Below are 103,194 nucleotides of genomic sequence, written 5' to 3'. Positions count from 1 at the left end.
GGCCATGTCGCGGCCGAAGCTGCCCGCCTCGATGACGGGCGCGCCGGCGGCGGTCCTCATGCGTTTGAGCGCGTGGCTGTGGCCGGCGTAGACGAGGTCGACGTTCCGGTCGAGCGCCGCCGCGCCGGTTCCGGCGGCTGCGGACGCGTCGGCGTGGATGAGCGCGACGACGGCGTCGGCTTCGCCGTTCGCCTCGTCGCCGTCGCTGAGCTGGTCGGCGACGCGGTTGATGGCGTGCACGGCGGTCTCGTCGAGGTCGGCGTCGCGGGTGATCTTCGGCGTGGCGACGGTGCCGAGCGCGTCCGTGAGCGCGCCGACGAACGCGACGCGTTTGCCGTTGACCGTGCGGATCGTGTAGTCCTTGACGTGATTCAGCAGACCGTTGGATGATTTGTTCGCGGCGGACACGTTGGCGCTCAGCCAGTCGATGCCGTTGGCGGGGTCGGCGATGCGGTCGTTGAAGTCCTCGACGCCGCGGTCGAATTCGTGGTTGCCGACGGCGGAGACGGTCAATCCCCACGCCTTGGCCATGTCGAGCGTGGGCTTGTCCTTCTCGAACGCGGATTCGTAGGGGCTGCCGCCGACGAGGTCGCCGGCGGAGACGGGCACCATGTTGCCCGGGTTGTGCGCGTCGGCGAGCGCGAAGCCGGCGGCGTTCGTCTCGCCGCGTTCGATGTGCCCGTGGAAGTCGGTGATGTCGGCGATGGTGACGGTGCGTTCCCCGGTGGCCGCGTCCGTTCCGGAGAAGGGGACGGTTCCCGGGTTCGACGCGGACGCGTGCGGGACGGCGAACGCCCCGACGAGAAGGAACGTGATACCTGCGATGGCGGCCCACGGTCGCCTGCCGGCCTTCGTGCGCCGGCCTGACTGCATCCTGCTCACGATTGCAAGGTATGCCGCGCGGTTGAACGGCGTTCCCTCGCCCGTCGTCCCGCAGGTGAATTCTCAGTGGCTTCTTAGTGGGCCGGCGGGGAGCGCGGCTCGCATCGGGCCGCGCGTCCGACACGCGTCCACTATGCGGCGGCGTGCCCAATCGCACATCGGTGCTGTTACACTATGCCTACCGTGAACGCTACAGAAGCAACGGCATCCGCGGCGATCGAGCCGCAGGAGCAATCGAAGAAGACCCATGTCCGCACCGTCGCCGACCTGTTCGTCGAATGTCTCGTCAACGAGGGCGTGGAGACCATGTACGGCATCCCGGGCGAGGAGAACATCCCGCTCATGGAGGCCATCGAACGCGACGGGCGCATCCGCTTCGTCCTGACCCGCCACGAGCAGGGCGCCGGCTTCATGGCCGCCACGCAGGGCCATCTGACCGGCAAACCGGGCGTGTGCCTGGCGACGCTCGGCCCGGGCGCGCTGAACCTCACGCTGCCGGTCGCGCAGGCGAACGCGAGCACGACGCCGCTGGTCGCGATCTGCGCGCAGGGCAACGTGACCCGCCTGTACAAGGAGTCGCATCAGATCGTCGACCTGGTGAGCGTGTTCCGTCCGCTCACCCAGTGGACGTCGATGGTGATGGAGCCGGCCTCGGTGCCGGAGATGGTGCGCAAGGCGTTCTCGATCGCCCAGCGCAACCGTCCGGGCGCCACCTGCCTGATCCTGCCGGAGGATGTGGCCGAGATGCCGGCGCCCGCGGGCTCGCATCCGCTGCCGCTGCCGAATCCGATGAGCTTCGCGCCCACGCCGGACACGATCGAACGCGCGGTGAGCATCATCCGCGGCGCGAAGCATCCGATTGTCCTCGCCGGCAACGGCGTGGCGCGCGGACATGCGGAGAACCGTCTGCTCGCCCTGGCCGAGCAGCTCAACGTGCCGGTGGCGACCACGTTCGAAGGCAAGGGCGTGATCTCCGACCGCATCCCGCTGGCGCTCGGCGTGGTCGGCTTCATGCGCCACGACTACGAGAACTTCGCGTTCGACGAGGCTGATCTGATCATCGCGGTCGGCTTCTCGATCCAGCAGTTCGATCCGAAGAAGATCAATCCGAACGACGACAAGACGATCATCCACATCAACACGTTCATCGAGGACACGGACGCGCATTATTCGACGGCCCTGAACATCATGGGCAACATCGACGCGACCCTGTCCGCGCTGGTCGACGCGCTGCACCGCCAGCATGTGACGTTCGGCGTGTCCCATCCGAAGATCCACGAGCTGCTGACCGACGAATACGAGTCGTACGCGCAGGACGACTCGTTCCCGCTGAAGCCGCAGCGCATCGTCGCGGACACGCGCCGCGCGATGGAGACGGACACGGACATCGCGCTCGTCGACACGGGCGCGTTGAAGATGTGGATGGCGCGCCTCTACCCCACGTACTATTCGAACACGTGCGTGATCGACAACTCGCTGTCGACGATGGCGTGGACGCTGCCCGGCGCGGTCGCCGCCTCGCTGGAGAACCCGGGTCGTCCGGTGCTCGCGGTGATGGGCGACGGCTCGTTCATGATGAACGTGCAGGAGATCGAGACGGCGGTGCGCGTGGGCGCGCGCATCGTGATCCTCGTGTGGGTGGACGAGGCGTACGGCCTCATCAAATGGAAGATGGACCTGCATGACGGCAGCCACGAGTACGTGGACTTCAACAACCCGGACGTGGTGGCGCTCGGCATGAGCTTCGGCGCGAAGGGCCATCTCATCGAATCGGCGGACGAGCTGTATCCGACGCTGCGCGCCGCCCTGCGCTCCGGCTCGGGCATCGACATCATCGCCTGCCCGGTCGACTATTCGGAGAACATGAAGCTCATCGACAAGCTCGGCGAGGTCGACTTCAGCGGCTGATCGCCTTCCGGCAACCACCCTCAGTCGGACTTCGTCCGACAGCTCCCGCCAGCGGGAGCGGGAATGCCGTGGTCGCCGGCGCTCCGCCCCGCCGGCGGGGCTCCCGCATAACAGACGACACATCCGCCGTCAGGGAACTCCCACAAAAAAACGGACGACACATTCGCCCCCGCCGGCGGGGGCTCCCGCGAAGCGGGTGGGGGTGGTCTCCACACGACGGCGAACCACCCTCAGTCGGACTTCGTCCGACAGCTCCTGCCAGCGGGAGCGACAGGCGAAGTCGGCACACGCCACCGCCAGCGGAAGCGACGCGGTCCATTGCATCGTGATGCGAAGCATCGGAAAAGGGCTTCGGTTCCTGATGGAACCGAAGCCCTTCCACGTTGCTACGGACGGAACGTCACTCCACGTCGCCGGAGGCGTCGCCCGCGGCCGGGGCCGCGTCGGCACCGACCAGCTCGGGCTTGCCGCCCTCGCCGGATTCGCCGTCCGCACCGGTCTTCGGCTCCTCGAAGTCCTCGCCCTTGAACGTGAACTCGCCGAGGATGCCTTCGCCCTCCGCGTCGACGACCACGCGCTGGCCGTCCTTGAGCTCGCCCATGAGGATCTTCTCGGAGATCGCGTCCTCGATGTCGCGCTGGATCACACGGCGCAGCGGACGGGCGCCGAGCAGCGGGTCGAAGCCCTTCTGCGCGAGCAGGTCCTTCGCGGCGTCGGTGAGTTCGAGCGACATGTGGCGGTCGAACAGACGGTCGTTGAGCTGCTTGACGTCGAGGTCGACGATCTGGCGCACCTGCGGCTCGGTGAGCTGCTTGAACACGATGATGTCGTCCAGACGGTTGAGGAACTCGGGGCGGAACTGCTGCTTGAGTTCGGCGCTCACCTGCTCCTTCATGCGCTGGTAGCTGGACTCGGTGTTCGCGCCCAGGTTGAAGCCCGTGTTGGCGGCCTTCGCAATGTCGCGCGTGCCGAGGTTGGTGGTCAGGATGATGATCGTGTTCTTGAAGTCCACCTTGCGGCCCTGGCCGTCGGTCAGATGGCCGTCGTCGAGCACCTGCAGCAGCGTGTTGAAGATGTCCGGATGGGCCTTCTCGATCTCGTCGAACAGCACGACGGAGAACGGCTTGCGGCGCACCTTCTCGGTGAGCTCGCCGCCCTCCTCGTAGCCGACGTACCCCGGGGGCGCGCCGAACAGGCGCGACGCGGCGTACTTCTCGGAGAACTCGGACATGTCGACGCGGATGAGCGCGTCCTCGTCGTCGAACAGGAACTCGGCGAGCGTCTTGGCCAGCTCGGTCTTGCCGACGCCGGTGGGGCCGGCGAAGATGAACGAGCCGGACGGGCGCTTCGGGTCCTTGAGGCCGACGCGCGTGCGGCGGATGGAGCGGGACAGCGCGGAGACCGCCTCGTCCTGGCCGATGATGCGCTTGTGCAGCTCCTTCTCCATGTTGAGGAGCTTCTTGGACTCGGCCTGCGTGAGCTTGAACACGGGGATGCCGGTGGTGGAGGAGATGACCTCGGCGATCACGTCCTCGTCCACGACCATCTTCACGTCGGACTCGCCCTCGTGCCAGGCCTTCTGCTTCTCCTTGAGCTCGGTCTGCATCTTCTCGAGGTCGTCCCTCAGGGAGGCGGCCTTCTCGAAGTCCTGATCCTTGACGGCCTGCTCCTTCTCAGCGGAGAGCTTCGTGACCTTCTGGTCGAGCTCCTTGAGCTCCGGCGGCGTGGTCAGACGCTTGATGCGCAGGCGCGCGCCGGCCTCGTCGATCAGGTCGATGGCCTTGTCCGGCAGGTTGCGGTCCTGGATGTAGCGGGCGGACAGCTCGGCCGCGGACTGGAGCGCGCCATCGGTGATGGTCACCTTGTGGTGGTTCTCGTAGCGCGAGCGCAGACCCTTGAGGATCTCGATGGTCTCGGCGATCGTCGGCTCATGCACCTGGATCGGCTGGAAGCGGCGTTCGAGGGCCGCGTCCTTCTCGATGTACTTGCGGTACTCGTCGGTGGTGGTGGCGCCGATGGTCTGCAGTTCGCCGCGCGCGAGCATCGGCTTGAGCATGTCGGACGCGCCGAGCGCGCCGTCGGCCGAGCCGGCGCCGACGATCGTGTGGATCTCGTCGATGAACAGCACGATGTCGCCGCGGGTCTTGATCTCCTTGAGGACCTTCTTGAGGCGCTCCTCGAAGTCGCCGCGGTAGCGCGAGCCGGCCACCATGGAGCCGAGATCCAGCGAGTAGACCTGCTTGCCCTTGAGCGTCTCCGGCACGTCGCCTTCCTGGATCTTCTGCGCGAGACCCTCGACGACGGCGGTCTTGCCGACGCCGGGCTCACCGATCAGCACCGGGTTGTTCTTGGTGCGGCGGGAGAGCACGACCATGACGCGCTCGATCTCCTTGGAGCGGCCGATGACCGGGTCGAGCTTGCCCTCGGCGGCCTCGGCCGTGAGGTTGCGGCCGAACTGGTCGAGGATCGCCGAACCGGACTTGTTGGCCTTGTCGGCCACGCCGCCGGCGTTCGCCAGATCGCCCTTGCCCTTGCCGTCGCCGGAGTTGCCGCGGATCATGTCGATGGTGGTGGAGCGCAGCTCCCCCAGATCGACGTCCATCTTGATGAGCACCTGCGTGCCCACGCCCTCGCCCTCGCGGATGAGGCCGAGCAGGATGTGCTCGGTGCCGATGTAGCTGTGGCCGAGCTGCAGCGCCTCGCGCAGGCTCAGTTCGAGCACCTGCTTGGCGTGCGTGGTGAAGGGTATGTGGCCGTTGGACGTCGCGTTGCCCTTGCCGATCATCTCCTCGACCTGCTTGCGGGTGGCGTCGAGCTCCACGCCCTTCGCGGCGAGCGCCTTGGCGGCCACGCCCTCACCTTCGCGGATCAGTCCGAGCAGAAGATGTTCGGTGCCGATGTAGTTGTGCTGGAGGGAGCGCGCCTCCTCCTGCGCCAACACGATCACGCGCCGCGCACGGTCTGTGAACCGTTCGAACATTATTGTCCTTCCTCAATTGACACTGCCCCTCACTTTAGCGATTCGCGGTGACGTTTGCCCCATTCCGTCCCGTATTTCCGCTCAGGACGTATGGAAGGCGATATGCTGGGACTGGTGGATGTCCTTGAGTGACGACCAAAGGAGGTTCGTGATGACCACTTTCGATTCCCTGTATGATCCGACGGCCGACATCGTCGTCGGCGTGGATGGTTCCGATGAGTCGTTCGCGGCGCTCACATGGGCGATGCGCGAGGCCGGTCTGACGGGTCAGCGCGTCAACGCGGTGTTCGGATGGACCCATTCGTGGGATATGGGCGCGGAACCGGACAGCGAGGAGGCGTGGGACAAGGTGCGTCGCGACATCGCCGCCCAACTGCGCGAGTGGGTGGATGAGGCGTGCGCCGGCATCGACTTCGATCCGGAGCTGCTGAAGCTCACGTCGGTGAAGGCGTCCGGCACGACGGCGCTGCTGAAGATCGGCCGCGACGCGCAGCAGATCGTCGTGGGCCGCCGTTCGCTGGGACGCGTGGCACGCTGGTTCATGGGCTCGCTGTCCGCGTCGCTCGCGGAGGCGGCCGAAGTGCCGGTCACGGTGGTGCGCGTCGCCGGCGGCGAGGACGAGTCGGTGACCGACGACATCGCGAACGCCCTCTCCCCCGTCAAGGAGACCGTGCACTACGTGCCGAGCGAGGGCGTGGTCGAGGAGTCGCGCCGTCCGGTGGTCGTCGGCGTGGACGGTTCGGACACGTCGCGCCGCGCGCTCGGATTCGCGATCCGGGAGGCGCAGGTGCATGACGCGCCGCTGCACGTGCTGTTCTGCTGGCAGTTGAAGGATCTGGGCGTGGTGCCCGGCTACGAGCGCGCGGTCGCGCCGATCGAGGTGGGCCAGCGCCGCGCCGAGGAGCTGCTCGCCGGCCTGCTGGCCGACACCCCCGTCCCCGAAGGGGTCGAGGTCGAGTCGCACGCCTTCCACATCACCGCGTCGAAGGGACTGGTGGCCGCGTCCCGGTACGCGAGCCATCTGGTGGTCGGCTCGCGCGGCCTGAGCGGTCTGGACGCGCACTTCCTCGGTTCGGGGTCGCGTCAGATCGTGAACTTCGCCGAGTGCACGGTCACCGTGGTCCACTGATCATTCCGCGGCGTCCTCCGACCCGTCCGTGCCTTGCGCGGACGGGTCGTCCGTCTCCGGCGCGTCGCCGGCATCGTCCGCATTATCCGCATTATCCGTGTCGACGGCGTCGTCCGCACTGTCCGTCTCATCCGTCTCGTCGGCATCGCCCGTGTCGATGGAACCGTCGGCGTCGAGCGCGACGACGGTCTCGACCTCCGGCCCGTCGCCCGCGTCGACCGTGTTCTCCTCGATTTCGGGGGCGTCGGCGTCGATCTCGGTGTTCTCCTCGATGTCCTGCTCGGTGGGCTCGTCCTGGTCGACGGGCTCCTCCTGTTCGAGGATCTCGACCTGGGCGCGCTCCTCGCGGGGCTTCTGCGCGATGATGTCGATGTGCAGGTCGTCGTAGGCGGGCTTCGACTGCACCCACAGGCGGCTCGGCTCCGGCGGCTCGATCTCCGAGTGCTCGCCGCAGCCGTGGTCGAGGGAGACGACGCGGCCGTCGTCGGGGCTCCACTTGTTCGCGCACACGCCGAACAGCAGGTTCAGTTCGCCCTTCAACGGCACGAAGAAGCCGCACGTCGAGCACAGGTGGCCGGACGCGGTCTTCGTGGACATGGCCTTCGGACCGCGCGGGCCCTCGTACCAGCGTTTCGCGGTCTGGGCGCGGCCGAGCGGGGAGAGCACATGGCGGCGCGACAGGTCGAACTCCTCGACCGCCTCGTCCACGTCCTCGCGCGAGTCGGCGCCGGTCGCGGCGGCGTCCCCGTCGCCGTCATCCGCGGAGCCGGAGCCCTCGGCCGTCGCGTCCGTGTCGTCCCCGTCCGCATCGGCAGCGGCGACGGCGCCTTCCGCGCCTTCCCCGGCGTCCTTCGCCGGTTCGGTCCTGCGGAAGCCGTCTTCGAGACGCGGGTCGTCCGGGTCGGTGCCGATCGAGTCGGTGGGCGCGAGGTCGGTGGGTTCCAGACGGTCCTTCCACGGGATCCACGGCGGCGGCATGAGCGCGTCGTCGGTGGGGATCAGCGAGGATTCGTTGACCGTCCACCGGTCAAGCTCCTCGTCGTGGTACAGCGTGACCGACCATTGCCATCCCTCGTAGCCTTTGACGTGCGCGGCGATGCGGAAGTCGGTCACGCCGTCGCCCAGCTCATGCGTCTCGACGACATCGCCGACCTGTTCGGGCTCCTCGGCGACGGACATCGCCACGGACCGCGCGAGTTCGCGCGGGTCGATGCGCGGCGCGTCCGGAACGTCCGGCGTCGTCACGTCCTGTTCGGGGGTCTGCGTGGTATCGGTCATGGAACGGTCTCAGTCCTCCACATCGAAGTTGTCGGCCACGGCGCGCAGCAGCGTGGCGAGTTTGCGGCTTTCCGCCGCGGAGGGGTAGCGGTGCCGGCGCAGCGTGTTGCCGGCGGCGTCGAGCATCTTGATGAGGTCCTCGCAGATGGCGGCCATGTCGTCCGGCTTCGGGCGGGTGGCCTTGACGAGCGACGGCGCCGAGGCGATCGGGGTCACGCCCATCGCCTGCGGGCCCTTGCGGCCCGACACGACGGAATACTCGACCTTGGCGCCCTTGCGCAGCGTGGTGGCTCCGGTGGGCAGCGCGGCCGCGGGCAGGAACACGTCCCCGCCTTCATCACTGGTGATGAAGCCATACCCCTTGGCGGCATCGAACCAACGAACTCGACCGGTGGGCATCGTACACTCTCGCTTTCCTTGTCTCCAATCGTTAAGCCGATTCATTCTACCGCACTCCCCCGCCACACGCTCTCGGCGTACGGCGGGGCGTCGGCGCGGCCGGCGACGGCGGGACGGTCAGTGCGAGAACCAGGACCGCTTCGTCTTCGCGGGCTTCTCCTTGGATTTGAATCCGCGCGAGGATTTCACGCGGACCGTGTCGTCCGCGTCGTCGGGGGCGGGACCCGGATGCCCGGCGGCGTCGACCGGCCCCAGCGGCAGGATGATCGTGAACGTGAGCCCACCGCCGTCGGTCGGCGTCGCGCAGATGAACCCGTGGTGCGCCTTGACGACGGACTGGGCGATCGCGAGGCCCAATCCGGTGCCGCCCTTCTCGCGGGCGCGGGACGGGTCGGCGGTGTAGAACCGTTCGAAGATCTGCGCGCGCGACTCCTCGGGCACGCCGGGGCCGTGGTCCTCGAACCGCAGCACCGCGTAGTTGGTGCCGGTGCGCATCGAACGGCCCACTTCGACCGCGTCGAGGAAGCGCCGCATCGACTCGTCGGTGGCGGGCATCATGGCGAGCGCGTCCGGCGTGATCGAGGCGGGCATGACGCCCAGTCCGATGCGCGCCGGCGAGTCGGCGGGCGTGTAGCGGTGGATGTTGCCGACGATGTTCGTCACCACCTGGCGCAGGCGGGAGGCGTCGCCGGTGAGCGTGACCGGCGTCATGTCGCCGGCCTCGATGGCGAGCGAGGACGGATGGTCGAGGTCGGCGGCGGGCGTGTACGCAACGGTGCCGCGCGTCACCTCGCGTTCTGGGTCGAGCGCGTGCAGGTCGTCGAGCGCGTCGGCGACCACGCCGGTGAGCGAGACGGTCTGCGTCATGTCGATGCCGCGCCCCTCGTCGAGGCGGGCGAGGGAGAGCAGGTCCTCGACGAGCACGGTCATGCGCTGGCTGGACCGCTCGATGTGGGCGATGGATTCGTCGGCGCGTTCCAGCGCCCCCGGCATGCCGCGCTGCATCGTGTACAGTTCGGCGTAGCCGTGGATGGCGGCGAGCGGGGTCCTCAGCTCGTGGCTCGCATCGGAGACGAAGCGTTTCATCTTCGCCGTGGTCTGCTCCTGCTCGTGGAAGCTTTTCTCGATGCGCGCGAGCATCGTGTTGAGGGAGACGGCGAGCGAGCCGATCTCCGTGTTCTCCGGAGCCCACGGCACGCGCTGGGTGAGGTCGCCGGCGGCGATCTTCGCGGCGGTCTTCTCGATGCGTTTGAGCGGGTCGAGCGTGCGTTGGATGATGAGCGCGGCGAGCGAGCCGCCGAGCAGCACGATGGCGATGCCGACGGTCACGCAGTATTTGGTGAGCGTGTCGATGATGTCGATCTGGTCGGCGAGCGACAATCCGATGAACACGATCGCCTTGACGGTCTTGTCGGGGGTCTGCGACTGGAACGCGGCGACCCTCCACGGCGCGTTCGCCTGGTCGAGCGTCTTGCGTCCGGGCGTCGAGGCCGCGGGCGCCTGCGCCTGGCCGGAGGAGTCCGCCGCGGCGTCGGCGTTCATCCGCGTCACCGTGGTGACGACGGCGCTGGTGGTGAAGGGCTGGCCGAGCGCGTTCAGGTCGATGTCGTCGTTGGACGGCAATTGGGGGATCGACACGACGCCGCCTTCGAGCACCGGGTAGAGGCGCGTGTCAATCTGGCCGGTGAGCTTGCCGTCCTTGACGGCCCTGACCTGCAGGAAGTACGTGTTGAGGCCGTTGTTGCTCAGGTCGGAGTTGTCGCTCAGCAGCGTGCCGGTCATCACGATGTTGCGCTGCGAGATGATCTGCGAGTCGGTCTTCTCGAGCAGGTAGCTGCTGACCAGCTGGCGGATGGACGCGGAGATGCCGACCGTGCCGACGATGAGCACGACGAGCGTGCAGGCGACGAGCTTGGTGGTCAGCGAGACCCGGTCGATGTGGTCGAGGAAGAACCGCGGGACCCGCCGCCAGCCGGTCGCCTTGGGGGGTCTGAGGATGGGCGTGCGCGGCATGGGCGCCGGGCCGTTCTTCGGCGGGAACTGCGGCTGCGGAATCATGACTTCGGTTCGCGGATCATGTAGCCGATGCCGCGCTTGGTCTCGATGAGCGGCGTGACCTTGTGCTTCTCGCCGTCCTCGCCTTCGACCATGACGCCGTCGACCTTCTTGCGCAGGTAGGAGATGTAGCTTTCGACGATGGCCGCGTCGCCGCCCCAGTCGTACTGCCACACGTGGTCGAGGATCTGCGCCTTGGACAGCACGCGTCCCGCGTTGTCCATGAGGTAGCGCAGCAGCTTGTATTCGGTGGGGCTCAGGTCGACGCTCTGGCCGGCGCGGGTCACGTCGTGGGAGTCCTCGTTGATCTCGAGGTCGCCGACGCGGATGATCGGGTCGTCCTCGACCTGTTCGCGCGTGCGGCGCAGGATGGCGCGGATGCGGGCGACGACCTCCTCGAGGCTGAACGGCTTGGTCACGTAGTCGTCGCCGCCGACGGTCAGGCCCATGACCTTGTCCTGGGTGTCGTCGCGCGCGGTGAGGAACAGCACAGGCGCGTTGATGCCCTCCTGGCGGATGCGGCGGGTGACGGTGAAGCCGTCGATGTCCGGCAGCATCACGTCGAGCACGATGAGGTCGGGCTCGACCTTCTCGATGACCTCGATGGCCTCGGAACCGGATGCGGCGGTGTTCACCTCGAATCCGGCGAAATGCAGGGAGGCGACCAGCAGTTCACGGATGGACGGCTCGTCGTCGACGACGACGATCGATGCTTCGATAGGCTTGCTCATGGCTCCCAGCATGACCCGCGACCCTGTAGGTTTCCTGAAAACGTGCTGTGGATTGCTGCCGTGCGATGGAAACGCCGCGGCCGCCTCCGGGGCGGCCGCGGCGTTTCCGCCGTCAGCGGCCGAACGGACCGCGTTTGCGCTTGCGCGCCTCGCGCAGCTCGCGTCGCGTCATCGGGCGCTCCGGTTCGGCGGCGGGCGCGGCCGAAGCGACGGTAGCGCCGTCGCCGATGACGGTAGCGCCGTCGCCGATGACGGTCGCATCCTCGCCGATGACGGTCGCATCCTCGCCGGCGACGGTGGCGCCGTCGCCGTCATCTCCCGTCTCGTGTGCATCGGTCGTCGCGGCGTCCTTGTCGACCTCGCGACGGCGGCGCACGATCACGGTGACGACGATGACGCCGACCAGCACGACGAGGACGACGCCCATGACGATGACGCCGATCCGCATCGCACCCGAGTTCGTGGAGGTCTTCTTCTGCTGCTTGATCTCGTCCATCATGGCGGTGGCCGCGCCGGGCCAGTCCTGCGCGCCCTGCTTGGTGAGCGGCTGCATGGCGGCGTCGCTCAGCGCGTCGATGGTCTTCTGGTTGTTGAGCCACTCGTCGGAGTTCTTCGAGACGCAGACGACGAGGCTGCCGTCGCCGGACGCCACGGCGAGCAGCACCGTGTTCGGTTCGGGATCGGTGTCCTCCAGCGCCGCCGACGCGTACGCGGCCTTGTCCTTGGTGCCGAAGGTCTCGACGTAGAGCAGGCGCACGTGCACGCCGGTCTCCTGTTCGGTGCTCTTGATCGCGTCGGACACGGCCGATTCGTTCTTGCCGAGCAGGTTCTGCGTGTCGGTGATCACGTTGGTGGTCGTGGGCGCGTCCGCGGCGAGCGCCGCGGGAGTTATCCACATCGCACACATCAACGCGAGAACCAAGCAGACAAGCCATTTCCAGGACCGCGACACGCCGTCACGGGGGGCTCCGACCACAGGGGCCGTTTTTCCGTTCCTCATTCGTGCAGACATCATAGACTCCACCTTAGCGACCGGTTGCGCCAACAGACAACAACCCTCCGACGAAAGGAGACGACGATGCCCCAATACCAGGTGGATTCGGAGAGGATCCAGTCATCGAGCGCCGCGGTGCAGGCCTCGGTCGGCCAGATCAGGCAGGCCGTGGCCGGCATGTACGCGAATCTCAACGCCCTGCAGGACGCGTGGCGCGGCTCCGCCGCCACGCAGTTCACCTCGGTGGCCGAGCAGTGGCGGGCCGCGCAGCAGCAGATGGAGACGTCGCTGGAGTCGATCCAGAACGCCCTGACGCAGGCGTCCACCGTCTATGCGGACGCCGAGTCGCAGGCCACGCGCCTCTTCGCGCAGTGACCCGTCCGTGACGACGAAGGGGCCCGCGCACGTGGACGAACCACGTGCGCGGGCCCCTTCGGTCAGTCACCTGATGGAACCGATCGCCCTCGCGATCAGTAGCCCATGTCGGCGCCGGCGGCAGGGGCGGCCGGCTTCGGCTCCGGCTTGTTGGCGACGACGGCCTCGGTGGTCAGGAACAGGCCGGCGATGGAGGCGGCGTTCTGCAGGGCGGAACGGGTCACCTTGACCGGGTCGGTGACGCCGGCGGCCAGCAGGTCCTCGTAGGTGTCGGTGGCGGCGTTGAAGCCCTCGCCGTCCGGCAGGGAGCGGACCTTGTTGATCACGACGTCGCCGGAGACGCCGGCGTTCTCGGCGATCTGCTTGATCGGGGCCTCGATGGCGCGGAACACGATGGACGCGCCGGTGGCCTCCTCGCCGGTCAGCGAGGTGACGGCCTCATCGGACTCGGCCTTCTTGGCGGCCTGGACGAGGGCCACGCCGCCGCCGGGCAGCAGGCCTTCCTCGATGGCGGCCTTCGCGTTGCGCACGGCGTCCTCGATGCGGTGCTTGCGCTCCTTGGCCTCGACCTCGGTGGCCGCGCCGACCTTGATGACGGCGACGCCGCCGGCCAGCTTGGCGAGACGCTCCTGCAGCTTCTCGCGGTCGTAGTCGGAGTCGGTGTTCTCGATCTCGGCGCGGATCTGGGCCACGCGGGCGTCGATGTCCTCCTTGGAGCCGGCGCCCTGCACGATGGTGGTCTCGTCCTTGGAGACGATGACCTTCTTCGCGTGGCCGAGCACGGAGACGTCGACGGAGTCGAGCTTGAGGCCGAGCTCGTCGGAGACGACCTGGGCGCCGGTCAGGATGGCCATGTCCTGGAGCATGGCCTTGCGGCGGTCGCCGAAGCCCGGGGCCTTGACGGCGCAGGACTTGAAGGTGCCGCGGATGTTGTTGAGGATGAGGGTCGGCAGCGCCTCGCCGTCGACGTCCTCGGCGATGATCAGCAGCGGCTTGCCGGTCTTCATGACCAGCTCGGCCACGTGGACGACGTCCTGCTGGCTGGACACCTTGCCGGAGGTCAGCAGGATGTACGGATCCTCGAGCACGGCGGTCTGGTCGTCGGCGTTGGTGACGAAGTACGGGGCGATGTAGCCCTTGTCGAAGCGCATGCCCTCGGTGAACTCGAGGTCCAGACCGAAGCGGTTGTTGTCCTCGACGGTGACGACGCCGTCCTGGCCGACCTTGTCCAGGGCCTCGGCGATCTTCTCGCCGACTTCCGGATCGGCGGCGGAGATGGTGGCGGTCGCGGCGATCTGGTCCTTGGTCTCGACGTCCTTGGCGGCGGCGACGAGCTCCTTGACGATGGCGTCGGCGGCCTTCTCGATGCCGCGGCGCAGCGCGATCGGGTTGGAGCCGGCGACCACGTTCTTCAGGCCCTCGTGAACGAGGGACTGGGCGAGCACGGTGGCGGTGGTGGTGCCGTCGCCCGCGACGTCGTCGGTCTTCTTGGCGACTTCCTTGACCAGCTCGGCGCCGATGCGCTCGTACGGATCCTCGAGGTCGATCTCCTTGGCGATGGAGACGCCGTCGTTGGTGATGGTCGGGGCGCCGTAGGTCTTGTCGAGCACGACGTTGCGGCCCTTCGGGCCCAGCGTGACCTTGACGGTGTTGGCGAGCTTGTCGAGGCCCTCCAGCATGCCCTGGCGGGCATCCTCGTCATACGCGATGATCTTTGCCATGGTTGTGTTCATCCTCCAAATGGCTGGTGTACCGATGTCCACCCGCGAGGCCCGCGCGATACCGGCCGTCAGCCACCGGTTATCACTCCCGGCCTCCGAGTGCTAACCATGAGATTAGCACTCCACCCCGTCGAGTGCCAACATGCATCCATGCGATTGCGCTTTGGGCATGACCGTCCGGCGCGGCCGAAGCCGCGGACGGCGCCGTCGCCGACCCGCGTCCGGGCATGAAAAAAGCCCCGTCATACCGACCGGGGCAAACCTGAGGGGTCCGAATCCTCAACCTCACGAACCTAGGGATTTCATGGTGGGCGATGTCACGAAAGTCACATCACATCGACGTTCACAATTTGGTGACCTTCGTCGCCTGCATGCCTTTCGGCCCTTTCTCGGCCTCGTATTCGACCTTGTCCCCCTCGTCGAGGGTCTTGAAGCCCTCGCCGGAAATCACCGAGTAGTGGACGAAGACGTCGTCACCGCCACCATCCGGTGTGATGAAGCCGTACCCCTTGCCGTTACTGAAAAACTTTACGGTTCCTTGCGCCATGTTGCACTTCCCTTAGCTGTGTGAGCTGTAATCTCTCCCGACGCGGAGGGAATAAAAGAACTACAACACCGCGCTCCCCCCGCCTCGCGACTAAAGGGACAGTATAGACGTGACCCATGTCAACGACAACAGGGGGAGCGCGAAAATGAAACGGACCGTGGACGCGCCGGCCGTCAGCTCATCAGCACGACGACGATGCCGCCGCCGAGGCCGCTGGCCTGCTGCACGTTCGAGATGCCGAGCGTGGACGCCACGTCGTCGGCGGTCGCCTTGTCCGCCTCGGACTCGTACCACACCACGGTGGCGGACGGCAGGCTGCCGGTCGGGTTGGAGGCGGCGACGTTCGTGTAGCCGGCCGAGGCGAGCACGTTCTGCTTGGTGGCGGCGTAGCCGGAGATGCCGGTGCCGTTGATGACGGTCACGCCCTTGGTCTTGTCCGGCTGGGCGGCCTGCTGCGCCTGCTGCTCGGCCTGCGCCTGCTGCTGCGACTGGGCCTGCTCCTCGGCGGCCTGCTGCTCCTGCGCGGCCTTCTCCTCGGCCGCCTTCTTCTCGGCGGCAGCCTTCTTGGCCGAAGCCGCCTTCTTCTTCGCCGCCGCGGAGTCCGACGACGAGGAGGCCGCGGCCGATGTCGAGGAGGACTGCGACCACGGCAGCCTCACCTTGCCGGCCTCGCCCGAGAACACGCCCCACGCGCCGACGCCGCACAGCGCCGCGACCAGCACGACCACGACGAACGGCATGAACCGCGCCGCTGCCGAACGGGCGCCGCGGTGCATGCCCGCGGGGCCCTTCGGCGGATTGTCGAACGCATCCGGCTCGAAGGAATCCACCTCGTCCTTGTCGTTCTTCGCCATGATGTTCCTGTCCTCCATTCGTCACACTACCCACCGAGTGTAACGGCACGGCCGCCCGAACGGAACATCCCACCGTGTCACGCGCACACCACGCGCACATCACGCGCGCGCACCGCACGCCCCCGACGCGGGGTAGAGTGTGGAGCCATGAGCGAAATCAAACCGCTGAGCGAACTCGTCGAACCCGGCTGGGCCGCCGCCCTGGCCGACGTCGAACCGACGATCCACCGCATGGGCGACTTCCTGCGCGAGGAGAACCGCGCCGGCCGCCCCTGGCTGCCCGCCGCGCACGACATCCTCAGGGCGTTCACGATCCCGTTCGACTCGATCAAGGTGCTGATCGTCGGGCAGGACCCGTACCCCACGCCCGGCCACCCGGTGGGGCTGAGCTTCTGCGTGGCGCCCGACGTGCGCCCCCTGCCGAAGAGCCTCGTCAATATATATAAGGAGCTGACCGCCGACCTCGGCGTCCCCATGCCGTCCAACGGCGACCTGACGCCGTGGACGGAACGCGGCGTGCTGCTGCTCAACAGGTGTCTGACGGTCGGCGTCGGCAGGCCGAACTCGCATCAGGGCAAGGGCTGGGAGGAGGTCACCGAGGCCGCCATCCGCGCGCTGGACGCCCGCGTCGACCCGGCGACCGGCAGGCCGCGCCCGCTGGTCGCGATCCTGTGGGGGCGCAACGCGCAGACGCTCGAACCGCTGCTCGGCGACGCGGCCGTCATCAAGTCGCCCCATCCCTCGCCGCTGTCCGCGTCGCGCGGCTTCTTCGGCTCGAAGCCGTTCTCCCGCGCCAACGAGGCGTTGGAGGCGATGGGCGCCGAACCGGTCGACTGGCGTCTGCCGTGACGGGAGCCGGGCGAGGCCGGACGCGGACCGCATCCCGCTCCCCCGCCCGCCGCCTTTCCAGTCCGCTGTCAGGAACCGCGGTCATCGCACGCGGTTAGAGTGGAACGCATGGCAATTTTCCCTCCGAATCCACAGATGCCCCCTCAGCCCGCCGGCATGCGGGTCCCCGTGGCGGCGAGCGCGATCGCCGCGGACGACGTGAAGCGGGCCGCGGCGCTGGCCGACCGCATCCGCGCGCGCTTCGCCCAGACGCTCGTCGGGCAGGACCATCTTCGCGAGTCCCTGATCCTCACCCTCGTGGCAGGCGGCCACATCCTCATCGAATCGGTGCCGGGCCTGGCCAAGACGACGGCCGCGCAGACGCTCGCCACCTCCGTGTCGGGCACGTTCAAGCGCGTGCAGTGCACGCCGGACCTCATGCCCTCCGATCTGGTGGGCACGCAGGTGTTCGACTTCGCCTCGCAGAAGTTCACCACGCAGATCGGCCCGATCCACGCGAACTTCGTGCTGCTCGACGAGATCAACCGTTCGAACGCGAAGACCCAGTCGGCGATGCTCGAGGCGATGGCCGAGGGCGCGACGACGATCGGCGGCGAGCGCATCGCCCTGCCGAAGCCGTTCATGGTGATCGCCACGCAGAACCCGATCGAGGAGGAGGGCACGTTCGCGCTGCCCGAGGCCCAGATGGACCGTTTCATGATGAAGGCCGTGATGACCTATCCGACGGCCGACGAGGAGCGACGCATGCTGGCGCTGCTCACCCGCCGCGGCTCGGACGTGTTCGATCCGGCGCAGCTGCCGGCCGACCAGGTGTCGATCCGCGACGTGGAGTTCCTGCGCGCCGCGGCCAAGCGCGTGCACGTGTCCGACGCGATCATGCGCTACGCGGTCGATCTGGCCGCCACGTCGCGCGGCGCGGGCACGCATCCGATCCAGGGACTGGCCTCGCTGGTGCGTCTCGGCGCCTCGCCGCGCGCCTCGATCGCGCTGACGCGCATCGGCCAGGCGAACGCGCTGCTCAAGGGCCGCGACTATGTGGTCCCGGAGGATGTGAAGTCGGTGGTGCACGAGGTGATGCGCCACCGCATCGTGCTCACGTTCGAGGCGCTGGCGGACGGCGTGACCGCCGACCAGGTCGTCGACCGCATCGTCAGGACGGTCCCCGTTCCATGATCGACACGCGAACCGACGATCCGATCAGGGCCAGGATCGAGGCGCTGGGCACGCAGCTGAGCCTGCCCACCGTCCGCAAGGCGCTGGGCGTGATCGAGGGCGAGCATGCGTCGCGGCGTCCGGGCGGCTCGGACGAGCTGATGGACGTGCGCGCCTACGAGCCGGGCGACGAGGCGCGTCTGATCGAATGGAAGACGAGCGCGCGCCAGGGCCGTCCGATGGTGGTGCGCCGCGAACGTCAGGTCACGTCGCGCGTGTGGATGATGCTCGACGTGGGCCGTGAGATGACGGGCGCCTGCGAGTCGGGCGAACGCGCCTTCGAGGTCGCGGCGAACGCGCTGCGCATGTTCGCCGCCCTGTCGCTGCGCCGCTCCGACGACCTGTCGCTCGTGCTCTCCGACGCGGCGAGCATCACGCGCCTGCCGTTCAACGGCGGGTTCGCCCAGTTCGAGCGCACGCTCGACGAGGCGTTGGACCGCGACTGGGACCAGCCGCGCAACATCGACGCCCTGCTCGCCTACGCGCGGCGCATCAAGGACCGCCGCGCGCTGATCGTGCTCGCCACCGACGAGCACGCGTTGGGCGACGACCAGTTGAAGACGCTGCGTCTGGTGGCGCGCACGCATCCGGTCGTGGTCATCGACGTGGCGACCGTGAACCCGTTCGCCGCCGCCCGCAGCGTCGGCGTGCTCGACGGCATGGGGTCGCGCCGTCTGCCCGCGTTCCTCGCGGACGCGCACGCCGCGGCCGAGGTGGACACGCATCGCGCCTACATGGCCGCCGCGCTGGAGCGCGAGCTCGACCGCGCCGGCGGTCATATGATCCACGCCGCGTCCAGCGAGGCGATGTTCGACGCGTTCGTGCGTCTCGTCGCACGCTCCCTGGCCGGCAACACGGCGAACCAGCTGCGCGCGCCCGCCGGCCTCGACGTGATGGGAGGCGCCGCATGACCGCGATCGACCTGACGTTGGCGTTGAAATCCGACGATCTGACGCCCGCCGGCCAGATCGACATGACCGGGCCGTTCGTCGCGATGCTCGTCGCGTTCCTGCTGCTCGCCGCCGTGCTCGTCGCGGCCGTGGCGCTGCTGTCCCGCCCGCGCCGGTCCCGCGCCAAGGCGCGGCCGCACGGCGCGCACAGCGGCGGCGGCGACAAGGCGGCGTGGCGCGCCCGCATCGACGACGTGGTCGCGCGTCACGACGCCGGTACGCTCGGCCGCGAGGACGCGTTCACCGAACTCGCGGCGATCGCGCGCGAGTTCGCCTCCGCGTCGACCGGCCGCGACCTCAACGCGCACACGCTCACGGACATCCGCAACGAGCCGCGCGAGACGTCGGCGCGCGGCGGACTGGACCTGCTGCGCATGACGATCGCCGCGCTCTACCCGCCCGAGTTCGCCGACGCCGCCGTGAACGCGCACGCGCGCGAGGCGAGCGTCGAGGAGGCGGCCGGTTGGGTGTCGAATCTCGTGGAAAGGTGGGGACGCTGATGCAGTTGTCATGGCAATGGCCGTGGGCCGCGCTCGGCGGCGCGCTCGCCGCGGCCGCAATCATCCTCCTGGTCGTCGCGCTCTCGTCGCGCCGACACCGCATCGACACGGTGCGCGTGTTCACGCTCGACGACGACCTCAACACGGAACGCGCCTCGAAGCTGTTCCGCCAATGGCGGTGGCTGAACCGGTGCGCCGCCGTGCTCGTCGTCGTCGCGCTTGCCGTCGCGGTCGCGATGGTCGCGCGTCCGGCGACGGTCGACGTGAGCGAGGAGCGCTCGTCGAGCCGCGACATCGTGCTGTGCCTCGACGTGTCCGGTTCGACGCTGCCCTACGACCGGCAGGTGATCGACACGTACCGCGATCTGGTCGGGCACTTCCAGGGAGAGCGCATCGGCATGAGCATCTTCAACTCGACGTCGCGCACCGTGTTCCCGCTGACCGACGACTACGATCTGGTCACCGAGCAGCTGGACGCCGCCTCGAAGGCGCTCAAGGGCGTCGAATCGCAGGACGACATCGACAAGATGAGCGACTCCGACTACCAGCGGATCGCCGACTGGCTGGAGGGCACGCAGAACCGCAAGGACACGACGTCGCTGATCGGCGACGGCGTGGTCTCCTGCGCGGCGATGCTGCCCGGATTCGCCTACGGCTCGTCATCCGACGAATCGGACGCCACACGCACGCGTGCCGCGTCGATCGTGCTCGCCACCGACAACGTGGTGTCCGGCACGCCGACGTACACGCTCGAACAGGCGCTGGCGCTGACGACGAGCGCGAAGATCACCGTGGACGGCCTGTTCTCGGGCCCCACGCAGAGCGAGGGCGACGAGACGACCACGCAGATGAAGGATCAGATCGAATCGCACGGCGGCGTGTTCCTCACGCAGTCGAACGGCGGCAGCGTCGACGAGCTGGTGCGCGACATCGACGAACGGCGTTCCGCGGAGAGCCGCAGCGCGCATCAGGCCGCCATGGTGGACGATCCCGCATGGTTCACGGTCGCGCTGGCCGTCGTGGTCGCCCTGTGGCTGCTCGTGGTCTGGAGGTTGAAGCGATGAATGCGACATGGACCCTCTCCCCCGCGTTCGGATGGCCTGTGGGCGGCGCGATCGCCGCGGCGATGCTCGCGCTCGCCGTCGTCGGCGTCGTCCGCCACGTGCGGCACGCCGCCGGCGACGAGACGGTCGCCTCGTGCGTGCGCCGCACGCTCGTCTGCCTGCTCGTCGCGCTCGCCGCGCTGACGCCGTCCATGGTCGCGTCGACCACGTCGCGCGCGGTGAACGCGACGGACGTGGTGGTCGCGGTCGACGTGACCGGCTCGATGGCCGTCACGGACGCGCATTACGGCTCCGACACGGCGATCACGCGTCTGGAGGCGGCGCGCAAGGCCGTCGACGATCTGACGACGATGTACGCGGATTCGAGTTTCGCCGCGTTGCGCTTCGGCGCGTCCGGCACGCTCGACGTGCCGCTGACGCCCGACGCGCCGGCGATCCGCAGCTGGGCGAACACGCTGGTGCCGGAGGCGACGAGCGTGTCCGCCGGCTCGTCGCTCGACGCGCCGCTCGACCAGCTCGTCACCACGTTGAAGCAGATCCGCGACCAGCATCAGGACGACGCGATCGTGCTGTACGTGATCACCGACGGCGAGCAGACCTCGGCGAAGGCGCGGCGCACGTTCTCGTCGCTGCGCGGCTATCTCGACGACGCGTTCACCGTGGGCGTCGGCTCCACCGAGGGCGGCAACATCCCGAAGATCGCGGACGGCGTCTCCTCGGGCGGCGACGCGGAATCGCAGGAGTGGGTCACCGACCCGGACACCGGCCAGCCGGGCGTGTCGAAGATGGACGAGGGCAATCTCAAGGACATCGCCGACGAGATGGGCGGCACCTATCTCAAGGTGGATGCCGCGGACACGATGACCAAGGGACTGTCCGCGAAGACGAGCGACAAGTGGAAGATGACGGACACGCGCAAGGAGCGCACGAGGGTGACGCCGGTCGTCTGGCCGATCGCGATCGCCGCTGCGCTGCTGCTCGCCTGGGAGGCGGGCGCGCAGTTCGCACTGTCAAGGAGGCTGATATGAGCGTGGACCATGATGCCAAGCCCGATGCCAAGCCCGCGGCCCGCGCGCCGATGGGCGTGCGCGTGCTGCTCGCCGTGCTGGCCGTGCTCGCCCTGTGCGCGGCCGGCGTGGCCGGCGTGAACCTCGTGGCGGTCATGCGCTACAACCAGGCGACCACCGCCCTCAACGAGAACCTGAAGACCGCGGGCAAGTCCGACGCGGACCTCGACGCGCTGAGCGCGGGCCAGCAGCAGACCGACGCCCAGTTCGAGGACGCGGGCGCCCTCTCGTTCCTGCTGTTTCCTTCGGTGAAGCAGTCGATCCGCCAGAACCAGCAGGTCTCGAAGAAGCTCACGACCCGCACCGCCAAGGAGGTCGCCAGGCAGAAGGGCGACTCCGACGCGGGCACGGCGACAGGCGACGGCACGGGTTCGGGTTCGGGCGCGTCGAGGAACGCGAAGAAGGGCGGCGGTCTCACCGCCAAGCAGAAGCAGCAGGTCGAGGATCTGCTCAAGGCGAACCAGCAGTCCACGCCCTCGGATTCCGCCTCGAAGCAGAACAACGAGACCACGAAGGACACCACCAAGACCCAGGCCACCAAGCCCTGGTGATTCCGGTCCTCCGCCAACGTCCTTAACAAACGGTGGACAACGGGGGCTCCGACCACAGCCCCCGTTCCGGCTGGACGACGCCCCGCCCGTTCCCGTTCAATGGTGGCATGAACACGCTGACCACCAATCCCCCGGGCACGATGCGCCTGTTCGCACCGTTCGCCGCCGGCTCCTCCTCGTTCGGACTCCAGCCGAACACCATGTTCGACGACTCCTGCCGCTGCCACGAGGCGACGCGCACCAGCCGCGAACGCATCGCCGCCGTCGCGGCCGACACGCCGCGCGTGACCGAACGGGCGCGCACGGCGCTCGCCTCCTGCACCGGCCTCGACTGGGAGGGCAACGCCGCCTCCCTGTTCCGCGACCGCATCCAATCGCTGCGCGCGCCGCTCGACGTGCATGACGACGACGCGGCCGCCACCGCACGCATGGTGGAGGTGTGACATGGGATGGCAGATCGTGTCGCGCGTCCACGGCGGGCACCAGTCCGCGCCGGCCACCGTCGAGGAGTTCCAGGCGGCACAGGCCGCGTTGGAGGACGCGTACACCGAATTGACCATGCACGCGCTCGCCTGGTCGAAGGCCGCGACGGGCATCGCCTCCGACCGTACGAGCGTGCCCCTGTGTCCGATGCTCTCCTCCGGCGCCTCGTCGATGGCCGGCAAGGAGCATACGACACTCCCCTATGACCGGCTCATCGCCGTATGCCAGCAGCGCGCCGCCGAGATCAACGAGACCTGCTCCCGGATCCGCGGCATGGAGGATCTGCTCGTGCGCGCCAACGGCCTCTACTCGGAGGCGGAACGCACGGCGAGACGCGTCGTGACCGAAGGCACGCAGGCGGTCACCCGGGAGTTCCCGGTATGGGCCACGGCCGCCATGATCGGCGGCATCTCCGGCGGCCTCCTGTACGGCGGCGCCGTCGAGCACGCGTTCACCCCCGGGTACTCCTCGTGGATCACCGCCCAGTTCCAGGAGGGCTACGTGTCGGGCATCGCGGCGCGGCTCGTCGGCGTCGACCTCAAGGACGGGATCCTCCAGACCGACGAGGTGGGCCAGGCGGCCGGCAAGATCGGCACATGGTCGGGGCCGCTCAAGGACTTCTACCAAGGCAACGAGCTGACCGTCAGACGCGTCGACGCCCGCGCCGACGTGGTCGGCCGATCCCGGTCGGTCGGCGAATCGCTGGAGAACCTGCGCCGGCTCGGCGAGGAGCGGCTCGGCAAGATCGACCTCGATTCGGGGCTCGCCTACGGCACGGTCGCCGTGCAGCGCTACGAGAAGGCGGACGGCACGAACGCGTGGCTCGTCACCGTTCCCGGCACCGACGGGCAATGGGATTCGCCGTTCGGATGGGAGCAGAACATCGAGCTGATGAGCGACGACGCGGAACGCCGTCGTCAGGCCGACAGCGCGCGCATGGTCGTCGAGGCGATGGAGCAGGCGGGCATCGGCAGGGACGAGCCGGTGGCGATCGTCGGACACTCGCAGGGCGGCATCGTCGCCGCGGCGATCGCCTCCGACGAGTCGGAACGCTTCGACATCCAGCACATCGTGACGGCCGGCTCACCCGTCGCGAACCATCCGATCCCCGAACACACGTGGGTGACGAGCATCGAGATCGAGGACGAGTTCGTCGCCTCGCTGGACGGCGCCGAGAACCCGGCGAACGAGCACTGGCTGACGATACGCGGCACGCTCGAACCATCACCGGACACCGGGGCGCCGCGGCTCGGCGACGACGGCGTCTGCGTCCCCGGCACCGATTCGGGCGTCTGGGGCGACAGCCCGTACGCGGGCGCGCCGGTCGACGACCCCGCCGAGACGAAGGAGATGACCCACTGGCTCAAATACCATCAGGCCGCCTACCAGAACGCCACCGATCTGGGCGGCGTGCCGACGATCACGCATGAGCGGCACTTCGCGGGCGTCATCGACGGCGAACTCAAGGAGACCCAATACTACGAGGGGCGCATCAGCTACGGACGGGAGTGACGGCCCGACCGCCGCGTTTCCAGCGCACGTTCAGGAAACTCCCCCGAATCCCCCGCGATTCCCACCGGCCCGCCTTCAGCATGCGGCAAGGGCGCTCCCAATCCCGCGCCGCATGCTGGAGCCGTGGCGCGGGGCGCAGGGTCCGGCGCATGGAAGCATCAAGGAAAACACCCATGTTCGTGTTGAAGAACGCATGGCGGTCGGTCGTGCGCAACAAGGGACGCAACATCCTCATCGTCGTCATCGTGGCGATCATCGCCGCCGCGGCGACGATCGGACTGTCCATCAGGAACGCCGCCGAGACCGCGCGCGAGACCGGCCTCGCCTCGACGAGCGTCACCGCCACGATCGGCGTGGACCGCGAGGCGATGATGGACAAGGCGAAACAGGCCGCATCGTCCGACTCCTCCGACTCGTCGGACTCGTCGTCGGACTCGTCCGGACAGCCGGACTTCGGCTCGATGCGCGACGCGCTCGACCAGAGCGCGCTCTCCCTCGCCGACTATGAGAAATACGCGAAGGCCGCCAGCGTCGACGTCGGCACGTACTACACGGAGACCACGTCCGTGAACGGCACCGACGCGTTCCAGCCGGTCGAATCGACCACGTCCAACGAGGCGAACTCCTCCGACTCGTCGTCCTCGTCCGACTCCGCCGCGTCCGGCGACGCGCAGGGCGGGAACGGCCAGGGCGGCCCCGGCGGCATGGGCGGCCAGGGCGGCGGCATGGGCATGGACTCCGGCGACTTCTCCCTCGTCGGATTCTCCTCCGACGAGGCCGTCGCCGCCGCGGCGAACGGCACGTTCACGATGTCCAGCGGCAAGGTGTTCGGCTACGATTCGTCCAGCGACGGCGACGTGATCGTCTCCAAGGCGCTCGCCGACTTCAACGGCCTCAAGGTGGGCGACACGATCACCGTGGCCGACCTGTCCGGAGACGACACGACCTACGAGCTGACCATCGTCGGCATCTACAAGAACGCGACCTCGTCGAACACGGGCGCGAACGGCCCGATGGGCGGCACCTCCTCCGACCCGGACAACGCGATCTACACGTCGGTGAGCACGCTGAAGAAGCTCGGCCTGTCCACCGAATCGACTTCCTCGTCCGACTCGACCGGCTCCGACGATTCCTCCTCCACGGACTCCTCCGCCACCACGCAGACCTCCGCCTCCCGCACCCAGCTGAGCTTCACCTACGTGCTGGGCGGCAAGGACGACTACGAGACGTTCGTCAAGGACGTCGAGAAGGCGGGCCTCGACGACACGTACACCGTCTCCTCCGCGGACGTCGAGAACTACGAGTCCAGCCTCGTGCCGCTCGACAACCTCGCCAAGTTCGCGCTGACGCTGCTGATCATCGTGCTGGCCGTGGGCGCCGTGGTGCTCGTCGTCCTCAACCTGTTCAACGTGCGCGAACGCAAATACGAGGTGGGCGTGCTCACCGCCATCGGCATCCGCAAGTCGAAGGTCGCCGCCCAGTTCGTCACCGAACTGCTCATCGTCACGATGATCGGCATCGCGCTCGGCGTGGCCGGCGGCGCCGCGGCCTCGGTGCCCGTCTCGAACCAGCTGCTCGCCCAGCAGGTCTCCTCGCAGGAGTCCGAGGCGTCGAGCCGTCAGGCCCAGTTCGGCCGCGACGCTGACATGCCCGGCACGCCCGGCGGTTCGGGCGATTCGTCCGCGAACGGCTCCTCCTCGGATGATTCGTCCGCGTCCAACGGCTCTTCGAACGGCTCCTCGGATTCCGGCTCCTCCGACGCGCAGTCCTCCCAGCCCGCGCGCTCGGGCGGCCAGGGCGGCCCCGGCGGGTTCTCGCAGGCCGTCGACTACGTGAGCGAGATCGACGCGACCGTGAACCTCAAGGTCGTCGGCCAGCTCGTGCTCATCGGCCTCGCCCTGACGCTCGTCTCCGCACTGGCCGGCATCGTCGCGATCATCCGCTACGAACCCCTCCAGATCCTCGCCGACCGCTCCTGAAAGGACATCACATGACCACCGCAACCACCACCGTCGAAGCCACGGAAACCACCACAACCACCACCACGGGTGCCGCGACCGTCGCAGCCGCAGCGTCCGCCGCGACCACCCCCGAGCCGCGCGTCGTGCTCGCCATGGACCACGTGTCGTACTCGTACACGAAGGGCGGCAAGAAGGTCGTCGAGGATCTGAGCCACGACTTCCACGCCGGCCGCGTCATCTCGATCGTCGGCCCGTCCGGCGCCGGCAAGACCACCGTGCTGTCGCTGCTGTCCGGGCTCACCGGCCCGACCGAGGGGCGCATCCTCTACAACGGCGACGATCTGGCGCGATCGGACCGCTACCGGTTCCGCAGCCACGACATCGGCGTGATCTTCCAGAGCTTCAACCTGCTGCCGGCACTGACCGTCGAGGAGAACATCACCCTGTCGATGGAGGCGTCCGGCAAGACGTTCGACAGGCCGAAGCACGACCTCGTCGTCGAACTGCTCGCCAAGGTGAGGCTGCCCGCCGAATACGCGAACGAGCGCATCCTGCACCTATCGGGCGGCGAGCAGCAGCGCGTGGCGATCGCCCGCGCGCTCGGCTACGATCCGGACATCATCCTGGCGGACGAGCCGACCGGCAACCTGGACATGGCCACACAGGACGACATCATGGCGATCTTCCGCTCGCTCGCCCACGAGGAGGGCAAGTGCGTCATCATCGTGACGCACTCCCCCGCCGTCGCCGACCAGTCCGACGAGGTCTTCGAGCTCAAGCCCCTCCGCCGGTAGACCAATTGTCGCCCCCGCCGGCGGGGGCTCCCGGCGAAGCCGGGTGGGGGTGGCCCGCATAACCACCCTCCGGCGCTACGCGCCACCTCCCGCCAGCGGGAGGAGAACCCGACTCGCCGCCGGCGAGACCGAATCCCCGCCCCGCCGGCGGGAGGAGAACCCGACTCGCCACAAGCGAGACCAATCTCCTGCCCCCGCTGGCGGGGGCTCCCGGCGAAGCCGGGTGGGGGTGGCCCGTCCGGCGCTACGCGGCGGGCAGGCAGCTGGGGCCGAACAGGATCTTCAGTTCGGCGAACAGCGAGGTGTCGCGTTTCACGCGGAACCGGTCGCCGAACGTGAGCACCTCGGCCTTGCCGTCGCCGTCCACGATGGCGAGCTTCACCTCGCAGTACCCGGGGTGGTTGGTGAGCACCCGGCCGAGCTGCATGACGTGCTCGCGGCTCAACGCCACCTCGGGCAGGGTGATGACGACCGGCCGCGCGTCCTCCGCCTCGAGCGACGGCACGTCGAGCTCGGTCGCGCGAAGCGAGACGGCCTCGTCGCGCAGCTCCACCTGGCCGCGCACCTGCACGACCTCGTCCTGTTTGAGGTTCGGCGCGGCCGCCTCGTACACCTTGCCGAAGAACAGGCATTGGATGGACGCCTCCAGATCCTCGATGGTGACGAGCGCCCACGGGTTGCCCTTCTTGGAGACGCGCTTGTCGACCTTGGTGACGATGCCGGCGAGCGTGACCTGCTGGCCCTCCCCCATCGTCTTCGCCCGGTCGATGAGATGCGCGATCGACATCTCGCGCAGGCCGGCGAGTACGGCGGTCATGCCGGAGAGCGGATGGTCGGACACGTACAGGCCGAGCATCTCCCGCTCGAAGTTGAGGCGGGTCTTCTTGTCCCAGTCCTCGATGTCGGGCACGGTGACGTCCGCGTCGCCCATCGCCTCGGCGCCGCCGTCCTCGTCGTCGGAGAACAGGTCGAACTGGCCCTCCGCCTGCTTGCGCTTGAGGCCCACGACCGAGTCGATGGCGGTCTCGTGGATCTGGAACAGGGCGCGGCGGTTCGGGTCGATCGAGTCGAACGCGCCCGCCTTGATCAGCGATTCGACGAGGCGCTTGTTGAGCGCGGTCAACGGCACGCGGCGGATGAAGTCCATGAAGTTCACGTACTTGCCGTGGCCGCCGGAGCGTTCGGCGATGATGTCGGCCACCGCCTTGTCGCCCACGTTGCGGATCGCGCCGAGGCCGAAGCGCACGACGTCGCCGACGGCCGAGTACGCGAGCTGCGACTCGTTGACGTCCGGGGAGAGCACCTGGATGCCCATGCGGCGCGCCTCGCCCAGATACAGGGCGGTCTTGTCCTTGTTGTCCTTCGTGCCCTGGAGCAGCGCGGCCATGAACTCGACCGGATAGTGGGTCTTCAGGTACGCGGTCCAGTACGAGATCAAACCGTAGGCGGCGGAGTGCGCCTTGTTGAACGCGTATCCGGAGAACGGGACGAGGATGTCCCACACGGCCTGCGCGGACTCCTCCGAATAGCCGTGCTCCTTCATGCCGGCGAAGAACGGCACCTTCTCCTTGGCCAGCACCTCCGGCTTCTTCTTGCCCATGGCGCGTCGCAGCACGTCGGCCTTGCCGAGCGAATAGCCGGCCAAAATACGCGCGGCGGACTGCACCTGCTCCTGGTAGATGATCAGGCCGTAGGTCTCGTCGAGCACCTGCTTCAACGGCTCGTCGAGCTCCGGGTGGATCGGCGTGATCTTCTGCAGGCCGTTCTTGCGCTTCGCATAGTTGATGTGCGACTCCATCGACATCGGGCCCGGTCGGTACAGGGCGATCAATGCGGAGATGTCGTTGAAGTTGTCGGGCTTCAACATCTTGAGCAGCGAGCGCATGCCGTCGGAATCGAGCTGGAACACGCCGAGCGTGTCGCCGCGCGACAGCAGCTCGTACGTGGCCTTGTCGTCGAGCGGGATCTTCGTGTAGTCGATCGCCTCCTTGCCGTTGGCGACGATGTTCTTCAGCGTGTCCTGGATGACCGTCAAGTTGGAAAGCCCCAGGAAGTCCATCTTGACCAGGCCGAGCGTTTCGCACGTATGGTATTCGAACGTGGTCGTGACGGTGCCGTCCGTGCGTTCCAGCAGCGGCGACGTGTCGGTGATCGGCGCGCTTCCCATGATCGTGGCGCAGGCGTGCACGCCGGTCTGGCGAATCAGGCCCTCGATGGTCTTCGCCTTGTCGACGATCTGGTGCGCGTCATGGTCGGACTCGTACAGCTCGCGGAACTCGCGGGCCTCGGCGAAGCGTTTCGACGTGGGGTCGAAGATCTCCTTGAGGCTCGCGTCCTTGCCGTTCTTCGACGGCGGCAGCGCCTTGGTGACCTTCTCGCCCATCGAGAACTCGTAGCCCATGATGCGCGCCGAGTCCTTCAGCGCCTGCTTGGTCTTGATGACGCCGTAGATCACGCACTGGGCGACCTTGTCGTGGCCGTATTTCTCGCCGCAGTAGTTGATGACGTCGAGGCGGCCGTCCGGGTCGAAGTCGACGTCGATATCCGGCAGGGAGACGCGTTCCGGGTTGAGGAACCTCTCGAAGATGAGGCCGTGCTCCAACGGGTCGAGCTCGGTGATGCCCATCGCGTAGGCGACCATCGAACCTGCGGCGGAGCCTCGGCCGGGGCCCACCATGATGTCGTGGTCCTTGGCCCATTGGATGTAGTCGGCGACGACGAGGAAGTAGCCGCAGAACTGCATCTGGCAGATGATGCCGCACTCGTAGTCCGCCTGCTTCGACACGTGCTCGGGCACGTTGCCGTCGTAGCGGCGCTCCAGACCCTCCTCGACCTTCTTGAGGAACAGCGAGGCCTCGTCCCAGCCTTCCGGGCAGGGGAACTGGGGCATGAACGCGCCGTCCTCGTGGTCGTCGAAGATCACGTTGCAGCGTTCCGCGATCTCCAGCGTGTTGTCGCACGCCTCGGGGAACTCGCGGAACAGCTCGCGCATCTCCTCGGCCGGCTTGATGTAGTAGCCGGTGCCGTCGAACTTGAAACGGTCCGGGTCGTCGAGGTGGGAGCCGGAGTTGATGCACAGCATCGCGTCCTGCGCCTCCGCGTCCTCGGCGTGCACGTAGTGGGAGTCGTTCGTGGCGAGCAGCGGCGCGTTCAGCTTCTTCGCGATGGTGAGCAGGCCCGAGGTGACCTCCTTCTCGATCTTCAGGCCGTGGTCCATGAGCTCGATGAAGAAGTTGTCGCGGCCGAAGATGTCCTGGAATTCGCCGGCCGCACGCAGCGCCTCGTCGAACTGGCCGAGTCGGAGCCTGGTCTGGATGATGCCCGACGGGCACCCGGACGAGGCGATCACGCCCTTGGAATAGGTGGCGAGCACCTCCTTGTCCATACGCGGGTAGCGCTGGACGCGGCCTTCGAGGTTCGCCACGGAGGAGGCCTTGATGAGGTTGACGAGGCCCTCGTCGTTCTCCGCCCACATCGTCATGTGGGTGATGAGACCGCCGCCGGAGACGTCGTCGCGCCGCTGATCCTCGGTGCCCCAATGCACGCGTGACTTGTCCTGACGAGCGGTCTCCGGCGTCACATACGCCTCGATGCCGATAATCGGCTTGACGCCGTTGGCCACGCAGTTCGTGTACATCTCGTATGCGCCGTGCATGTTGCCGTGGTCGGTGATCGCCACGGCCGGCATGCCGAGCTCGGCCGTGTACTTGGCGAGATCCGGGATCTTGGACGCCCCGTCGAGCAGCGAATAGTGCGTGTGGTTGTGCAGATGCACGAAGTTACCCGAATTTGCCATGCGTTCCACCCTACCGTACGCCCTGCTCAGTCCCGCCATGTCCGGTTCCGTCCATCCACGCGCACCACGCGCACCACATGCACCGTGGTCCCCCGCCTCTCCCGCGACGAACGGCGGACAGCGAACGCGCGTAGGATGGACAGTCGATGACGCTTGTTCGATGAAGGGAGCCGACAATGTCCCGCATGGCCGATGACGACCCGTCGCGGGCGTCCCGGATGTCTCAGGCGTCCCGGACGCCCCGGACGCCGACCGCGCAGATCGTGGTGGAGATCCTCGAACTGCTCGCCGCGCACACGGACCGCGAGCACGGACTCACCGCCGCGCAGATCGCGGCCAGACTCGGCGTGAACGAGAAGACCGTGCGCACACACCTGCGCGCGTTCGGCGACATGACCCCGCTCGGACGCAAAGTCGGTCATCTCGGCCGGGCCGACCTCGCGCATGCGGAAAGCGCCGACCCGCGCCCCGGCTGGTATATCGAACCGGTCTTCGACACCGCGCAGATGCGTCTGCTCACCGACGGCGTCATGCTCTCCCGGCCGGACGGCGAATATCTGCGCGACCTCATCGCCAAGATCTACTCGTTCGCCGGACGTTCCGGGCAGCTGCGCGGCCTGACGCGTCTCGACACGCCGAAGAACTACAACACCGAGTTCCTCAACAACATCGAACTGCTCAACGACGCGATCGCGCACGAACGCGCCATCACGTTCCACTACTGCACGTACGACATCGACGGCAGACTCGTCCCTCGCCGCGACGGCGACGGGACGATCCGCGAATACCACGTCGACCCGTACCATCTCATGTACAAGAACAACCTGTACTATCTGCTGTGCCACATGCACGTCTACGACGGACTGTCATATCTGCACGTGGACCGCATCCGCGACCTGAGGCTCGACGAGGCCGACCATTCGATCGTCAAACGGCTCGACGATTTCAGCGACGAGCCCGACCGCCCGTTCGATATCACGCATCACATGGCGCAACGTCCCTACCCGGTCAACGGTCCGGCGGTGCCGATCAGCATGCGCATCACCGGACCGTTGGAACCGCTCTACGACTGGTTCGACGACGCGGATGTGACGCGCGCCGGAACCGTGACGCGCAACGGCACGGCCCGTCCCGTGTACGAGGTGCATGTCGTCGCCAACGAGCGGGCGACGCTGTGGTGGGCGTTGCAGTACGCGGACGGCGGCGACATCGAAATCATCGCCCCGTCGTCCCTGCGCGAGCGTCTGCGCGAGGTGGGCGCGCGGCTCGCCGCCACCTATGCCACGACCGACGCCGCGGACGAATCGTCGCCCTGTGCGTGACGGACGCGCATCACGTCGAGCGCGTGCGCGAGATCGGCGGGATACTGCGAGGTGACGGTCGTCCACACGTGCGTGCGCGGATGGCGGAATTCCAATTGCATCGCGTGCAGCCACTGACGTTCGAGCCCGAGCTCCTCGGCCAGCACCGGATTCGCGCCATACATGTGGTCGCCGGCGAGCGGATGCCCGATGGAGGAGAAATGCACACGGATCTGGTGCGTGCGTCCGGTCTCCAGGTTCACGGAGACGAGCGTCGCCTCGGAGCCGAACCGCTCCATCACGTCCCAATGCGTGACCGCCGGCTTGCCGGCAGGCGTCACGCAGAACCGGAAGTCGGAGACCTTCGCGCGCCCGATCGGCGCCTCGATGGTGGCCTTGTCCTGTTTGAGCGACCCCTGCACGAGCGCATGATAGGTCTTGACGACCTCGTGTTCGGCGAACTGCCGGCGCATCTCCACATATGCGAGATCGGACTTGCATACGAGCATGAGGCCGCTGGTGCCCACGTCGAGGCGCGAGACGATGCCTTCGCGCCCGGCGGCGCCGTAGGAGGTGATGTGCACGCCGCGATCGCGCAGCGAACCGAGCACGGTCGGACCGGTCCAGCCGACGGAGGCGTGCGCGGCCACGCCGACTGGCTTGTCGACCACGACCACGTCGTCGTCCTCGTAGACGACGGCCATGTCCGTGGCGATCGGCTCCGGCACGTCGCGTTCTTCGACGAGATCGAATTCGACGGTCTCCCCCGCCTGCAGGATGCCGGATTTCGCGATGGAACGGTCGAGCACCTTCGCCTGTCCGGTGTCGATGAGCTCGGCGGCCTTCGAACGCGAGACACCGAGCATCTTCGAGACGGCCACGTCGAACCGTTTGCCGACGAGCGCGTCCGGCGCCGGCGCGAGGCGGCTCATGCGACGCCGCCTTCCGCATCGGAGTCGGACGCATGAGGCGCGTCGAACGGCACGTTGAGGAGGATCATGATCACGATGGCGATGCCGGCCACCATGAGGAAGATGTCCGCGACGTTGCCGACCGACCACCCGTAATTCAGGAAGTCGACGACCTTGCCGTCGAGGAAGCCTTCCGCGTAGACGACGCGGTCGATGAGGTTGCCGAACGCACCGGCGAACGCGAACGCGAACGCCACGGACCATGCCATCGACCTGGTGCGCCATGCGAGCACGACGAGCGCCACGCATGCGGCGACGGCGAGCAATGAGATCATCCACGTGGCGCCGGAGCCGAAACCGAGCGACGCGCCGGGGTTGCGGACCAGCGTGAACGACAGCAGACCGGGGATGACGCGCACGGTGCGGCCATCAGCCAATGCGGACAACGCCCATAGTTTCGTGAGCTGGTCGGCGACCAACGCGATGACGGTGACACAAGCAAAGACGGCCACGCGGATGCGCGGCCGTCCATGATGAACCATGTTCATACCGAGATGAGGACCTGCGATCAGTCGCCGGACTGCTCGGTCTGGTTGTAGGTGTTGTTGTCCGACACCTGGTTGACCAGCTGGCCGAGGAACTCGGTGAGGCGGGCGCGATACTCGGTCTCGAACTGCTTGAGGCCCTGAATGTTGCCCTCGATGGCCTTCGCCTCGTTGGTCAGGTTCTCGCGCACCTGGTTCGCGTAGTCATCGGCGGCGGTACGGGTCTTCTTGCCGTAGCCTTCGGCCTCGTTGCGGGTCTTCTCGCCGTAGGCGTCGGCTTCCTTGCGGGTCTTCTCGCCGTAGGCGTCGGCTTCCTTGCGGGTCTGCTTGCCGTACTCGTCGGCGGCGTTGCGGACCTTCTGGTCGTATTCGGCGGCACGGCGCTGGACCTCGGCCTCGTACTGGTCGGCCTCGTTGTGCTTGGCGCCGAGGTAGGTGTCGGCGTCCTGACGGGTCTTGACCGAGTAGGCGTCGGCGTCGGAACGGGTGCGCTTCGAGTAGGCGTCGGCATCGGAGTGGACGCGCTTGTTGTACTCGTCGGCCTCCGTGCGGGTGCGGTTGGAGTAGTCGTTGGCCTTACCGATGAGCTCGTTGTAGTCGTTCTGAGCCTTCTCGGTGACTTCCTTGGCCTTCGCCTTGCCCTTGTCCACGTACTGGTCATGCAGCTGCATGGCCAGGGTGAGCATGGCGGTGGCGCGCTCGGGCTCGCTGCCCGCACCGGCGGCGGCACCGGCGATCTTACGCAGGGAGCCGGTCTCGGTGTCGGGCTCGACCTTGGCGACCTGCTCGCGCAGCTGGTTCTCGCGCTTCTTGGACTCCTCGAGCTGACGGGTGAGCTCCTGCACCTGCTGGGCCTGCTGCTGGAGACCGGCGGCCTGCTGCTGGAAGGCGGCGATCTTGCGGGCCATGTCCTCGGCCTGGGCGCGGAAGTTGTCACGCTCCTTCTGGACCGCGGCGATCTGCTGGGCGACGGCATCCTGGTTGCCGGAAGCCTGCGCGGCCTGCGCGGTGAGCTGGTCGATCTGCGCGTTGAGCTGGTCGTTCTGGGCCTTGAGCTGCTCGTTCTGGGAGGCCAGCGTCTTGTTGGAGGTCTCCGCCTCGGCCAGCTTCGCGGCGACGGCCTGCGCCTGATCACCACCGGCGGCGGCCTGCTTGGCCGCGGCCTTGAGCTGGTTGTTCTCTCCCTGCAGCTGCTGCACCGTTGCATCGAGCTCGGAGATCTTCTTGTTGAGGGCGGTCACGTCCGGACCCAGCGCCTGAGTCGACTGGCCGGCGACGGCCTGCTTGCCGAGCGCCTCGACGGTCTCGGTGACCTGGTCGAGAAAATCGTCGACCTCGTCGACGTCGTATCCTTCCTTGAAACGCACCGTCTGGAACGTGCGCTCCCTGATGTCCTTAGGCGTCAACAGAGCCATAAATCTACACCTCGCTTTGGGGCTGTGCCTCGCTTACGTTGGTATCAACATATGACATTAGCACCTACCCCCAGCATTCACGCAGTTTTCCCGCGTTTATGGGATGTCCGACACGCGCTTTCGCGCTTCGGACATCCCGAATGCGAGGAACTCAGATGACCGCGCGCAGCACGACGAGGAGGAAGTACAGGACGATGAAGCTCATGTCGAGCGCGACGGCACCGAGACGCAGCGGCGGGATGTAGCGGCGCAGCCATCTCAGCGGCGGCTCGGTCACGGTGTACACGATGTTGATGAGCCTGGCGACAACGCCGCGCGGATACCAGCGCGGGGAGAGCACGGCAATCCAGTCGAGGATCATGCGGATGAACAGGATGGTGATGTACGCGTCGATCATGCCATCGACGATGCGCATCAGGATGAGGAACAGCATGCTTCCACCGTATCAACCCCGCTGGGAGCAACCTGTGTGTTCGCTGTGGACATAGCGAGACGCCCCGCGACCGACATGGCCGTGGGGCGTGGATTCGACGAAAGACTCGACGTCCGGAATCAGTCGGCGAACAGGTCGCGGGCACTGTTCGCGTTGGACGGCTCCTCGACCTTGATGTTCACCTGCGCGGGGCTGAGCAGGAACACGCGCGGTGTGACGCGTTCCATCGAACCGTGCACGCCGAACACGACGCCCGCGGAGAAGTCCACGATGCGGTAGGCGATGGCCTCCGGCACGCCGGTGAGGTTGAGCACGACGGGAATGCCGTCCCGAATGGCACGACCGACCATCTGCGCATCCTCGTAGGACTTCGGGTGGATGGTGGTGATGCGGCTGAGCCTGCCTTGGAACGGGCTCGCCGTACGCGAGCCGGACGCGGAAGACTGGCTCGGCGACGCCGTCGCAGAGACGACGGGCTTCGACGGCATCGGGGTCACCGTATGGTCGGAGTCGAACGAGCCCGAAGGCTCCGGCGTCTCCGGTTCCTCGTCGATGTCGAAGTCGTCATCGTTCTCGGACACGTCGGACATGCCCAGATAGGACATCGCGTTCTTCATGAACCCTGCCATGACTTAACCCTTTCTCGTCGTCGTTGCGTCGCCGTGCCGTCAGCGCAGGAAATCGGGGATGTCGAGATCCCCGGCCGGATCGTTCGCGTCGGGCGCGTACGGGTACTCCTGATAGGGGTTCTGCTGGTACGGCTGCTGGGCCGGCATGTTGCCGGTGGTCGGGGCGAAGGTGAACGGCGTCTGTGCGGGCTGCTGGGGCTGCGGGGCCACGGGCTGCTGGACGGGGACCGGCTGGGACTGCGGCTGCACGGCCGGCTGCACAGGGGCCGGAGCGGGCTGCGCGGGAGCAGCCGGAGCGGGAGCGGTCTGCTGAGGCTGAGGCTGAGTGGCGGCCGGCTGGGGCTGCTGGGCGGGCACGGCGGGCTGCGCGGGAGCGGCGTTGTGGGACGCGTGCGCCTGCTGGGCGGCGACGGCGAGCGGCTGCGCCGCGTTGGCCTTGGCGGCCTCCTTGGCGGTGTCGAAGCCGGCGGCGATGACGGTGACGCGCACCTCGTCGCCGTAGGCGTCGTCGAGCGCGAGACCCCAGATGATCTGCGCTTCGGGGTGGATGGCCTTGCGCACGAGCTCGACGGCCGCGGACGCCTCCTGCAGGCCGATGTCGGTCGGACCGGCGACGTTGATGAGCGCGCCGTGGGCGCCTTCGATGCTCTCCTCGAGCAGCGGCGAGCTGATGGCCAGCTCGGCGGCCTGGGTGGCGCGGTCCTCGCCGCGCGCGGAGCCGATGCCGAACAGCGCGGTGCCGGCGCCGCGCAGGATCGCGGTGACGTCGGCGAAATCGACGTGGATGTACGAGTTGGTGGTGATGAGGTCGGTGATGCCCTGCACGCCGGACAACAGCGCGGAATCGGCGGTCTTGAACGCGTCCATGATGGTGATGGAGCGGTCGGACAGCTCGAGCAGGCGGTCGTTCGGGATGACGATGAGGGCGTCGACCTCCTGACGGAGGTTGTCGATGCCGAGCTCGGCGGAGGCGGAGCGCTGCGGGCCCTCGAACGAGAACGGACGGGTGACGACCGCGATGGTGAGCGCGCCCTGCTGGTGGGCGGCGCGCGCGACGATCGGGCTGGCACCGGTGCCGGTGCCGCCGCCCTCGCCGCAGGTGACGAACACCATGTCGGCGCCCTTGAGGGCCTCCTCGATGTCGGACTGGTGGTCCTGCGCGGCCTTCGCGCCCTTCTCCGGGTCGGCGCCGGCGCCGAGACCGCGGCTGGACTGGTCGGACAGGGCGATCTTCACGTCGGCTTCGGAACGCAGCAGATCCTTGGCATCGGTGTTGACGGCGATGAATTCAACGTTCTGCAGACCTTCGGCGATCATGCGGTTGACGGCGTTGCCGCCGCCGCCACCTACGCCGACGACCTTGATGTTGGTCTTGTCGTTGAACTCAGTCTGGGCGTTCTCGCTCACGTTTGGCTCCTGTCACTTCACGGTTACACCCTAGACTAGCGCAGGGCTACCCCGTATTGTGTGATATTTTCGCGCGTGTAGCGCGTATTTTACGGCGATGACGACGTTTTCACCACACGCCGTTCCCCGACGTCAGTAGCTGGCGTCCATCGGGTCGTCGCCGAAGAGCGTCTCGCGCTCCTCATGGCTGGTCGTGCGCGACTCGAGCCAGCCGTACGGCAGATGCACCTTCTTGGCGAACCGCACGCGCCCGCGCGGCTTGTCCACCACGCGTTCGGGGAACGTGACGGCCGGGTCGAGGCGCGCGATCTCGCGGTCCACGTCGGCCAGCGACTCGCATTCCATGAACGCCTTGCGCGTGGAGCCGCCCACCGGGAACCCCTTGAGGTACCAGGCGATGTGCTTGCGCAGGTCGTGCACGGCCATGCGCTCGTCGCCGTCGTAGAACTCGACGAGCAGGCCCGCGTGGCGGCGGATCACGCGGCACACCTCCCCGAGCGTCGGGTTGAACCGTTCGTCCGACCCCTCGAAGGCGTGTCTGATGTCGGCGAACAGCCACGGGCGGCCCTGGCAGCCGCGGCCGATGGCCACGCCGTCGCATCCGGTCTCGCGGATCATGGCGAGCGCGTCGTCCGCGCCCCAGATGTCGCCGTTGCCGAACACGGGGATGTCGAGCCTCTCCTTGAGCTCGCCGATGCGGCTCCAGTCGGAGTGCCCGCCGTAGTATTCGGCGGTGGTGCGCGCGTGCAGCGTGACGGCCGCGCACCCCTCCTCCTGCGCGATATGGCCGGCTTCGAGGAAGGTCTCGTGGTCGTGGTCGATGCCGACGCGGATCTTCGCGGTGACCGGGATGCCGGCCTCGCCGCACACCTTGACGACGCGGCGGATCAGGTCCGTGTAGATGTCGGTCTTCCACGGCAGCGCCGAGCCGCCGCCGCGACGCGTCACCTTGGGCACCGGGCAGCCGAAGTTGAGGTCGACGTGGTCGGCCATGTGCTCGTCGACGACGATGCGGGCCGCCTGTTCGACGATGGCCGGGTTCACGCCGTACAGCTGCAGCGAGCGCACGCGTTCGGAGGGCGCGAACCGGCACAGGCGCAGGGCCTTCGGGTTGCGGGCGACGAGTGCGCGGGCGGTGATCATCTCCGCCACGTACAGGCCGTCAGGCCCGTACTCCTCGCAGATCACGCGGAACGGCCAGTTGGTCACGCCGGCCATCGGCGAGAGCACGACGGGCGTCGGCACGTCGATGTTCCCGATCCTGACCGGCGCGATGGCCGGGGCGGGTTCGCCGGCCGCGCGGCGCGGCGCGTCCGTGCGCGGGTCGAGATCGTCCGTCTCATGCGGCGCGTTGATGATGGTTTCCATGTCACCTCTCGCTCCCGCTGGCGGGAGCCGTCGAGCCATAGGCGAGACTGAGGGTGGTCATCGGGAACGACGAACCACCCTCAGTCCGGCTTGCGCCGGCCGGCTCCCGCCAGCGGGAGCCACTCACCTGTATCGCGGTGTTATCCTCCGTATCGCGAACCGGCACGCGGTCAGTACAGACCGCCGGCCTCGTTGATCTTCACGGAGTCCGGCCAGGCCTCGCCGCCCATGGCGACCGGCTTCATCGGCACGCGGGTGCGGTGCTCGCCGATGCGGGCGTCCACGTATTCGGCGACCTTGTCCAGCGAGACGCGCTCCTGGTTCATCGTGTCGCGGTCGCGGATCGTCACGGCGTGGTCGTCGAGCGTGTCGAAGTCGACGGTGATGCACAGCGGGGTGCCGATCTCGTCCTCGCGGCGGTAGCGGCGGCCGATGGCGCCGGACTCGTCGTAGTCGATCATCCACTCGTGCTGGCGCAGGTCGGCGGCCAGGTCCTGGGCGACGGACTGCAGCTGCGGCTTCTTGCTCAGCGGCAGCACGGCGGCCTTGACCGGGGCGAGGCGCGGGTCGAGGCGCAGGACGGTGCGCTTGTCGACGCCGCCCTTGGTGTTCGGCGCCTCGTCCACGTCGTAGGCGTCGACGAGGAAGCACATGAGGGAGCGGGTCAGGCCGGCGGCCGGCTCGATGACGTACGGGACGTACTTCTCGCCGGTGGCCTGGTTGAAGTAGCTCAGGTCCTCGCCGGAGTGCTTGGCGTGCGCGGAGAGGTCGAAGTCGGTGCGGTTGGCCACGCCCTCGAGCTCGCCCCAGTCGGAGCCCTGGAAGCCGAACTTGTACTCGATGTCGACGGTGCGCTTCGAGTAGTGGGCCAGCTTGTCCTTCGGGTGCTCGTAGTGGCGCAGGTTCTCCGGCTTGACGCCGAGGTCCAGGTACCACTGGGTGCGGGCGTCGATCCAGTACTGGTGCCATTCCTCGTCGGTGCCGGGCTCGACGAAGAACTCCATCTCCATCTGCTCGAACTCGCGGGTGCGGAAGATGAAGTTGCCGGGCGTGATCTCGTTGCGGAAGGACTTGCCCATGTTGGCGATGCCGAACGGCGGCTTGGAGCGCGAGGAGGTCATCACGTTCTTGAAGTCGACGAAGATGCCCTGCGCGGTCTCCGGGCGCAGGTAGTGCAGGCTGTTCTCGTCCTCGACCGGGCCGAGGTGCGTGCGCAGCATCATGTTGAAGTCGCGCGGCTCGGTCCACTTGCCGCGGGTGCCGCAGTCGGGGCAGACGATGTCGGCCATGCCGTTCTCCGGCAGCTTGTCGCCGTGCTTCTCGGCGTAGGACTCCTGCAGCTTGTCGGCGCGGTTGCGCTTGTGGCAGTTCAGGCACTCGACCAGCGGGTCGTTGAACACGGCGACGTGGCCGGAGGCGACCCACACCGGGGTCGGCAGGATGATGGAGGTGTCGACGCCGACGACGTCGGGACGGGTGACGACCATCGAACGCCACCACTCGCGCTTGATATTGTCCTTCAGCGCGACGCCGAGCGGGCCGTAGTCCCAGGCGGAACGGGTACCGCCGTAGATCTCGCCGGCGGGGAACACGAATCCGCGACGCTTCGCGAGGGACACGACTTCATCAAGTTTGGACTGAGCCACAATGCACCTTCTGGTTTGAACGGTTTGGGGTCTTACAACCCGTTCAGACTACCTGCATACGCCGACCGGCGGAAGGGGACGCCGTGATTACCACGCGGCGGCGCGACACGCAAGAGGCGCGGCGCGCTGGAACGCGTCTTCGTCACAGATTGTCCATATAGCCGCATAGCGTCGAATCCGATAACGCAATGCAGGGGAACCCGCCGCCGGCGGGTTGAGATGGGCGCGACGCCCGACCCTTTGAACCTGTTGGTTAAGACCAGCGTAGGGAGCAGTGAATATGAGCGAATCATCGCAGACCATCGCAGCGGACCGCGACGACGCGGACGTCGACGCGCTGAGGGCACGCATCAGGCAGGCCGCCGAGGCGGTGCGCGAGCGCACGCCGATGGCGCAGTCGTTCACGAACTTCGTGACCATCAACCTCGTCGCCAACGCGCAGCTCGCCGCCGGCGGCGCCGCAGCGATGAGCTTCCTGCCGGACGACGTAGTCGACACCGCGTCGATGTCCGGCGCCGACTACATCAACGTGGGCACGCTGCTGCCCTTCTACAAGGACGCGCTGCCGAAGATCGCGCGCGCCTTCCGCAAGACCGGGCACCAGTGGGTGCTCGACCCGGTGGCCGCCGGCATCGGCTCGACGCGCACCGAGATCCTGCGCGCCTTCCGCGCCGCCCCGCCGACCATCGTGCGCGGCAACGCCTCCGAGATCATCGCCCTGGCGACGATGTGGGGCCTCATCTCCCCCGACGACGCGACCCGTCCGGCCGGCGTCGAATCCGTCGACGAGGTCGAGGCCGCCGTCGAACCGGCGAAGGCCCTCGCCCGCTTCCTCGCCGCATCCGCGCCGGAAGGCGAGGCGGCCGTCGCCGTCTCCGGCGAGGCCGATCTCGTCACCGACGGCGCGACCGTCTACCGTCTTCCCGGCGGCAGCCCGATGATGGCGAAGATCACCGGCGCCGGATGCTCGCTCGGCGGCGTGACCGCCGTCTACCTCGCCGTCACGGACCCGCTGACCGCCGCGCTCGCCGCGACGGCGCTCTACGACCGCGCCGGCGAAGCCGCCGACAAGGTCTCGAACGGGCCCGGATCGTTCCAGGTCGCCTTCCTCGACGCCCTCTGGAACACCACCCCCGACCAGATCGCCGCCAGCGAGATCCTCACCGTATAGCCGCCCCCGCCGGCGGGGGCTGTCGGCGACGGCCGACTGGAGGTGGCCGACGGACCGACGCACCGACCACCCTCCGCCGCTACGCGGCACCTCCCGCCGGCGGGAGGAACACAGGACTTGTCTCCTCCCATCCGGGAGGAGACCACAGGACTTCCACCAACCAACCAAAAAGGAACAGGAACACATGAGCAACGAATACCCCTACGCGTCCATGCGCGATTCGTTCGACCTCTCCGCGTACTTCGTGGTCGGGCCGGACGACTGCAAGGGCCGCCCGCTGACCGACGTGGTCGACCAGGCCCTGCACGGCGGCGCGACGTTCATCCAGCTGCGCGCCAAGGGCGCGGATGCCTCCGAACTGACCGAGATGGCCCGCGACGTGGCGCAGATCATCGAGGACAACGCCAAGTCCGATTCGGTCGCGTTCGTGATCGACGACCGCGCGGACGTCGTCTGGCAGGCCCGCCGCAAGGGCATCAAGGTGGACGGCGTGCACATCGGCCAGACCGACATGGAGCCGCGCGAGGCCCGCGCCCTGCTCGGCGACGAGGCGATCGTGGGCCTGTCCGCCGAGACCGAGTCGCTGGTCCGTCTCATCAACGAGCTGCCCGACGGCTGCATCGACTACATCGGCGCCGGCCCGCTGCACGTCTCCTCCACCAAGCCCGAGGCCTCGGTCGGCGGCAACGACGGCTCCGGCAAGACCCTGGACGCGGCCCAGATCAATACGATCTGCGCCGCCAGCGAGTTCCCGGTCGTGGTCGGCGGCGGCGTGACCGCGGCCGACATGGCCATGCTCGCCGGCACGAAGGCCGCCGGCTGGTTCGCGGTCTCCGCGATCGCGGGAGCCGAGAACCCCGAGGAGGCCACCCGCGAGATGGTCGAAGGCTGGAAGGCCGTGCGCGGCGACAAGCGCCACGGCTACGCCCCGCGCATCGTGACCCACACGCCGGCCGCCGACACGCAGGCCGCGCAGGAGGGCGCCGCCAAGCCGGGCGCCGAGGCCACCGAGAAGAAGTTCACGAACGCGAAGGAGGCGAAGGAGGCGCAGAAGCTCGCCAAGCAGCAGCGCGTCGACATCGCCGCCCGCGGCTCCAAGCAGCGCGACAAGGCGCACATCCGCAAGACGAAGACCGTCCACTTCGACTACCAGTACGGCTCCTACGACCTCGAGGTGCCGTACACCGAGATCAAGCTCTCCGACACGCCCGGCGTCGGCCCGAACCCGCCGTTCCACGACTACAACACCGAAGGCCCGAAGTGCGATCCGAAGGAGGGCCTGAAGCCCCTGCGCCTCGACTGGATCCGCGACCGCGGCGACATCGAGGACTACGAGGGCCGCGCCCGCAACCTCCAGGACGACGGCAAGCGCGCCATCAAGCGCGGCCGCGCCACGAAGGAATGGCGTGGACGCACGCACCAGCCGATGCGCGCCAAGGACCATCCGGTCACGCAGATGTGGTACGCCCGCCACGGCATCATCACCCCGGAGATGCAGTACGTCGCGACCCGCGAGAACTGCGACGTGGAGCTCGTGCGCTCCGAGCTGGCCGCCGGCCGCGCCGTCATGCCGTGCAACATCAACCACCCGGAGGCCGAGCCGATGATCATCGGCTCCCGCTTCCTCACCAAGCTCAACGCGAACATGGGCAACTCGGCCGTGACCTCGTCCATCGACGAGGAGGTGGAGAAGCTCACGTGGGCCACCAAGTGGGGCGCCGATACCGTGATGGACCTGTCCACCGGCAACGACATCCACACCACCCGCGAGTGGATTCTGCGCAACTCCCCCGTCCCGATCGGCACCGTGCCGATGTACCAGGCGCTGGAGAAGGTCGAGGACGACGCCTCGAAGCTCAGCTGGGAGCTGTTCCGCGACACCGTGATCGAACAGTGCGAGCAGGGCGTCGACTACATGACGATCCACGCCGGCGTGCTGCTGCGCTACGTGCCGCTCACCGCGAACCGCGTCACCGGCATCGTCTCCCGCGGCGGCTCGATCATGGCCGACTGGTGCCTGCGCCACCATCAGGAGAGCTTCCTGTACACGCACTTCGACGAGCTGTGCGACATCTTCGCCAAGTACGACGTGGCGTTCTCGCTCGGCGACGGCCTGCGCCCCGGCTCCCTCGCGGACGCCAACGACGCGGCGCAGCTCTCGGAGCTGATGACGCTGGGCGAGCTCACCGAGCGCGCCTGGGCGAAGGACGTCCAGGTCATGATCGAGGGCCCGGGCCACGTGCCGTTCGACACGGTGCGCATGAACATCGAGCTGGAGAAGGCCGTGTGCAAGGGCGCCCCGTTCTACACCCTCGGACCGCTCACCACCGACACCGCCCCCGGCTACGACCACATCACCTCCGCGATCGGCGCCACCGAGATCGGCCGCTACGGCACCGCCATGCTGTGCTACGTGACCCCGAAGGAGCACCTGGGCCTGCCGAACAAGGACGACGTCAAGCAGGGCGTGATCGCCTACAAGATCGCCGCCCACGCGGCCGACATCGCCAAGCACCACCCGCACGCGCAGGACCGTGACGACGCGATCTCGAAGGCCCGCTTCGAGTTCCGCTGGCTCGACCAGTTCAACCTCTCCTACGATCCGGACACCGCGATCGCGTTCCACGACGACACGCTGCCCGCCGAGCCGGCCAAGATGGCGCACTTCTGCTCGATGTGCGGCCCGAAGTTCTGCTCAATGGCCATCTCGCAGAACATCCGCAAGGCGTTCGGCGGCGCGGCAGCCCAGGAGCAGATCGTGAAGGACTCGCTCGCCGGCGTGGCCGCCGACGCGCAGCCGGCCGCGGCCGACGGCGTCGTCTCCGCCAACGTGCTGAGCCCCGAGGAGATCCGCGCCGGCCTCGACGCGATGAGCGAGAAGTACACCGCCCAGGGCGGCAAGCTCTACTCCACCGCCACCGAGTGATCCGAAGGAAGGCCACGACCAAGTCGTGGCCTTCCTTTTTCGCTCCGTCGCGAAAGCATCACAGTCAAACCGTGATGTTTCGGGCCGCCGGCGGTTCCGGTGGAACAACCTCGCAAGCGATGCCCTTATTATCCCTCGCCCCCGCTGGCGGGGGCTGTCATGCGCAAGCATGACTGGGGGTGGTCGTCCGATTCCCCATCAGGCGACCACCCCCAGTCGACTGCGTCGACAGCCCCCGCCGGCGGGGGCATGGCATTTCTCGGCCGGGCAGCATCTTGTTTATCCGTCGGTTCCATGCCATAGCTGGCATGCAAACGCTGCTGTGGGAATGGTTCGCGTCGTTTCCGTGCCATAGCTGGCATAAGACCGACGCTGCAAGGCGGCTTGCCGTCGGATCCACGCCAAGCATGGCACGAACCCGACGCTGTAGGTGGCTTTTTCATCGTCACCGTGCCATAGCTGGCATGGAACCGACGCAACGGGGCCGCTCAATGTCGTCATCGTGCCAAGCATGGCACGATGACGACGCTTCAGGCCGGCTGCCGGCCGAAGCCCCGGCCTCACCGATCAGTCGAGCAATCGCAGCGGTTCGGATGCCATGTCGCTCCCCCCATCCCGCTTCTCCTAGCCCCGGTGCGCGCGCAGTTCGGGGCGGCGTTCGACGCGTTCGAACGCGGTCGTGAGGTCGCTCGCGCGGATCGCGGCGCGGCGGTCCTTGGCGGCGACGAGCGCCGCCTCCGTCCAGATCGCGCACACTTCGGCGCCGCTCCAGCCTTCGGTGCGTCGTGCGATGTCCGCGAGCGGCAGCTCCCCTTCGGTCGCGAGCGCCCGCTCCTGCACTTCGAGGATCGCGAGACGGTCATGCTCGCCCGGCATCGGGAACGGGATCTGCCAGTCGAACCGGCCGGGGCGCAGCAGCGCCGGGTCCACGTCCTCGATGCGGTTCGTGGCGGCGACGACCACCACGTTGCCCTTGGACGCGAAACCGTCCATGAGCGTCAGGAGCTGCGCGACGAGACGCTTGCCGACGCCGTTCGTGTCGGTGTCGCGCGAGGATGCGATCGAATCGATCTCGTCGAAGAAGATGATGGCGCGCTGGTCAGCCTGAGCGGCCGCGAAGATCATGCGCAGCGTCTCCTCGCTGTCGCCCACGTATTTGCTCACGATGGTCGGACCGGAGACGAGGTAGAACTGCGCGTCGGCCACGTTGGCGATGATGCGCGCCAGATGCGTCTTGCCGGTGCCGGGCGCGCCGGTGAAGATCACGCCCTTGATCGGCTTCGCGCCGATGGCGCGCATCTGCACGCTGTTGCCGAGCTGCGTCTCGATGAGCTCCTTGGCGCGCGTGACGACCTGCTCGTAGCCGCCGAACGACGCGAACGTGAGGTCCGGGTCGGCGCTCGGCGTGATCCGGTACTGTTTGATGTCGTCGTCATGGTCGCTTTCGCCGGGGCGGATGGCCGTCGGCCACAGCACGCGTTCGATGCCGAACAGGTCGGTGAACTCGACCGTGTTGCCGGGCATGATGTCCACCGGATAGTCGCCTTCGAGGAGTTCCAGCCCGTCCGAGGTCTCCAGGACGACCGCGTCCTCCAGAGCGCGGCGTACGACGCCGACGCGGGGCTTGACCGGCCAGACGGAGGCGGGCACCTTCGTGTAGAAGCCGTCGCCGACGAGCAGCACGTCGCCCACGTCGAACACCTCCTGCCGCGGGAACGTGAGCTGCGTGCTCCGCCCGTTCGGCATCGTCGCGTAATAGGCGACGCGCCCCTCGTCGAATCCGGTGATGCGCGCCAGCACGCCGTCGCGGCGCAACACGTCGTCGGACATGATTCCCCTCTCCCACTGCTCGGTTCCGGCCCTCATCCAGGCCCGTTCCATCACACCACACAACCGCCCCGGAAGCAAGGGAAATCCGAGAGAAGCCGGACGGGAAACCAACGGCGGGTCGACGGCGGAAACAGGTGAAAAACACGTCTCCCGCGACTAAGCTGAACCGTATGTCAACACATGCAACCACGCTTCCCCCCGTGCTCGCGATCTCCGGTTCGGATTCGTCCGGCGGCGCGGGCATGCAGGCGGACCTCAAGACCATGCTCGCCAACGGCGTGTTCGGCATGAGCGCGATCACCGCACTCACCGCGCAGAACACGACCGGCGTGCGTTCCATCCAGGATACGGAGCCGACGATCCTCGCCGACCAGATCGACGCCGTGTTCGAGGACATCCCGCCGCTGGCCGTCAAGATCGGCATGGTGTCCGCGACCGGCATCATCGACGTGATCGCCGACCGGCTCACGTTCCATCACGCGGCGAACGTCGTGCTCGACCCGGTCATGGTCGCCACGTCCGGCGCGAAGCTCATCAGCGACGACGCGATCGCCGCGCTCACGTCGAAGCTGTTCCCGCTCGCCACGGTCATCACGCCGAACATCCCCGAGGCGCAGGAGCTCACCGGCATGGCGATCGTCGACGCCGATTCGATGGAGGAGGCGGCGCGCGCGCTCGTCTCGCGCTACGGCTGCGCGGCGCTCGTCAAGGGCGGCCACCACACGAACGACGCGAACGACGTGCTCGCCGAGACCGACGGCACGGTCACGTGGTTCGAGGGTTCGCGCGTCGACAATCCGAACACGCACGGCACCGGCTGCACGCTGAGCTCGGCGATCGCGTCGAATCTCGCGAAGGGCGAGACGCTGCCCGACGCGATCCGGCACGCGAAGGAGTATCTGACCGGCGCATTGAACGCGATGCTCGACCTGGGCCACGGTTCCGGTCCGATGGACCACGCGTGGCAGTGGCGGTAAGAGAGAAAGAGAGATGACGATGACGCAGAACGATGACGCGGTCATGCCCGTCGCGGCGGACGCGACAGGCATGGGGGACGTGCCACGCGCGACGGATGCGGCGAACGCACCTGACGCGGCGCTCGCCACGGCGACCGACCGTTTCGCCGTGAAACAGGAGGTCCCGATTGACCCGAAGACCGGCAAACCGTATCTCAACACGGTGGCCGCGATCCAGGTGTCGGTGACGGGCGCGGGCGCCGAGGTCTCCCCCTACGTCTCGCAGGCGATCGAGGTGATCCGCGATTCGGGCCTGCCGCAGGAGACGAACGCGCTGTTCACGGACGTGGAGGGCGATCTCGACGACGTGCTGCACGTGGCCGGGGAGGCCGCGAAGAAACTCGCGGAGCAGGGATACCGCACGAGTCTCGTGCTCCACATGGACATCCGCCCCGGCTTCACCGGCCAGCTCACCGAAAAGCCGAAGCTCGCCGACCAGCTCATCGCCGACCGCAAGGCCGCCGCAGCTCAGTAGTATCCGCCCCGCCAGCGGAAATCCCGCAAGACCGCCAGCAGGCACGCCCCGCCGGCGGATTCCCCAGCGAGACGGTCAGCAAGCACGCCCCGCCGGCGGAAATCCCGCAAAGCCGGCACCAACCAAACCCGCCCCCGCCGGCGGGGGCTCCCGGCGAAACCAGCACCCATCAAGCCCCGCCCCCGCTGGCGGGGGCTCCCGGCGAAGCCGGGTGGGGGTGGTCCTCACGAATCCCGCGCCCAAGACCACCCTCCGGCGCTACGCGCCACCTCCCGCCAGCGGGAGGAACACCCGACTCACCACCGGCGAGACCGATATCCCGACGGCGAACATAGGCGAACATAAACGTGAGGCTCCCTCTGACGAGGGAGCCTCACGTATTACAGGCCGTACCGGGATGCGCGGGAAGGCTCACGCCTCCTTGCCGTACTCCTTGGCGATGAGCGACCAGAGCTGGTCGGCGGCCTCTTCGACGTTCTCATTGACGATGGTCACGTCGAATTCGCCTTCGGCGGCGAGCTCCACCTTCGCGGTTTCGAGGCGCCTCTTGCGCTGCTCCTCGGTTTCAGTGCCGCGGCCGGTGAGGCGGCGCACCAGCTCGTCGAAGCTCGGCGGGGCGATGAACACGGTCACCACTTCGAGTCCGAGCTCCTTGGCCTTCTCCTTGACGCGGCGCGCGCCCTGCAGGTCGATTTCGAGGATCGTCGGCGTACCGACGGCCATGTGGTCCTCAAGCGGCTTCAGCGGCGTGCCGTAGTGGGCCATGCCGTGCACGAGCGCGGTCTCCAGGAACTCCCCCGCCTTCTCCTTGGCGGCGAACTCCTCCTCGCTCATGAACCAGTAGTTGACGCCGTTCACCTCGCCCGGGCGAGGGTCGCGCGTCGTGGCGGAAACGGACACCCAGATCTCCGGGTGCTTCTTGCGCAGCGCGATCTCGACGGTGCCCTTGCCGACGCCGGCGGGGCCGGTGAGCACGAGCAGCCGGCCGCCGCGCAGCGCATCCTCGTCCGCGTCCGTCTTGACCGGGGTCTCCGGCTGCGTGCCGGCGTTTTCGGTGGAAGCGGTTTCGGAGGCAACGGTGTCGGCGGTCTTGTCGGCCTGCGCCGCGGCGTCGTTCCCGACGTTCGTGGCGGCGGTTGCGGCGGTCTTGTCGGTGTCGGTCACGGTGATGGTCTCCCTCGGCGCGTCCGTCGCGCCGGTCGTCTCGGTTGTTGCGGTCGCGGCGTCCGGAGCGACGGCGGACTCGCCGGCGGCACCCGCCGGCGCCGCCGTCCCGGCCGTCGCCGCGGCTTCCGGCGCGTCGTGACGTTCCGGCTCCTGCGGCCGTTCGCCCACGCGCGTCGCCTCCATGAGCGCCTGCCGCACGTCGAGCGAGATCGCCTCGGTGGCTTCGCTCAACGCGGCGATGTCCGGTCCGTGGGAGGCGATGAAACGGGACACGGTGACGAGCACGTTGCCCTTCGTCCCCTTGAACACGGTGCGCAGATCCTTCGCGTCGGCGCCCTGCCAGCCGTATCCGGGCGAGAGGATCGGTCCGGTGAACTGGGCCGGGTCGACGCCGGTCTCGTTGATCCACTGGCCGATGGTCGCGCCGATGACGAGGCCGACGGAGCCCATGCCGTCCACGTTGCGGTTGTTCTTCTGCGCGGTGGCGGCGATGCCGTACGCCACCGTCTTGCCTTCGTAGTCGCCGACCTGGCGGATGGCGCTCTGCAGGCTCTTGCCTTCCTCGTTGGAGGTGAGGGATGCGATGAACACGCCGCGCCCGTTGTCGAGCGCGTCGTCGATGAGGCCCTGCAGCGATCGCGCGCCGTAGTACGGCAGCAGCGTGATCGCGTCGGCCCTCAGCGGCGCGCCCGGCTTGAAGTAGGCGTCGGCGATGGCGGAGATCGTCGTGGAGAGTCCGCCGTGCAGGCAGTCGACGATCGTGATGATGCCCATCTGGCGTGCCGCGTACAGCACGCGTTCCAGCGCGGCGAATCCCTTCGAGCCGTAGCGCTCGAACATCGGCGACTGGAACTTGACGGCGGCGGCGCGTCCGTTCGCGGCCTGCAGCATGCGCATGGCGAACATCTCCGCGCCGTCGGCGTCGACGTTGTAGCCCCAATCGGTCAGGAGTTTCCGGTGTGGGTCGATGCCCACGCACAACGGACCGTACTTGTCCATCGAATTGCGCAGACGCAGACCGAAGTCCGAACGCCTGGCGAGCCGTTCCTTGTCCTGTTCCTCAATGGGGCTGTCACTCATCGCGATCCCTTCCTTCGTGCGAGAGGAAATCCGTTGATCAGAAATCCTTGCTTTCCAACGCGAACAGCTGCTTGGAGTGCTCCTGGATGCTCATGATCTGGTAGTCGTTGCGCTTGACCGCTTCGATGGCCAGCAGCACCGCGGAGAACTCGGTGATGGTCGTGAACTGCGGCAGGTCGGCGGCGATGGCGGCGGCTCGGATGGAGTAGCCGTCGGAGCGCGACCCGCGCGAGTTCGGCGTGTTGAGGATCATGTCGATCGCGCCGTCCTCGATGAGTTCGACGACGTTCTTGCCGATCGAGCCTTCGGCGTGCACGACCTTCACCGGCGCCTCCGGATCGGAGTCCACGCGGGTGGAGATCTTGTCGACGATCTTCGAGTCGATGCCGTAGCGGCGCAGCACGGAGGCGGTGCCCTCGGTCGCCCAGATCGTGAAGCCGAGCTCGACGAGACGCACAGCCATGAGCGGCAGCTGGCGCTTGTCGGTGTCGTTCACGGAGATGAACACGTTGCCGTGGGTGGGCAGACCACCCTCATAGGCGGCGAGCTGGCTCTTGGCGAACGCGTGCGGGAAGTCGCGGTCGAAGCCCATGACCTCACCGGTGGAGCGCATCTCCGGTCCGAGCAGAATGTCGACGGTCTTGCCGACGGGCGTGCGGAAGCGCTTGAACGGCAGCACGGACTCCTTGACCGCCACCTGCTGGCCGCGGTGCATGACGCCGCCGTCGCCCTTGGGCAGCAGCAGGCCGTTGGCGCGCTGGTCGGCGATGGTCTCCCCCGCCATGATGCGCGCGGCGGCCTTGGCCAGCGCCACGCCGGTCGCCTTGGAGGCGAACGGCACGGTGCGGGAGGCGCGCGGGTTGGCTTCGATCACGTACAGCGTGTTCGCCATGAACGCGTACTGCACGTTGATCAGGCCCTTGACGTTGCAGCCCTTGGCGATGGCGTAGGTGCCTTCCCTGAGGCGACGGATCTGGTCGTCGGACAGCGTGGACGGCGGCAGGGTGCAGGCGGCGTCGCCGGAGTGCACGCCGGCCTCCTCGATGTGCTCCATGATGCCGCCGATGTACAGCTCCTCGCCGTCGAACAGCGCGTCGACGTCGATCTCGATGGCGTCCTGGAGGAACTTGTCGATGAGCAGCGGGGAGGGCAGGCGGCCGGAGACGACCGTGTCGGCCTGGGCTTCGGCGAGGGCGCGGTTCACGTACTTCTCGAGCTGCGCGTTGTCGTAGACGATCTCCATGCCGCGGCCGCCGAGCACGTAGCTCGGGCGCACGAGCACCGGGTAGCCGATCGAGTGGGCGGCCTCCTGGGCCTCCTCCAGGCTCAGCGCGGTGCCGTAGCGCGGCGCGTTCATCTTCGCCTTCTTGAGCACCTCGCCGAACAGCTCGCGGTTCTCCGCGAGGTCGATGGCCTCCGGGGTGGTGCCGAGGATCGGCACGCCGGCGGCCTTGAGGCGCGCGGCGAGCGACAGCGGCGTCTGGCCGCCGAGCTGCACGATGACGCCCTTGACGGGGCCCATCTTCTTCTCGGCCTCGTAGATCTCGAGCACGTCCTCGAAGGTGAGCGGCTCGAAGTAGAGGCGGTCGGAGATGTCGTAGTCGGTGGAGACGGTCTCCGGGTTGCAGTTGACCATGATCGTGTCATAGTCCTTGCCGAGCTCCTGCACCGCGTGCACGCAGGTGTAGTCGAACTCGATGCCCTGGCCGATGCGGTTCGGGCCGGAGCCGAGGATGATCACGGCCTCGCGCTCGCGCGGCTTGACCTCGGTCTCGTCCGCGTAGCAGGAGTAGTAGTACGGCGTGGCCGCGTCGAACTCGGCGGCGCAGGTGTCGACCGTCTTGTACACGGGCTTGAGGCCGTAGGTCCAGCGCAGCTCGCGGATCGTGTTCTCGCCCTCGTCGCCGAGGTTCCTCAGGTGCGCGATCTGCAGGTCGGACAGGCCGGCGAGCTTGGCGCGGCGCAGGAGCTTGCGCGTCAGCGTCTCGGCCTCGCGCACCGCCTGGGCGGTCTCGTTGATGAGCGTCAGTTGCTTGAGGAACCACGGGTCGATCTTGGTGGCTTCGAACAGCTGCTCGATGGTGGCGCCGCCCCAGATGGCGCGCATGAGCTCGAGGTAGCGGTTCTCGGTGGGCGTGTGGATCGCCTTGAGCAGTTCGGCGACCTCGTCGGCCGTCGGCTTCGGGCCGTCCCAGTTGAAGCCCATGTGGCGCTTGTCGATGGAGCGCATCGCCTTGCCGAGGGACTCCTGGAAGTTGCCGGCCAGTGCCATGGCCTCGCCGACGGACTTCATCGACGTGGTGAGCGTCGGGTCGGCGCCCGGGAACTTCTCGAACGCGAAGCGCGGCACCTTGGTGACCACGTAGTCGATGGTCGGCTCGAAGGAGGCCGGCGTGGACTGGGTGATGTCGTTGCGGATCTCGTCGAGCGTGTAGCCGAGGGCCAGCTTGGTCGCGATCTTCGCGATCGGGAAGCCGGTGGCCTTCGAGGCGAGCGCGGAGGAGCGGGAGACGCGCGGGTTCATCTCGATGACGATGATGCGGCCGGTCTCGGGGTGGATGGCGAACTGGATGTTGCAGCCGCCGGTGTCGACGCCCACGCCGCGGATGATGGCGATGCCGATGTCGCGCAGCTTCTGGTATTCGCGGTCGGTGAGGGTGAAGCACGGGGCCACGGTGATGGAGTCGCCGGTGTGCACGCCGACCGGGTCGACGTTCTCGATCGGGCAGACGACCACGACGTTGTCGTTGCGGTCGCGCATGAGCTCGAGCTCGAATTCCTTCCAGCCTTCGATGCCCTCCTCGATGAGCACCTCGTCGGTCGGCGAGTAGTGGATGCCGGCGCCGGCGATGCGGTGCAGCTCCTCCTCGTCGTGCGCGATGCCGGAGCCGAGGCCGCCCATCGTGAAGCTCGGGCGGACGACCAGCGGGTAGCCGAACTCGTCGGCGATGCGGTCCACTTCGGCGAGCGTGTGGGCGATGCGGGAGCGCGCGGATTCGGCGCCCGCCTCGTCGACGACCTTCTTGAACAGCTCGCGGTCCTCGCCGCGGTCGATGGCGTCGAGGGACGCGCCGATCAGCTCGACATTGTACTTCTTGAGCACGCCGGCCTCGCCGAGCGCCATCGCGGCGTTGAGCGCGGTCTGGCCGCCGAGGGTCGGCAGCAGCGCGTCGGGGCGTTCCTTGGCGATGATCTGTTCGAGGATCGGCGTGGCGATCGGCTCGATGTAGGTGGCGTCGGCCATCTCGGGGTCGGTCATGATGGTGGCCGGGTTCGAGTTGACGAGGATGACGCGGATGCCTTCCTCCTTGAGGACGCGGCATGCCTGGGTGCCCGAGTAATCGAACTCCGCGGCCTGACCGATCACGATCGGGCCGGAGCCGATGACCATCACGGATTTGATGTCGGTGCGCTTCGGCATATCACTTACCTTCCTTGGAGTCGGCGCGGGAATCGCGCGGATTGTTCTTCATGAGATCGCAGAATCGGTCGAACAGGTACGCGGCGTCGTGCGGACCGGCGGCGGCCTCCGGGTGGTACTGCACGGAGAACGCGGGGATGTCCACGCACTGCAGGCCTTCGACCACGTCATCGTTGAGATCGATGTGGCTGACGAACACCTTGCCGTACTTGCCGTTCTCGAACGGGGCGTCGACGGTCTCGCCGATCGGCGCGTCGACGGCGAAGCCGTGGTTGTGGGCGGTGACCTCCACCTTGCCGGTGGTGAGGTCCTTGACCGGCTGGTTGATGCCGCGGTGGCCGAACTTCAGCTTGTACGTGCCGAAGCCGAGCGCGCGGCCGAGCAGCTGGTTGCCGAAGCAGATGCCGAAGAACGGGTAGCCGGCGTCGAGGACCTTGCGCAGGAGTTCGACCTCCGGGCCGGCCTGCTCCGGGTCGCCCGGGCCGTTGGAGAAGAAGACGCCGTCCGGGTTCAAGGCGGTCAGCTCCTCGAACGTGATGGTGGAGGGCACGACGTGCACGCGGCAGCCGCGCTCGGCCATGCGGTGCGGGGTCATCGCCTTGATGCCGAGATCGACGGCGGCGACCGTGTACAGCGGCTCCTTGCCTTCGAACTCGCCGCACGGCTCGATGGTGTACGCCTCCTTGGTGGAGACCTCGTCGTACAGGCTCAGGCCCTGCATCTGCGGGGTGGCCTTGACCGCGTCGAGCAGCTCGTCGATGGTCTTGAGGCGGCCGTCCTCGCCGAGGAGCGCGTCGCCGGAGAAGATGCCGGCGCGCATCACGCCGGCGGAGCGCAGGTGGCGCACCAGCTTGCGCGTGTCGATGTCGGCGAGGCCGACGATGCCGTTGGCTTCGAGGTCGCCGTCGAGGCTGCCTTCGGCGCGCCAGTTGCTCACGTTCGGGGAGGGCTCGCGCACGATGTAGCCGGCCACCCAGATGCGGGAGGATTCCGGGTCCTCGTGGTTGACGCCCGTGTCGCCGATGTGCGGGAAGGTCTGCACGACGATCTGACGGTCGTAGCTCGGGTCGGTGAGCGTCTCCTGGTATCCGGTCATGCCGGTGGCGAACACGATCTCACCCGTGGTCGCGCCATGGGCCCCGTAGGGTTCACCCACATACACCTGCCCATCCTCCAGCACAAGGACCGCATCGTCCTTGCCATAGTTCGCGATCTCGCTCACCAAAACCCCCTTTTCGTTCTCGGGTCGTCCATGTTCAAGGGTATCGGCCCGCGCCGACGCACACGCGCAGGACACACGCGTTTGTCGCCGTTCGCGGCCGTTCCGTTCTTGCGCCGGTTGTCGCGCCCGGCCCACGCTCTCATAAAAACGCCTCCCGTGTTGCGGGGAGGCGTTCAAAAGGAAATATCAGTCCAACGGCTTTTCCTTGGCCGTGCAGATCGCGGACAGCAGTCCGTGGATGAATGCGGGGGAATCCCCGTCGCACAGCGTCTTCGCGAGGGACAGCGCTTCGTCGATGGCGACCTTGTCGGGCACGTCGTCGTTGAAGAGGATCTCCCAGGCGGCGATACGCAGGATGTTGCGGTCGATCACGCCCATACGGCGGACCTTCCACCCGGTGGAGTGCTCGTCCAGGGTGGAGTCGATCTCGTGCTGGTGCTCGGCCACGCCCTTGACGATCTCGATGGCGTATTCGGGCAGCGGCGTCTGCGCGCCGGGCGTCTCGATGCGTTCGTCGAGCAGGGACAGGATGTCCTGATCCTTCTCGTCCGCCTCATACAACGTGTTCAGAGCCCTCTTGCGGGCGGTGGAACGTGCCATGCAGCTCTTTCGTCCTTCGTGTCGTCGGTTTACCGGTTGGAACTGGGGTGATCCGCGGGTGGCGGATCAGTTCTCGCGGCCCAGGTAGGAGCCGTCGGTGGTGTTGACCTTGACCTTCTCGCCCTCGTTGATGAACAGCGGGACCTGGATCTCGGCGCCGGTCTCGACGGTGGCCGGCTTGGTGCCGGCGTTGGAGCGGTTGCCCTGCAGGCCCGGCTCGGTGTGGGTGATGGTCAGGACGACGGAGGCCGGCAGTTCGACGCTCAGCGGGGTCTCGTCGTGGAAGGACACGATGCAGTCGGTGCCTTCGAGCAGGAACTTGGTGTCGACGATGGACTTCGGCACGTAGACCTGATCGTAGGTGGTCATGTCCATGAAGACCAGGTTGTCGCCGTCCTCGTAGGAGTACTGGAGGTTGCGGTTGTCGACGGTCTCGAACTCCATCTTCATGCCCGCGTTGAAGGTCTTGTCGACGATCTTGCCGGAGAGCACGTTCTTGATGGTGGTGCGCACGAAGGCGGGGCCCTTGCCCGGCTTGACGTGCTGGAACTTGAGGACGGTCCACAGCTGGCCGTCCAGGTTCAGGACGGAACCGTTCTTGATGTCATTGGTAGTCTGTGCCACGATGTCTCACCTATTTCTAGTGTCGAGGGCTTACCCAAAATTTGCCTACGCCATTATGCCACCACCCCCCTACCGCGCCACACCGGCGGAAACGGAACGGACCGGCGAAGCCGGACAGTATCCTCTCGCCCCGCCGGACGAAACGGACTCGCAAGGCGAGTCGTTTTCTCGCTCCCGCTGGCGGGAAACGGACCGGCACAGCCGGACAGTGTTTCCGCCCCCGCTGGCGGGGGCTGTCCGCGAAGCGGACTGGGGGTGGTCCACAAACCAAACCCAAGCAACAACCACCCTCAGTCAGCCTACGGCTGACAGCTCCCGCCAGCGGGAGCAAAACAACGCCTCGCTCCGCGAGACAGTGTTTTCCGCCCCCGCTGGCGGGGGCTGTCGGCGAAGCCGACCGGGGGTGGTCGGCCCTTACCGTCAGCGCCAGGCGGCGGGCCAGTCGGCGGGCTGGGGCAGCTCCTCCAAGGCGGGCAGTCCGTCCACGATATCCAACGTCTCCATGCTCACGCGGATGACCTTCTCCACCACGTCCACGATGTAGCGCGGATTCTCGGAATACTCGTTCGGATCGTTGACGATGCCGCTCTTCTTGTCGGTGGTGACCTTATACCTATCGATGAGCCAGCCGATCGCGCTCTTGCCGTTGACCACGTACTCGTAGGCACGCAACGGGATGCCCTCGATGGTCAGGTTCTCCGCGACCCTGAGCACGCTGCGGTCCGGCACCTTCTTGCCGGTCTCCGGATCCTTGACCTTCCTCGGATACGTCATCTTCTCGGTGCGTCCCGGGTTCGCCTTGTCGCCGACCTCCATGACCGGCCACGGGTCGATCGACTCGTAGTCGAGATGCAGATGCGCCAAGGCGCGGCCGGCCTTCATGAACGCCGTGAAATCCTTCGCCAACGGGATGCGCGGCAGCTCCTTCTTCAGGTTGTTCGCGAACCGGCGACGGTATTCGGGGCTGTGGAGCACGCCGTACACGTAGTAGAAGACGTCCTCCTTCGAGATGCGCAGGCCCGGGCACGCCTCGCGGAACACCTTCAGACCGGTGTCGGTGATCGCGTCATGACGAACGTACCCATGCTCGTCCGCACCGGACACATCCGACTCCGAGAACAGGCCGCCGTCATCCGACGGCTCGACCTTCTCATACCAATACAGCGGGAAACACTGCGACGTGCTTTGCATGTGGCGATCAGGCACACATTCCGAGATAATGCACGAATAGTCACGACCTGCTGCCGGTCCGACCATACATATTTCCAGATTTTTTGCTCCAGGGTACGGGAACAACTGCGGTTGAAGATAGACGCAATTATTGAACATGGAGTCCATGTACTGCCACTGCTTGAAGAACGGACGGTACATTGCCAATCTGATGTGATTGTTGTTGTACGATGCAGTGCGTTCATGCCTAATATCATCGTAAACTTCACGAGTCCATTTAATTTGTGTCTCGTCCGCAGTCAAAAAGTCCCTTATCGCCGCCGGCTTACCACTTGTCCTCCAACGAGTCAATTCTTCAAGATAAACGTTAATCATTGACTGCATGTTAGCTTCTACTAGCCCGCGTTTAGAGTTGTAGCACCATGCGTCTCTATTTGTGATTACGCCTGAAGACCATGTGGAGAACAGGCCGGTAGGAAGTTTCTTGTTCCCATCCTGTACGCCGGTGGGAATGAATGTGGTGTAGCTGTCGTCTCGTTGATCGAGCCAGTCCCCGTGCTTGTCCGGTTGGAGTTCAATCCATTCCGGGTCATCCTCGGCCACATCCTTGAGGATGTCGAGTTTCTGCTGCCGATTGAGGTAGTCGCCGATGTCCCTGTAATGGATGACACCGTGCTCGGCGGATGCGGGGTTTTTGACGAGCATGGTAATGGCGATGGTGGCTCGGGAGCCGGAGTCGAAGATCTTGCCGCCCTCGCGCCGGGATTCCTCGCCTGAGGTGCGCTGGTTGCCGCGCAGGTTGTATACGTAGATGCTGCTGAACTCGTTGGCGAAGCAGCGGCGCACGCCGGCTCCTGCGGTGCCTTTGAGCCATCCGCCGTTGGTGACGAAGCAGACGATGCCGGAGTCGCCGATGCGGTCGGAGGCCCAGCGGAACGCGCGGATGTAGTGGTCGTACAGCGAGTTGTTGAGCGTGGCGTCGGAGTTCGCCACGTAGGTCTCCTCGACCCGCTTATCCAACGTTGGGTATTTGGTGTTCTGGTTGCCGGTGTTCTCGCTGTCGCCGGCCCTATATGGCGGATTGCCGACGATGACCTTGATCGGCAGAGCCTTCTGCTGTTTGATACGTTCGGTATTCTCGGTGAACACGGTGTCGTCCAACGTGTCGCCATCCTCGTGCATCTGGAACGTGTCCGTCAGGAGCGCACCCGGGAATACCTGATACCCCCCCCCGATTCGCTTGTGGTAGGACTGTTCGATGTTGATGTCCATGATGGTCGCGGCCAGGGGCACGATCTCGTTGGAGTGCAGGTCGTGCGCGTACTTGTACGGCAGATCCTCCACGGAAATCAATGATTCATCCTCGATGAGCCGGCAGATGTACGTGCCGGTGCCCGCGAACCCGTCCAAAACGTGCACGCCGCGAGAACCCAGCGACTGGCCGAACTCGCGCTCCAACGCGCGCTGCACCATGTGCAGCTGCGCATCCACCACTTCGACGGGCGTGTAGACGATGCCCAGCGAGTCGGCGGTGTCCTTGAACGCCTTGGTGAAGAACTCGTTGTAGATCTCCTTGATGAGGTTCTGCTTGGCGACGTCCGTCTCCAACTGGCTCGCCGACAGCCGCACCGACGAGTACAGGTCGCGCAGCGTCGGATTGCTCGTCACCTCCGGCAATCCCGCCTCGTACAGGGCGTTCATCGTCCGGTCAAGACCGCGGACGATGGGATTATGCTCGATGACCTCCTTGTTGGTGAACAAGGTCTGGAAAATCGGCTTCGTCACCTCATGCTGCGCGAGCACGGCGATCGCGTCGACCTCCGAATAACCCGGGTTGAGGCTGTCCTTCAACCCGTCCACGAACTCAAGGAACGAGTCACGTGCGGGGCCGGGCTGGTCGACGAGCGTGTAGATGGCTTCGGCGCGACGGCGGGTGATGGCCGCGATGTCGTCGGTCCACTCACCCCAGTAGATCTTCGTGCCGCACTTGCGCACGATCTGCGCGTTGATGGCCTTCGCCATCTCCCCCAATTCGAAATCCAATTCCGGCTGGAAGCCCCTGCCGTCATCATTCGAACCGGCATCGTCACCGGACCCACCGCCGGCGTTGCCGTCGTCGCCCGTCCGCTCACCGCCGCCGACGCTCGTGGTCTTCCGTCCGGAACGCTTGGACCTGCGCAGTTTCGACTCGTCCAGCACCTCGACCTCGATGATACGCTTCAACGAATCCTCGTCACCGAGCGCGGCCGCATTGATGATCGCGTCCAACCGTTCGTCGTGACTGCGCAGGGCACGCACGACCTCCCAGACGACCTCATACACGCCGGAGGAGAGAATCGAATCCGGGTCGGCGCCCAGCGGGATGACGACCGGGATGATGATATACCCGTACTCCTTGCCGGGGGCCTTGCGCATGACGCGGCCGACGGACTGGATGATGTCCACGCGGCTGCGCCGCGCGTTCAGGTACATGACCGCGTCCAGATCGGGCACGTCGATGCCCTCCGCAAGGCAACGAGCGTTCGAGAGGATGTGGCACTCATTGTCCGCGGTCTCGGCGGCCAGCCAGTCGAGCTTGCCGCGGCGGGTGGCCGCGTCCATGCCGCCGTCCACGTGGTCGATCTCCACATGTACCTCGTGATTGGCGGCCTTCACGGCCTTGTTCGCGTCGGTGTCCTCAAGGTTGCGCGTGTAGTCGTCGATGACGGTACGGAACTTCGCGGAGAGCGCCTTCGAATCCTTGATGCTCGCGGCGAACGCGATCGCATGGTGCAGGACGCGTTTGGAATCGTCCGGCGCGGTCTCGGCGGCATGCCTGCCGCGCGACACGAGCTCGTCCACGCTCTTGGAGTGCCGCCGGTCGAACAACGCCTTCCAACAGCCGACGAACTTGGCCGCGTCGTCCAACGGGATCTCGGAGTCCTTCGCGCCATACTGCTTCTGCATGACCGAGCCCATCATGCTTTCCGCGACCTGCATGACCACGATCTTGTAGTCCGTGAGCAATCCCAAGTCCACGGCCTTGCCGAAGCTCAACCGGTAGGCGATGCGGCCGTACACGTTCTCGTCGTCCATGCTGGCGATCTCGATGGCGCCTTCCTTGGCCTTGTTCTTCGCGCCCTCGCCGTAGATGCGCGGCGTGGCCGTCATGTACAGGCGCTTCGCCGAGTGGATGAAACCGGCGTCATGGATCTTCTGGAACGCGGCCTCCCCGTCCATCACACCGGTGGTGCGATGCGCCTCGTCGCAGATCGTCAGATCGAAATCCGGCAGGCCGAGCCGCTGCGCATCGTGGATGACCTGGATCGACTGGTACGTGGAGAACACGACGTTCAACGCGTCCTCGCGCGGCCTGAACCGGTTGGCGACCGTCTCCGCGTTCGTCGTCGCCGGGAACGGGATGTCCGTCAACTGTCCGTAGGATTCCCGGTCGGATTTGCTCAGCTTGCTGGCCTTGCCGTCCGAGCACACCACGTACACGTTGATGCGGCGGCGGGTCTGGTTCACCCAGTCGCGCATCGACTGCGACACGAGGGAGATCGACGGCGCGAGGAACAGGACCGTACCGCCCTCACCCGTCATCTCCTCGGTCAGACGCAGCGAGGTCAACGTCTTGCCGGTGCCGCACGCCATCACCAGCGAACACCGGTCATGATCCGCAAGCTCGGTCTTCACCGCGTCGATGGCCTCACGCTGGTGAGGGCGCGGATCAAAGGTCACGCGGGCCGAGGATTCCGTGCCGTCGATGAACGCGCCCCAGTCGAGATTCGACCCGCGCATCGTGTCCAGATCCAACCGGACCATATCCCTGTCCGGATGGGACAGCATGAAATCCTCAAGCACGCTCGTATATCCGGAGGTCGTGTCGGCGAGCATGTAATGCTGGTAGCGGTCATCGGCGAGGGCGTTCATGAAGAACGTGGACACGTCGCCCGCGGCGAGCTTCGGCTTCGAATAGCATTTCGCCTGAATCGCCCAATACGAGCCGTCCGCGTCCTCGGCGACCAGGTCGATGCCCGTGTCCATCGTGCCGTCGTTCGTGGGCGCCTCGTCCCACAGCCACACCTGCGTGATGCGCTCCAGCCATGAAGGATCATGTTCGAGGAAGAACTCGACGGCACGCTCGAAACGGGTACCCTGCTCGCGCTTGTCAACCGATTCGGACACGATCGCCGTGAAAATCTCGTCAATACTCACTTCTGAAGGCTCCCTCGTCGCTCTGCCAATGCACACCACAATACCGTCGGCACCCCACCCCGGCAAAGAACATGGACTCGCTACGCGAGACAGCGTTTCCGTCCCGCCGACGGAAAACGGACCGACACAGCCGGACAGCATTCTCGCCCCCGCCGGACGAAACGGACTCGCTACGCGAGACAGTGTTTTCCGCCCCCGCCGGCGGGGGCTGTCCGCGAAGCGGACTGGGGGTGGTCCAGCACCGCCAGCGAAGCATCACATCGACACACGTTCTCGCACGTTTCTGTCGATGTCCTCGCAGACCGCGCCGAAATGTCGGTCGACATCGAGGTTCGAGTAACGGAGCACATGGAGTCCAAGGCCGTTCAGCTCGGCGGTACGATGCCGGTCGGCCAACCGTTGCTCCTCCGTGTAGTGTCCTCCGCCGTCGAGCTCGACGATGAGCTTGGCTTTGTCACAGTAGAAATCGACGATGTAGTCGAGTATCGGCTTCTGCCGTTGCCAGCGGAACGGATACGTGCGGAGATAATCGGACCAGAGTCTACGTTCCCATGGGGTCGCGTTGGCGCGTAGCCGCCGCGCGAGAGGCACATTGGCTTTGTTATAGGGAAGCATGTTTCCCAGTGTAGGCGCGTGCGGGATAGGAACGAGCCCCGTGCGCCCGCCGACGGAAAGAGGCACAGCCTCGCGGAGCAAATCCGCACCTCAGCGGGGGGCACAACGACACAGCCTCGCGAAGCAAGTCCATATCCCCGCTCCCGCTGGCGGGAGCTGTCAGCCGAAGGCTGACTGAGGGTGGTCACCCTCCAGCTAAACCTTCCAGCTAAACCGGAAACCACCCCCAGTCGGCTACGCCGACAGCCCCCGCCAGCGGGGGCACAATGGCACAGCCTCACGGAGTGAATCCGCACCTCAGCGGGGGCACAACGACACAGCCTCGCGAAGCGAGTCCATATCCCCGCTCCCGCTGGCGGGAGCTGTCAGCCGAAGGCTGACTGAGGGTGGTCCACCTTCCAGCTAAACCTTCCAGCTAAACCGGAAACCACCCCCAGTCGGCTACGCCGACAGCCCCCGCCAGCGGGGGCAAACAACACAGCCTCGCGGAGCAAGTCCTAATCACCGCCAGCGGAGCGAAACAATGCAGTCTCGCGAAGCGAGTCCGTTTTTCACGAGCAAGTCCGTGTGCATCGTTGGAATACGAAAGAACCCCGGAACCGATTGGGTTCCGGGGTTCTTCAGTACGCTAGTTCAAGCGTGTCGAAGATCTCTCTGATGGGAATCAGGCGAGGATCTTGGTGACACGGCCCGAGCCGACGGTGTGGCCACCCTCACGCACGGCGAAGGTCAGGCCCTCCTCCATAGCGATCGGCTGGATCAGCTCGACGGTGAAGGTCGCGTGATCGCCCGGCTGGACCATCTCGACGCCTTCCGGCAGCTCGATGACGCCGGTGACGTCGGTGGTGCGGAAGTAGAACTGCGGACGGTAGTTGGAGAAGAACGGCGAGTGACGGCCACCCTCATCCTTGGTCAGGACGTAGACCTCACCCTCGAACTTGGTGTGCGGGGTGACGGAGCCCGGAGCAGCCACGACCTGGCCACGCTCGACGTCCGTACGGCCGAGGCCACGGAGGAGCAGACCGGTGTTGTCGCCAGCCTCGCAGGAGTCCATCGTCTTGTGGAAGGTCTCGATGGAGGTGACGGTGGTGTTCTGGGTCGGGCGGATGCCGACGATCTCGACCGGGGTGTTGACGGCCAGCTGGCCACGCTCAACACGGCCGGTGACGACGGTACCACGGCCGGAGATGGTGAAGACGTCCTCGATCGGCATCAGGAACGGCTTGTCGAGGTCGTGGACCGGGGTCGGGATGTACTCGTCGACGGCGTCCATGAGCTTCTTGATCTGCTCGACCCACTTCTCGTGGTCCGGAGCGTCGTCGTGCAGCGCGCCGTAGGCGGAGACGTGGATGACCGGGCAGTCACGATCGAAGCCGTTCTCGTCGAGGAGGTCACGGACCTCTTCCTCGACGAGCTCGATGAGCTCCTCATCGTCGACCATGTCGCACTTGTTCAGGGCGACCAGAATCTTCGGGACGCCGACCTGACGGGCGAGCAGGACGTGCTCGCGGGTCTGGGCCATCGGGCCGTCGGTGGCGGCCACAACGAGGATGGCGCCATCCATCTGGGCGGCACCGGTGATCATGTTCTTCACGAAGTCGGCGTGGCCCGGGCAGTCCACGTGAGCGTAGTGACGCTTCGCGGTCTGGTACTCGATGTGGGCGATGTTGATGGTGATACCGCGGGCGGCCTCTTCCGGAGCGGAATCGATCTGGTTGAAGTCGTACTCCGGGTTGACATCCGGGTACTCCTCGTGCAGAACCTTGGAGATGGCCGCGGTCAGGGTCGTCTTGCCGTGATCGACGTGGCCGATGGTGCCGATGTTAACGTGCGGCTTAGTACGCTCGTACTTTTCCTTTGCCATTACTTTGTCCTCCTGGACGTTTCGTAGGTTTACTGGGTTTCTGGGTTTCGTGCCACATTGAAAGGAGCCAGAACCCAGTCAGCGGTACACGATATTACCGCTGACTGGAGACGTGGCGCAAATCAACGCAGCTACGCGTGTCACTCGCCGCGCTGGGCCTTGATGATCTCGTCGGAGACGCTCTTCGGCACCTCGGCGTAGGAGTCCATCTGCATGGTGAACATGGCGCGGCCCTGGGTCTTCGAGCGGAGGTCGCCGATGTAGCCGAACATCTCGGACAGCGGGACCTTGGCGTCGATGACCTTGACGCCGGTGGCGTCGGTCATGGACTGGATGTTGCCACGGCGCTGGTTGAGATCGCCGATGACTTCGCCCATGTAGTCCTCCGGGGTACGGACTTCCACGGCCATGATCGGCTCGAGGATGACCGGCTTCGCCTTCGGGGCGGCTTCCTTGAAGCACATGGAGCCCGCGAGCTTGAAGGCCATTTCGGAGGAATCGACCGGGTGCATCTGGCCGTCGGTGACGGTGGCCTTGACGCCCACGACCGGGAAGCCGGCGAGAATACCGGATTCCATGGCTTCCTTGACGCCGGCCTCGATGGACGGGATGAACTCCTGGGAGATGTGGCCGCCGGTGACGGCGTTCTCGAACTCGAAGGTCTTGCCCTCGGTGGTCTCGAGCGGCTCGAAGTTCATCAGGACCTTCGCGAACTGGCCGGAACCACCGGTCTGCTTCTTGTGCGTGTAGCCCTGGTCCATGACGGCCTTGCGGATGGTCTCGCGGTAGGCGACCTGCGGCTTGCCCTGGGTGCACTCGACCTTGAACTCGCGACGCATGCGGTCGACGATGATGTCGAGCTGGAGCTCGCCCATGCCGGCGATCAGGGTCTGGCCGGACTCCTCGTCCGTGGTGACCTGGAACGTCGGATCCTCTTCGGCCAGCTTGGCGAGGGCGATGCCCATCTTCTCCTGGTCGGCCTTGGTCTTCGGCTCGACGGCGACCTGGATCACCGGATCCGGGAAGGTCATCGAGTTGAGGGAGATCGGAGCGTCCATGGCGCACAGGGTGTCGCCGGTGGTGACGTTCTTCAGGCCCACGAAGGTGTAGATGTTGCCGGCGTCGGCCACGTCGACCGGGTTCTCCTTGTCGGCGTGCATCTGGAAGATCTTGCCGATGCGCTCCTTCTTGCCGCGCGTGGAGTCGAGCACGTTGTCGCCCGGCTTGACGGAGCCGGAGTAGACGCGCACGAACACGAGCTTGCCGTAGAACGGGTGCGTGGAGATCTTGAAGACGAGGGCCGCGAACGGATCGGACTTGGTCGGCTTGCGGTCGATCTCGACGGACTCGTCGCCGGGCTTGAAGCCCTTGATGGCCGGCACGTCCTCCGGGGACGGCAGGTAGTCGACGACGCCGTCCAGCATCGGCTGAACGCCCTTGTCCTTGAAGGCGGAACCGCAGAAGACCGGGAAGGCCTTCTTCTCGATGGTGAGCTGGCGGACGCCCGCGCGGATGTCCTCCTTGGACAGGTCGCCGTCCTCGAAGAACTTGTTCATCAGGTCGTCGTTCGCCTCGGCGGCGGCCTCGACCAGCTGCTCGTGGTACTCGTCGGCCTTGTCCTTCAGGTCGGCCGGGATCTCGGTGGTGTCGTACTTGGCGCCGAGGTTGTCGGTGCCGTTCCACACGTAGGCCACCATCTCGACCAGGTCGACGACGCCGGTGAAGTCGTTCTCGGCGCCGATCGGCAGCTGCATCACGATCGGGGTCGCGCCCAGCTTCTCCTTGATGGTGTCGACGGAGTAGTAGAAGTTCGCGCCGAGCTTATCCATCTTGTTGATGAAGCAGATGCGCGGCACGCCGTACTTGTCGGCCTGACGCCACACGGTCTCGGACTGCGGCTCCACGCCCTCCTTGCCGTCGAAGACGGCGACGGCGCCATCGAGCACGCGCAGGGAGCGCTCCACCTCGGCCGTGAAGTCCACGTGGCCCGGGGTGTCGATGATGTTGATCTGGAACTTGTCCTTGGTGTCGTGGGACTGACGGCTCCAGAAGCAGGTGGTGGCGGCCGACTGAATCGTGATGCCGCGCTCCTGCTCCTGCGCCATGAAGTCCATCGTCGAGGCGCCATCGTGGGTCTCACCGATCTTGTAGTTCTTACCGGTGTAGTACAGGATGCGCTCGGTGGTGGTGGTCTTACCGGCATCGATGTGGGCCATGATGCCGATGTTGCGGACGAAATGAAGGTCCGAAAGCTCTGCAGCCATCTTTATCCTTAGTCTTCCTCAGGCGAGTGATTACCAGCGGTAGTGGGCGAAGGCCTTGTTGGCCTCTGCCATCTTATGAGTATCCTCGCGACGCTTGACAGAAGCGCCGAGGCCGTTGGAGGCGTCCAGGATCTCGTTGGCGAGACGCTCGGCCATGGTCTTCTCGCGACGGGCGCGGGAGAAGTCGGTCAGCCAGCGCAGGCACAGCGTGTTGGCGCGGTTCGGCTTGACCTCGACCGGCACCTGGTAGGTGGCGCCGCCGACGCGGCGGGAACGCACCTCGAGGGACGGGCGGATGTTGTCCAGCGCGCGCTTGAGGACGGCGACCGGCTCCTGGTCGGTCTTCTCCTTGACCATGTCGAGCGCGGAGTAGACGATGTCCTCGGCGATGGACTTCTTGCCGTCCAGGAGGATCTTGTTGATCAGCTGCGCGACGACGGTCGAGCCGTAGATCGGATCGGGCAGCACGACGTGCTTCTTAGCGGGTCCTTTACGTGACATATCTCTTACTTCGCCTTCTTTGCTCCGTACAGGGAACGACCCTGCTTGCGGTCCTTGACACCCTGGGTATCGAGCGCGCCACGCACGATGTGGTAGCGCACGCCCGGCAGATCCTTCACACGGCCGCCGCGCACGAGCACGATGGAGTGCTCCTGCAGGTTGTGGCCCTCGCCCGGGATGTAGGCGGTGACTTCGATGCCGGAGGACAGGCGGACACGGGCGACCTTACGAAGCGCCGAGTTCGGCTTCTTCGGGGTGGTGGTGTAGACACGGGTGCACACGCCGCGACGCAGCGGGCTGCCCTTCAGCGCCAAAGTCTTCGACTTCTTCGGCTTCGGCGAACGTCCCTTACGGACGAGCTGTTCGATAGTAGGCAACTTGAATTCTCCGATTCAGTGTTATCTCTTGGTTCCGTGAGGCCCGCAGCACCGTGAGCCATACTCCCCCGAGCATCCGGAAACCAATCCGAATCGGAAAGTCAGCCACTGCCCACCGGCCCGATGGCCCGTTCCTCTCTCGCCGCCGCATTGCTGCGCGCGATCCATGCGATTCACGGGATATCCCAGCGCCGTACTCCTGTCACATAAGGCGTACCGCTGGCACACACGAATATCCATATTACGAACCGCCCGGACAACGACACGCCACACCCCGGCCCCGACGACGACCCGCCCCATCCCGCTTCCGCTGACTCCGCCCCATCCCGCTCCCGCCGGCTCCGCACCGTCCCGCTCCCGCTGGCGGGAGCTGTCAGCCTTCGGCTGGCTGAGGGTGGTCTACGGATGGATTGGCGGGACCACCCCCAGCCGGCTTCGCCGCCAGCCCCCGCCAGCGGGGGCAAAGCACGGTGGAGGAGACGGCGGCTGCACCACATGCGCCGGCCCTCGCCGATGGGAGGCAAGACACTGCGGTCTCGCTTCGCGAGTCCGTACCGTCCCGCTCCCGCTGGCGGGAGCTGTCCCGCGCAGCGGGACTGAGGGTGGTTTCCGCGGACAAAACGAAAGACCCCGAGGTTTCCCTCGGGGTCTTGGTGGGGTGGCTAACGTGGCTCGAACACGCGACCTTCTGAACCACAATCAGATGCTCTACCAACTGAGCTATAGCCACCATTGTTCTCGACCCGCTCTCGCCGGCCGGCAACGAGTGAATACAATACAGGAGTTTCCGCCGTTGTCCAACTACGGCGTGTCGCCTGTGTTTCCAAGGGTTGAAAGTATATATACGCCAAGAGCGCGATGAAGGAAAGCATGTAATCATCCACGAAATCACGGAACCCCGCGCCACGTCGCATTTACAGACAATCACCGCCCCACGCAACCGCTCGCATGCGCACATGAGAACGGTCACATTGTTCGTTCATGTTCATTTCAATACGACCTCTCAGCCCTACTGCCGATTGGCTTTCCGGCGTGTCGAGACGTGCGGCATGTTCGGTTTTTGGTATACTTACCAGTGAAGGCCGGAGTTTAAGATCGGCCGGGAATCCGGCAGGTCGCAACGAAGCGCAGAAAGCCGTAAGGCCGCAGGCGCAACGCCTTCGAGATAACTGAACAGCGATCGATGGTGAATTCACCGAGGCGCGGCATGGCAGCACGGCGCAAGCGCCGGGCCGCGAAGAAAAACACGTGTACTGGTTGTTTGTGGTTCATCATTGCAAGGAGGCCGCGCAAGGCGGCGCGGCGAAAGCAGCAAAGCGTACCATCGCCTCCTTCCCCAACAGATGGCCCCCGGAACTTCTTCCCTTCGGTTCCGGGGGCCATCTTCTTTGTGCGGGGTACAGGGGCCCGCACCACCACCCTCAGTCAGCCAGAGGCTGACAGCTCCCGCCGGCGGGAGCGAGTACGCCGCGGCGGCAGGTTCCGTAGACCACCCTCAGTCCCGCTGCGCGGGACAGCTCCCGCCAGCGGGAGCAAAGCGGTACGGACACGCTCGGTCATGCAGACCACCCTCAGTCCCACTGCGCGGGACAGCTCCCGCCAGCGGGAGCGAAGCGGTACCGGCGGAAGCGATATACAAGCTTCAGCGTGAGCGGATGCGCACTACACTGGCACCATGATTTCCTTCGAGAACGATTATTCGCGCGCGGCGCACCCGGCGGTGCTCGACGCGATCGCCCGCATCAACGAGAACCTCTACCCCGGCTACGGCATGGACCCGATCTGCGAGCGCGCCAAGGCGAAGATCCGCGAGGCGTGCGCCCTGCCCGAGGCGGACATCCACTTCCTGGTCGGCGGCACGCAGACCAACCAGGTCGTCATCGACGCGGTCACGCCGCCGTATGCGGGCGTCGTCGCCGTGGAATCCGGCCATCCGAACGTGCATGAGGCGGGCGCCATCGAGTATTCCGGCCACAAGGTGCTCACGCTCCCCCATCACGACGGCAAGATGGACGCGGCCGAACTCGACGAATACTGCGCGACCTTCTACGCGGACGGCAACCACGACCACATGGTCTTCCCCGGCTGCGTCTACGTCTCCATGTCGACCGAATACGGCACGGTCTATTCGAAGGCGGAGCTCGAGGCCATCGCCGACGTCGCGCACCGCTACGACATGCCGTTGTTCGTCGACGGCGCGCGTCTCGGCTACGGCCTGACCGCGACCGGCTGCGACATGACGCTGCCCGATCTCGCCCGCATCGCCGACGTCTTCTATATCGGCGGCACGAAGGTCGGCGCGATGTTCGGCGAGGCGGTCGTGTTCGCGAACCGCGACGCGCGTTCCGCGGCGCCGCGTCATTTCCTCACCGAGATCAAGCAGCATGGCGCCCTGCTCGCGAAGGGCTTCCTGCTCGGCGCGCAGTTCGACGCGCTGTTCACCGACGACCTGTACTTCCGCATCGCCCGCAACGCGAACGTGCAGGCGGACCGTATCCGCGCCGCACTGCGCGCCAAGGGCTACACGCTCACGTTCGAAGCGCCGACGAACCAGATCTTCGTCACGCTCGACCGGCCGACGATCGACCGTCTGGAGCGTGACGTGCGTCTCGGCTTCATGGAGAAGGCGGACGAGTCGCACACGGTGATGCGCATCTGCACGAGCTGGGCGACCACGGACGAGGAGACGGACCGGCTCATCGCCCTGCTGTAGCGGCCCTGCCGAGACCGCCCCGCCGCGATCGCCCCGCCGCGTCACGCCCCCGCCGTGGCGATCGCCTCGCGTTCCATGTCGACGAACCGGTGGACGGACGCCTCCACCGAATAATGCTCGCGCGTGTGCTCGGCGTACACCGCGCCCCACCGCGCGAGCTCGTCCGGATGGTCGATCCACCAGTCGATGCGACGCGCGAGCATCGCCGCGTCGCGCACCGGGAACAGCGAGGCGTCGGTCAGCGCGAACTGGCTCGCCGCGGACAGTTCCGACGCGGCGATCACCGGCACGAGACCGCACGCCATCGCCTCGATGACGCTCACCGATTCGATGTCGGCGATCGAACAGTGCACGAACAGGTCGCACGAGCGCAGCAGCGCCGGCATGTCGGCGTTGCGGTGGAATCCGATGTCCGCCTTGCGTTTGAGGCGACGGTTCGCACGGAACGTGAGATACCGTTTGAGCGGACCGGTGCCGGCGATGACCAACTGGACGTCGCTCGCGTGGCGGCTCATCGAGATCGCCTTGATGAGCGTGATCTGATCCTTCTCGTGCGCGAGCCGGCCGGACGCGACGACCCGGAACGGCACGTGCGCGGGCGCGTCCGGGTCGAACGGCTCGCGCGCGGTGAACCGCGGCGCGTAGCCGTTCGAGATCACGTGCATCGTCCCCTTGTAACCGTGTTCGCGCAGCAGACTCGCGGTCATCTCGGTGGGCGTGTGGATGTGGTCGACGCGCTTGTACAGCCACTGGCGGAACAGCCAGTAGAGGAACCGCTCCATGCCGGGGATGTAGCGCAGCGGTCCGGCCGAGTAGAGCACGTTCTCCGGCTGCAGGTGGAATCCGGCGGTCACGGGGATGCCCATCTGGCGTGCGACCTTGGCGGCGCGGCGCCCGAATTTGAACGGCATGTAGATGTGGACGACGTCGACGCCCTGGAACGCGGTGCGGAACAGCGTGTCGCTCGGTTCGGCGAACTGCATCTGCTGTTTGGCGGCCACCCAGGAGACGAGCGGCACCTTGTTGACGCGTGCCGGCCAGTCGGGCGCGCCAACGCCGACGAGACGCACGTGGTGCCCCTGCCGTTTCAGTTCGGCGGCCCACTGGAGCGCCGAATTCGACGTGCCGTTGCCCTGGTTGCCGACCGTGTCGACCACGAGGGCGATGGTCAGCGGACGGTCGATGTCCTCCTCGACGATCGGCGTCCGTCCGGGCGTCTTCCCGGTCGGCGGTTCCACAAACTTCTCCGGTTCCTGTTCTCGCATTGCTCCAGTCTATGCCAGCGCGCGCGTGATGCGCGACACCGCCTGGTAGAGGTCGCGTTCCGGTTTCAGCAGGCTGAACCGCACGAATCCGTCCGACGCGGGGCCGAAGCACGATCCGGGCATGACGGCCACACCCGCATGCTCGATGAGCCATGCGGTGAACGCGTCCGACGTGCCGCGCCCGTCCGGCACGCGCGCCCACAGGAACAGCCCTCCGCGCGGCGGCGCCACGTCAAGCCCCGCCTCGCGCAGTCCGTCGACGAGCACCTGCGCGCGATGCCCGTAGCTCGCGCCGAGCGCCGCGACGGACCGCAGGTCGCCGCTCAGCGCAACCGCGCCGGCGCGCTGCACGACGCTCGGCGCGAGCACCGTGGTCTGCTGGTGGACGGCCTTCGACGCGGCGAGGATCGCGGCGTTGCCGGCGATCCAGCCGCCACGCCACCCGGCGACCATGAACATCTTGGACAGCGATCCGAGTTCGACGGCCACGTCGAGTGCGCCCGGCGTGGCGAGGATGCTGGGCGACGGCGTGTCGCCGAATTCGATGCCCGCGTAGGCGAAATCGTTCATCACCGCGAACCGGTGCTCGTGCGCGAGCGCGACGACACGCCCGTAGAAATCGGAGGTGGCGACCGCGCCGGTGGGATTGTTCGGATAGTTGAGGATCAGCAGTTTCGCCTCGTCCCACAGGTTCGGGTCGACGGCGTCAAGGTCCGGCAGGTAGTCGTGCGCCGGGTCCGCGGGGATCGTGACGAACCGGCCCTTGGCGACGGCGGTGGAGCCCTCGTACTGCGGATAGTACGGGTCGACGGCCACGACCGTGTCGCCTTCGTCGATGAGCGCCTCGATGACGGTGGAGATGCCCACCGACGCGCCGGCGGTGGCGAGCAGGTGCGCGCGCGGGTCGAGCGCGACGCCGTGGCGTTCCCCGTACCAGCCGGCGATCGCGTCGAGATAACCGGGAACGCCGTCGAACGCGGGATAGCGGAACAGGGACGGGTCGTGCGCGGCGTGGGCGAGCGCGTCCTGCATGAACGCGGGCGGCGCGCCGTCCGGATTGCCTTTGGACAGGTCGATGACGTCATGCCCGGCGCGGATGGCGGCGGCGGTGCGCGCGTCGGCCTGAGCGAACGGGTTCGGCGGGAGTCCCGCCGCCCTGCGTGAGATCAGACCTGCGATCGGATCGACGGTCCGGCTGCCTGCGGGCGACGGATTCCCTTCCCCCATCTCCAACTCCCTTTCTTCCCCTTCAGGAAACGTTGGCCCGATCGTTTATTCCCAACCGATCGGTGATATTCACGGTACGCCGAGGGGCGGCGTGCGGCAACGGCGTGTCTATACGCGGTACTTATGGACGGTTATCAGCGCGTGCCGGCATGCCGGCGTGCCTCATCGGGTGGCGATGGGAGAATGTGACGCATGACCGATAGCGTGAACACCGTGAACGATTCCCCGTCCGTTTCCCCCTCCTCCGCCGCTGGCCGCGTGCTGGGCACGCCGCTGGGCGCGCGCCCGACGCGCGTGCTGTTCCTCGGCTCGGGCGAGCTCGGCAAGGAGGTGACGATCGAGCTGATGCGCCTCGGCGCGTGGGTGTGCGCCGCCGACTCGTATGCGGGAGCGCCCGCCCAGCAGGTGGCGCACGAGGCCCGCGTGCTCGACATGGCGGACACCGGCAAGCTCCGCGCCCTGTTCGACGAGGTGAGCCCGGACATCATCGTGCCCGAGGTGGAGGCGATCGCCACGTCCGAGCTGGCGGATGCGGCCGCCCGCGGCATCCAGGTGGTGCCGAGCGCGGAGATTGCCGCGATCTGCATGGACCGCGAGCGTCTGCGCGTCATCGCGCACGAGGAGCTGGGACTGCCGACCACGCCGTACCGGTTCGCAGGCTCCTTGGAGGAGCTGCGCGAGGGCGCCGGCGAGGTCGGCTATCCGTGCGTCGTCAAGCCGGTGATGAGCTCGTCCGGCCACGGCCAGTCGGTCGTGCGCGGGGCGGACGCGATCGACGCCGCGTGGCGCGAGGCGCAGGAGGGTCGTCGCGCCGCCGGCGAGGGCGACGTGTCGCGCGTGATCGTCGAGGCGCTGGCGCCGCTCGACTACGAGCTGACCGTGCTGACGGTCTCGTCGAGCGCCGGCATCGTGACGTGCGCGCCGATCGGGCAGCGTCAGGAGTCGGGCGACTACCGCGAGTCGTGGCAGCCGGCCGCGGCGTCGGATGCCGTGCTCGCCGAGGCGGGACGCATCGCGCGCACGGCCGTCGAGGGCCTCGTCGCGAAGGCGAAGGCGAGCGGCGAGACCGGCTGGGGCGTGTTCGGCGTGGAACTGTTCGTGCTGACCGACGGCTCCGTCCTGTTCAACGAGGTGTCGCCGCGCCCGCACGACACGGGCATGGTGACGATGGCCTCACAGCGTTTGAGCGAGTTCGCGCTGCACGCGCGCGCGATCCTCGGCCTGCCGGTCACGGAGGGCCATGTGGCGCTCGCGATGCCGGAGGGCGCGGTGGCCGCCAGCCATGCAATCGTGGTCGCCGGAGACGGCGAGGCGGAGTTCTCCGGGCTCGGCCGCGCGCTCGCCGAACCGGGCACCGACCTGCGCGTCTTCGCCAAGCCGGAGGTGCACGGGCACCGCCGCATGGCCGTCGCGCTGGCGATCGGCGATTCCGAGGCGGACGCGCGCGCCAGGGCGGGCCGCGTCGCCGACGCGCTCGACATCGAGGTGCGCTGACCACCTGCCCCGGCCCACGGCCGGCGGATACGACGAAAGGCGCCGGAATCGTGTTCGACGATTCCGGCGCCTTCCCGTATGGCTTGCGGACCTCCCCCACCCGGCTTCGCCGGGAGCCCCCTCCAGAGGGGGCCGAGGAAAACCCTCAGTGCCGGCGGAGCCAGCGGTCATCCGATGCGTGCGACTCCAAGGCGCGGAGGGCGAAGGCGTACGAAGGTACGTCGAGCCCTCCGCAACGCGGGAGGCGCTCCATCGGATCAGTGCTGGCCGTAGACGTTCTGGTAGCGGTCGTTGAGCTTGTCGATGTCGGCCTGGTCGATCTCGATGATGTCGCCCAGCTGGCGGGCGGCCCACATCGTGTGCGCGACCTCCTCGGTCATGGCCGCGGCCTTCACCGCGCCCTCAGCGTCCTTGCCGATCGTGAACGGACCATGGTTCTGCATGAGCACCGCCGGCGACTTCGGATACTTCTTCAACGTCTCGACGACGCCCTCGCCGATCGCCTCCGAACCGATCAGACGGAACGGGCCCACCGGCACCGGGCCGCCGAACTCGTCGCCCATCATCGTCAGGCCGCACGGGATGTTCTGGCCCGTCGCCGCCCACGCGGTCGCATACGTGGAGTGCGTGTGCACCACGCCGTACACGTCCGGCATGTTGCGGTAGATGTACGCGTGGGAGGCGGTGTCCGAGCTCGGCGCCTCGGTGCCGTCGACCACGTTGCCGTCCAGATCGACGACGACCATCGAGTTCGGCGTCAGGTTCTCGTAGCGCACGCCGGACGGCTTGATGACGAACAGGTCCGCCGTGTGCAGACGCTGCGACACGTTGCCCGCCGTCCACACGACCAGGTTCCACTTGATCAGCTGCTGATGCAGGGTGGACACGACCTCGCGCACCTGCTTGACCTCGGCACGCACCTCGGGACCGTAATCAGCCAAAGTTGCCATGATTGGTTTTCCTTTCCTTGTGTTTGAAGTGTTGAGAAACGCGAGTCCGCCCCCGCCGGCGGGGGCTGTCGGCGAAGACGCAAGACGAACTCATCGCCGGTATCAGTCCGCCCCCGCCGGCGGGGGCTGTCGGCGGAGCCGACTGGGGGTGGTTCCCCCGCGGAGCCGCCGGCAGACCACCCTCAGTCAGCCGCCGGCTGACAGCTCCCGCCGGCGGGAGCGGGAAACACCCGCAGTCCGGGGACCTGGCGGGAGCGGGACGTCAGGCGGCGGGGCGTCAGGCGGCGGGGCGCAGGATGGGTTCCTGGACGATGCCGATCTTGTCGAACAGGCCGTCGAAGTAGGCTTTGGCGGCCTTGACCTCGGCGATCGGGTCGGCGGCCTTGGAGGTCCACATCTCGACCGTGTAGCTGCCGTTGTAGCCGAGCCGGTTGAACAGGCGCAGCACGGCTTCGAAGTCGACGGTGCCGTCGCCGAACGGCACTTCCTTGAACTGGCCGGGGAAGTCGGCGGTGACCGGCTTGGTGTCCTTCAGGTGGACGGCGACGATGTTGTCGATGTTGGATTCAATCTCGTGGGCGACGTCGTTCTCGGGCCATGCGGTGAGGTTGCCGACGTCCGGATAGGCCTGGAGGAACGGGCTGTGGATCTGGGTCTTCAGGTAGTCGACCTTGCTCAGCGAGTTGAGGAACGGGTCGTCCATCGTCTCGATGGAGAGCATCACCATCTTCTTGGCGGCCATCTCGACGCAGGTGCGGAGGTTCTCGATGAACCATTCGCGGCTGGATTCGGTTTTCGGCTCGTAGTAGACGTCGTAGCCGGCCATCTGGATGTTGCGCACGCCGAGGTCGACGGCGAGGTCGATGGCCTTGGCCATCATGTCGAGCGCCTTGGCGCGCACCCGCGGGTCGGCGGAGCCGAGCGGGAAGCGGCGGTGGCCGGAGAGCATCAGCGTGTTGATGCGGCTGCCGGTCTTCCACATCGCGTTGCGGAAGTCGGCGCGCTCCCGTTCGGTCCAGTCGAGGCGGGCGAGACGCTCGTCGCTTTCGTCGACGGAGAATTCGAGGAAGTTGAAGCCCAGTTCGTGGACGAGATCGAAGGTCTCCTCCCAGGTCAGGCCCGTGGGCAGGGCCTTTTCGTAGATGCCTACGGCGTTGACGGTCATGATGGAAGTCCTTTTGGATGGTGAGGTGATGGGGATGCGGTCACAGGGATTCGAGGTTCTTGCCTTTGGTCTCGCGGGCGAACAGGTAGATGATCGCGCCGACGACGAGGCAGCAGCCGAAGAAGGTGAAGGCGGTGGTGATGACGCCCAGGTTGATGTTCTGCGAGACGGCGCTGCCGCCGACGAGCATGCCCATGAGCGAGGGGCCGACGATCTTCGCGATGGCGCCGAGACCGTAGCCGAGGCCGATGCCGGTGGAGCGCACATCGTTGGAGAACTGTTCGGAGCCGAAGGCGTTGATGATGCCGAACACGCCGTCGGCGAACGTCATGATGACGAGCACCTCGACGTAGAACACCCAGCCGGAGCCGTGGAAGAACGCGGCGGCGAAGCAGGCGGCGGCGCCGATCATGCCGTACAGGAACATCGTCCAGCGGCGGCCGATGCGGTCGGCGAGCCACGCGGAGCCGAAGCGTCCGATGCAGTCGGCCACGGCCACGCCCATGAACAGGTAGGCGACCATCTCGGTGTCGAAGCCGAAGCCGTTCTTGAGCAGGGTCTGGCCCCACGACTGGATGGCGAAGCTGCCGAGGATGAAGCAGAACGAGCCGAGCGAGACGATGACGAGCGGGCGCAGGTGGTGGGCGAACAGTTCGCCGTAGGAGGCCTTCTTCTCGACCTTGACCTCGGGCAGGGCGCCGACCTCGCTCTCGGGGACGTCCATCGCCCAGGCGAGCGACTTGCGGGCCTTGTCGGGTTCGCCGTGCAGCAGGTAGAAGCGCGGCGATTCGGGCACGAAGTGGATCCAGACGAGCAGAAGGACGGAGACGAGGCTCAGCGAGACGAGCACGCGCCAGTTGTCGCCGACGATGCGCTGGCAGATCGAGCCGAGCAGCAGGCCCATCGGGATGAACACGGAGGCGAGTCCGGTGAGGAGTCCCCGCTGCTTGGACGGCACGAACTCCTGCACGTACGGGATGGAGGTGATGTTGAGGCCGCCCACGCCCATGCCGACGCCGACGCGGCAGATCGCGTACAGGTACCATCCGCCTTCGGGGATGAGCAGGGTGAGGACCGTGAACACGATGAAGAAGATCACGCAGCAGCGGAAGGCTCCGCGCCGGCCGATGCGGTCGGACATGCGGCCCCACAGGATGGAGCCGGCCACGGTGCCGAGACCCGTGCAGGAGGTGATGATGCCGGCCTGGACGCCGGTCAGGTTCCACGCCCCGGTGAGCAGGGCGATGACGAATCCGACCATGAAGATGTCGAAGAATTCGGCGATGTTGCCGACGACGGCGAGCGCGACGAGGCTTTTCTGGTGTCCGGTGAGCGGGCGGGAGTCGATCTGCTCGTACGCGGTGGGTGTCTGGGAGGTCATGGCGTTCGTTTCCTCCACGGCTCAGCGGTCGATGTCGGTGCCGAGCGGGATGTCGAGCTCGCCGGGGCGCACGCGGGTGAGGTCGCCCTTGTGGGTGAGCGCGACCTTGGAGGCGTACTGGCCCCACTTGACGCCTTCGCGGATGTTGCCGGACAGGTAGCCGTGGATGGTGGCGGAGACGAAGGAGTCGCCGGCGCCCGGACGGTCGATGACGCTCACCGGGGTGGTGCGGTACGGGTAGAAGCCTTCGCGGCCGCGCAGGTAGGGGCCTTCGGTGTGGTTGGTGGAGACGATGTACTTGCAGCCGAAGCGGTTCTGCAGTTCGGCGGTGACCTCTTCGGGGGTTCCGGTGATGCCGAACACCTTCTCGGCGTCGGCGATGGAGCAGAACAGGACGCTCGCCTGCCTGGCGATGGGTTCGAGGACCTCGCGGGCCTTCTCGCCGCTCCACAGCTTGCGGCGGAAGTTCACGTCGAGGACGACCTCGACGCCGCGCTTGACGGCCTCGTCGGCGGCGTAGCGCACGACTTCGGCGGTGGTGTCGGTGAGGGCGGCGGTGATGCCGGTGAGGAAGATGACCTTGGTGTCGAGGATCTCGTCCCAGTCGTAGTCGTCGATGCCGGTGGCGCGGAAGGTGGTCCATTCGCGGTCGTAGATGACGTTGGCGGGCATCGGGTATTCGCCGGGCTCCATGAAGTAGAGGGCGGTGCGGCCGCCGGGGCGGCGGACCATGGTGTCCATGTGGACGCCGACGGAGCGGTATTCGGCGAGGATGTAGTCGCCGAGGTCGCCTTCGGGCAGGGAGCTGGTCCAGAGGGTCTGGCGGCCGAGCTGGCTGAGCAGGCCGGCGACGTTGGCTTCGGAGCAGGCGGGGTTCATGTGGACGGAGCGGGTGAACATCAGTCGTTCGCCGCGGTCGACGGTGAATCGGATCTGTCCTTCGCCGATGGTGGACAGGTCGTACTTGGGGGTCTTCGTGGCGTTAGCGGTCATGACGCACTTCCTTGTGGCTATAATCGGGGTGGAAATTCCGTGATTGGATTGTCTGGGATTTTCATGTGAGGGGCATCCCCGGGCCGGGGGATGCCCCTTTTTGTGACTTTTCGAGGGGTTGGAGAGGAGGAGGGGCGGGACGGATGGTCCCGCCCTGTCGGGGGCGCGGCCTGTTACTCGGGCCAGACCTCGTTGATGGTGTTCTTCAGTTCGGTGGCGGCGGCGAGCGGGTCCTCGGCCTTGACGATGCCGCGGCCGGAGATGATCACGCCGACCGGCGCGCCCTTGAAGAACGGGATGTCCTTGACGTTCACGCCGCCGGTGACGGTGACGGTGAAGCCCATGTCGTGGAGTTCCTTGATGCGCTCGACGTCGTTCGGCCCCCACTTGAGGGTGCCGGCGACCTCGGCGTCGCGCGAGCGGTGGACGATGACGTGCTTGGCGCCGAGTTCCTTCCACTTGCGGGCCTTGTCGGCGTCGTAGTCCTCGCCGAGCTCGATCTGAACCTCGCCGCCGAACTCGTCGGCGACCTTCACGACCTGTTCGACGGTGGTCAGGGAGGCCCCGGCCACGACGGACACCCAGTTCGCGCCGGCTTCGAAGCAGTTGCGGGCGATGAGGGCGCCGGCTTCGGCGATGCGCACGTCGGCGAGGATCGTCTTGTCCGGGTAGAGGGCGCGGATCTCGCGCACGGCCTTGAGACCTTCGGCGATGATGAGGATGGTGCCGCATTCGATGACGTCGACCTGGCTGATGGCCTGGTTGAGGGGTCGCAGCGCGCTCGGCATGTCGGTGGTGTCGAGGGCGATCTGCAGACGCGGCCGGGCGAGCTTTCCGGTGGTTTCGGTTGCTTGCGTCATCGTGGATCAGCCTTCCTTCTTGAAGGTGAAGAACTCCTGGGCGTTCTTCATGAGCAGCTTGTCGATGTACTCGCGGTCGAAGCCCTCGTCGACCATGCGCGGGCCGTCGACGGCCGGGTTGTAGTCGACGCCGGAGGTCGCGCCGTACGCCTTCTGGTAGCCGCGCTTGCCGGAGTCGGTGCCGAGCAGGATGCGGTCGGCGAAGCCGTCCTCGTAGAAGGCCCTGAGCTCCATCATGCGGTTGGAGTCCGGCTGGTACTTGATGCGGTTGGTGCCGTCGATCTCGAGGTAGACGCCGAGCTTGAGGATCTGCTCGAGGTAGTAGACGTCGGCGTTGCGCTGGATGTGGCCGATGGCGATCTGGTTGGCCGGCACGCCCAGCTCGAGGAAGCCTTCGGCCTGTTCGAGGCCGCAGGTGCCGTAGGTGGTGTGCGTGTTGATCGGGCAGCCGGTCTCGATGGCGGCGATGGCGGCGGCCTCCATGCACTTGCGCTCGAACTTGGTGATCTTGCCGTACGCGGTGCCGACCTTGATGACGCCCGCCTTGTACGGGGTGCGCTCGACGATCGGGCCGGAGTAGTCGTTCTTGTCGATGCCCTCGCGGATGTCGGCGATGACGAGTTCGGCGACCTTGTCGACGTCGTAGCGGTTGATCCAGTGGGACTGGGTCTCCAGGTAGACGTGCTCGCGGTGGAAGCCGGTGGCGGCGATGACCTGCAGGCCGTCGACGGCCTTGGTGACCTCGGCCAGCTTGTTGAGGTCGCGGCCGCAGTTGATCGGGCACATGTCGACGACGGTGCCGCCGTTGGGGCTCCACTTCTTGGAGGCTTCGGCGAAGTAGCCGCCCTCCTCGATGGCCTTCTCGACCGAGTCGAGCTGGTGGTCGCCGTCGATGTAGACCTCGCCGGCGCCGACGCGGATCAGGTGGTCGTGGCAGTCCACGACGCCGAGGGTGCTGGGGTCGACGTCTCCGAAGATCGTGCGTGCGAATGCCATGGTGTACTCCTTTGTTGTTTGTACCTTCTGCGTTGAGGTATCGGTTCCCGCCTCGGGTTCGTCCCCTCGGCTTGGTTGACGGTTATCAATCTACGTGCGACACGCCGGGGAATCCACGCCGTCGATGAACCGATGTTCACCGACACAAACGTTCATGTCGCCATATTGCCGAAAAGTATTGGAAAATCCGCAAACATAATCCCGAATCGCGGCTTGCGCCAGCAGTCACGACGGCGATAGGATGAACACATGTTCAACGATGACACCGTACTGGCGACCGAGACCTCCCGGAGCCATATCGACCTGATGCTCAAGGTGGCGCGCGCGTACTATCTCGACGACCGCACGCAGTCCGAGATCGCCAAGGAGATCGGCTACTCGCGGCCGACCGTGTCGCGCCTGCTCAAGGAGGCGCGCGAGACCGGCATCGTCCACATCTCCATCGGCCACGCGCTCGAACGCATGCGCCGGCTCGAGGACGGCCTGCGCGAACGGTACGGGCTCAGGCACGCGCGAGTGGCGGAGGTGAGTCCCGGCGAGGACCCGAAGCTGATCGTCCCGCGGTACGCGGCCGCGCTGTTCGCCGAGACGTGCGCGCCGGACTCGCTGATCACCGTGTCGAACGGCAACGCGGTGGCCGCCACCGTGCGCGAGATCCCCGTATGCGACTGGCCGAAGGCGAACGTCGCGCAGATGATCGGTGCGTTGAGCCCCGACAATCCGATGACCGACTCCCCCGACATCTGCCGCATGCTCGCGCAGCGCATCGGCGGCTCGTTCACGACGCTGCCGGTGCCGATGATCCTGTCGAGCGCGCAGCTGGCGGACGCGATGCGGCGGGAGCCGCAGATCGCGACGACGCTCGCGCTCGGCGGCGGCGCGGACGTGGCGATCGTCGGCGTGGGCGCGGTCACGACCATACGATCCGGACACATCTTCGACGCGTACATCGACCAGCGCAAGGCCGCCGAACTGTACCACCGCGGCGTGGTCGGCCACATCTGCGGCCACCACATCGACGCCGAGGGAAGGCACGTGCGGACCGACCTGTGCGACCGCACGATCTCCATCGACATCGAACGGCTCAAGCGCATCCCCCTGGTCATCGGCGTGGCATGGGGGCCGGTCAAGATGCCGGCCATCCGGGCGTGCATGGTCGGCGGGCTCATCTCGGCGCTCGTCACCGATCAGGCGACCGCCGAGATGCTGCTCCAATAGGGCGGCGCCGGCGGCCGCGGAACGGCGCGGGCACGCCCCGGACGCGCCGGGCGACACGCCTTGACGTGTCACCGGCGATTGCTACCCTTTTTACCGTTAGTTCACCCAGAAATTCCGCTTCACAAGCACGATTTGGAAGGCGATAATGGAAAAGCTGGAAAAGCTCTACGAGGGCAAAGCCAAGAAGATGTACGCGACCGACGACCCGGATGTGCTCTGGGTCGAATACATGAACCAGGCGACCGCCTTCAACGGCGAGAAGAAGGAGCAGATCGCCGGCAAGGGCAATCTCAACAACCACATCACCTCCGTCATCTTCGACCTGCTCAAGGCCCGTGGAGTGGACAGCCACTTCATCAAGCGCATCTCCGACACCGAGCAGCTGGTGAAGAAGATGGACATGTACCCGCTCGAGATCATCATGCGCAACACCGCGGCCGGCTCCTTCGCCAAGCGCTACGGCGTCGAGGAGGGCACCCCGCTCAAGAAGCCGATCCTCGAGTTCTGCGTCAAGTCCGACGACCTGGGCGACCCGTTCATCAACGATGACGGCATCGTGGCCCTGGGCCTCGCCTCCGAGGAGGAGCTGGCCGAGATCAGCCGCATCGCCCGCGCCGTGAACGACGGCCTCAAGGACATCTTCTCCAAGATCGACGTGCAGCTCGTCGACTTCAAGATCGAAGAGGGCAAGACCTCCGACGGCACCATCCTGCTCGCCGACGAGATCACCCCGGACACCTGCCGCCTGTGGGACCTCAAGGACAAGTCCGGCAAGATCGAGCACCTCGACAAGGACCTCTTCCGCCGCGGCCTGGGCAGCATCATCCCCGCGTACGAGGAGATCTACGGCCGTCTGGTCAAGCTGGCCGAGGCCGAAGGCGTCGAGCGCGCCGAGTGACGTTCTGGCTCCCGCCGGCGGGAGCTGTCAGCCAGAGGCTGACCGAGGGTGGTCGACCGGGAATCCGCTTCGCGGACCGGAACCACCCCCGGTCCGCTTCGCGGACAGCCCCCGCCGGCGGGGGCCACATTCATTTCTCTCCCCTCTCATATCTCCCCCGTCCCAGCACTTCCGAAGAAGCCCAATAACGAAAGGACCCTCATGGTTTTCCGCGTGTACGTGGAGAAGAAGCCCGGCTTCGACGTCGAGGCGCAGCAGCTCGCAGGCGAGCTGAAGACCATCCTCGGCATCGCCGGCCTCAAGTCCGTGCGCATCGTGAACCGCTACGACGTGGAGGGCATCAGCGCCGAGCTGTTCGCCCAGGCCACTCCCACCGTGTTCAGCGAGCCGCAGGTGGACGACGTGACCAACGACCTGCCGGACTTCGGCGCGGCGAAGGTGTTCGCCACCGAGTTCCTGCCCGGCCAGTTCGACCAGCGCGCCGACTCCGCCAGCGAATGCATCCAGCTCATCTCGCAGGGTGAGCGCCCCACCGTGCGCTCCGCGAAGCTGTACGCCCTCGAAGGCGACCTGACCGAGGCGGACGTCGAGGCGATCAAGCATTACGTCATCAACCCGGTCGAGGCGCGCGAAGCGTCCCTCGACGTCAAGGAGACGCTGAAGACCGCCGTGCCGACGCCCGGCAAGGTCGAGGTCATCGCCGGCTTCAACGAGATGGACGCCGAAGCCGGCCAGAAGTTCATCGACGAGCGCGGTCTCGCCATGGACCTGGCGGATCTCGAGTTCTGCCAGAAGTACTTCGCCGAGGCGGGCCGCGAACCCACGATCACCGAGATCAAGGTCATCGACACCTACTGGTCCGACCACTGCCGTCACACGACGTTCGGCACGATCCTGACCGACGTCGCCATCGACGACGAGGTCGTGAAGGCCGCGTTCGAGCGCTACCTCGAACTGCGCCGCGAGCTCGGCCGCGAAGGCAAGCCGCTGTGCCTGATGGACATGGGCACGATCGGCGCGAAGTGGCTCAAGAAGAACGGCATCCTCACCGGTCTCGACGAGAGCGAGGAGATCAACGCCTGCACCGTCAAGGTGAAGGTGGACGTCGACGGCGAGATGCAGGACTGGCTGTTCCTGTTCAAGAACGAGACCCACAACCACCCGACCGAGATCGAGCCGTTCGGCGGCGCCGCCACCTGCATCGGCGGCTGCATCCGCGACCCCCTGTCGGGCCGCTCCTACGTGTACCAGGCGATGCGCGTGACCGGCGCCGCCGACCCGACCGTGCCGGTCTCCGAGACGCTCGAGGGCAAGCTCCCCCAGCGCAAGCTCGTGACCACCGCGGCCGCCGGCTACTCATCCTACGGCAACCAGATCGGCCTCGCCACCGGTCAGGTCGACGAGATCTACCACCCGGGCTACGTGGCCAAGCGCATGGAGGTGGGCGCGGTCGTGGCCGCCACCCCGGCCGACCACGTGCGCCGCGAGACCCCGGCCCCCGGCGACAAGATCATCCTGCTGGGCGGACGCACCGGACGCGACGGCATCGGCGGCGCGACGGGCGCCTCCAAGGCCCACAACGTCGAATCGCTGGAACTCGACGGCGCCGAGGTGCAGAAGGGCAACGCGCCGGTCGAGCGCAAGCTGCAGCGCCTGTTCCGCCGTGGCGACGCGTGCCGTCTCATCAAGCGCTGCAACGACTTCGGCGCGGGCGGCGTGTCCGTGGCGGTCGGCGAGCTGGCCGACGGCCTGTACGTGGACCTCAACACCGTCCCGAAGAAGTACGAGGGCCTCGACGGCACCGAGCTGGCGATCTCCGAATCGCAGGAGCGCATGGCCGTCGACGTGGCCGCGGAGGACGTCGACGAGTTCCTCGGCTACGCGCGCGAGGAGAACCTCGAGGCGACGGTGATCGCCACCGTGACCGAGGACCCGCGCATGGTGATGACCTGGAACGGCGACGAGATCGTGAACCTCACCCGCGAGTTCCTCGCCTCCAACGGCGCGCCGAAGCATCAGGCCGTGCACATCGAAGCGCAGCAGGCGTACGCGGTGCCGTCCGCGTGGACGACCGGCACGCTGGCCGAGCGCATGCACGCCCTCGTCACCGACCTCAACGTGGCCTCCAACAAGGGTCTGTCGGAGCGCTTCGACTCGACGATCGGCGCGGGCACCGTGCTTATGCCGTTCGGCGGCGTCAGGCAGCTCACCCCGAACGAGGCGATGGTCGCCAAGCTCCCCGTGTTCGGCGAGACCACGACCGCATCCGCGATGGCCTGGGGCTTCAACCCGTACATCATGGAGAAGAACCAGTTCACCGGCGCGTACCTGTCCGTCGTCGAATCGCTCGCCAAGCTGGTGGCCGCCGGCTTCGAGCATGAGAAGGCGTACCTGAGCTTCCAGGAGTACTTCGAGAAGCTGCGCGACGAGCCGGAACGCTGGGGCAAGCCGATGGCCGCCGTGCTCGGCGCGCTGATGGCGCAGATCGACCTCGGCACCGGCGCGATCGGCGGCAAGGACTCCATGTCCGGCTCGTTCGAGGATCTCGACGTGCCGCCGACCCTGATCTCCTTCGCCGTGGCCGTGGGCAACATGAAGCGCGCCACCTCCCCCGAGTTCAAGGGCGCCGGCCACCGCATCGTGCGCATCGCGCCGCGCTACCTGGCCGACGGCCTCACGCCGGACAAGGACGCGCTGCTCGACGCGTTCGGCCTGGTTGAGGAGCTCACCGACTTCGGCACCGCGCTGGCCGTGTCCACGCCGGGCTACGGCGGCACCGCCGAGGCGCTGTTCAAGATGACCGTGGGCAACGGCATCGGCGTGGCTCTGAACGACGGCATCGCGCTCGACGACCTGTTCAAGCCGGCGTACGGCTCGTTCATCGTCGAGCTCAAGGACAACGAGAAGATCCCGGCCGTCTCCAACCTGGTCGAGGTCGGCGAGATCGGCATGACCACCGAGGCCTACGAGTTCACGGCCGCCGGCGAGACGCTCGACCTCGCGGGCACGCAGGACGCGTGGGAGGGCGGCATCGAATCCGTGTTCCCGTACCGTTCCCGCGGCGCGGAGAAGACGGAGACCGTCGAGACGATCGACTTCCACGCGGCCGAGGCCGGCGTGAAGAAGACCGTGTACGTGGGTTCCGGCGTGGCCAAGCCGCGCGTCATCATCCCCGTGTTCCCGGGCAACAACTGCGAGTACGACTCGGCCGCCGCGTTCGAGCGTGCGGGCGCCGAGGCGCACACGCTGATCGTCAACAACCTCACGCCGGCCGCGGTGGCCGAGTCCACCGCCAAGCTGGTCGAGGAGATCGGCAAGAGCCAGATCGTGATGATCCCGGGCGGCTTCTCGGGCGGCGACGAGCCGGACGGCTCCGCCAAGTTCATCACCGCGTTCTTCCGCGCCCCCGCCGTCACCGAGGCGGTGCGCGACCTGCTGAAGAACCGCGACGGCCTGATGCTCGGCATCTGCAACGGCTTCCAGGCGCTCATCAAGCTGGGTCTGGTGCCGTTCGGCGACATCGTCGACATGGACGCCACCTGCCCGACGCTGACGTTCAACACAATCGGCCGCCACCAGAGCCGTCTCGTGCGCACGCGCGTCGCCTCCGACCTGTCCCCGTGGCTCGCGAAGACCAACGTGGGCGACGTGCACACGGTCGCCATCTCCCACGGCGAGGGCCGTTTCGTCGCCTCCGACGAGACGCTGGCGCGCCTCAAGGCCAACGGCCAGATCGCCACGCAGTACGTGAGCGAGGCGGGCGTGCCCGGCATGGATCTGGACGTCAACCCGAACGGCTCGATGCTCGCCATCGAGGGCATCACCAGCCCGGACGGCCGCGTGTTCGGCAAGATGGGCCACTCGGAGCGTTCCGGCAACGGCCTGTACGTGAACGTGCCCGGCGACAAGTACCAGCCGATCTTCGAGGCCGGCGTCGACTACTTCGCCGCCTGATGATCTAGCATCCGTATGGAAAAGGGGAGACCCGAAGGTCTCCCCTTTTCCATATCTACGGTTCCCGATTCACGACTTCGGGTCGGTGGTGGTCACGTCCACCGTGTAGCCATCCGTCTCGGCGATCGGCGAATACATACGCTCGATGACGTCCTTGGCCTGCTCGTTGGCGGTGGTCAGCAGCTCGCCCTTGTTCAGCTTCTTCTCGGCGCTCTTCTTGGCGTCCTGCAACGCGGTCGCCGCATCGCCGACATCCGAAGAGTTGAGTATCGACGACTGCTGATCGAAGAACTGCAAAGTGTCCGGATTGACCGACACCGACTGGATCGTCGGCGCGGGCAGCGTGATGTCGATGGTCTTCTTCTCATTATCGACGGAGATGTCGGCCTTGCCGAGGTCGATGCCGGCACGGGCCTCATACGAGTAGAACATCGTGAACGACTTCTTGTTGATGAACGCGACACCGCCCTCATCGTATTTCTCAAACCCGAAATCGGTCTCCTTCGCCGTGGTCAGATCCTGGATCTTTTCCAGTTGCTTGGCAACCACGGTGTTGGTGAGCGTCGGATGCGGGTTGAGGAACCCGTCGATGATGCTGCGTCCGAACACTCCCGTCGCAACGCATGCGACGATAATCACGACGCCGATGATTACTTTGACGGTCTTGCCCATGTATACGTCTCCTTCGTTCATCTACTGGGCGCGAGATAATGAAAGCGTAACCTTTCACCAAGACTACGTTGGTGTTCCCATGAGGTCTGCGGCTCGGTCGATGAACCGGGGGACGTCAGTCCTCGACCTCGTAGTTGTCGACGGACACCTTGACCTGCGCGGCGACAGATGGCCCCAAGGCCACGTTGCCGTTCGAGGGGTATTCGGGCGGCGTGAGCGTCATCCTCCCCGATGATTCGACGTGTCTCGCCCGGCTCATGGTGGTCCACGGGTAAACGAATCACACTCCGTGAGGCCGTCAAAGCCGACTAAACAAAGTCCCCTACGCATCAGCAACACGCGACACGATTATCATGGGCGGCATGGTGCGTGTGGAGCATGGGTTCGGGCCGGTGTGGGATGATTCGTCGCGGATGTTGGTGTTGGGGTCGATGCCGAGTCCGAAGTCGCGGGAGGCGGCGTTCTACTACATGCATCCGCGCAACCGGTTCTGGCCGGTGCTTCAGGCGCTGTTCGCGGATCCCTCCGACCCCTCCGACCGTGTGGGCGACTCCCCCGCTTCGCGCCGCGCGTTCGCGTTGCGGCATCACGTGGCGTTGTGGGATGTGATCGCCTCATGCGACATCACGGGGGCGAGCGATTCCACCATCCGCAATGCGGTGCCGAACGACATCGTTCCGATCCTACGCGACGCGCCGATCGCGCATGTCTTCACGACGGGCGGCAAGGCGGCGCAGCTGTATCGGCGTCTCATCGCGCCGCTACTGGACGCGGCCGGCCTCGACGTGCCGATGACGCCGCTGCCGTCGACGAGTCCGGCGAACGCGTCGATGCGGCTGGACGACCTCGTCGCCGTCTATCGCGAGGCGTTCGCCGCGGCGGGGCTCATCGGCGGGTGATTCGTCATCGACGCGGCTCGCCGACCACGACGCCGGCGGCTCAGCCGATGAGCTTGGCCTTCACGTGGTTGACGCGCACGTAGAACTTGAGATCGAAGTTGATGCTTTTGGCCTTCGCGTCGTAGGTGAACACCTTGGTGGAGTCCTCGGAGCCGAATTCCGACTTGGTGACCTTCTTGCCTTGCGCGGACTTCGAATCGGCCTTGCTCGTCCACTTGCCGGTCTTCGCGATGGACTCCGAATCGACGGTGCCGTACCAGTACGGGTACTTGCCGAAGTCGTCGGACATGACGGCGGAAATCATACCGTCCTTGACGGTGACGGTGATCTTGCAGTCCTTCGTGCAGTCCTTGCCGAAATCAGAGAACTCGTAGGTGCCGGTGATGTCGACCGGAGTGGCGGATGCCGACGCCGAGGCATCGGAGGAATCGGAGGAATCCGTCTTGTCGGACTGTTTGGACTGTTCGGACTGTTCGGACTTCTTGGAGGAGCCCCCGTCGGTCTGCGAGCTGCTCGCGGAGCCGTTCGCCGATCCGTTCGCGGCGGAGGCGTTCGACGACCCGCATGCGCCCAGTCCGATGGCGAGCGCACCGCACAGCATCATGGTGGCCAACATCGTTCCCGTTCTCATGCCCATCGTCGATCGTCCTTTCGTGGAAATCCTCATCACGTCATACGGATGCCATGATAGCGTCATCATCCCGCAGTTCTCCGGACTCGCCGCATTCCGTGGGAACCGTCGCACGCCGATGCCTGCGTATGGCCGACGCCAGAAGCCGGGTGAGCGGCAGGAGATAGAGGAACGTCGCGGCGGCGATGCTCACGGTGGGCGCGCCTATCGTGGCCAACGGCACCGCGCCGGCGATCGACCAGGGTACCAGCGGCGCGATGACGACGGCGGAATCCTCCAGGTCGACGGCAAACGCGCCGCGCGCCGCCTCGTCGTCACCGTACAGTCCCGTGCAGAGCTGGTGGGTGAGCATGATTGTCAGGGTCTGGTTGCAGGAGAGCGCCGCGGCACCTGCCGCGACGGCCGTGGTCGCGCCGGTCGCGCCGATGCGGAAGCCCAACGCGTCGATGGCATGCCGCAATCGGGCGAGCATGCGGGTTTCGGCGAAGATGCCCGCGTAGGCGGAGGAGATGCATACGATCGCCGCCACGTTCACCATGGAGATCATGCCCCCACCGTCGAGCAACGCGCCGACATGTGGATCGACGGCATGGTATCCGGAAACGAGGAGACGCAGCAGTTCCGGCCAGGTCATGCGCTGCACGCCGACGCATACCACCGCGGATACGGCGATGCTTGCCAGCATCGTCAGCCGCACGCCGACACGCAGCAACGCCATGACGACCACGAGGATCGCCGGCGTCACGGTGAGCCAATGCAGGTCGAACGCCTTCGCGAACAATCCGGCGATCGGGACGCCTCCGGAGACGGCCGACGACGTTCCGTCCCCGGACATGATGCCGGTCACGGCGGCCACCGCATAGACGATGCAGCTCGACGCGAACGGCACCGCTCCGGTACGCAGCATGCGCCCGAGGTTGGAGAACAGATTTGTGTGCGTGAGTTGCGCGACGAGCAACGCACTGGTGGAGACCGGGGAGAACCGATCCCCCACGTATACGCCGGCGAGCACCGCGCCGCCGAGCATCGCCGGATGGGCGCCCATCGACAAGCCCAATGACATGCAGATCGTACCCATGGTCGCGGCGCTGGCGAACGACGAGCCAATCAGCATCGACATCGCCGAGCACAGGAGGAACGTCAGCGGCAGTACGGTCACGCCGTGGATCAGGGACGAGGCGTGGGCGACGATGAACGCGATGGTGCCGCTGGCCCGCCACAGGGAGGTCAGCATGCCGATCAGCGCGAACGTCACGAGAATCATTCCGGCGGCGCGGATGCTGCCGGCGGCACGGCGCGTCATCGCGGACAGCTTCCGGCCACGCGCCAACCCGTATCCGACGAACAGCACCATGCCGATCAGCAGCGCGGGGATGATCGACCAGCCTTGCGCGACGCTTACGAACAGCGTCGCGCAGAACGCGAGCATCACGACCGCCTCGGTCATTCCCGCGCCTCCTTTCCCGTCCGATCCGATGCCGACACAGAGTACACCGCGTCACCGTTCGCAGCCGAGCCACGGTCGGATGCTTGACCGCGACCGCATGAGCCGCACCCGTTCCATGGTCACGCGCCGAAGTCGCGGTCGAACTGGGAGTCGCGGGCGGCGACGGTCTCCTCGACGCGGCGCGCGGTCTCCTCGATGACCTGCTCGTAGCCGGTCAACGCGGCGAACGGCATGAACTGGGCCGCGCGTTTGTGCCGCGACATCGGCGGATGCCGTCGCGACACGTGGTGTGGCAGATCGATGATGTCGTCGTATCGGTGTGTCTCATGCAATGCCATGGCGCTCGGTCTCCTGTCGGTAAGGACGGGCTGCACCCGCATACGCAGGCTCGCCTGTCGGCTCGCACATCACCTACGGACAACCCACCGGGTTGTCCGCTTAACGGTGATGTCCTCCGATCTGGTTGTTGCGTTCGATGCCGGTGGCGCCGGGTTCCATGTTCATGGCCTTGACGACCGCGTTCTTCCCAAACCGGCGTTTGATCGCCAGCAGCGCGCGGTCCACCGCGTCGCGGTCGGTCCCGGCGTCGGATTCCCCGCCGGCATCGCCACAGGGCCGGACGGCATCGGATTCCCCGGCATCCCCGCCTGCCGCGGCATCCGCATCGAACAGGTCGGGCTGCTCATAGCGTTTGCCGGCGGCGAGCTCCCCGTCCGTGGCGAGATCGTCGGCGACGACGGTGAGCCGGCGCACCAGCAGCCTCGGGTCCACGATGCGTTCGAACAGCAGCGTCATCGCCTCGCGGATGCGCGCCGACGAGGACGTGAACTCCCCCAATCCGATCGAACCGGCCGACGGTTTGGGTACCTTGCGACCGTAATGGTCGACCGCCACCGGGCCGTGATAGGACTCGGCGGCGCGTCTCGCCAGACGTTTTGTCTCCGGCGCCTCGCAATCGTCCAGCAGGCCCGCGTCGAGGCTGCCGACGTCGTATCCGACGACGAGCGTGAGCCGGTTCGTGCGCACGCCTTTGCCGACGAGGTCCAACGCGAGCGCATCGGCCATCTCCTTGGCGATGAGCCGCGCGGTGCTCCAGTCGGCCGGTCCGGTGAGCACCTGGCCGATGCTGGTGCTGTGCGCGTCCGGCTCATACGACTTGATGTCGGCGATCGTGCACGGCTCCCACCCCCACGCGTGGTCGATGAGCAGTTCCGCGTTCACGCCGAACATGCGGTAGAGCAGATCCTCGTTGTAGTAGTCGGAGGCGCGCCCCACCGAGCACCGCGCGACGTCGCCCATCGTCATGAGCCCCGCCTTCTCGAGTTTGCGCGCGTACCCGCGCCCGACCCGCCAGAAGTCGGTGAGCGGGCGATGGTCCCACAGCAGGCGGCGGTACGACGCCTCGTCGAGTTCGGCGACGCGCACGCCGTCCGCATCCGCCGGCATATGCTTGGCGACGATGTCCATCGCGACCTTCGCGAGGTACAGGTTCGTGCCGATGCCGGCCGTCGCGGTGATGCCGGTCTCGCCCAGGATGTCGCGCACGATGGTCATGGCCATCTCGTGCGGGGTCATGCCGAGCGCGGCGAGATACGGCGTGGCGTCGATGAAGACCTCGTCGATCGAATACACGTGGATGTGCTCGGGGGCGGCGTATCTGAGGTAGATGCCGTAGATGCTCCCGCTGACGGCGAGGTATCTCGCCATCCGCGGCGGGGCGATGATCATCGACGCCTTGAGCCGCGGCGATCGTTCCAGATCGCGCGCGTCGCACGACTCCCCCATCAGCCGGCGGCCGGGGGCCGCGAGCGCGCGGTCGGCGTTCACGCGACGCAGCCGCTCCTTCGCCTCGAACAGGCGCGGACGGCCGGGCAGCCCGTACGCCTTGAGCGACGGCGACACGGCGAGGCAGATCGTCTTGTCGGTGCGTGTCTCGTCGGCCACGACGAGATTCGTCGTCAACGGGTCGAGGCCACGAGCATGACATTCGACGGACGCATAGAAGGATTTGAGGTCGATGGCGAGGTAGACGCGGCCCCGCCCGGAATCATCGGCCATCGGCATCACCGCCACCTCCCATCATCAAACAAACGTTCGAATATCCACAACTCAACACTGCCACGATACCATAAAATCAAACATCTGTTCGATTCGTGTTGCGAGGTCCATGTAAGTCAGATAACTACACGTCGACGCCCCTGTGCTTACCCGGCAGTTATCATAGGAGCCATGGCTCAGCCAAACCCAAACCGCACATTCCAACGTTCCGACGCTACGCCGATCCGCGTCGCGCTGGTAGACAATGACGCATGCGTGCTTCAGTGGATGAGAGCGGCGCTGGCCACACATATGGGCATCGATGTCATCTGGGCGGAGAAGGACTCGGACGTGGCCCTTCAAAAAACATTATTCGAAAAGAATGTCCCCCATGTACTGATAACGGACATCGTCCTTAACCTCATGTCGGGCGTACAACTGTGCGAAGCCATCCGAAGAAGAACTCCAGCCATTGGAATCATTGGCATCACCGCATATCCAATCGAACATTACGAAACCGAATTGGCGCACGCCGGAGCCCAAGGCATACTCGACAAAAGCAATAGCATCATCGCAAAACTATTGTCGGCGATTCCCATTGCCGCTCACGGCCTACCGATCGACCGCAACGGCCCCTTCATGGACGCAAAAACCGCGCATGATTTGGTTTGCTCAAACCCCAACCCGACAATCGGCCAACTGTCGGAAACGGAAATACAGATACTCCGTCTATGCAACGCACACTATTCATTACGGGAAATATCGGAAATCATTGGGATGAACCCCCACACCGTTTCCACCCATGTAACCCGGGCAATACGAAAATTGGGAGCCAAGAACCGTTATGAGGCACTGCGAATTTGTGCGAAATATCACTCGCTGGATTAACGACCTTGCAAATCATGCAATCGCAAAGACGCGTTGTATCAGACATCGTTGGATCACCCTTCTTGCGACAATCACATCCTGTCTTCTCATCAGCGACGAAAGTCGTCTACTATCATTTGACTCAAATTCGGCGACACCCCAACTGATAATGACGATTCTGGCGATTGCCTCACTGGTGGGAATGTGCGTCCAACCCGCACTGGGAGCATGGGCCGTTATAGCATCCAGCGCCATTGCATACCTTCTCATGCCGACCCCGGTGATATTCGCCAGCACATTCTCGATTCCCCTATATATCTCGGTTGGCGTTCTGTCCTATACGGATATCATTCAAGGCATTATCGCGACCCCCATCGCCATCTCGATTGACATATCCGCAGCATACGCCTGTGGGAAAATATATTTCCTCTCCACCTCCAACATCATAACGCTCATCACGGTTTATATACTGGTATGCTTGCTGGGCTATTCCCTACGTTGGCGGGAACGAGCCTTACGCACCGAATGTCGCCTACAAAGCGCTCAACACCGATCAGCCACGGCCCATAAACTCCACGATTCGGTTGCCAATGATCTTTCATACGCCATGATGCATATCGACGCCATCCTTGCTTCGGATTCCGATGACGTGGACTATATGTCAGAAACGAAAGAACTGAAAACCATCCTTTTACGAGCCATAGCCAACACACGTGAGCTCATCGAATCCATGCACTCACCCTCCAACGGCAATATCCGCACTTTCGACAATCAGCCTCCGAAAAGATTCAACGATATAGAATCCCAGCAAAAAGTGAAATACGATGACGGTATCGAAGTACCGTGGATTCGACATCTCAAGGCGTTAGTCAATACGAAACAGTCCCATCTTGAACAATTGCATATACGGGGCATTGCCATACTCCCCGACTCATCGAATCATGAGATAAGCCCGCACAACGAACTACTGTTAACTGATTTTTTGAACGAAATATTCATCAACATCGCCAAATATGCAAATCCGGAATTCGGCTATGCAATCATCATAGCAACCGATGACAATGGTATTCAAATATCTCTAACAAATCACAGAAAGGACATAAAATCAAAGTATATGTCTACACACCTTGGGATGCAATATTATTGCGATGCTCTCTATAAGGCTGGAGGGCACTGCCGAATCGAGGAGAAGGATTCTTCAATCTGGCATCTCGTCGCATCCATACCCTATGGGGACGCCACTTTCACTGCACGCACCCTCTGTAGTGGAATTCATTACACACGCTGTTCTACGCACCGAAAACAGGATTGAATTGAATCGGGATTATCCGGACTGACGACCCATCCAACGGATGAAAGGAATAATCATGCACCAGCACATCAGACACATTATCATGGCCATCATCGGTGTAATCGCCTTGCTGATGGCACCCGCAGCCATGGCCGATGAACCCACACAGCCGAACGAACCAGAGTTCATCCAGGTCGGCCCCACTCTGGTTGAATCCTCGCTGAACATCCACACTGAACAGGAACTGACGGACTTTCTCCTGTCAAGCACACCAAAGGACGTATGGGAGGATGTCGATACGGGAACCATTACCAAGGTGGCTTTGCATCAAGACACCGGCACCCCCTACATTGATTATCAAAGCTACTGCGACACATTCACGCTGTGTCTGATGACTCCAAGCGGAGCCGATGTCGCGGGCTTCAAAAACGCCGGCATCCGAGCCGGTCGATGGGGCAATGTAGGACAATGGCGCACTCTGGCGATTGGCGGAGGCCAGATTCGATATTCCCAGAACGGTCATTACGTGACCACGGCAAAAAGAGGCCCTTGGACATGGAATAAGTTGTCCGGGACCGTCGACGTGGTACGTGTCCAGATATGGGATTGACGGTTTCCTAAACTCGCCCCGGTATTCTGCGGGATACCGGGGCTTCTTCTTAACGGTAATGCTCTCAGCGCAAGTCATCGTCATCCGCAGTCATCCGCATCTCACGGACACAGCCGCGACGCGCCGCCATGATGTAGCCGGCGATTGGTAGGGTGAACGGGTAGTGAACTCCATGTCTGACCACGTTTGAAAAGGAGCTTTGGCTTGTCGGCTGAACTCGAAGACATTCATGAGGAATGTGGCATCTTCGGCGTGTGGGGCCATCCCGACGCCGCACGACTCACCTATTTCGGACTGCACGCGCTGCAGCATCGCGGCCAGGAGGGCGCCGGCATCGTCGCGAACGACAACGGCCACCTCACCGGACACCGCGGCCTGGGCCTCCTGACCCAGGTCTTCGGCGACGAACGCGAGATCGAACGCCTCAAGGGCGACCGCGCGATCGGCCACGTCCGCTACGCGACCGCCGGCTCCGGCACGACGGACAACATCCAGCCGTTCATCTTCCGCTTCCACGACGGCGACGTGGCGCTGTGCCACAACGGCAACCTCACCAACTGCCCGTCCCTGCGCCGCAAGCTGGAGGACGAAGGCGCGATCTTCCACTCCAACTCGGACACCGAGGTGCTCATGCACCTCATCCGCCGCTCCATGCAGCGCACCTTCATGGACAAGCTCAAGGAGGCGCTCAACACCGTCCACGGCGGCTTCGCCTACCTGCTCATGACCGAGGACGCGATGATCGGCGCGCTCGACCCGAACGGCTTCCGCCCGCTCTCCCTCGGCAAGATGAAGAACGGCGCCTACGTGCTCGCCTCCGAGACCTGCGCGCTCGACGTGGTCGGCGCCGAACTCGTGCGCAACATCCGCCCGGGCGAGATCGTCGTCGTCAACGAGCACGGCTACCGCATCGTCCAGTACACGAACAACACGCAGCTCGCGATCTGCTCGATGGAGTTCATCTACTTCGCCCGCCCCGACTCCGACATCTACGGCGTGAACGTCCACTCCGCCCGCAAGCGCATGGGCGCGCGTCTCGCCGCCGAATCCGGCGTGGACGCCGACATGGTCATCGGCGTGCCGAACTCCTCGCTGTCCGCCGCGTCCGGTTACGCCGAGGCCGCGGGCCTGCCCAACGAGATGGGCCTGATCAAGAACCAGTACGTGGCCCGCACGTTCATCCAGCCGACGCAGGAGCTGCGCGAACAGGGCGTGCGCATGAAGCTCTCCGCCGTGCGCAGCGTCGTCAAGGGCAAGCGCGTCGTCGTCATCGACGATTCGATCGTGCGCGGCACCACGTCGAAGCGCATCGTGCAGCTGCTCAAGGAGGCCGGCGCGGCCGAAGTGCACATGCGCATCAGCTCGCCGCCGCTCAAGTACCCGTGCTTCTACGGCATCGACATCTCCACCACGCGCGAGCTGATCGCCGGCCACAAGTCGGTCGAGGAGATCCGCGAGTACATCGGCGCCGACTCGCTCGCCTTCCTGTCGCTCGACGGCCTGGTCGAATCGATCGGCCTCGGCGCGGACGCCCCGTACGGCGGCCTGTGCGTCGCCTACTTCAACGGCGACTACCCGACCGCGCTCGACGACTACGAGGAGGACTTCCTCAAGTCCCTCACCCCCGAGGACCGCGTGCGCCTGCCCGAATTCGCGCTGTACAAGAGCAAGTACATCGGCAACGAGTACACCGTGCAGCCCGAGGACCGTCCGCAGGACAACGCCTGACAAACGTCCGACAGTAAACAAGCCCCAACCCCATCAGCCCCAAGAAAGGCCCAACCCCAATGCCCAAAGCATATGAGAACGCCGGCGTGAGCGTCGAAGCCGGCTACGAAGTCGTCAAGCGCATCAAGTCGCACGTCGCCCGCACGAACCGCCCCGGCGTGGTCGGCGGCATCGGCGGCTTCGGCGGTCTGTTCGACCTCGCGTCCCTCGGCTACCAGGAGCCGGTCCTCATCTCCGGCACCGACGGCGTGGGCACCAAGCTCATGGTCGCCAAGATGGCGAACAAGCACGACACCATCGGCATCGACTGCGTCGCCATGTGCGTCAACGACATCGCCGCCCAGGGCGCCGAGCCGCTGTTCTTCCTCGACTACATCGCCTGCGGCAAGAACGATCCGGCGCTGCTCGAGCAGGTCGTCGCCGGCGTGGCCGACGGCTGCGTGCAGGCCGGAAGCGGCCTGATCGGCGGCGAGACCGCCGAAATGCCCGGCATGTACGACGAGGACGAGTACGATCTGGCCGGCTTCGCGGTCGGCGTGGCCGAGAAGTCGAAGATCGTCGACGGCTCCGGCATCACCGAAGGCGACGCGCTCATCGGCCTGCCGTCCACCGGCATCCACTCCAACGGCTTCTCCCTCGTGCGCAAGGCCCTGTTCGAGCAGGCCGGCTACACGGTCGACACCGAGCTGGACGAGCTCGACGGCGCGAAGCTCGGCGACGTGCTTCTCACCCCCACCAAGATCTACGTGAAGGCCCTCAAGCCTCTGTTCGATGCGGGCGTCGTCAAGGGCGTCGCGCACATCACCGGTGGTGGCTTCATCGAGAACGTGCCGCGCATGATCCCCGACGGGCTTGCCGCCGAGATCAACCTCGGCTCCTGGCCCGTGCTGCCGATCTTCGACGTGCTGGAGAAGGCCGGCGAGATCGACCACATGGAGATGTACAACATCTTCAACATGGGCATCGGCATGGTGCTCGCCGTCCCCGCCGACCGCGCCGACGAGACCATCGCGCTGCTCGAGGCCAACGGCGAGCAGGGCTACCGTCTCGGCTCCATCGTCCAGGATGCCGACGGCACGCAGATCACGCTCAAGTAAAACCCGTTCCACGGCTCCCCTCGCCAGGGGAGCCGCAACCATGTGAAAGGACTTTGCAAATGGGTCAGAAGGTTCTGGTCATCGGTTCCGGCGCGCGCGAACACGCCATCGCGCACGCGCTTCAGCGCGGCGGCAGCGTCGAGGAGGTGACCGTCGCCCCCGGCAACCCCGGCATGGAGCTCGACGGCATCCGCACCACGCACATCGCCGAGTCGAATCACGCGGCGCTCATCGACTTCATGAAGGACAACGGCTACGACTGGGCGTTCGTCGGCCCCGAAGTGCCACTTATCGACGGCCTGGTGGACGACTTCGCCGCCGCCGGTCTCAAGGCGTTCGGCCCGGACAAGGCCGCCGCCCAGATCGAAGGCTCCAAGGATTTCGCCAAGCAGCTCATGGAGCGACACGGCATTCCGACCGCCAAGTACGCGACCTTCGACGCGCTCGATCCGGCCGTCGCCTACGTGCGTGAGCACGGCGCTCCGATCGTCGTCAAGGCCGACGGTCTGGCCGCCGGTAAGGGCGTCACCGTCGCCATGGACGTCGAGACCGCCGTCGCCGCGCTCGACGATATCTTCATCGACCATCGTTTCGGCAACGCAGGTGCGAAGGTCGTCATCGAGGACTTCCTCGAGGGCCAGGAGTTCTCCCTGATGAGCTTCGTCAACGGCACCGAGTTCTGGCCGATGCCGATCTCCCAGGACCACAAGCGCGCCTACGACGGCGACAAGGGCCCGAACACGGGCGGCATGGGCGCATACAGCCCGGTCCCGCAGATCCCGCAGTCCGTGGTGGACGAGGCGATCGAGACGATCGTGCGCCCCACCGTCAAGGCCATGGCCGACGAGGGTACGCCGTTCACCGGTATCCTCTACGCGGGTCTCATCGCCACCGCGGACGGCCCGAAGGTCATCGAGTTCAACGCCCGCTTCGGCGACCCGGAGACCGAAGTCGTCCTCCCGAAGCTCACCTCCGACCTGGCCGCCGGCATCAGCGCGATTCTCGACGGCGAGACCCCGGAGTTCACGTGGGATGACGACCGCGTCACACTCGGTGTCGTCCTTGCCTCCGACGGCTACCCGACCAACGTCGTCAAGGGCGCGAAGATCCCCACCATCCCCGTCGACGAGGATTCCCACGTCTACTACGCGGGCGTCTCCAAGAACGAGGATGGCGAGCTCGTCGCCTCCTCCGGCCGTGTGCTGTTCGTCGAGACCTCCGCCCCCACCATCAAGGACGCGCAGGACAAGGTGTACGCGGTCATCGACGCGCTGCCGACCGACGGCATGTTCTACCGTCACGACATCGGCTTCAAAGCCCTGAAGTGAGGAATGCTCCGCTGAATAACGCCGCTGAATATCACTCAGCGGCGTTATTCATGAGCACGGAATCAAGAATCAGCCCAATCGGCGCAGCAACCTGATGACGCGACGTGTCACCGCGTCGAACGGCGGGTAGACCAGACGCAACGTGTCGGGGTGCGACGGCTTCACCGTCACCGTTTTCATGTGACTGAACGTGTCGAATCCGGTCTTCCCGTGGTAGGCACCCATACCGGACGCACCCACGCCGCCGAACGGCAGCCGTGCGGACATGAGATGGCCGAGCGGAAGCCCGAAGCCGAGCGCGCCCGACGACGTGCGCCGCTCGAAGGCGAGACGGGTCGCACGATCTCGCGAGAACACGTATGCGGCGAGCGGGCGCGGCCGTGCGTTGATGAACCTGATCGCCGCATCCGCGTCACGCACGACCAGAATCGGCAGGATCGGGCCGAAGATCTCTTCACGCATCACCGGCGCGTCCGGCGACGTGCCGAACAGCACGGTGGGTGCCACGTAGCGCGTCTCGCGGTCGACCACGCCGCCACACACCACCCGCCCGGCCGGATCAGCCGCACGTGGATCGGCCGCACGCGAGGCGCCACCGCCCATGCCGAGCCTACGTCCCACCATGTCCGCGGCGGCACCGAACACGGACGCCGCTTTGACCAACGGCGACACCGGACGAGCCGAGGCCGGCGCGGGAACCGTTCCGGCGGGCAGCAGACCGCACAGTCGATCGACATGACGATCGTTGACGATGCGCCCGTAATTGGGGGAACGCCGCGGATCCTCCCCATAGAACTCGTGTACGGCCACCGCGATGCGTTCCGCCAGCCGATGCGCCACATCCGGTGTGGCGAGCACGTAGTCGGGAGCCACACAGGTCTGCCCCGCGTTCGTGAACCTCCCCCACGCGATGCGCCGCGCGGCCACGGCGAGATCGCAGGTACCGTCGACGAACACCGGCGACTTGCCGCCGAGTTCCAACGTGACCGGCGTGAGGTGCTCTGCCGCGGCCTTCATCACGATGCGTCCGACGCGTTCGCCTCCCGTGTAGAACACGTGGTCGAACGGCTGCGCGAGCAGCATGCCGGTTTGAGCGGCTCCGCCTTCGACCACGGCCACCGCGTCCGGATCGAGGTATCGCGGAACCAGACGGGCGATCAGCGCGGATGTCCGCGGGGCGAGTTCGGAGGGTTTGAGACAAACCGCATTCCCGGCGGCGAGCGCGTCGGCCAAGGGCTCGAGCAGCAGCAGCGCCGGATAGTTCCATGGCGCGATGATGAGCGTCACGCCTTTCGGCTCGGCCACGGTCCAGCCTGCGGCCGGTTGGAGCGCCAATGGCATCGCGACAGGCCGACGCCGGGTCCATGCGCGCAGATGATCGCGCACGAACCGGGTTTCGGCGGCGATCAGGTTCAATTCCGTGAGCATGGTCTCGGCCGCCGGTTTGCCGAGGTCGGCGCGAATCGCCGCGACGAGATCGGACCGGTGGTCGTTCACCATGCGCCGTAACGCGTCGAGCTGCGCGCGCCGCCACGCGAGAGGACGCGTGCGGCCGGACGCGTAGGCGGATTCGAGACGGGCGAACGTCGCTTCGATGCCGGAAGTCATTGGGCGCACGCCTTCACATGATTCATACGACTCACCACGATTCCTCATTCGCGATCCCTCATATGCGCGCCGCTTACGGCAACGTCATGAAGTCGGTGTCCTTGAGGTAGCCGTGGCCGTCGGTGATGTCGTACTGGATGAGCTTGTAGTCCTCCAGCAGCTGCTTCGTCTCCTTGTCGAAGTCGCTTTCGGCCATCGGCTTGCCCGCATTGTCGAGGTAGATCGCCTGACCCTCCGGGATACGGTCCCAGCCTTGGATCTTGTTGACGACCGGCGGTTCCATGGCGGAGACGCGCTGGTGCATGAGCGTGAGGAACGCGAGGTACGGCGACACCTTGGCATCCATGTGTTCGGCGGCCTGCGCGACGAAGAAGTTCGGCGACGAGTAGTCGGCGTTGTCGATTTTCTCGCCCTGCGACGAGGACGCCTTGTTCGACCAGATGAAGTAGTCGGTCAGGTGGAGGGCGAGCGAGTTGTCGTCGTCCTCGCTGGCGGACGAGTAGATGCCGGGCAGGTGGTCGCCGTAGAAGACGACGGTGATCGGCTTGTCGAGCTTGTCAAGCTTGTCGAGGAAGTCGGCGGTGGCCTCGTCAGTGATCGCCTGACCCTTCTGGTAGGTCTCGATGGACTCCTGCTCGTCTTTGCCGAGCGGCGTGCCGGTGGTGGATTCGGCGGTGAAATCGTTGTCTTTATACCACGCGTGGTAGGGCATGTGGTTCTGCATGGTGATGACCTGCAGGAACTGGTCGGCATCGGTCTTCCCGACTTCCTCCAGCGTGCTTTGGTAGGTGGCGGCGTCGGAGACGTAAGGGCTGTCGTCGATGCGGTCCTGATGGGAGATGACGTCGGGGCCGGTCAACGTGTAGAAGTGCGAGAACCCGAACTTCTTGTAGTTGGTGGCGCGCGAGTACATGGACGACTCGTACGGGTGCAGGCCGATCGAGTTCTTCGGCGCACCCCACATCTGGTTGATGGTCGGCGTCCAATGCTCGCCGGGGACGAGCTGCTGGTAGGGGCTGGTCAGCGACGAGTCGAAGTTCGCCATCGACAGGCCGGTCAGCCCCATGTATTCGAGGTTCGCGGTGCCGCCGCCGTAGCCGGAGGACAGCATGAGACCGGAGGTGGTGTTCTCCTTGATCTGGCGGATGCGGGGCATCGAATCCTTGTTGACCTTGAGTCCGGGCACGCGCGAGGTGTCGGAGAAGGATTCGGACAGCACGTAGATGACGGTCGAGTCGGTGAGATCGTTGTCGCGCGTGGCGTTGATCTTCTGCGCGGCCTTCCGGTACCGTGCGGCGACCTGCTTCATGGTCTCCTCGGAATAGTCCGACGGCTTGTCCATCACCTTGGGGTGGACCTGGCGCATGAACGCGACGAGCGGACCGTTGCGTTGCGCGTCGTACACGGAATCCCACATGGACGGCTTGTCGCCCATCACGGTGGCGAGATTCTTCGCCCAACTGCCGACGGTGCTCACCTGCATCGCGTACAGGCCGAAGAACAGTCCGGGCAGCAGGACGAGCAGCAGACGCGCGACCGCGTTCACGGACTTCGTCTGACGGTCGGAGCCGCGGAACATGCGCCCGCGGCGTGCGTCGATGTGGTCGAGCGCGATGAACACGGCGACGAACACGGCGAACACGGCGATGGCGGCGAGGATCGTCCAATGCGCGCCGGCGGGCATGAATCCCATGAGGTTGCCGGCGTCCGCCTTGAGGAAGTTCAGATCGGAGGGCAGCACGGCCTCGTAGCGGATGGAGATCTTGAAATGTTCGATGACGGCGACGACGATCGCGACGGCCACGAGCACCGGCGTGGCGATCCAGAACCGGTTGAAGATCATGAGCAGCGCAAGGTAGATCATGCCGACGAGCAGGATGTTGAGCAGGAACACGAAATTGGGTTCGCGCAGGTTGAACATCTTGCCGACGAAGTCCCAGCCGACCTCCGGGCTGGACAGGGTGACGCGCGAGGAGGCGCCGAGGGTGACGCCGACTTCGAGAATCGCGACGACGGCGATGTCGAAGACGAGGAACAGCACGGCATACAGCCAGCCGGGGAACGGCTTCGGCTCGCGCCACAGGCGCGTGATGCCGGATTTCATGCCATGCGCGTTCCCGAGATCCGCCTCACGTGTGGCGTCATGTTCGGTGTTGACGTGCGATTCGTGCTGCTTCATACTGCTTGATTCACCCATACGCTCGGTTCCGTGTGACATACAACCGCCCATTTTCGCCGTCGAACCTTGGAATGACCAGTGCGACGACGGTTTCCTTACGTTTTCCAACCATTCACCCTAACGCAAAGGGTGCCTCGGGCCGAAACACGGCCCAAGACACCCGGGAAGCGTGCGTCGTTTCGCGTGTCTCACTTCGCAGCGGAGGCGAAATCGTCGACGAGCGCGTCCATCCAGTCGATCAGGTCGCCGTACTCGTGCGGCATCTGTTCGGGGAGTTCGACGACCGGCACGCCACCTTCCTTCGCGGCGGACGTGATCTGATCGGTGGTGGAGTTCGTTTCCTGCGTGTTGAGGACGAGCGCCTTGACGGAACCGTCCTCCAGCGCATCCTGGAACGCCTTGATGTCGGCCGCAGTCGGTTCGCTTTCGTTGGCGGCCGCCTGCTTGTAGCCTTTCGGCGTGGCGTCGATCATGCCGAGGTCGTCGGCAAGGTACCAGGCGACGGATTCGGTGGCCGCGTATGACAGTCCTGCGGTCATGGCGGAGATCTTCTCGATCTTGGATTCGAGCGTGTCCTCCTTGGCGTGCCAGTCCTTGTTGAGCTGCTCGTAGTCGTCCTTGTGGGAGGGGTCGGCCTGGCTGTAGGCGGCGGTGATCGCGTCGGCGGCGGCGGAACGCACCTTGGAAGAGAACCACACGTGCGGGTTGTCGCCTTCCTTGACGCCGCCGGCGGCGGCCGCGTCGACGAGCGCGGCGTCCGTGGATTCCACGGCCTTGGACGCCCATGGGTCATAGCCGGCGCCGTTGACTATCGCGACCTTCGCGGAACCGATCCGGGCGACGTCCTGCGCGGTCGGCTCGTAGTCGTGCGCCTCCACGTTGGTCTTGGACATGATGGCGGTGACGTCGACGTGGTCGC

79 protein-coding genes, 1 tRNA gene, 1 pseudogene and 1 riboswitch (1 of these 82 cut by a window edge) are annotated in these 103,194 nt (G+C 66.1%); of the genes and pseudogenes, 31 read left to right on the top strand and 50 right to left on the bottom strand.

Going from position 1 to position 103,194, the window contains the following annotated elements:
- Nucleotides 1-873 (bottom strand): metallophosphoesterase (locus tag Uis4E_RS05000; protein ID WP_133125396.1); only part of this gene is annotated, 873 nt, incomplete at its 3' end.
- A gap of 183 nt (nt 874-1,056) precedes the next feature.
- Here Uis4E_RS05000 and Uis4E_RS04995 point away from each other — a divergent pair.
- Nucleotides 1,057-2,790, top strand: a complete 1,734-nt coding sequence (locus tag Uis4E_RS04995) for an acetolactate synthase large subunit (protein WP_101622115.1) — start codon at nt 1,057-1,059, stop codon at nt 2,788-2,790.
- Between the two features lie 400 nt (nt 2,791-3,190).
- On the opposite strand, the gene Uis4E_RS04990 is transcribed toward Uis4E_RS04995, so the two are convergent.
- Complete coding sequence (locus tag Uis4E_RS04990) at nt 3,191-5,770, bottom strand: ATP-dependent Clp protease ATP-binding subunit (protein ID WP_243394330.1); 2,580 nt, start codon at nt 5,768-5,770, stop codon at nt 3,191-3,193.
- Nucleotides 5,771-5,921: 151 nt separating this feature from the next.
- Between Uis4E_RS04990 and Uis4E_RS04985 the strand changes: the two genes are divergently transcribed.
- Entirely contained in the window at nt 5,922-6,899 is a 978-nt protein-coding gene (locus Uis4E_RS04985; protein WP_101622114.1) for a universal stress protein, read from the top strand.
- On the opposite strand, the gene Uis4E_RS04980 is transcribed toward Uis4E_RS04985, so the two are convergent.
- The 5 genes from Uis4E_RS04980 to Uis4E_RS04960 all read right to left on the bottom strand — a co-directional run bounded on the left by Uis4E_RS04980 (nt 6,900) and on the right by Uis4E_RS04960 (nt 12,260).
- A complete protein-coding gene (locus Uis4E_RS04980) occupies nt 6,900-8,177 on the bottom strand; it encodes a DUF3027 domain-containing protein (RefSeq protein ID WP_101622113.1) in 1,278 nt (425 codons plus the stop codon).
- 9 nt (nt 8,178-8,186) lie between these two features.
- On the bottom strand, nt 8,187-8,576 hold the full coding sequence (locus Uis4E_RS04975) for a cold-shock protein (RefSeq protein ID WP_101622112.1): 390 nt from the start codon (nt 8,574-8,576) through the stop codon (nt 8,187-8,189).
- 117 nt (nt 8,577-8,693) lie between these two features.
- On the bottom strand, nt 8,694-10,634 hold the full coding sequence (locus Uis4E_RS04970) for a sensor histidine kinase (RefSeq protein WP_243394329.1): 1,941 nt from the start codon (nt 10,632-10,634) through the stop codon (nt 8,694-8,696).
- The gene (locus Uis4E_RS04965; protein WP_101622111.1) at nt 10,631-11,362 is read right to left on the bottom strand and encodes a response regulator transcription factor; all 732 of its coding nucleotides are present in this window, start codon (nt 11,360-11,362) and stop codon (nt 10,631-10,633) included. Before Uis4E_RS04965 ends, Uis4E_RS04970 begins: the two co-directional genes overlap by 4 nt.
- Before the next feature lie 112 nt (nt 11,363-11,474).
- Nucleotides 11,475-12,260, bottom strand: coding sequence for a TPM domain-containing protein (locus tag Uis4E_RS04960; RefSeq protein ID WP_165784853.1), 786 nt, complete (start codon nt 12,258-12,260; stop codon nt 11,475-11,477).
- A 180-nt stretch (nt 12,261-12,440) separates the two neighbouring features.
- Between Uis4E_RS04960 and Uis4E_RS04955 the strand changes: the two genes are divergently transcribed.
- On the top strand, nt 12,441-12,731 hold the full coding sequence (locus Uis4E_RS04955; protein WP_101622109.1) for a WXG100 family type VII secretion target: 291 nt from the start codon (nt 12,441-12,443) through the stop codon (nt 12,729-12,731).
- A 95-nt stretch (nt 12,732-12,826) separates the two neighbouring features.
- On the opposite strand, the gene groL is transcribed toward Uis4E_RS04955, so the two are convergent.
- The 3 genes from groL to Uis4E_RS04940 all read right to left on the bottom strand — a co-directional run bounded on the left by groL (nt 12,827) and on the right by Uis4E_RS04940 (nt 15,853).
- Nucleotides 12,827-14,452, bottom strand: coding sequence for a chaperonin GroEL (gene groL / locus Uis4E_RS04950; protein WP_034529898.1), 1,626 nt, complete (start codon nt 14,450-14,452; stop codon nt 12,827-12,829).
- 343 nt (nt 14,453-14,795) lie between these two features.
- A complete protein-coding gene (locus Uis4E_RS04945) occupies nt 14,796-14,999 on the bottom strand; it encodes a cold-shock protein (RefSeq protein WP_034529900.1) in 204 nt (67 codons plus the stop codon).
- A 173-nt stretch (nt 15,000-15,172) separates the two neighbouring features.
- Nucleotides 15,173-15,853, bottom strand: coding sequence for a LytR C-terminal domain-containing protein (locus Uis4E_RS04940; RefSeq protein ID WP_101622108.1), 681 nt, complete (start codon nt 15,851-15,853; stop codon nt 15,173-15,175).
- A gap of 147 nt (nt 15,854-16,000) precedes the next feature.
- Here Uis4E_RS04940 and Uis4E_RS04935 point away from each other — a divergent pair, with 147 nt between their 5' ends.
- From Uis4E_RS04935 to Uis4E_RS04885, 11 genes are all read left to right on the top strand, one after another.
- Nucleotides 16,001-16,702 (top strand): uracil-DNA glycosylase, encoded by a 702-nt coding sequence (locus tag Uis4E_RS04935; protein ID WP_101622107.1) that lies wholly within the window; start codon nt 16,001-16,003, stop codon nt 16,700-16,702.
- A gap of 108 nt (nt 16,703-16,810) precedes the next feature.
- On the top strand, nt 16,811-17,875 hold the full coding sequence (locus tag Uis4E_RS04930; RefSeq protein ID WP_101622106.1) for an AAA family ATPase: 1,065 nt from the start codon (nt 16,811-16,813) through the stop codon (nt 17,873-17,875).
- Nucleotides 17,872-18,825, top strand: a complete 954-nt coding sequence (locus Uis4E_RS04925) for a DUF58 domain-containing protein (RefSeq protein WP_101622105.1) — start codon at nt 17,872-17,874, stop codon at nt 18,823-18,825. Before Uis4E_RS04930 ends, Uis4E_RS04925 begins: the two co-directional genes overlap by 4 nt.
- Nucleotides 18,822-19,364 carry a hypothetical protein gene (locus Uis4E_RS04920; RefSeq protein WP_207764549.1) on the top strand — a complete coding sequence of 181 codons (543 nt, stop codon included), beginning with the start codon at nt 18,822-18,824 and terminating at the stop codon, nt 19,362-19,364. The genes Uis4E_RS04925 and Uis4E_RS04920 overlap by 4 nt, the downstream gene beginning before the upstream one ends.
- Entirely contained in the window at nt 19,364-20,428 is a 1,065-nt protein-coding gene (locus Uis4E_RS04915; protein WP_101622104.1) for a vWA domain-containing protein, read from the top strand. Before Uis4E_RS04920 ends, Uis4E_RS04915 begins: the two co-directional genes overlap by 1 nt.
- Entirely contained in the window at nt 20,425-21,456 is a 1,032-nt protein-coding gene (locus Uis4E_RS04910) for a VWA domain-containing protein (RefSeq protein ID WP_101622103.1), read from the top strand. The genes Uis4E_RS04915 and Uis4E_RS04910 overlap by 4 nt, the downstream gene beginning before the upstream one ends.
- Nucleotides 21,453-22,046 carry a DUF6466 family protein gene (locus Uis4E_RS04905; protein ID WP_101622102.1) on the top strand — a complete coding sequence of 198 codons (594 nt, stop codon included), beginning with the start codon at nt 21,453-21,455 and terminating at the stop codon, nt 22,044-22,046. Before Uis4E_RS04910 ends, Uis4E_RS04905 begins: the two co-directional genes overlap by 4 nt.
- A gap of 107 nt (nt 22,047-22,153) precedes the next feature.
- Nucleotides 22,154-22,489, top strand: a complete 336-nt coding sequence (locus tag Uis4E_RS04900) for a hypothetical protein (protein ID WP_101622101.1) — start codon at nt 22,154-22,156, stop codon at nt 22,487-22,489.
- Between the two features lies 1 nt (nt 22,490).
- Nucleotides 22,491-24,041: an alpha/beta fold hydrolase gene (locus Uis4E_RS04895; RefSeq protein WP_101622100.1), complete on the top strand. Its 1,551-nt coding sequence runs from the start codon at nt 22,491-22,493 to the stop codon at nt 24,039-24,041.
- 173 nt (nt 24,042-24,214) lie between these two features.
- Nucleotides 24,215-26,020, top strand: a complete 1,806-nt coding sequence (locus Uis4E_RS04890) for an FtsX-like permease family protein (protein ID WP_101622099.1) — start codon at nt 24,215-24,217, stop codon at nt 26,018-26,020.
- Between the two features lie 134 nt (nt 26,021-26,154).
- Nucleotides 26,155-26,796 carry an ABC transporter ATP-binding protein gene (locus Uis4E_RS04885; protein WP_243394339.1) on the top strand — a complete coding sequence of 214 codons (642 nt, stop codon included), beginning with the start codon at nt 26,155-26,157 and terminating at the stop codon, nt 26,794-26,796.
- Nucleotides 26,797-27,040: 244 nt separating this feature from the next.
- On the opposite strand, the gene dnaE is transcribed toward Uis4E_RS04885, so the two are convergent.
- Nucleotides 27,041-30,592 (bottom strand): DNA polymerase III subunit alpha, encoded by a 3,552-nt coding sequence (dnaE, locus tag Uis4E_RS04880; RefSeq protein WP_101622097.1) that lies wholly within the window; start codon nt 30,590-30,592, stop codon nt 27,041-27,043.
- 218 nt (nt 30,593-30,810) lie between these two features.
- On the opposite strand from dnaE, the gene Uis4E_RS04875 reads away from it, so the two are divergent.
- On the top strand, nt 30,811-31,914 hold the full coding sequence (locus Uis4E_RS04875) for a WYL domain-containing protein (RefSeq protein ID WP_101622127.1): 1,104 nt from the start codon (nt 30,811-30,813) through the stop codon (nt 31,912-31,914).
- Here the strand turns inward: Uis4E_RS04875 and Uis4E_RS04870 are convergent.
- From Uis4E_RS04870 to Uis4E_RS04835, 8 genes are all read right to left on the bottom strand, one after another.
- The gene (locus Uis4E_RS04870) at nt 31,869-32,825 is read right to left on the bottom strand and encodes an RluA family pseudouridine synthase (protein WP_101622096.1); all 957 of its coding nucleotides are present in this window, start codon (nt 32,823-32,825) and stop codon (nt 31,869-31,871) included. The two genes, Uis4E_RS04875 and Uis4E_RS04870, sit on opposite strands and share 46 nt — an antisense overlap.
- Nucleotides 32,822-33,346 (bottom strand): signal peptidase II, encoded by a 525-nt coding sequence (locus Uis4E_RS04865; protein WP_101622126.1) that lies wholly within the window; start codon nt 33,344-33,346, stop codon nt 32,822-32,824. Before Uis4E_RS04865 ends, Uis4E_RS04870 begins: the two co-directional genes overlap by 4 nt.
- A 26-nt stretch (nt 33,347-33,372) precedes the next feature.
- Nucleotides 33,373-34,764: a DivIVA domain-containing protein gene (locus Uis4E_RS04860; protein WP_101622095.1), complete on the bottom strand. Its 1,392-nt coding sequence runs from the start codon at nt 34,762-34,764 to the stop codon at nt 33,373-33,375.
- A 151-nt stretch (nt 34,765-34,915) separates the two neighbouring features.
- A complete protein-coding gene (locus Uis4E_RS04855; protein WP_101622094.1) occupies nt 34,916-35,197 on the bottom strand; it encodes a YggT family protein in 282 nt (93 codons plus the stop codon).
- Nucleotides 35,198-35,316: 119 nt separating this feature from the next.
- Nucleotides 35,317-35,826, bottom strand: coding sequence for a cell division protein SepF (locus tag Uis4E_RS04850; RefSeq protein WP_101622093.1), 510 nt, complete (start codon nt 35,824-35,826; stop codon nt 35,317-35,319).
- Nucleotides 35,827-35,865: 39 nt separating this feature from the next.
- Nucleotides 35,866-37,233 carry a cell division protein FtsZ gene (gene ftsZ / locus Uis4E_RS04845; RefSeq protein WP_101622092.1) on the bottom strand — a complete coding sequence of 456 codons (1,368 nt, stop codon included), beginning with the start codon at nt 37,231-37,233 and terminating at the stop codon, nt 35,866-35,868.
- Nucleotides 37,234-37,365: 132 nt separating this feature from the next.
- On the bottom strand, nt 37,366-38,601 hold the full coding sequence (dusB, locus tag Uis4E_RS04840; protein ID WP_101622091.1) for a tRNA dihydrouridine synthase DusB: 1,236 nt from the start codon (nt 38,599-38,601) through the stop codon (nt 37,366-37,368).
- Nucleotides 38,602-38,771: 170 nt separating this feature from the next.
- Entirely contained in the window at nt 38,772-40,247 is a 1,476-nt protein-coding gene (locus Uis4E_RS04835) for a glycine--tRNA ligase (protein ID WP_101622090.1), read from the bottom strand.
- Between the two features lie 182 nt (nt 40,248-40,429).
- Nucleotides 40,430-40,535, top strand: a riboswitch (TPP riboswitch).
- Here Uis4E_RS04835 and thiM point away from each other — a divergent pair.
- Together thiM and thiC are read left to right on the top strand one after the other, a co-directional pair.
- A complete protein-coding gene (thiM, locus tag Uis4E_RS04830) occupies nt 40,528-41,418 on the top strand; it encodes a hydroxyethylthiazole kinase (protein ID WP_101622089.1) in 891 nt (296 codons plus the stop codon). It overlaps the preceding riboswitch by 8 nt.
- Before the next feature lie 184 nt (nt 41,419-41,602).
- Nucleotides 41,603-44,344, top strand: coding sequence for a phosphomethylpyrimidine synthase ThiC (thiC, locus tag Uis4E_RS04825; RefSeq protein ID WP_101622088.1), 2,742 nt, complete (start codon nt 41,603-41,605; stop codon nt 44,342-44,344).
- A gap of 624 nt (nt 44,345-44,968) precedes the next feature.
- On the opposite strand, the gene Uis4E_RS04820 is transcribed toward thiC, so the two are convergent.
- A complete protein-coding gene (locus Uis4E_RS04820; RefSeq protein WP_101622125.1) occupies nt 44,969-46,177 on the bottom strand; it encodes an AAA family ATPase in 1,209 nt (402 codons plus the stop codon).
- A 167-nt stretch (nt 46,178-46,344) separates the two neighbouring features.
- Between Uis4E_RS04820 and thiD the strand changes: the two genes are divergently transcribed.
- On the top strand, nt 46,345-47,151 hold the full coding sequence (thiD, locus tag Uis4E_RS04815; RefSeq protein ID WP_101622087.1) for a bifunctional hydroxymethylpyrimidine kinase/phosphomethylpyrimidine kinase: 807 nt from the start codon (nt 46,345-46,347) through the stop codon (nt 47,149-47,151).
- 79 nt (nt 47,152-47,230) lie between these two features.
- Nucleotides 47,231-47,665: a thiamine-binding protein gene (locus tag Uis4E_RS04810; RefSeq protein ID WP_423734912.1), complete on the top strand. Its 435-nt coding sequence runs from the start codon at nt 47,231-47,233 to the stop codon at nt 47,663-47,665.
- Between the two features lie 411 nt (nt 47,666-48,076).
- On the opposite strand, the gene gmk is transcribed toward Uis4E_RS04810, so the two are convergent.
- The 13 genes and pseudogenes from gmk to Uis4E_RS04750 all read right to left on the bottom strand — a co-directional run bounded on the left by gmk (nt 48,077) and on the right by Uis4E_RS04750 (nt 67,497).
- The gene (gene gmk, locus Uis4E_RS12190; protein WP_133125395.1) at nt 48,077-48,661 is read right to left on the bottom strand and encodes a guanylate kinase; all 585 of its coding nucleotides are present in this window, start codon (nt 48,659-48,661) and stop codon (nt 48,077-48,079) included.
- A 321-nt stretch (nt 48,662-48,982) separates the two neighbouring features.
- Nucleotides 48,983-49,831: pseudogene (gene pyrF / locus Uis4E_RS11665) on the bottom strand (orotidine-5'-phosphate decarboxylase); the annotation flags it as partial.
- 118 nt (nt 49,832-49,949) lie between these two features.
- Nucleotides 49,950-53,333, bottom strand: coding sequence for a carbamoyl-phosphate synthase large subunit (gene carB, locus Uis4E_RS04800; protein ID WP_101622086.1), 3,384 nt, complete (start codon nt 53,331-53,333; stop codon nt 49,950-49,952).
- 1 nt (nt 53,334) lies between these two features.
- The gene (carA, locus tag Uis4E_RS04795; RefSeq protein ID WP_423734911.1) at nt 53,335-54,555 is read right to left on the bottom strand and encodes a glutamine-hydrolyzing carbamoyl-phosphate synthase small subunit; all 1,221 of its coding nucleotides are present in this window, start codon (nt 54,553-54,555) and stop codon (nt 53,335-53,337) included.
- Between the two features lie 186 nt (nt 54,556-54,741).
- Nucleotides 54,742-55,155, bottom strand: a complete 414-nt coding sequence (gene nusB, locus Uis4E_RS04790) for a transcription antitermination factor NusB (protein ID WP_101622084.1) — start codon at nt 55,153-55,155, stop codon at nt 54,742-54,744.
- A 66-nt stretch (nt 55,156-55,221) separates the two neighbouring features.
- Complete coding sequence (gene efp / locus Uis4E_RS04785; RefSeq protein ID WP_034526990.1) at nt 55,222-55,779, bottom strand: elongation factor P; 558 nt, start codon at nt 55,777-55,779, stop codon at nt 55,222-55,224.
- Nucleotides 55,780-56,199: 420 nt separating this feature from the next.
- A complete protein-coding gene (locus Uis4E_RS04780) occupies nt 56,200-61,116 on the bottom strand; it encodes a type ISP restriction/modification enzyme (RefSeq protein WP_165784852.1) in 4,917 nt (1,638 codons plus the stop codon).
- A 285-nt stretch (nt 61,117-61,401) separates the two neighbouring features.
- The gene (locus Uis4E_RS04775) at nt 61,402-61,761 is read right to left on the bottom strand and encodes an endonuclease domain-containing protein (protein ID WP_101622082.1); all 360 of its coding nucleotides are present in this window, start codon (nt 61,759-61,761) and stop codon (nt 61,402-61,404) included.
- Between the two features lie 664 nt (nt 61,762-62,425).
- A complete protein-coding gene (gene tuf, locus Uis4E_RS04770) occupies nt 62,426-63,625 on the bottom strand; it encodes an elongation factor Tu (protein WP_034526986.1) in 1,200 nt (399 codons plus the stop codon).
- Nucleotides 63,626-63,765: 140 nt separating this feature from the next.
- Entirely contained in the window at nt 63,766-65,889 is a 2,124-nt protein-coding gene (gene fusA / locus Uis4E_RS04765; protein ID WP_101622081.1) for an elongation factor G, read from the bottom strand.
- Nucleotides 65,890-65,919: 30 nt separating this feature from the next.
- Nucleotides 65,920-66,390, bottom strand: a complete 471-nt coding sequence (gene rpsG, locus Uis4E_RS04760; protein ID WP_034526982.1) for a 30S ribosomal protein S7 — start codon at nt 66,388-66,390, stop codon at nt 65,920-65,922.
- Nucleotides 66,391-66,395: 5 nt separating this feature from the next.
- Nucleotides 66,396-66,767: a 30S ribosomal protein S12 gene (gene rpsL, locus Uis4E_RS04755; protein ID WP_003825774.1), complete on the bottom strand. Its 372-nt coding sequence runs from the start codon at nt 66,765-66,767 to the stop codon at nt 66,396-66,398.
- A gap of 654 nt (nt 66,768-67,421) precedes the next feature.
- A tRNA-His gene (locus tag Uis4E_RS04750) sits at nt 67,422-67,497 on the bottom strand.
- Nucleotides 67,498-68,442: 945 nt separating this feature from the next.
- On the opposite strand from Uis4E_RS04750, the gene Uis4E_RS04745 reads away from it, so the two are divergent.
- The gene (locus tag Uis4E_RS04745; RefSeq protein ID WP_101622080.1) at nt 68,443-69,480 is read left to right on the top strand and encodes a threonine aldolase family protein; all 1,038 of its coding nucleotides are present in this window, start codon (nt 68,443-68,445) and stop codon (nt 69,478-69,480) included.
- A 41-nt stretch (nt 69,481-69,521) separates the two neighbouring features.
- Here Uis4E_RS04745 and Uis4E_RS04740 read toward each other — a convergent pair whose 3' ends face one another.
- Together Uis4E_RS04740 and Uis4E_RS04735 are read right to left on the bottom strand one after the other, a co-directional pair.
- The gene (locus Uis4E_RS04740) at nt 69,522-70,745 is read right to left on the bottom strand and encodes a glycosyltransferase (RefSeq protein WP_101622079.1); all 1,224 of its coding nucleotides are present in this window, start codon (nt 70,743-70,745) and stop codon (nt 69,522-69,524) included.
- Between the two features lie 9 nt (nt 70,746-70,754).
- A complete protein-coding gene (locus Uis4E_RS04735) occupies nt 70,755-71,972 on the bottom strand; it encodes a pyridoxal phosphate-dependent aminotransferase (RefSeq protein ID WP_101622078.1) in 1,218 nt (405 codons plus the stop codon).
- 192 nt (nt 71,973-72,164) lie between these two features.
- On the opposite strand from Uis4E_RS04735, the gene purT reads away from it, so the two are divergent.
- Complete coding sequence (gene purT, locus Uis4E_RS04730; protein ID WP_101622077.1) at nt 72,165-73,466, top strand: formate-dependent phosphoribosylglycinamide formyltransferase; 1,302 nt, start codon at nt 72,165-72,167, stop codon at nt 73,464-73,466.
- A gap of 257 nt (nt 73,467-73,723) precedes the next feature.
- On the opposite strand, the gene Uis4E_RS04725 is transcribed toward purT, so the two are convergent.
- The 6 genes from Uis4E_RS04725 to Uis4E_RS04700 all read right to left on the bottom strand — a co-directional run bounded on the left by Uis4E_RS04725 (nt 73,724) and on the right by Uis4E_RS04700 (nt 79,811).
- Complete coding sequence (locus tag Uis4E_RS04725; protein WP_101622076.1) at nt 73,724-74,416, bottom strand: L-ribulose-5-phosphate 4-epimerase; 693 nt, start codon at nt 74,414-74,416, stop codon at nt 73,724-73,726.
- Between the two features lie 277 nt (nt 74,417-74,693).
- Nucleotides 74,694-75,581 (bottom strand): L-ribulose-5-phosphate 3-epimerase, encoded by an 888-nt coding sequence (locus tag Uis4E_RS04720; protein WP_101622075.1) that lies wholly within the window; start codon nt 75,579-75,581, stop codon nt 74,694-74,696.
- A gap of 40 nt (nt 75,582-75,621) precedes the next feature.
- A complete protein-coding gene (locus tag Uis4E_RS04715; protein ID WP_101622074.1) occupies nt 75,622-76,962 on the bottom strand; it encodes an MFS transporter in 1,341 nt (446 codons plus the stop codon).
- Between the two features lie 21 nt (nt 76,963-76,983).
- Nucleotides 76,984-77,955, bottom strand: a complete 972-nt coding sequence (locus Uis4E_RS04710; RefSeq protein ID WP_101622073.1) for a sugar kinase — start codon at nt 77,953-77,955, stop codon at nt 76,984-76,986.
- A 173-nt stretch (nt 77,956-78,128) separates the two neighbouring features.
- Nucleotides 78,129-78,815, bottom strand: a complete 687-nt coding sequence (locus Uis4E_RS04705; RefSeq protein WP_101622072.1) for a 3-keto-L-gulonate-6-phosphate decarboxylase UlaD — start codon at nt 78,813-78,815, stop codon at nt 78,129-78,131.
- Between the two features lie 6 nt (nt 78,816-78,821).
- On the bottom strand, nt 78,822-79,811 hold the full coding sequence (locus Uis4E_RS04700) for a phosphotriesterase family protein (RefSeq protein ID WP_101622071.1): 990 nt from the start codon (nt 79,809-79,811) through the stop codon (nt 78,822-78,824).
- 249 nt (nt 79,812-80,060) lie between these two features.
- On the opposite strand from Uis4E_RS04700, the gene Uis4E_RS04695 reads away from it, so the two are divergent.
- The 3 genes from Uis4E_RS04695 to Uis4E_RS04685 all read left to right on the top strand — a co-directional run bounded on the left by Uis4E_RS04695 (nt 80,061) and on the right by Uis4E_RS04685 (nt 85,881).
- Nucleotides 80,061-81,029 carry a sugar-binding transcriptional regulator gene (locus Uis4E_RS04695; protein WP_101622070.1) on the top strand — a complete coding sequence of 323 codons (969 nt, stop codon included), beginning with the start codon at nt 80,061-80,063 and terminating at the stop codon, nt 81,027-81,029.
- A gap of 145 nt (nt 81,030-81,174) precedes the next feature.
- Nucleotides 81,175-81,927: a phosphoribosylaminoimidazolesuccinocarboxamide synthase gene (gene purC / locus Uis4E_RS04690; RefSeq protein WP_101622069.1), complete on the top strand. Its 753-nt coding sequence runs from the start codon at nt 81,175-81,177 to the stop codon at nt 81,925-81,927.
- Between the two features lie 201 nt (nt 81,928-82,128).
- Nucleotides 82,129-85,881 (top strand): phosphoribosylformylglycinamidine synthase, encoded by a 3,753-nt coding sequence (locus Uis4E_RS04685; protein WP_101622068.1) that lies wholly within the window; start codon nt 82,129-82,131, stop codon nt 85,879-85,881.
- Nucleotides 85,882-85,950: 69 nt separating this feature from the next.
- Here Uis4E_RS04685 and Uis4E_RS04680 read toward each other — a convergent pair whose 3' ends face one another.
- Entirely contained in the window at nt 85,951-86,553 is a 603-nt protein-coding gene (locus Uis4E_RS04680) for a DUF4230 domain-containing protein (protein WP_243394323.1), read from the bottom strand.
- Between the two features lie 115 nt (nt 86,554-86,668).
- The gene (locus Uis4E_RS11850) at nt 86,669-86,812 is read right to left on the bottom strand and encodes a hypothetical protein (protein WP_165784851.1); all 144 of its coding nucleotides are present in this window, start codon (nt 86,810-86,812) and stop codon (nt 86,669-86,671) included.
- A 103-nt stretch (nt 86,813-86,915) separates the two neighbouring features.
- Between Uis4E_RS11850 and Uis4E_RS04675 the strand changes: the two genes are divergently transcribed.
- A complete protein-coding gene (locus tag Uis4E_RS04675) occupies nt 86,916-87,452 on the top strand; it encodes a DNA-deoxyinosine glycosylase (protein ID WP_101622122.1) in 537 nt (178 codons plus the stop codon).
- 40 nt (nt 87,453-87,492) lie between these two features.
- Here Uis4E_RS04675 and Uis4E_RS04670 read toward each other — a convergent pair whose 3' ends face one another.
- The 4 genes from Uis4E_RS04670 to Uis4E_RS04655 form a co-directional block, all read right to left on the bottom strand.
- Nucleotides 87,493-88,089: a hypothetical protein gene (locus Uis4E_RS04670; protein WP_101622066.1), complete on the bottom strand. Its 597-nt coding sequence runs from the start codon at nt 88,087-88,089 to the stop codon at nt 87,493-87,495.
- A 34-nt stretch (nt 88,090-88,123) separates the two neighbouring features.
- Nucleotides 88,124-89,530: a Na+/H+ antiporter NhaC family protein gene (locus tag Uis4E_RS04665; RefSeq protein ID WP_101622065.1), complete on the bottom strand. Its 1,407-nt coding sequence runs from the start codon at nt 89,528-89,530 to the stop codon at nt 88,124-88,126.
- 119 nt (nt 89,531-89,649) lie between these two features.
- Complete coding sequence (locus Uis4E_RS04660) at nt 89,650-89,868, bottom strand: hypothetical protein (RefSeq protein WP_101622064.1); 219 nt, start codon at nt 89,866-89,868, stop codon at nt 89,650-89,652.
- 100 nt (nt 89,869-89,968) lie between these two features.
- On the bottom strand, nt 89,969-91,588 hold the full coding sequence (locus Uis4E_RS04655) for a Y-family DNA polymerase (RefSeq protein ID WP_101622121.1): 1,620 nt from the start codon (nt 91,586-91,588) through the stop codon (nt 89,969-89,971).
- Nucleotides 91,589-91,759: 171 nt separating this feature from the next.
- Between Uis4E_RS04655 and Uis4E_RS04650 the strand changes: the two genes are divergently transcribed.
- The 6 genes from Uis4E_RS04650 to purD all read left to right on the top strand — a co-directional run bounded on the left by Uis4E_RS04650 (nt 91,760) and on the right by purD (nt 98,488).
- On the top strand, nt 91,760-92,455 hold the full coding sequence (locus Uis4E_RS04650; RefSeq protein WP_165784850.1) for a response regulator transcription factor: 696 nt from the start codon (nt 91,760-91,762) through the stop codon (nt 92,453-92,455).
- 148 nt (nt 92,456-92,603) lie between these two features.
- Nucleotides 92,604-93,746, top strand: a complete 1,143-nt coding sequence (locus tag Uis4E_RS11660) for a histidine kinase (RefSeq protein ID WP_165784849.1) — start codon at nt 92,604-92,606, stop codon at nt 93,744-93,746.
- A 55-nt stretch (nt 93,747-93,801) separates the two neighbouring features.
- Nucleotides 93,802-94,335, top strand: a complete 534-nt coding sequence (locus Uis4E_RS04645; RefSeq protein WP_101622062.1) for a hypothetical protein — start codon at nt 93,802-93,804, stop codon at nt 94,333-94,335.
- A 204-nt stretch (nt 94,336-94,539) separates the two neighbouring features.
- Complete coding sequence (purF, locus tag Uis4E_RS04640; protein WP_101622061.1) at nt 94,540-96,063, top strand: amidophosphoribosyltransferase; 1,524 nt, start codon at nt 94,540-94,542, stop codon at nt 96,061-96,063.
- A 59-nt stretch (nt 96,064-96,122) separates the two neighbouring features.
- Nucleotides 96,123-97,160 (top strand): phosphoribosylformylglycinamidine cyclo-ligase, encoded by a 1,038-nt coding sequence (purM, locus tag Uis4E_RS04635; protein WP_101622060.1) that lies wholly within the window; start codon nt 96,123-96,125, stop codon nt 97,158-97,160.
- Nucleotides 97,161-97,219: 59 nt separating this feature from the next.
- Nucleotides 97,220-98,488 (top strand): phosphoribosylamine--glycine ligase, encoded by a 1,269-nt coding sequence (gene purD / locus Uis4E_RS04630; RefSeq protein WP_101622059.1) that lies wholly within the window; start codon nt 97,220-97,222, stop codon nt 98,486-98,488.
- Between the two features lie 69 nt (nt 98,489-98,557).
- Here purD and Uis4E_RS04625 read toward each other — a convergent pair whose 3' ends face one another.
- The 3 genes from Uis4E_RS04625 to Uis4E_RS04615 all read right to left on the bottom strand — a co-directional run.
- The gene (locus Uis4E_RS04625) at nt 98,558-100,096 is read right to left on the bottom strand and encodes an aldehyde dehydrogenase family protein (protein WP_101622058.1); all 1,539 of its coding nucleotides are present in this window, start codon (nt 100,094-100,096) and stop codon (nt 98,558-98,560) included.
- Between the two features lie 73 nt (nt 100,097-100,169).
- On the bottom strand, nt 100,170-102,200 hold the full coding sequence (locus Uis4E_RS04620; RefSeq protein WP_243394336.1) for a sulfatase-like hydrolase/transferase: 2,031 nt from the start codon (nt 102,198-102,200) through the stop codon (nt 100,170-100,172).
- A gap of 263 nt (nt 102,201-102,463) precedes the next feature.
- Nucleotides 102,464-103,194: the 3' portion of a metal ABC transporter solute-binding protein, Zn/Mn family gene (locus Uis4E_RS04615; RefSeq protein ID WP_423734910.1), read on the bottom strand. The gene runs 184 nt beyond the window's last position; only the last 731 of its 915 coding nucleotides appear in the window; the start codon falls outside the window, past its right edge — the gene reads right to left on this strand; it ends in the stop codon at nt 102,464-102,466.

Source organism: Bifidobacterium parmae (assembly GCF_002860365.1).
GTDB classification, from domain to species: domain Bacteria; phylum Actinomycetota; class Actinomycetes; order Actinomycetales; family Bifidobacteriaceae; genus Bifidobacterium; species Bifidobacterium parmae.
This window is presented reverse-complemented; position numbering and strand designations above follow the sequence as displayed.

What these genes read in the sequence shown, in the direction of transcription:
- Uis4E_RS04995 (WP_101622115.1), top strand. Translation starts at nt 1,057, where the DNA reads ATGCCTACCGTGAACGCTACAGAAGCAACGGCATCCGCGGCGATCGAG.
- Uis4E_RS04990 (WP_243394330.1), bottom strand. Translation starts at nt 5,770, where the DNA reads ATGTTCGAACGGTTCACAGACCGTGCGCGGCGCGTGATCGTGTTGGCG.
- Uis4E_RS04985 (WP_101622114.1), top strand. Translation starts at nt 5,922, where the DNA reads ATGACCACTTTCGATTCCCTGTATGATCCGACGGCCGACATCGTCGTC.
- Uis4E_RS04980 (WP_101622113.1), bottom strand. Translation starts at nt 8,177, where the DNA reads ATGACCGATACCACGCAGACCCCCGAACAGGACGTGACGACGCCGGAC.
- Uis4E_RS04975 (WP_101622112.1), bottom strand. Translation starts at nt 8,576, where the DNA reads ATGCCCACCGGTCGAGTTCGTTGGTTCGATGCCGCCAAGGGGTATGGC.
- Uis4E_RS04970 (WP_243394329.1), bottom strand. Translation starts at nt 10,634, where the DNA reads ATGATTCCGCAGCCGCAGTTCCCGCCGAAGAACGGCCCGGCGCCCATG.
- Uis4E_RS04965 (WP_101622111.1), bottom strand. Translation starts at nt 11,362, where the DNA reads ATGAGCAAGCCTATCGAAGCATCGATCGTCGTCGTCGACGACGAGCCG.
- Uis4E_RS04960 (WP_165784853.1), bottom strand. Translation starts at nt 12,260, where the DNA reads ATGTGGATAACTCCCGCGGCGCTCGCCGCGGACGCGCCCACGACCACC.
- Uis4E_RS04955 (WP_101622109.1), top strand. Translation starts at nt 12,441, where the DNA reads ATGCCCCAATACCAGGTGGATTCGGAGAGGATCCAGTCATCGAGCGCC.
- groL (WP_034529898.1), bottom strand. Translation starts at nt 14,452, where the DNA reads ATGGCAAAGATCATCGCGTATGACGAGGATGCCCGCCAGGGCATGCTG.
- Uis4E_RS04945 (WP_034529900.1), bottom strand. Translation starts at nt 14,999, where the DNA reads ATGGCGCAAGGAACCGTAAAGTTTTTCAGTAACGGCAAGGGGTACGGC.
- Uis4E_RS04940 (WP_101622108.1), bottom strand. Translation starts at nt 15,853, where the DNA reads ATGGCGAAGAACGACAAGGACGAGGTGGATTCCTTCGAGCCGGATGCG.
- Uis4E_RS04935 (WP_101622107.1), top strand. Translation starts at nt 16,001, where the DNA reads ATGAGCGAAATCAAACCGCTGAGCGAACTCGTCGAACCCGGCTGGGCC.
- Uis4E_RS04930 (WP_101622106.1), top strand. Translation starts at nt 16,811, where the DNA reads ATGGCAATTTTCCCTCCGAATCCACAGATGCCCCCTCAGCCCGCCGGC.
- Uis4E_RS04925 (WP_101622105.1), top strand. Translation starts at nt 17,872, where the DNA reads ATGATCGACACGCGAACCGACGATCCGATCAGGGCCAGGATCGAGGCG.
- Uis4E_RS04920 (WP_207764549.1), top strand. Translation starts at nt 18,822, where the DNA reads ATGACCGCGATCGACCTGACGTTGGCGTTGAAATCCGACGATCTGACG.
- Uis4E_RS04915 (WP_101622104.1), top strand. Translation starts at nt 19,364, where the DNA reads ATGCAGTTGTCATGGCAATGGCCGTGGGCCGCGCTCGGCGGCGCGCTC.
- Uis4E_RS04910 (WP_101622103.1), top strand. Translation starts at nt 20,425, where the DNA reads ATGAATGCGACATGGACCCTCTCCCCCGCGTTCGGATGGCCTGTGGGC.
- Uis4E_RS04905 (WP_101622102.1), top strand. Translation starts at nt 21,453, where the DNA reads ATGAGCGTGGACCATGATGCCAAGCCCGATGCCAAGCCCGCGGCCCGC.
- Uis4E_RS04900 (WP_101622101.1), top strand. Translation starts at nt 22,154, where the DNA reads ATGAACACGCTGACCACCAATCCCCCGGGCACGATGCGCCTGTTCGCA.
- Uis4E_RS04895 (WP_101622100.1), top strand. Translation starts at nt 22,491, where the DNA reads ATGGGATGGCAGATCGTGTCGCGCGTCCACGGCGGGCACCAGTCCGCG.
- Uis4E_RS04890 (WP_101622099.1), top strand. Translation starts at nt 24,215, where the DNA reads ATGTTCGTGTTGAAGAACGCATGGCGGTCGGTCGTGCGCAACAAGGGA.
- Uis4E_RS04885 (WP_243394339.1), top strand. Translation starts at nt 26,155, where the DNA reads ATGGACCACGTGTCGTACTCGTACACGAAGGGCGGCAAGAAGGTCGTC.
- dnaE (WP_101622097.1), bottom strand. Translation starts at nt 30,592, where the DNA reads ATGGCAAATTCGGGTAACTTCGTGCATCTGCACAACCACACGCACTAT.
- Uis4E_RS04875 (WP_101622127.1), top strand. Translation starts at nt 30,811, where the DNA reads ATGTCTCAGGCGTCCCGGACGCCCCGGACGCCGACCGCGCAGATCGTG.
- Uis4E_RS04870 (WP_101622096.1), bottom strand. Translation starts at nt 32,825, where the DNA reads ATGAGCCGCCTCGCGCCGGCGCCGGACGCGCTCGTCGGCAAACGGTTC.
- Uis4E_RS04865 (WP_101622126.1), bottom strand. Translation starts at nt 33,346, where the DNA reads ATGGTTCATCATGGACGGCCGCGCATCCGCGTGGCCGTCTTTGCTTGT.
- Uis4E_RS04860 (WP_101622095.1), bottom strand. Translation starts at nt 34,764, where the DNA reads ATGGCTCTGTTGACGCCTAAGGACATCAGGGAGCGCACGTTCCAGACG.
- Uis4E_RS04855 (WP_101622094.1), bottom strand. Translation starts at nt 35,197, where the DNA reads ATGCTGTTCCTCATCCTGATGCGCATCGTCGATGGCATGATCGACGCG.
- Uis4E_RS04850 (WP_101622093.1), bottom strand. Translation starts at nt 35,826, where the DNA reads ATGGCAGGGTTCATGAAGAACGCGATGTCCTATCTGGGCATGTCCGAC.
- dusB (WP_101622091.1), bottom strand. Translation starts at nt 38,601, where the DNA reads ATGGAAACCATCATCAACGCGCCGCATGAGACGGACGATCTCGACCCG.
- thiM (WP_101622089.1), top strand. Translation starts at nt 40,528, where the DNA reads ATGAGCGAATCATCGCAGACCATCGCAGCGGACCGCGACGACGCGGAC.
- thiC (WP_101622088.1), top strand. Translation starts at nt 41,603, where the DNA reads ATGAGCAACGAATACCCCTACGCGTCCATGCGCGATTCGTTCGACCTC.
- thiD (WP_101622087.1), top strand. Translation starts at nt 46,345, where the DNA reads ATGTCAACACATGCAACCACGCTTCCCCCCGTGCTCGCGATCTCCGGT.
- carB (WP_101622086.1), bottom strand. Translation starts at nt 53,333, where the DNA reads ATGCCGAAGCGCACCGACATCAAATCCGTGATGGTCATCGGCTCCGGC.
- nusB (WP_101622084.1), bottom strand. Translation starts at nt 55,155, where the DNA reads ATGGCACGTTCCACCGCCCGCAAGAGGGCTCTGAACACGTTGTATGAG.
- Uis4E_RS04775 (WP_101622082.1), bottom strand. Translation starts at nt 61,761, where the DNA reads ATGCTTCCCTATAACAAAGCCAATGTGCCTCTCGCGCGGCGGCTACGC.
- tuf (WP_034526986.1), bottom strand. Translation starts at nt 63,625, where the DNA reads ATGGCAAAGGAAAAGTACGAGCGTACTAAGCCGCACGTTAACATCGGC.
- fusA (WP_101622081.1), bottom strand. Translation starts at nt 65,889, where the DNA reads ATGGCTGCAGAGCTTTCGGACCTTCATTTCGTCCGCAACATCGGCATC.
- rpsG (WP_034526982.1), bottom strand. Translation starts at nt 66,390, where the DNA reads ATGTCACGTAAAGGACCCGCTAAGAAGCACGTCGTGCTGCCCGATCCG.
- Uis4E_RS04745 (WP_101622080.1), top strand. Translation starts at nt 68,443, where the DNA reads ATGATTTCCTTCGAGAACGATTATTCGCGCGCGGCGCACCCGGCGGTG.
- Uis4E_RS04740 (WP_101622079.1), bottom strand. Translation starts at nt 70,745, where the DNA reads ATGCGAGAACAGGAACCGGAGAAGTTTGTGGAACCGCCGACCGGGAAG.
- Uis4E_RS04735 (WP_101622078.1), bottom strand. Translation starts at nt 71,972, where the DNA reads ATGGGGGAAGGGAATCCGTCGCCCGCAGGCAGCCGGACCGTCGATCCG.
- purT (WP_101622077.1), top strand. Translation starts at nt 72,165, where the DNA reads ATGACCGATAGCGTGAACACCGTGAACGATTCCCCGTCCGTTTCCCCC.
- Uis4E_RS04725 (WP_101622076.1), bottom strand. Translation starts at nt 74,416, where the DNA reads ATGGCAACTTTGGCTGATTACGGTCCCGAGGTGCGTGCCGAGGTCAAG.
- Uis4E_RS04720 (WP_101622075.1), bottom strand. Translation starts at nt 75,581, where the DNA reads ATGACCGTCAACGCCGTAGGCATCTACGAAAAGGCCCTGCCCACGGGC.
- Uis4E_RS04715 (WP_101622074.1), bottom strand. Translation starts at nt 76,962, where the DNA reads ATGACCTCCCAGACACCCACCGCGTACGAGCAGATCGACTCCCGCCCG.
- Uis4E_RS04710 (WP_101622073.1), bottom strand. Translation starts at nt 77,955, where the DNA reads ATGACCGCTAACGCCACGAAGACCCCCAAGTACGACCTGTCCACCATC.
- Uis4E_RS04705 (WP_101622072.1), bottom strand. Translation starts at nt 78,815, where the DNA reads ATGACGCAAGCAACCGAAACCACCGGAAAGCTCGCCCGGCCGCGTCTG.
- Uis4E_RS04700 (WP_101622071.1), bottom strand. Translation starts at nt 79,811, where the DNA reads ATGGCATTCGCACGCACGATCTTCGGAGACGTCGACCCCAGCACCCTC.
- Uis4E_RS04695 (WP_101622070.1), top strand. Translation starts at nt 80,061, where the DNA reads ATGTTCAACGATGACACCGTACTGGCGACCGAGACCTCCCGGAGCCAT.
- purC (WP_101622069.1), top strand. Translation starts at nt 81,175, where the DNA reads ATGGAAAAGCTGGAAAAGCTCTACGAGGGCAAAGCCAAGAAGATGTAC.
- Uis4E_RS04685 (WP_101622068.1), top strand. Translation starts at nt 82,129, where the DNA reads ATGGTTTTCCGCGTGTACGTGGAGAAGAAGCCCGGCTTCGACGTCGAG.
- Uis4E_RS04680 (WP_243394323.1), bottom strand. Translation starts at nt 86,553, where the DNA reads ATGGGCAAGACCGTCAAAGTAATCATCGGCGTCGTGATTATCGTCGCA.
- Uis4E_RS11850 (WP_165784851.1), bottom strand. Translation starts at nt 86,812, where the DNA reads ATGAGCCGGGCGAGACACGTCGAATCATCGGGGAGGATGACGCTCACG.
- Uis4E_RS04675 (WP_101622122.1), top strand. Translation starts at nt 86,916, where the DNA reads ATGGTGCGTGTGGAGCATGGGTTCGGGCCGGTGTGGGATGATTCGTCG.
- Uis4E_RS04670 (WP_101622066.1), bottom strand. Translation starts at nt 88,089, where the DNA reads ATGGGCATGAGAACGGGAACGATGTTGGCCACCATGATGCTGTGCGGT.
- Uis4E_RS04665 (WP_101622065.1), bottom strand. Translation starts at nt 89,530, where the DNA reads ATGACCGAGGCGGTCGTGATGCTCGCGTTCTGCGCGACGCTGTTCGTA.
- Uis4E_RS04660 (WP_101622064.1), bottom strand. Translation starts at nt 89,868, where the DNA reads ATGGCATTGCATGAGACACACCGATACGACGACATCATCGATCTGCCA.
- Uis4E_RS04655 (WP_101622121.1), bottom strand. Translation starts at nt 91,588, where the DNA reads ATGGCCGATGATTCCGGGCGGGGCCGCGTCTACCTCGCCATCGACCTC.
- Uis4E_RS04650 (WP_165784850.1), top strand. Translation starts at nt 91,760, where the DNA reads ATGGCTCAGCCAAACCCAAACCGCACATTCCAACGTTCCGACGCTACG.
- Uis4E_RS11660 (WP_165784849.1), top strand. Translation starts at nt 92,604, where the DNA reads ATGACGATTCTGGCGATTGCCTCACTGGTGGGAATGTGCGTCCAACCC.
- Uis4E_RS04645 (WP_101622062.1), top strand. Translation starts at nt 93,802, where the DNA reads ATGCACCAGCACATCAGACACATTATCATGGCCATCATCGGTGTAATC.
- purM (WP_101622060.1), top strand. Translation starts at nt 96,123, where the DNA reads ATGCCCAAAGCATATGAGAACGCCGGCGTGAGCGTCGAAGCCGGCTAC.
- purD (WP_101622059.1), top strand. Translation starts at nt 97,220, where the DNA reads ATGGGTCAGAAGGTTCTGGTCATCGGTTCCGGCGCGCGCGAACACGCC.
- Uis4E_RS04625 (WP_101622058.1), bottom strand. Translation starts at nt 100,096, where the DNA reads ATGACTTCCGGCATCGAAGCGACGTTCGCCCGTCTCGAATCCGCCTAC.
- Uis4E_RS04620 (WP_243394336.1), bottom strand. Translation starts at nt 102,200, where the DNA reads ATGAAATCCGGCATCACGCGCCTGTGGCGCGAGCCGAAGCCGTTCCCC.